This window comes from Pseudoalteromonas sp. HM-SA03 (genome assembly GCF_002289345.1).
In the GTDB taxonomy this organism is placed as follows: Bacteria; Pseudomonadota; Gammaproteobacteria; order Enterobacterales; family Alteromonadaceae; genus Pseudoalteromonas.
Map to the genome: position 1 here is coordinate 1 of NZ_NSDG01000065.1, position 107,049 is coordinate 107,049.

67 protein-coding genes, 1 tRNA gene and 1 pseudogene are annotated in these 107,049 nt (G+C 44.7%); 29 read left to right on the forward strand and 40 right to left on the reverse strand.

Translation table 11 applies throughout. The features are described 5' to 3' along the window. Positions 1-133: 133 nt before the first annotated feature. The 3 genes from CKO50_RS13545 to nudE form a co-directional block, all read right to left on the reverse strand. Positions 134-210 (reverse strand) — tRNA-Met (locus CKO50_RS13545). Between the two features lie 241 nt (positions 211-451). Then, positions 452-1,255 (reverse strand): 3'(2'),5'-bisphosphate nucleotidase CysQ, encoded by an 804-nt coding sequence (cysQ, locus tag CKO50_RS13550; RefSeq protein ID WP_095728585.1) that lies wholly within the window; start codon positions 1,253-1,255, stop codon positions 452-454. Between the two features lies 1 nt (position 1,256). Then, positions 1,257-1,820, reverse strand: a complete 564-nt coding sequence (nudE, locus tag CKO50_RS13555) for an ADP compounds hydrolase NudE (protein ID WP_095728586.1) — start codon at positions 1,818-1,820, stop codon at positions 1,257-1,259. 61 nt (positions 1,821-1,881) lie between these two features. Between nudE and yrfG the strand changes: the two genes are divergently transcribed. Further along, the gene (yrfG, locus tag CKO50_RS13560) at positions 1,882-2,541 is read left to right on the forward strand and encodes a GMP/IMP nucleotidase (protein WP_176474667.1); all 660 of its coding nucleotides are present in this window, start codon (positions 1,882-1,884) and stop codon (positions 2,539-2,541) included. Here the strand turns inward: yrfG and CKO50_RS13565 are convergent. After that, a complete protein-coding gene (locus CKO50_RS13565) occupies positions 2,538-3,158 on the reverse strand; it encodes a dUTP diphosphatase (protein WP_017219351.1) in 621 nt (206 codons plus the stop codon). The genes yrfG and CKO50_RS13565 overlap by 4 nt on opposite strands. A 114-nt stretch (positions 3,159-3,272) precedes the next feature. Here CKO50_RS13565 and CKO50_RS13570 point away from each other — a divergent pair, with 114 nt between their 5' ends. Next, entirely contained in the window at positions 3,273-3,899 is a 627-nt protein-coding gene (locus tag CKO50_RS13570; protein WP_095728588.1) for a peroxiredoxin-like family protein, read from the forward strand. A 38-nt stretch (positions 3,900-3,937) separates the two neighbouring features. On the opposite strand, the gene CKO50_RS13575 is transcribed toward CKO50_RS13570, so the two are convergent. The 3 genes from CKO50_RS13575 to CKO50_RS13585 form a co-directional block, all read right to left on the reverse strand. After that, a complete protein-coding gene (locus tag CKO50_RS13575) occupies positions 3,938-6,271 on the reverse strand; it encodes a fatty acid cis/trans isomerase (protein ID WP_095728589.1) in 2,334 nt (777 codons plus the stop codon). Beyond that, a complete protein-coding gene (locus CKO50_RS13580) occupies positions 6,272-6,643 on the reverse strand; it encodes a hypothetical protein (RefSeq protein ID WP_095728590.1) in 372 nt (123 codons plus the stop codon). 88 nt (positions 6,644-6,731) lie between these two features. Then, positions 6,732-7,397, reverse strand: coding sequence for an SDR family oxidoreductase (locus CKO50_RS13585; RefSeq protein WP_095728591.1), 666 nt, complete (start codon positions 7,395-7,397; stop codon positions 6,732-6,734). Positions 7,398-7,554: 157 nt separating this feature from the next. Between CKO50_RS13585 and CKO50_RS13590 the strand changes: the two genes are divergently transcribed. Next, positions 7,555-8,283, forward strand: coding sequence for a transporter substrate-binding domain-containing protein (locus CKO50_RS13590; RefSeq protein WP_095728592.1), 729 nt, complete (start codon positions 7,555-7,557; stop codon positions 8,281-8,283). On the opposite strand, the gene CKO50_RS13595 is transcribed toward CKO50_RS13590, so the two are convergent. The 5 genes from CKO50_RS13595 to tesB all read right to left on the reverse strand — a co-directional run bounded on the left by CKO50_RS13595 (position 8,280) and on the right by tesB (position 12,052). After that, complete coding sequence (locus tag CKO50_RS13595; RefSeq protein WP_095728593.1) at positions 8,280-9,080, reverse strand: VOC family protein; 801 nt, start codon at positions 9,078-9,080, stop codon at positions 8,280-8,282. The two genes, CKO50_RS13590 and CKO50_RS13595, sit on opposite strands and share 4 nt — an antisense overlap. A gap of 76 nt (positions 9,081-9,156) precedes the next feature. Then, positions 9,157-9,816 (reverse strand): DUF799 domain-containing protein, encoded by a 660-nt coding sequence (locus CKO50_RS13600; RefSeq protein ID WP_095728594.1) that lies wholly within the window; start codon positions 9,814-9,816, stop codon positions 9,157-9,159. 1 nt (position 9,817) lies between these two features. Next, positions 9,818-10,162 carry a DUF4810 domain-containing protein gene (locus tag CKO50_RS13605; protein ID WP_095728595.1) on the reverse strand — a complete coding sequence of 115 codons (345 nt, stop codon included), beginning with the start codon at positions 10,160-10,162 and terminating at the stop codon, positions 9,818-9,820. Between the two features lie 36 nt (positions 10,163-10,198). Next, entirely contained in the window at positions 10,199-10,867 is a 669-nt protein-coding gene (locus CKO50_RS13610) for a CsgG/HfaB family protein (RefSeq protein WP_095728596.1), read from the reverse strand. Between the two features lie 327 nt (positions 10,868-11,194). After that, entirely contained in the window at positions 11,195-12,052 is an 858-nt protein-coding gene (gene tesB / locus CKO50_RS13615; protein WP_095728597.1) for an acyl-CoA thioesterase II, read from the reverse strand. 153 nt (positions 12,053-12,205) lie between these two features. Between tesB and CKO50_RS13620 the strand changes: the two genes are divergently transcribed. Continuing rightward, the gene (locus CKO50_RS13620; RefSeq protein ID WP_095728598.1) at positions 12,206-12,667 is read left to right on the forward strand and encodes an EVE domain-containing protein; all 462 of its coding nucleotides are present in this window, start codon (positions 12,206-12,208) and stop codon (positions 12,665-12,667) included. Here the strand turns inward: CKO50_RS13620 and CKO50_RS13625 are convergent. Next, complete coding sequence (locus tag CKO50_RS13625) at positions 12,664-12,846, reverse strand: hypothetical protein (protein WP_095728599.1); 183 nt, start codon at positions 12,844-12,846, stop codon at positions 12,664-12,666. The genes CKO50_RS13620 and CKO50_RS13625 overlap by 4 nt on opposite strands. After that, on the reverse strand, positions 12,846-13,925 hold the full coding sequence (locus CKO50_RS13630) for a potassium channel family protein (RefSeq protein WP_095728600.1): 1,080 nt from the start codon (positions 13,923-13,925) through the stop codon (positions 12,846-12,848). Before CKO50_RS13630 ends, CKO50_RS13625 begins: the two co-directional genes overlap by 1 nt. Before the next feature lie 122 nt (positions 13,926-14,047). On the opposite strand from CKO50_RS13630, the gene CKO50_RS13635 reads away from it, so the two are divergent. The 5 genes from CKO50_RS13635 (at position 14,048) to CKO50_RS13655 (ending at position 21,318) form a co-directional block, all read left to right on the forward strand. Continuing rightward, positions 14,048-14,998 (forward strand): chemotaxis protein CheV, encoded by a 951-nt coding sequence (locus CKO50_RS13635; RefSeq protein ID WP_095728601.1) that lies wholly within the window; start codon positions 14,048-14,050, stop codon positions 14,996-14,998. A gap of 139 nt (positions 14,999-15,137) precedes the next feature. Next, positions 15,138-17,303, forward strand: coding sequence for a DNA helicase II (uvrD, locus tag CKO50_RS13640; RefSeq protein WP_095728602.1), 2,166 nt, complete (start codon positions 15,138-15,140; stop codon positions 17,301-17,303). After that, the gene (locus tag CKO50_RS13645) at positions 17,281-19,350 is read left to right on the forward strand and encodes a GNAT family N-acetyltransferase (protein WP_095728603.1); all 2,070 of its coding nucleotides are present in this window, start codon (positions 17,281-17,283) and stop codon (positions 19,348-19,350) included. The genes uvrD and CKO50_RS13645 overlap by 23 nt, the downstream gene beginning before the upstream one ends. A 73-nt stretch (positions 19,351-19,423) precedes the next feature. Further along, positions 19,424-20,428 (forward strand): ABC transporter substrate-binding protein, encoded by a 1,005-nt coding sequence (locus CKO50_RS13650; protein WP_255229786.1) that lies wholly within the window; start codon positions 19,424-19,426, stop codon positions 20,426-20,428. 41 nt (positions 20,429-20,469) lie between these two features. Beyond that, complete coding sequence (locus CKO50_RS13655) at positions 20,470-21,318, forward strand: CZB domain-containing protein (RefSeq protein ID WP_095728605.1); 849 nt, start codon at positions 20,470-20,472, stop codon at positions 21,316-21,318. Positions 21,319-21,424: 106 nt separating this feature from the next. On the opposite strand, the gene typA is transcribed toward CKO50_RS13655, so the two are convergent. Next, positions 21,425-23,245, reverse strand: coding sequence for a translational GTPase TypA (gene typA, locus CKO50_RS13660; protein ID WP_095728606.1), 1,821 nt, complete (start codon positions 23,243-23,245; stop codon positions 21,425-21,427). A 383-nt stretch (positions 23,246-23,628) separates the two neighbouring features. Here typA and CKO50_RS13665 point away from each other — a divergent pair, with 383 nt between their 5' ends. The 11 genes from CKO50_RS13665 (at position 23,629) to CKO50_RS13720 (ending at position 39,446) form a co-directional block, all read left to right on the forward strand. Beyond that, positions 23,629-26,073, forward strand: a complete 2,445-nt coding sequence (locus CKO50_RS13665; protein WP_255229788.1) for an ABC transporter permease — start codon at positions 23,629-23,631, stop codon at positions 26,071-26,073. 42 nt (positions 26,074-26,115) lie between these two features. Then, positions 26,116-27,477, forward strand: a complete 1,362-nt coding sequence (locus CKO50_RS13670) for a sigma-54 dependent transcriptional regulator (protein ID WP_095728607.1) — start codon at positions 26,116-26,118, stop codon at positions 27,475-27,477. A 315-nt stretch (positions 27,478-27,792) separates the two neighbouring features. Beyond that, positions 27,793-28,752, forward strand: coding sequence for a PAS domain-containing sensor histidine kinase (locus tag CKO50_RS13675; protein WP_255229789.1), 960 nt, complete (start codon positions 27,793-27,795; stop codon positions 28,750-28,752). A gap of 149 nt (positions 28,753-28,901) precedes the next feature. Then, a complete protein-coding gene (locus tag CKO50_RS13680) occupies positions 28,902-30,152 on the forward strand; it encodes an efflux RND transporter periplasmic adaptor subunit (protein WP_255229790.1) in 1,251 nt (416 codons plus the stop codon). Positions 30,153-30,175: 23 nt separating this feature from the next. Beyond that, on the forward strand, positions 30,176-30,898 hold the full coding sequence (locus tag CKO50_RS13685; protein WP_095728609.1) for an ABC transporter ATP-binding protein: 723 nt from the start codon (positions 30,176-30,178) through the stop codon (positions 30,896-30,898). Positions 30,899-30,924: 26 nt separating this feature from the next. Further along, positions 30,925-33,381, forward strand: coding sequence for an ABC transporter permease (locus CKO50_RS13690; protein ID WP_095728610.1), 2,457 nt, complete (start codon positions 30,925-30,927; stop codon positions 33,379-33,381). A gap of 377 nt (positions 33,382-33,758) precedes the next feature. Next, positions 33,759-35,165, forward strand: a complete 1,407-nt coding sequence (gene glnA, locus CKO50_RS13695) for a glutamate--ammonia ligase (protein WP_095728611.1) — start codon at positions 33,759-33,761, stop codon at positions 35,163-35,165. Positions 35,166-35,431: 266 nt separating this feature from the next. After that, positions 35,432-35,938, forward strand: a complete 507-nt coding sequence (locus CKO50_RS13700) for a DUF4124 domain-containing protein (RefSeq protein WP_095728612.1) — start codon at positions 35,432-35,434, stop codon at positions 35,936-35,938. A gap of 547 nt (positions 35,939-36,485) precedes the next feature. Next, positions 36,486-37,568 (forward strand): nitrogen regulation protein NR(II), encoded by a 1,083-nt coding sequence (gene glnL, locus CKO50_RS13710; protein WP_095728614.1) that lies wholly within the window; start codon positions 36,486-36,488, stop codon positions 37,566-37,568. After that, a complete protein-coding gene (ntrC, locus tag CKO50_RS13715) occupies positions 37,565-38,962 on the forward strand; it encodes a nitrogen regulation protein NR(I) (protein WP_010604325.1) in 1,398 nt (465 codons plus the stop codon). Before glnL ends, ntrC begins: the two co-directional genes overlap by 4 nt. A 22-nt stretch (positions 38,963-38,984) precedes the next feature. Beyond that, complete coding sequence (locus CKO50_RS13720; protein ID WP_045989409.1) at positions 38,985-39,446, forward strand: cyclic nucleotide-binding domain-containing protein; 462 nt, start codon at positions 38,985-38,987, stop codon at positions 39,444-39,446. Between the two features lie 452 nt (positions 39,447-39,898). Here the strand turns inward: CKO50_RS13720 and CKO50_RS13725 are convergent, their stop codons facing one another. The 8 genes from CKO50_RS13725 to CKO50_RS13760 all read right to left on the reverse strand — a co-directional run bounded on the left by CKO50_RS13725 (position 39,899) and on the right by CKO50_RS13760 (position 51,873). Then, positions 39,899-41,134, reverse strand: a complete 1,236-nt coding sequence (locus CKO50_RS13725) for a cysteine desulfurase-like protein (protein ID WP_095728615.1) — start codon at positions 41,132-41,134, stop codon at positions 39,899-39,901. A 9-nt stretch (positions 41,135-41,143) separates the two neighbouring features. Beyond that, entirely contained in the window at positions 41,144-41,776 is a 633-nt protein-coding gene (locus CKO50_RS13730) for a 2OG-Fe dioxygenase family protein (protein WP_095728616.1), read from the reverse strand. A 245-nt stretch (positions 41,777-42,021) separates the two neighbouring features. Next, positions 42,022-44,619 (reverse strand): bifunctional aconitate hydratase 2/2-methylisocitrate dehydratase, encoded by a 2,598-nt coding sequence (gene acnB / locus CKO50_RS13735; protein ID WP_095728617.1) that lies wholly within the window; start codon positions 44,617-44,619, stop codon positions 42,022-42,024. 310 nt (positions 44,620-44,929) lie between these two features. After that, a complete protein-coding gene (locus CKO50_RS13740; RefSeq protein WP_095728618.1) occupies positions 44,930-45,979 on the reverse strand; it encodes an OmpA family protein in 1,050 nt (349 codons plus the stop codon). Positions 45,980-46,130: 151 nt separating this feature from the next. Then, positions 46,131-47,909, reverse strand: coding sequence for an ABC transporter ATP-binding protein (locus CKO50_RS13745; protein WP_095728619.1), 1,779 nt, complete (start codon positions 47,907-47,909; stop codon positions 46,131-46,133). Then, positions 47,910-49,331: a YdiU family protein gene (locus CKO50_RS13750; protein WP_095728620.1), complete on the reverse strand. Its 1,422-nt coding sequence runs from the start codon at positions 49,329-49,331 to the stop codon at positions 47,910-47,912. A 16-nt stretch (positions 49,332-49,347) separates the two neighbouring features. After that, positions 49,348-50,028: a DNA-3-methyladenine glycosylase I gene (locus CKO50_RS13755; protein ID WP_095728648.1), complete on the reverse strand. Its 681-nt coding sequence runs from the start codon at positions 50,026-50,028 to the stop codon at positions 49,348-49,350. 210 nt (positions 50,029-50,238) lie between these two features. Next, complete coding sequence (locus CKO50_RS13760) at positions 50,239-51,873, reverse strand: cyclic peptide export ABC transporter (protein ID WP_095728621.1); 1,635 nt, start codon at positions 51,871-51,873, stop codon at positions 50,239-50,241. A gap of 99 nt (positions 51,874-51,972) precedes the next feature. Here CKO50_RS13760 and CKO50_RS13765 point away from each other — a divergent pair, with 99 nt between their 5' ends. The 6 genes from CKO50_RS13765 to dhbA all read left to right on the forward strand — a co-directional run bounded on the left by CKO50_RS13765 (position 51,973) and on the right by dhbA (position 58,558). Beyond that, entirely contained in the window at positions 51,973-52,713 is a 741-nt protein-coding gene (locus tag CKO50_RS13765) for a (2Fe-2S)-binding protein (RefSeq protein WP_095728622.1), read from the forward strand. 93 nt (positions 52,714-52,806) lie between these two features. Then, entirely contained in the window at positions 52,807-54,021 is a 1,215-nt protein-coding gene (locus tag CKO50_RS13770) for an isochorismate synthase MenF (RefSeq protein ID WP_095728623.1), read from the forward strand. Then, positions 54,008-55,624: a (2,3-dihydroxybenzoyl)adenylate synthase gene (locus CKO50_RS13775; RefSeq protein ID WP_095728624.1), complete on the forward strand. Its 1,617-nt coding sequence runs from the start codon at positions 54,008-54,010 to the stop codon at positions 55,622-55,624. Before CKO50_RS13770 ends, CKO50_RS13775 begins: the two co-directional genes overlap by 14 nt. A 9-nt stretch (positions 55,625-55,633) precedes the next feature. Continuing rightward, positions 55,634-56,500 (forward strand): isochorismatase family protein, encoded by an 867-nt coding sequence (locus CKO50_RS13780; protein ID WP_095728625.1) that lies wholly within the window; start codon positions 55,634-55,636, stop codon positions 56,498-56,500. Then, positions 56,500-57,807 carry a condensation domain-containing protein gene (locus CKO50_RS13785; RefSeq protein ID WP_095728626.1) on the forward strand — a complete coding sequence of 436 codons (1,308 nt, stop codon included), beginning with the start codon at positions 56,500-56,502 and terminating at the stop codon, positions 57,805-57,807. Before CKO50_RS13780 ends, CKO50_RS13785 begins: the two co-directional genes overlap by 1 nt. Next, positions 57,794-58,558 carry a 2,3-dihydro-2,3-dihydroxybenzoate dehydrogenase gene (gene dhbA, locus CKO50_RS13790; RefSeq protein WP_095728627.1) on the forward strand — a complete coding sequence of 255 codons (765 nt, stop codon included), beginning with the start codon at positions 57,794-57,796 and terminating at the stop codon, positions 58,556-58,558. Before CKO50_RS13785 ends, dhbA begins: the two co-directional genes overlap by 14 nt. Here the strand turns inward: dhbA and CKO50_RS13795 are convergent. From CKO50_RS13795 to CKO50_RS13825, 7 genes are all read right to left on the reverse strand, one after another. Further along, a complete protein-coding gene (locus CKO50_RS13795) occupies positions 58,533-59,876 on the reverse strand; it encodes a PepSY domain-containing protein (RefSeq protein WP_095728628.1) in 1,344 nt (447 codons plus the stop codon). The two genes, dhbA and CKO50_RS13795, sit on opposite strands and share 26 nt — an antisense overlap. Before the next feature lie 52 nt (positions 59,877-59,928). Then, a complete protein-coding gene (locus tag CKO50_RS13800; RefSeq protein ID WP_095728629.1) occupies positions 59,929-62,010 on the reverse strand; it encodes a TonB-dependent siderophore receptor in 2,082 nt (693 codons plus the stop codon). 82 nt (positions 62,011-62,092) lie between these two features. Further along, positions 62,093-66,049 (reverse strand): amino acid adenylation domain-containing protein, encoded by a 3,957-nt coding sequence (locus CKO50_RS13805; RefSeq protein ID WP_255229795.1) that lies wholly within the window; start codon positions 66,047-66,049, stop codon positions 62,093-62,095. 88 nt (positions 66,050-66,137) lie between these two features. Then, entirely contained in the window at positions 66,138-69,248 is a 3,111-nt protein-coding gene (locus tag CKO50_RS13810) for an amino acid adenylation domain-containing protein (RefSeq protein WP_095728631.1), read from the reverse strand. A gap of 15 nt (positions 69,249-69,263) precedes the next feature. Continuing rightward, complete coding sequence (locus CKO50_RS13815) at positions 69,264-70,325, reverse strand: TauD/TfdA family dioxygenase (RefSeq protein ID WP_095728632.1); 1,062 nt, start codon at positions 70,323-70,325, stop codon at positions 69,264-69,266. 225 nt (positions 70,326-70,550) lie between these two features. Beyond that, on the reverse strand, positions 70,551-79,631 hold the full coding sequence (locus CKO50_RS13820) for a non-ribosomal peptide synthetase (protein WP_095728633.1): 9,081 nt from the start codon (positions 79,629-79,631) through the stop codon (positions 70,551-70,553). Positions 79,632-79,774: 143 nt separating this feature from the next. Then, positions 79,775-84,391, reverse strand: coding sequence for a non-ribosomal peptide synthetase (locus tag CKO50_RS13825; protein WP_095728634.1), 4,617 nt, complete (start codon positions 84,389-84,391; stop codon positions 79,775-79,777). 194 nt (positions 84,392-84,585) lie between these two features. Here CKO50_RS13825 and CKO50_RS13830 point away from each other — a divergent pair, with 194 nt between their 5' ends. Further along, positions 84,586-86,751, forward strand: coding sequence for a TonB-dependent siderophore receptor (locus tag CKO50_RS13830; RefSeq protein WP_095728635.1), 2,166 nt, complete (start codon positions 84,586-84,588; stop codon positions 86,749-86,751). Between the two features lie 65 nt (positions 86,752-86,816). Here CKO50_RS13830 and CKO50_RS13835 read toward each other — a convergent pair whose 3' ends face one another. From CKO50_RS13835 to CKO50_RS13850, 4 genes are all read right to left on the reverse strand, one after another. Next, on the reverse strand, positions 86,817-89,237 hold the full coding sequence (locus CKO50_RS13835; RefSeq protein ID WP_095728636.1) for a penicillin acylase family protein: 2,421 nt from the start codon (positions 89,235-89,237) through the stop codon (positions 86,817-86,819). A gap of 124 nt (positions 89,238-89,361) precedes the next feature. After that, positions 89,362-93,753 (reverse strand): SDR family NAD(P)-dependent oxidoreductase, encoded by a 4,392-nt coding sequence (locus tag CKO50_RS13840; protein WP_095728637.1) that lies wholly within the window; start codon positions 93,751-93,753, stop codon positions 89,362-89,364. 3 nt (positions 93,754-93,756) lie between these two features. Next, positions 93,757-98,982 (reverse strand): non-ribosomal peptide synthetase, encoded by a 5,226-nt coding sequence (locus CKO50_RS13845; RefSeq protein WP_095728638.1) that lies wholly within the window; start codon positions 98,980-98,982, stop codon positions 93,757-93,759. A 150-nt stretch (positions 98,983-99,132) separates the two neighbouring features. After that, positions 99,133-99,336, reverse strand: a complete 204-nt coding sequence (locus tag CKO50_RS13850) for an MbtH family protein (RefSeq protein WP_095728639.1) — start codon at positions 99,334-99,336, stop codon at positions 99,133-99,135. A 284-nt stretch (positions 99,337-99,620) separates the two neighbouring features. Between CKO50_RS13850 and CKO50_RS13855 the strand changes: the two genes are divergently transcribed. Continuing rightward, entirely contained in the window at positions 99,621-100,133 is a 513-nt protein-coding gene (locus tag CKO50_RS13855) for an RNA polymerase sigma factor (protein WP_095728640.1), read from the forward strand. 29 nt (positions 100,134-100,162) lie between these two features. Here CKO50_RS13855 and CKO50_RS13860 read toward each other — a convergent pair whose 3' ends face one another. Further along, on the reverse strand, positions 100,163-100,603 hold the full coding sequence (locus tag CKO50_RS13860; RefSeq protein WP_095728641.1) for a TerB family tellurite resistance protein: 441 nt from the start codon (positions 100,601-100,603) through the stop codon (positions 100,163-100,165). 54 nt (positions 100,604-100,657) lie between these two features. Between CKO50_RS13860 and CKO50_RS13865 the strand changes: the two genes are divergently transcribed. Further along, on the forward strand, positions 100,658-101,032 hold the full coding sequence (locus tag CKO50_RS13865; RefSeq protein WP_095728642.1) for a hypothetical protein: 375 nt from the start codon (positions 100,658-100,660) through the stop codon (positions 101,030-101,032). A gap of 259 nt (positions 101,033-101,291) precedes the next feature. Here CKO50_RS13865 and CKO50_RS13870 read toward each other — a convergent pair whose 3' ends face one another. The 5 genes and pseudogenes from CKO50_RS13870 to leuA form a co-directional block, all read right to left on the reverse strand. Beyond that, on the reverse strand, positions 101,292-101,885 hold the full coding sequence (locus tag CKO50_RS13870) for a hypothetical protein (protein WP_095728643.1): 594 nt from the start codon (positions 101,883-101,885) through the stop codon (positions 101,292-101,294). 87 nt (positions 101,886-101,972) lie between these two features. Then, complete coding sequence (leuD, locus tag CKO50_RS13875) at positions 101,973-102,572, reverse strand: 3-isopropylmalate dehydratase small subunit (protein WP_095728644.1); 600 nt, start codon at positions 102,570-102,572, stop codon at positions 101,973-101,975. Beyond that, entirely contained in the window at positions 102,569-103,972 is a 1,404-nt protein-coding gene (gene leuC / locus CKO50_RS13880) for a 3-isopropylmalate dehydratase large subunit (protein WP_095728645.1), read from the reverse strand. Before leuC ends, leuD begins: the two co-directional genes overlap by 4 nt. 15 nt (positions 103,973-103,987) lie before the next feature. Beyond that, positions 103,988-105,062, reverse strand: a pseudogene (gene leuB, locus CKO50_RS13885) (3-isopropylmalate dehydrogenase). Beyond that, positions 105,059-106,606: a 2-isopropylmalate synthase gene (gene leuA, locus CKO50_RS13890; RefSeq protein ID WP_095728646.1), complete on the reverse strand. Its 1,548-nt coding sequence runs from the start codon at positions 106,604-106,606 to the stop codon at positions 105,059-105,061. The pseudogene leuB and the gene leuA overlap by 4 nt, the downstream one beginning before the upstream one ends. Positions 106,607-107,049: the final 443 nt, after the last annotated feature.

A 107,049-nucleotide genomic window follows, 5' to 3' on the forward strand; every position in this document is an offset into this window, starting at 1 on the left:
GGGACCGACGACCTTCGATTCTTTCCAGGTTTAGCGAGTCCGACGAATGATTTATCATTCTGCTCCATCCCACGCCTGTATTTGTACTTAATTTTTAGTCTTGTACTTGAGACTTTATACATCCAACAGATGTTGGTTGCGGGAGCCGGATTTGAACCGACGACCTTCGGGTTATGAGCCCGACGAGCTACCAGGCTGCTCCATCCCGCGCCTGTATATTTTTGTGAATCTATGCTTCGTCGGGGACCGACGACCTTCGACTCTTTCCAGGTTTAGCGAGTCCGACGAATGATTTATCGTTCTGCTCCATCCCGCGCCTGTAAACTCTTAAAAAGGACTTCCCTTTCAAGAGGCCGCTATAATAATGGATTAAAATTTTATTGCAAGGGATTTAATGCTTAAAACAATTCAAGTGCGCAAAAATCCCACAACCTTCAACTTAAACCGTTATTTATTCTATCGTTCGATGATGTGGACTGATCAACTTTTGCCATTGCCAATCGGGATGCCCCATAACAATAAAGTCTGGGTTTTCGGTAGTTTCTCGTCGATTGTAGGTCAGCGGGTTAAACTCAGCATCGGTAATACAACCTCCGGCTTCTTCGACGATGATTTGTGACGCGCCAGTATCCCACTCTCCCGTTGGCCCTACTCGTAAAAAACAATCCGCCTTACCTTCTGCGATAATGCAGGCTTTTAATGAACATGACCCAAGTGCCACAGTGTCGAACTGACTATTTAAGTACTGACTAACCGCTTCAAGCTTTTGTCTGCGACTTACTGCCAATGTCAGCGTTTCTCGTGGCGAGACGAAAATACGTTTACTTTCGCCTGAGTCACTACGTTTAAACGCACCTTCATCTTTGCTCGCGTAATATGTCAGCCCTTGAGATGGCCAGTAAATGACGCCTAACACAGGATGATTATTTTCGATTAACGCAATATTGACGGCAAAGTCACCGCTTTCAAGAATAAATTCCCCAGTGCCATCCATAGGATCGAGTAACCAGTAGCGCTGCCAATCTTGTCGCTCACTCAATGGTGGAATTGGTGTTTCTTCAGACATTACCGGAATGTCAGGTGCTATTTCAGCAAGACCCGCCATTAAGATCTCATTAGATGCCAAATCTGCGGCGGTGACAGGAGTGTGGTCAGACTTTTCTTTTTTACCAATATCATCGGCTTGATAAATTGCCATAATGGCTTCACCGGCACGTTGTGCCAGTGCGATGCAAGGCTCTAAATAGGACTGCAATTTACGCCTCCAGATTCAAATGTGCTTTTAATAACAGTAGTGCCGCGACACTTCTTGCTTCGGTAAAGTCCTCTTGATGTAACAGATCATATAATTTATCTAGCGGCCACTTCACTACTACCAGTGGCTCTGGTTCATCACCTTCAAGCTGTTCTGAGTAAAGTTCACTAGCGACCAAAATATGCATTTTAGCATTAAAGTAACTCGGTGCCAGAGACACTACTTTGAGTTCAGAGAAAGCATTTGCACCAAAACCCACTTCTTCTTTTAGCTCTCGGTTACCCGCTTCCACCGGGGTTTCGCCAGGGTCAATTAGCCCTTTGGGAAAGCCGAGTTGATAGTCATGTGTTCCTGCACAGTATTCTCTCACTAATAATAGCTCATTATCAGCAGTTATGGGCACGATCATTACTGCGCCACGGCCACCGCCACGCACTCTTTCGTATTCTCGTTGCTCGCCATTCGAAAAAGATAACGAAAGTGCTTCTACCGTGAATAATTTGCTTTTAGCCACGACGTCGCAAGCTAAAATTTCTGGTGGTGTGGGATGCTTTTTATGTGACATAGATCATTATTTGCTATCATGGCGAATAACCTAATCATAAAGCCTTTGAAGTTAAATGCCTATGCTAAATTGGTCAAATATCGATACCGTTTTGTTAGATATGGATGGCACATTACTCGACCTCCATTTTGATAATCACTTTTTTCTCGACGTTGTGCCTAAGGCACACGCAAAACGTCAAGGCTTAACCCTTGAGGCTGCAAGGGCCGACATCCTCGCGCGTTATGACGCAGTAATGGGCCAGATAGAATGGTATTGCCTAGATTATTGGCAGGAGCAACTACAGCTCCCTATTATGGAGCTTAAACGTGAAGTACAACACTTGATCTCCATTCGTGAGGATGTACCAGCGTTTTTAGATGCCTTAAGAGAGAGTGGAAAACAGCTTATCTTGTTGACCAACGCTCACCCAAACAGTCTAAGTTTGAAAATTGAGCGTACCCAATTCGATAAGTATCTCGACAAATTGGTTTCAACCCATGAATATGGCGTAAGTAAAGAAAGTCAGACGTTGTGGCAACAAGTAGAACGTGATTTGGGCTTTGATAAGTCCCGCACTTTATTTGTGGACGATAGCATTAGCGTGTTAAATGCTGCGAAAGAATTTGGTATTGGCCATTTGCTTGCCGTTGCTAATCCTGATAGTCGGCAACCAGAGCGAGAGATCACTGAATATCTCTCAGTCTCCGATTACCGTACCTTGCTACCTATTATAGATTAAGCTGGGTAGCGAGCTTTTAAGCCGTCGTACACGTGTGTTTTAAAGTCTGGGTGCGCTGTATCTAGACTTTTCACCACTTCGACTAAGTGTTCGTTATCTTCTTGGCCATTCCATACCTTGATGTAAGAGCCATCTTTATAGCCATGATCTTGGCGGAAGAAGTTAAGCGTGTTTTTACCGACATATCCACGGTATAGGTCATCAATAGACATCCCGATTTGCTGCATACACCCCGCAAACGCATGGGCATCAAACTCACGTTTGGTCACAGCCGCACTTGCAAGTAATTCAAGGGTTTCCTTGAAGTCTTCTGCGGTAGTTGGCTTTGCCAATTCAGCCTCTAATTGAGTCGCTAGTTGCTCAAATGATGTTTCGCCATCGATACGTAAAGACAAGCCAAAATGAAAAATATCCACTAGCTCTAAAATCACTTGCTCAGTATCTGGCGTTTGCTTTTTCCACCATTTCCAGCCGTAGTGATCTAGCATTTCTGCACACTCAACCCAAATTGCGCGGTACCATTCAAACCCTTGTTCAAACCACTGTTGGTGTACTTTGGTATTCATGGCATGTTGCATTTCTAGCATAACCACAAGCTTAGTGATGTTTGCAGACATTGTGCTCTCTCTTCATGGAAATCAATTACGAGCGATATCATACCGAAGTGAAAGATTTTCGCCATAGCTTAGGTCTTCTGAGTCGATATCAACTTGAAACCCTAGGAACTTTTTATGCGTCATTTTATTTTATCGCTCGCTTTGGTTTGCTCAGCCTTTGTCAGCGCAGCTGAAATCACTAATATCGCCGCAGCACCTGAACAAGTAAGCCCACTCCTTCCAGGCATTGATGCCCCTGCATTACAACTCAAAGATAAGTCAGGTAAAACTGTCGACCTCCCGACACGCTATAAAGAAAATATCACCGTACTGGTGGTTTATCGTGGTGGCTGGTGTCCATACTGCTCAAGACAGCTCGCGGGGATCCAAGAAATTGAACCACAGCTTGTTAAAATGGGAGCACAAATTATTGCTATCGCACCAGACTCACCTGAGGCGCTGGCAAAAAGTACAATTGAGTCCCCTCACTACCAACTGTTGTCTGATAACGAAATGCGTATGAGCCAAGCGTTAGGTCTCGCCTATTTTCTAGATGATAAAACAGCCCTTGCTTATCGCAACAAGTTGGGCGTAAATTTTGTTGATTTTGAGGGTAACGATAAAGTTGCCTTGCCGGTGCCGGCGGTATTTGTAGTCGATAAGAAGGGCTTGATCCAATTTCAATACGCAAACCCAAATTACAAAGTGAGATTGGATGAAAGCGTGCTACTAGCCGCGGTCAAAGCAGCTAGTCAACTATAGGAAAAGCACATAAAAAAATGGAGTCCGAAGACTCCATTTTAGCGATTTTCTAACCGGTTATAGTCAAATAAGCCATATTCAACGCCACGTGTTCGCTTGGCAATATCGTGGATTAAATCACTGTAACGCCAAAACTCTGGGTGAGTCCTGCGGATCCCATATTGCGCTCGTAGCGCTCGGTAATCAGACTCACTATTCATGTGGCTAAATGATGAGACGAAGTCCTCTTGTGCTGCCTCGCTTTCTAAATACCAAATTGCCTCTGGGTAATCTCCGATAAAGCCTGGCACAATCGTCGCTGTGTCTTCGGTATACGCTCTTTGCCCTTCTTCATTTAACAAACTGGAGATGTTGTAGTGGGCATTATGGTGTAATAGCGAGAACGCTTGATGTGAACCGTCACTTTGCTTAGTAATAATAAACGAGACCTGAGGAAGCAAATTAATCGCCCTAACGGACATGCTATTGAGTGCCTGCAGTGGCTTGCCGACGGCTTGATAGTCATAATCCCTATTTAGAACGGGCTTCAGCACAGCATGTAGCTTGTTATACAGCTCTTGCTTTGGATCGTCCGTTTCGTATTTTATCCCCGTTGGCGCACCGATTAGTGATTTGCGATTGATAAACTCACTTAAGCTCAAGTGTGACTTACGATACCAATGGCGTTTAATTTCCTGACGATGGCTAAGTGGCAACAGATTTAAAAAGTTTTGCTCACCTTCAAGCCTCAAAAAGTCCATATATAAGCGTGTGATCAACTGATGACCAATGTTGCCATACACGTCAAAACCCGCCACCAGCAAGTAGTGAATGCGCTCGAACAAAGCATAGTCTAATACCCAAGCTGTTTTGGGAGGCTGGCCAATAAAACCTTTAACCACCGTTGCGCTATCAAAATGACGGAAGATAGTTAATGCTGCATTCGGGTTTTCCCCCTCACCACGCCAAATCAAGTCCATATTGAGACGCTGCCCATCGGCAAACATCTTATCTGCAAGCTCTGTTTTGGCACGTAAGTAATCCTGCTGCTTAGTGGCGTATTTAGCCCAACTGGAAAGCGGTAACGCATTACTTTGCTCAGCCGCAGGTAGCACCAAATCTTCATCATGTTTAAGCAGCAGCTGGTTCACCGCTTCATTGCTATTTTTTTCAGGGTCAACAAACGCCACCCAGAAATGATCGTTAATGACATTAAGCGCTATTTGGCCTCGACATACAGGACCTTTGATAAAGCCTTTTACAATTAACTCGGCCTCATCCAGCATAAATTGATAACGAGAATTAACCGGAATATCTTTGAATACCTTAAATGGGTTTGCTGCAAGCTCTGGCTCATAACCTGGCAGTTCATCCACGTGATAATCCGCTGCATAAAATTGCTGATGTAACCGAGATAGCTTGGCGTCGTTCAATGCCAGTGGCATGTGAGTTTTTGACAAAATGGTACTGCGCACTTGCATCAATCGATAATACACCCTATCGATCTCAGGATCGTCAAACGGACGCACTGAACTCACCAGTGCGATTGGCTGGCCCGGAGGCGTGCTTGAGCGTACCAATTGAAAAAACGCGGGGTCATCCAAGTGAGGGAAGTGGATATGGGCTAAATACCAATGCTCAAAAATATAACGCGCGGCAAGGCGGTGTTTATTGGAGTCCTGATTAAGAAATTGTTCCCACTTTTTCACTTCTTTTTGTGCTGCAACACTTGGCTTTGCAATCTGGCTCATTTTACTGCCACTTTGCAGCCATGCTTCCAAGGTTTTGAATTCATCATGCGTGAGCGCTGGTAAGCCGTAGGGCATCCCCGCATGAGGCTGTTGTTTCGCAAGGGTAGAAAATTCATCCATGGTTGGGCAAGACTGCGTTCGATCTAAAGAGAAATCAAACTCTTTACCCAAGATGCCTTGTTCAGGAAAACGATGAGACATTTTTAACAGCAAGCTATTATAAAGCACACTTCCAGCTAGGTTGCTGTATTCAGATTGATTGCGCTCATTCAGCACTGGGGTAAAACCACGCTCGCGCCACTGTGTCGTGGTTTGGGCGTCGAATAACAGCCGGGTTGGTGTTTGTGCTAACAACCGCGTGCCGTCATACACTAATTCCTTTGACAATCCCCTATCTATTCCTTCTGGAGATGACAGTTTAAGCTGACAAGGTGCGTCATAACAACCATGGCAAACCACACAACGCGACTCCAAAATGGGCTTCACGCTTTGTAAGTAACGTGCACCGCCTTGGTGATATTCTTCGATTCGTGCTTGGGGTTGCTCTGGTCCAAACATATCATCATATTTAGACACACCCAAAGCCACACAGCCAGAAAGCACGGCGACAACCACCGCACAAAACAGTGCACGTTTAGACATTTACTCGCCCTCGTCGTCATCCAGCCCAAGATCAAAAGTCGGCATCATTTCTACTGGAGGCGAGACAAATAATGCATCGCTACTGGTACTCAGCACAGCACTGAGAATAGGCCCGCGATTAATGAGCAATTGCAACTGATGTTCCGCACCTATCAACTCAGTCACTGTCGTACTAATGTTGTTGAGCGCATAGTCATCAATGTGCAAACTAATATTCTCATCTTCTTTTGGGTTTTGGCACAAATGAGCAAGGAGGTTCTCACTCAACATCACTGATACTTCAGCATCTGGAGAGTCGATATCACGACTCTCGATGTTATCGTCTAACAAAAAAAGCGGCAGTGATAATGGGGTATCTTGTTGTAATTCCATCAAAGGTTACCATCTGAGTATTTGCTTTCATATTAGCACAGTTAGATAGCTGATGGCTGAAAAGGGGGCGACGATGCGCCCTGCTTGATTACCAAGGGAGCGTGTCGCCGTTGGAGTGCCAAAAACCACCACTGTTTTCGATAGTTAGGTGTTCAATTCTCTTAATTAAACGTTCCGCCGCAACATCTGGACCAATATCACCTGCAAACCCCACCATCTGCGTTTGCACAAAGCCAGGATGGAATAGTCCAACTGCGATATCTTGGCTTTTCAGCTCGTGAGCCATACTCACGCTCGCCGCGTTCAGTGCAGCTTTCGACATTCTATAGCCAATGTAACCACCAGAACCATTATCTGCAATCGAACCCATACGACTTGTGATCATGGCAACTTTACTACCTGCTTTGAGGTTATCTAGCAGTGCATGAGTGACTCGAATTGGCCCTAGCGCATTGACGTTAAATTGGTGGTCGATATTTTCAAAATCCATTTCCGCTAGTGTTTCGTTATGAAATACCCCAGCGTTATTAATAAGAATGTCAATCTTCTCCGAGCCCAATGCCGCCAATAACTTTTTCGCACCATTTTCTGTCGCAACATCTATATCTTCAATGATATCCACGCCTAGAGATTCTAGGTCTGCCGAAGCTTTGCGAACAACCGCAGTTACTTTGCAGCCTAGAGATAAGTATTGTTTACAAAACTCTAACCCGATCCCACGATTAGCACCGGTCACCAAAACATGTAGTGTCATATCCTTCTCCTCACGATTTTTATGCTGAAACTATTCCAATTGGTATGAGTTTACTAAACTCAAGGTCAATCTCGACTGAATTCATTTTTATGATGTACTTTTTCACTTTTTGACAACTTTGCTACAGTTATAACTCTAACAACTGTAAGGATATGTTGTGAAACTCGCACTTGGCACCCTCTTACTTTTCTTCATCCACAAGGCAACTTTTGCCTACCAAATCAATGTCAGTGAGTTGGTCGCTTATCAGCTTGGCCAACAGCAAATCGCACAACTCATGCAAAAGGTATACGCACCTTTGGATATCACGCCCACACTTGTCGTGTTACCCAGTGAGCGCGGATTAAAATATGTAGATCAAGGGTTTTACGATGCAGAAGCTGGACGCACTAGCGCTATTGCAAATGCCTATCCTAACTTACTGCAAATTCCCGAACCACTTGCAACCGTGCAAATGGCGGTGTTTTGTCTCAAGAAGGAGCATTGTACCTTATCAACACGGCAAGACTATGTGGTAATACAAGGCAGTTTAATAACGGAGCAAGTTTGTCAGCGTAAAAAGTTGACCTGTAATGCGGTCTCTAACGACGTTTCTGCGTTTCAAGCACTTGAAAAAGGTCATGTAGAACAAATTTTAGCTGATGACTTATTTGCGCTTGGTGCGCTATGTCAGTCAGGACTCACCGCGGTTTATGTGCGTAGGCTACGAGATGCGAGTTATCCTATTTATCACTATATCAATCGTAAACACCAAGACCTACTGCCGAAATTAACAGCATCTATCAAGCAGCTTAATAGCAGTGGCGAGCGCGATACTATTCTAAACCGACTCTCTGACCACTTTACCACCTGCCATGGCAAAGTGATTGAATTAGAAATGCATTAAGTTGATATATCATCCATGGCAGATTCTATGATAGAGAATACCGCCCCTTGAGGATCGGTTATCACGCTAAAGCGACCAACTTCTGGTATATCTGTCGGCGGTACACAAATTTCTCCGCCAAGTTTTTGGGCATATTCAGCTTTACTATCGCAGTCCAATACTGCAATGTAAATCATCCAGTGCGGAGGAATGTCTTCACCCCACTCAGCCGTCATTTCTAACATGCCAGCGACGGGTTGCTCATTTACTTTGAACAAAGTGTAGTCCATATTTCCCATGTCTTTGACTTCGATTTGCCAACCAAATAATGCAGAATAAAAGTCACGACTTTTGGCGCTGTTTTTACTCACTAATTCAAACCAATAAGGGGTATCCGCTTCGAGATGACGTTGTGTCCCTATATGGCCTCCCTCTTGCCAAAGGGCAAAAACTGCTCCACCAGGTTCCTTTAACATCACCATCCGTCCTGCCCCAGGGACATCATGAGGGCCCGCCAACACTTCAGCACCGAGTTCGTTGGCTTTGTTTAGACATTCATCGACATTGTCTACCGCCACATAAGCAAGCCAGTGACTAGGCATGCCTCCTTGTTGTTGCTCAGCGGTCATCTGATACATCGCTGCGACATCATCGACTTCTTTTTGCAACATGGTGTAATAACAATCTTCACCAATGGGTTGGTCAAAAATTTGCCAATCAAATAGTTGGCTATAGAAAGGCTTTGCTGACTGCCAGTCGCTTGAACACAATTCAATCCAACAAAAGTAACCGAGTCTACATTCACTAATTATTGCCATGGGGGATCACCTATCAATCAAAGTCTAATGAATATAGCAGCAATCAGCCGATAAGAAAGCGCAGTCAAAATATGGCTTATTTTTCAATTTGCCCATACTTAGGTGAGCGCACGCCATAAAGCAAACCATTGCTTGAGTCCGCTGATAATAATCTCTGTGATGCTTTCTGTGAAACTTCAAATCCTTTATCTGAAGTGCTTTCAATCACCTGGTTTAGTACCGCGCCAATCAATGCGCCAGCCAAACTGCTATCACGGTCATCTCTGTCTTCACTGCTTGACGCTTTTGACTTACCACGCCAAATTACTTGGCCAGTTTTTAAATCAACCAACCTTGCCGATAGCGCTACGGTAGTGTCACTATCTAATACAACGTATGACGTACCATAATCTTGAATCTCTATGTATAAAGCAGCGTCGGCAGCAAAGATTTCATAGAGCTTGTCTATCGCAACATTGTGAACATCATGAGCCACAGTTAAGCCATTATTTTTAAAAGTCTCATTGACCAAAGATACTGGAAAAACATAATAGCCAGAGTCGGCAAGTGGCTTCACTACTGTCGCCATTACCCCAAAAGGCGCAACAACTTCAATGGAATTATTGATAGGCGGTAGCACCAGTATCGACTTAGGATCACTTTGAATAAAAGCGCTGTAATCCTGTTTAGGTGCCGTCGCACAGCCATTCAATAAGGCAAAAGTCAAAAGCACCAAGCTCGCTTTAACCCATTTCATCTTATTCTCCCTGCGCATTTTTTAGTAAAAAGTCGATATATTGTCGAGACTCAGGATACTGTTGTTTTTCCTGTTCAAAATACGCAAACCCTTTGCCATTATCCCCTTGCATCAAATATAAGTAACCGAGATGCGCATACATACCTGGTGCTGGACTGATCTGCCTTACTTCTGCGCGCGCTATGCTTGACTCTAACTGACTGATCTGCTCCTCAAGCGACTGCCCATCACCTCGAAAGAACTCATAGAGGTTACGTTCGTAAGAACCGTAATAATATTGTGGTGTCGTACTCTGACAACCAGACAATATCAATAGTAAAGTCGCCACAAATATCGTTTGCTTCATAATTTACCTGAGGTTTAGATTAGCTGTGGGGATTATCTATAAAGGCTTCCAATCGCCTTTATCGATGCCGCTGACCAAGTTATTAACGGCCTCACGAATGGCTAAATCAAGTACCTTGCCGTTTAGCGTTGAGTCATACCCTGCAGTGCCACCAAAACCAACCACTTCGCGATTAGATAAGCTGTATTCTCCAGCACCTTGCACTGAATAGACAACTTCTGAACTAGTTACATCAACGATATTGAGATTTACCTTAGCGTAAGCAATTTGCGATTTTCCTTTACCTAAAATGCCGAATAACTGTTTATCACCTACTTCTTTTCTACCAAACTCGGAAACATCTCCCGTGATCACAAAGTTAGCGCCTTTAATACTTTGTTTTGCGCCCGCAAATCCAGCTTCTTGGGCAATCTCTGTCATGTTTTCTCTATCTAAAACAATAAAGCGATTACTCTGTTGTAAATGGGTAGTCAGAATAGTTTTAGCCTGAGAACCCAAGCGATCCGGTCCTGAACTAAACACACCATTGTGAAAAGCTGAACGGTTTTGCAATTTACCAACCGCTAACTGACTTTTTGGTCCATTGTATGTCTGATTATATGAAGCCACTTTAGGTGCTTCTACCGTTCTTGATGCTTCCGTTGCACAACCCGCGGTTAATCCGACAAACGTCAATGCAATTACTGTGGCGAGCGGTTTATTCATTATCATTCTCCTAAAGTCATATGCGTCTGTCTGTGACGCAGCGATTCGTTTTGTTAATAACAATGTAGATAAATTTAGCTGACTTTAGTGTTAATTTTTGTTTGGGAAGGATGCAATCACGCTACATCTAGATAGAATTTTAAAGATAGTGCAAAATCAAACCGAGTACAGCACTAGAAAAAGTCGTGCAGACCACTTTAGGAACGGCTATCAAAAAAACTATAACCCTTTTATCAACAAGCTGTTATGAATTTATAGGTTTGTAATTTTCTTAGTGCTGCACAAAGCAAGATTACCATTAAAAAGCACCATACACTTTCCAACAAATTAGCGTTGACGCATCACGCCTTCTTGAATAGTCGACGCAACTAACTCACCTTGGCGGTTGAAAAATTGACCACGCACTAGGCCTCGGCCATTAGACGCGCTCGGACTATCAACGCTATATAAAATCCATTCATCCATTCTAAACGGACGATGGAACCACATCGCATGGTCTATTGTCGCGACTTGCATATTCGGCTGCATAAACGACAAACCATGTGGTTGTAGTGCAGTTGGTAGAAATTCAAAATCAGAGGCATAAGCCAGCAAATAGTTGTGGATCCTTCTGTCGTCTGGCATGTCACCATTGGCTTTAAACCAAACATTTCTCACCGGGTCCTGTTTTTTAGGTTTGAATGGATTTTGAAAGTTTACAGGGCGCATATCCAGCGGCATTTCTTGCGTAAATTTCGCTCGAAGTGATTCTGGAATGAGGTCCGCATGTTCTTGATAAAAGTGGAGTGATGACTTCAATGTTTCAGGCTCTGGCACATCCGGCATCAAAGATTGATGAGAAACGCCCGGTTCATCCCCTTGGAAAGAGGCTGTCATGTAAAATATCGGCTTACCATATTGAATGGCACTGATCCTACGAGTGCTAAAACTGCGACCATCACGAATGTTTTCGACATCGTAGACAATGGGCTTGCTCGCATCACCAGGACGCAAAAAGTAAGAGTGTAGCGAGTTAACAAAGCGCCCTTCTGGTAAGGTATATTTTGCTGCGGACAACGCCTGCCCCATCACCTGACCTCCAAACACTTGAGGAAAACCAAGATCTTGGCTTTGACCTCGATATATCCCTTGCTCAATTTCTTCAAGGCTGAGCAAATCCAACAGATTTTGTAACACTTGACTCATGTTGCACTCCGAACGTCTAGTAGAACTGGCGATAGTCGTTATAATGAGATAATACTTTTACCAAATCCAAGTAAGACTCGGACTGGTAGCAAACCAAGTACATTGCTCAAATGAGTATAATACATCATAACTCAAACTATTGGACTAACCCATATGGCTTATTGGCTGTTTAAAACAGAACCCGATGCATTTTCCATTGATGACTTAAAAAACGCGCCTGAGCAGCAAACTTTTTGGGAGGGAATTCGTAATTATCAGGCAAGAAACTTCCTGCGCGACGAGGTTAAGGTGGGTGACTCAGTGTTTATTTACCACTCAAGCTGTAAAGTCCCTGCGGTTGTCGGCATTGCCAAAGTAGTGAAAGCAGCAGAGCCAGATCCACACCAATTTGACTTAAGCAGTGATTATTATGATGCCAAATCAAGCCCCGATAACCCTCGCTGGGTAGGCGTCACTCTAGCATACGAGAAGCACCTACGCCCGGTGACCCTGCAAGCGATAAAGGCCAATGCAGCTCTCACCGAGCTGGCTCTAAAAAAAGGGGGACGATTATCCATCATGCCTATCATTGAATCTGAGTGGCAGGTTATTTTAGAGATGTCGGGGCAAAGCTAACGTTTTGCTTTGCCTTTTTGTCGCCCGTGCTTAGGCACTATGCTGATATATAGCAGCAAAGCGACCCAAGAAAATAGTAACGTCCCTATCAGCCAGCCGTTTTTTTCATGCCCTTTGCTGCGCTTGCTTCCTGCAACTAAAGCCACAGGAAGTAAGTAAGCGCACACAATAGCAATCATCAAAAAGAGTTCTTCGAACATAGTGATGACCAGTCAACCTCTGATGCAAGTACCCGTTGCGGTGCAATATAGTGCAAAATATCTCCCCCTGTGATGTTGTAATCCAAAGGTGGGTTTAGATCCATATCTAGCGCATTTATATCGTGCGCAACACCGAGCAATGTCGCATCATGATGCTGCTTAAAATAACCAAAAATATCACCAAAGGTTAAGCAGCTTACCTCTGCAGGTAAGGCTAAGCTGAATTGCGTATCGCCGTGTAGCGTCGACAGCAATTCCTCTTGTACTCGGCTTGAACCGGGGTCTTGCATTGCTCGCACTAAGATTTCCGCAGACATAGATGCAGAGCATTCAACATTTTTACAATGCTCTCTTAAAAGCAGTGCTTTGCTATCGTCCAAGAAGTGCGCGCTAATATGCGCTTCGGATTTTACTACTCGGCTAAGTTTTAGTGCGGTGGTAAATGTCTGATTGTCATCACCACCATCAATGATGATTTTGTCAGCCCGCTCGATGTTAATCCGGCTTAACTGTTCATCATCAGTGAAGCTGGTTAAACGCGCAAATGCGACTTCCGGATAACTCAACAGCGGATGCTCCATGGCTTCGGTAACGGCTAATACGATTTTTCTATCCTCGCGTTTATTGTCACCTAAAATATAATCCACCATTTTTTTCGTTCTCACATCATGCCAACCAAAAATTACGATGTGGTTTTGCAAATGTGCAAAATCTTTTTCCCCTGTCATGCCTCTTCTCACCCAATACGTCACAAATTGTCCAGCTTTTCCCAATAACACACCAAATAGCGCAAGGCCAAATGGGATCTGTATTATGGCAACGACTAAACGGCCAAAATCCGTTGTTGCACTAAAGTCTCCGTAGCCAACTGTTGAAGTCGTCACTACGTAGTAATAAAAGAACGTGCTCAGTGGCAATAACGCCGATTCATTGCTGAGCCATAACAACCCCCAAGTCACTGACATATGAATGAGCGTTGCCATAAATAACAGTTGCCAGCTGGCCTTATCCACATGAGCCCGCATCAAAACAACTAAACGTTTAAAAATTATAGGCATATTGCTTCCCTATCAAATACATACTGCTACCTTACTGTAGATTTCGGCCAAAAAACAACACGACATATCGACTTCTTTGATATAGTCTTAGAAAAGGTTACAAGAAGTAATGAGGGGTTAACATGGCTGGCGTATTGGCCTCAGTAGATCAACGCACACAACTGGTGGGGGAAAACCGCCTTGAGTTGCTATTGTTTCATCTTCATAGCCGCCACTTTTTTGCGCTAAACGTCTTCAAGGTAAAAGAAGTTGTTAAGCTCCCTCACCTCAACAAAATGCCAAATGCACACCCTAAAGTATGTGGGGTAACCAACATTCGCGGCGAGTCTATTCCGGTTATCGATTTACGACAAGCGATATGCATGCCGCCATGCGACCGAGACAAAGACTGCAACCTAGTTATCACTGAATACAACCGCTCAGTGCAGGCCTTCTTAGTTGGTAAAGTTGACCAAATCGTCAATACTACGTGGTCCGATATTATGCCAACCCCTAAGTCTGTTGGCCGCAATCACTACCTCACCGCACTGACTAAAATCAAACGTGACGGCGTTGAACACATCGTTGAAATTATCGATGTAGAAAAGGTACTTGCCGAAATAGTTGAATACAAAGTTGAGATCCCGCAAGACATTCTAGATAAAGATATCATCAATGAGTTTCATGGCCGTAAAATTTTACATGCCGATGACTCGCCGACCGCTCGTCGTCAAGTTGCCGATACCTTGGCACAATTGGGCATAGAAATCATCCCAGCAACTGACGGCCAAGAGGCGCTCAATGTGTTAAAGCACTGGGCCGACGAAGGTATAGACGTACAAAAAGAGTTACTTGCAGTGATCACCGACGCTGAAATGCCCGTCATGGATGGCTACCGACTGACCTATGAAATTCGCAACGACAGTCGTCTGAAAGACCTTTATGTCATTCTCAATACCTCACTCAGTGGCAGCTTTAACCATGCCATGGTCGAAAAAGTGGGCTGTAATGCGTTTCTATCAAAGTTCCAGCCCGATTTATTGGTAACAGAGGTACAAAACCGGTTGAAGGACGTTTTGCAAAAACAAATATAAACACTGTATAAAAAACCAGTTTATGTTTCTTTATAAATCATAATGTTACCTTTACTCGGTTAGGTTTGCTTTGCGATATGCTGGGATTTACGGCAGCGACTCGGTATACTTGCCATCATTTGAGCAAATAGGCAAAGCAATGGACGTATCAGAATTACTCGACGGCCTCAACGACAAACAGCGCGATGCAGTCGCCGCACCTCTGCAAAACATGTTAGTGCTCGCAGGTGCGGGATCAGGTAAAACACGAGTACTCGTTCATCGTATTGCTTGGCTTATGCAAGTTGAGCACGCCTCTGCCTTTAGTATCTTCGCGGTAACCTTTACCAATAAAGCAGCCAAAGAAATGCGTGCTCGTGTTGAAGCGACGCTCAATGGCCCTGTTGGTGGTATGTGGATAGGCACTTTCCACGGCCTTGCTCACCGCATGTTACGCGCTCATCACCGTGAAGCTAAATTACCAGAGTCATTTCAAATTCTAGATAGCGATGATCAGCAACGAATGATCCGCCGTTTGCTCAAAGCCATGAATATCGATGAGAAAAAGTGGCCACCTAAGCAGTTAAGCTGGTACATCAGCGCGCGTAAAGACGAAGGATTAAGACCCAAAGATATTCAAGCATACGATGTCAACGAACAGCTGATGCTGAACGTGTATAGTGCTTACCAAGATGCCTGTGATAGAGCCGGTCTTGTTGATTTTGCCGAGATCCTATTGCGCTGCTACGAGCTATTACAGCAACAACCTACCTTGCTACGTCACTATCAACAACGCTTCCGCCATATGCTAGTGGACGAGTTCCAAGATACCAACAGCATTCAGTATTTGTGGCTACGCCTGCTTGCAGGTAGTGACAACAATATCATGATCGTAGGGGATGACGACCAGAGTATTTACGGCTGGCGTGGTGCAAAAATAGAAAACATCAAACGTTTTCTAGACGACTTTAACGCCGAAACGATCCGTCTTGAACAAAATTATCGTTCTACTGCAACCATTCTAAAAGCATCCAATGCGCTCATTGAAAACAACGCGGAACGAATGGGTAAAAGTCTCTGGACCGACGGTAACCAAGGCGAGCCGATTTCAATTTACGCCGCTTTTAATGAACTTGACGAAGCACGCTTTGTAGTTGGCAAAATTAAATCTTGGTTACAGGCTGGCAATGCGCTCAGCGACAGCGCCGTACTCTACAGAAACAACGCACAATCCCGAGTGTTAGAAGAAGCTCTGCTTCAAGAAGGGTTAAAATACCGTATTTATGGCGGTATGCGTTTCTTCGAACGCCAAGAGATTAAAGATGCCCTGTCTTACCTTCGTATAATCAGCAATCGCAATGACGACGCAGCATTTGAGCGTGTGATAAACACCCCTACCCGTGGTATTGGCGATAAAACGTTAAGCCATATTCGCGATTGTGCACGTCACGAATCACTCTCGCTTTGGGATGCAGCAAAAGCCGTACTTGCGCAAAAGCACTTAGCGGGAAGAGCAGCTACGGCGGTGACAAAATTTATTGAATTAGTCGAGCAGCTAGACGATAAAATTGCCGAGCTTGAACTGGCACAACAAGCGCAGACAGCCATTGAACAGTCAGGTCTCATGGCAATGTATCAGGCCGAGAAAGGCGAAAAAGGCCGCGCTCGAGTGGAGAACTTGGAAGAATTGATCAGTGCTTGTGGTCAGTATGAGCTTCCTATCGATGAAGATTTCACTTCACCATTACAAGGCTTTTTAGCTTATACCTCTTTGGAGGCAGGCGAAGGCCAGGCCGACGAGCACGAAGACGCGGTACAAATGATGACGCTGCACTCAGCTAAAGGCCTCGAGTTCCCATTGGTCTTTATGGTTGGGGTGGAAGAAGGCATGTTTCCATCGCAGCAAAGTAATGAGGAGTCCGGCCGCTTAGAAGAAGAGCGCCGCTTGTGCTACGTAGGTATGACACGTGCCATGGATAAACTTTACATTAGCCACGCAGAAAGTCGCCGCTTGTATGGTCAAGAAAAACACCACAGCCCTTCAAGGTTCTTACGTGAAATTCCTGAAGATTGCATGGAAGAAATTCGGATTAAAACACAAATTTCTCGTCCGGCTAACTCGGGTCGATTCAGTCCATCAATCAGTCACGCGACCTTTGAAGATAGCGGCTTTAATTTAGGCCAGCGTGTCCTCCATGCCAAATTTGGTGCAGGCACAGTGCTTAACTATGAAGGTGCTGGTGCTCAGTCACGCATCCAAGTTAACTTTGATGATGTTGGTAGTAAGTGGTTAGTAACCGCCTATGCAAGACTTCAAGCACTCTAACCTGCCAATATTACGTTCTCAGCTTGCCGATGCGCGCCATCGGCAACTCTTGCTTATTACTGGCAGCCAAGCTTGGTGTTACACGCAGTGCCAGCAGCTATTAGCAAACTCAAACGATAACCTTATCCTAAGTAGCAGTAAGACATTGGAAAATGCCGTTTGGCCCGAGCATTTATACCAAATACTCGGACAAGAATTTAGCAACCTAGTCTACGACGGCTTTAGTGGTATTGTGCCTAACAAAATCGCAGCGGCTGCGGGCACTGTAAAAGCTGGCGGCTTACTCCTGTTATTGCTTCCCGAGTTAGATGAACTCGACCACTGGCTAGACCCTGCCATTACTCGCTGGTGCTCAGAGGGGCAAACACCCAAACACAGCCACTTTTTAAAAAGGTGGCTGCAGCTCTGGCAGCAACGAACAGTTTGGCATATCAGTGAACACTTTGGAGCTCAACTGCCCTCAGCGTATCTTGCTACAGGTTCAGCGGTTAGTGGTATTGAAGAGCAACAAACTGTACTTGCGCAACTTTCCACAATATTGGTAAACCAGCAAACACCTGCATTACTGAGCGCAGATAGAGGTCGAGGGAAGAGCGCACTCTTGGGCCTCTTGGCATCAAAGCACCCTACACAACAATTTGTTATTTGTAGCCGCCATTTTCATGCTCTGCATAGTTGCTTTAGCATGCTTGCTCAAACACTCAATACCGAGGTTGATGTAAAAACAAAGAAGCTGGCTAATCTCAGCTATATGGCGCCAGATACGTTACTACAACAAGCCTCTACGCTTGGTAGCGATACGGTTATTTTGGTGGATGAGGCAGCCGCCCTGCCAGTTCCATTTTTAATACAAGTCGCTCAACTTGGTTTTCGCTGCATTTTTTCCAGCACCTTAGTTGGTTATGAGGGAAATGGTAGAGGCTACACGTTACGGTTTAAACGCTACTTAGAATCACATTACCCAAGTTATCTTGATTTCACCTTGTCGACTCCTATTCGCTACGCATCGGATGATCCACTGGAGCAGCAGATCAGGGATTTATTTGTACTCGAGTGTAAAGCGACATCACCCATATTCACTTCATCAACCACAATGCGTGCTATTTCCCAGAGTGAATTGGTAGAAAATAGCCAGTTACTTGAGCAAGTTTTTTCACTGCTCGTATTAGCGCATTATCAAACCAGCGTGGATGATTTAAGGCAATTGTTAGATGCACCAGATTTGCACCTACAAGGTGCATTTTGCAATAACGAGCTAGTAGGGATCTGCCTTGCTGTCATCGAAGGCGGACTTACTTCAGATCTCGCAGAAGATATTCTAGCAGGAAAGCGAAGACCCGCAGGCCATCTCATGGCACAGCAGCTAACAACAAGCTTTGGTGATAGCAGGTTTGTCACTGAAAAAAGCGCAAGAGTCGTTAGAATAGCCGTGCACCCGGATGTACAACAGCAAGGAATTGGCCACCAACTATTGGCGTCCTTTGAAACCATATTACCGGAAAGTATCAGTTACATAGGAACTAGTTTTGGCCTTACAGCGCCATTATTTTCGTTTTGGTCACAACGGCACTATGTGCCAATGAAACTGGGGTTTAAGCAAGATAAGGCCAGTGGCGAGTATGCGGTTTTGATGCTTAAAAAAGTCCGAGGCGACTTAGATAACACCTATACTCGAATATTCAAGCAAGCTTTTTTCTATCAGTTACGCTCGCACTACCAACAGCTCGATACTGAGGTGGTTACCGCTATATTAGCGACCCTACCCTTTGAACATATAACTGATGAACAGCTGGATTATTTGCACTATTTACGTAACAGCAATCCGGTTGAGCAACAAGTATGTCCTTTTATATGGCAGCTAATCACAACTGATCCTCGATTACTTAAAAACTTAACTAAAGTTTCAAAAGCATTAGTAACTCGTCTAATATTACAGCAACATTCGACCCAAGTCGTACTTAACTTGCTTGGGTTATCTGGTAAAAAGGCCCTCACCACAACGCTAAGAGAGACAGTGCAGCAAGTTTATGAGTATTTTCGGTGTTAAGTTTCTACTATTCGTTTTTGCTTCTGCTGTACTGAATTTTACAGTATCCGCTCAAACTGTAGTGAAAATTGGCATGTCTACCGCACTTTCTGGGCCCGCAAAAGAGATTGGTCAACACTTAAAAGCGGGCGCCGAACTACACTTTAACTTTTATAACCAGCACAAAGCGAATGGTGCAGCTGCGATTGAGTTACAGCTGTTGGATGATGGTTATGAGCCACACAAAACCGTAACTAATGCTCGTAAGCTCGTTTACGAAAATAAGGTCGATGCATTATTTGGCGTAATGGGCACACCCACATCTTATGCCATAAAGCCTATTTTAGAGCACTCTAAGGTTCCCTTTCTTATGCCATATACTGGTGCTGAGTTTCTTCAAGAACCGCATACATTTAATGCCTTCAACTTCCGCACTAGCTACAATAAAGAAGCACAAGATATCATCCGCTACTTTATCGATGAACAAAAATTAAAGCGGGTGGCCTTGCTCATACAAGCCGATGAATTTGGTTTAACCGTAGAAAAAAGCCTCACGAGAGCGCTTGCGGAACGTGGATTTAAGCCCGTTGTGATAACGCGTTTTAAACGTAATACTGATGATGTAGAACGAGCCCTTGAGCAAGCGCAGAAGCATAAAATAGAGGGCTTCGCTATGGTAGGCACCTACACACCACTGTCTAAGTTTATTAATCGTGCCATGGAGGTTGGCCTTGAAACACAATACGCTACGGTTTCATTTGCCTCCTCAAACGAGCTGTTTACCAGACTCAGTGGCCAGCCCAAAGTTTTAGTCACCGAAGTTGTACCCGACCCTGCGATTTGCAAGGGCAAGCTTTGTGATAGTTTTCGCGAAGCAATTCGCAATACCACGCTTTCCCATAACGAACAGGTTTTTGAGGGCTATCTCAATGCCTACTTATTGACAACTGCTATCCAACAATGTGGGCTGCCCATTGATAGCGATTGTCTGCTAAACGCATTACAACAGGAGTTGGAACATAACGCCGTTATTCGGGAAGTATTTATGCTCCAACCAGCGCAAAAGAAATTGCCAGTTTACCGCTCCTTTTTCCAATAATGTTCTATGCTTAGTTGATAATGACCATATGCGAGGCTGACATGGATTTAATTAACTTTCGCGTCGGGAAAAAAACAATATCACTGCAAATCCTCGATATTCTATTAACTGAACGCTACGAAGAAAATTTAACGGATTTACCCAATGACAACCCTAGTTTCTTGGGCGTCAAAGATTACATGGGCGTACCGACTCCTATTTTTGATTTAGGGATTATATTGAACAAACGCTCATCCTATGAAACCAATCAAGAGTTGGTCAGCATGCTAAAGCAGCGAGAGCAAGATCATAAAGAATGGCTTGTCGCACTCGAAGCTAGCATTTTTAACGATGTCCCTTTCACTAAAGCCAAAGACCCAAAACAATGTGCTTTTGGACAGTGGTATTACGGCTTCAAAACTGAAAATGACGATCTCAAAGCACTACTGAGTCGCTTCGAAGAACCACATGCAAAACTACATTCATTAGCGGATAAACTATTAGTGATGTGCGCACAGGGACATAAACAAGAAGCCATAGATACTCTCACTCGTGAAAAGAGCACCTCTTTTAATAAACTCATGCGATTATTTGAATCCGCTCGTGATCAGATCATGCTCGACCATAAACCTATCATCGTCTTTACCACCCAAGATGGTCAAAGTCCGCATATCGGTTTGCTTGTCGATAAAGTAGAAGATAACGTTCACTGTGATGAAAGCGATATCAAATCACTGCAGGAAATGACCAGTATTGGTTTTGAAATCGATGCGCAAACCAAGAAATTGATGAAAGGCTTGGTCAGGATGGGAAAACGCCACAGCGTATTGATTGACCCTAGTGCCATTTTCCGCCCTGAACATTTACAAAGTTATGAGCCAGAAGAAACGGAAGAGTACGGCTTGTTTTAGATTTAGTAAATGAATCACAAAAAACGCCGCAAAAATTGCGGCGTTTTTTTGTATCCTAAGTGACCTGATTTCGAGATAAGTTGTTATCTCTAGTCTAGGTCAATTATTATTTAGCTTGGCGGCTAGCGCGTTTACGCTCGCTTTCAGTCAATAATTTCTTACGAATACGGATGCTTTCAGGCGTTACTTCTACAAGCTCGTCGTCATCGATAAACTCAAGCGCTTGCTCTAAAGACATAACAACAGGTGGCACAAGGTTTTGTGCTTCATCAGTACCTGATGCACGTACGTTTGTTAACTGCTTGCCTTTAAGCGCGTTTACCGTTAGGTCGTTATCACGGCTGTGAATACCAATAACCATACCTTCGTACACTTCAACACCGTGACCGATGAATAGGCGACCACGCTCTTGTAGGTTGAATAGTGCGTTTGTTAGCGCTTTACCTGCTGCGTTAGCGATTAGTACACCATTCTTACGCTGACCGATGTTACCGCCTTTGTGTGGGCCGTAATGTGAGAACGTGTGGTACATCAAACCAGAGCCAGATGTTAACGTCATAAATTCAGTTTGGAACCCGATTAGACCACGCGCAGGCATCATGAAGTCCATGCGTACACGACCTTTGCCGTCAGGAGACATGTCAGTCATTTCCGCTTTACGCAGACCAAGCTGTTCCATGATAGAGCCTTGGTGTTCTTCTTGACAGTCAATAGTCACTGTTTCGTACGGTTCTTCCAGCTGACCATCAACATGGCGCAAGATTACTTCTGGACGAGATACTGCAATCTCGTAGCCTTCACGACGCATGTTCTCGATAAGAATACCTAAGTGAAGTTCACCACGACCAGATACACGGAAGCTATCTGGGTTATCTGTTTCTTCAACACGTAGTGCAACGTTGTGCACAAGCTCAGCTTCTAGACGCTCAAGAATGTTACGTGAGGTTACGTATTTACCTTCTTGGCCTGAGAATGGAGACGTGTTCACAGAGAAAGTCATGGTTACTGTTGGTTCATCAACAGACAGTGGCGGTAGTGCTTCGACATTATTCTGACAACAGATAGTGTCAGAGATTTTCAGCTCACCAAGACCTGTAATTGCGATAATATCACCAGCCGTTGCTTGCTCAACTTCGTGACGGTCAAGACCTAAATAACCAAGTACCTGGCCAACTTTACCATTACGTGTCTTACCATCAGCACCGACAATAGTCACTTGTTGGTTAGGTTTAACTGAACCACGCTTGATACGACCAACACCGATAACACCAACATATGAGTTGTAATCAAGCTGAGAAATTTGCATCTGGAACGGACCTTCAGGATCCGCGTTAGGCGCTTCAACTTCATCTACGATAGCTTGGAACATTGGTTCCATGTTGTCAGACGGCTCATCTAGATCAAGTGTTGCCCAGCCGTTGATTGCTGATGCGTAAATCACTTTAAAGTCTAGCTGTTCGTCAGTTGCACCTAAGTTGTCGAATAGGTCAAAAACTTGGTCCATTACCCAATCAGGACGAGCACCCGGCTTGTCGATTTTGTTGATTACAACAATAGGCTTAAGACCCTGAGCAAACGCCTTTTGCGTTACGAAGCGCGTTTGTGGCATCGGACCTTCTTGTGCATCAACTAGTAGTAATACTGAGTCAGCCATCGAAAGAACACGCTCTACTTCACCACCGAAGTCGGCGTGTCCCGGAGTATCTACGATATTGATACGGTAGTCGTTCCACTTGATTGCGGTATTTTTTGCAAGGATGGTGATACCACGCTCTCTTTCAAGATCGTTTGAATCCATCACTCGCTCTTCATTACCACCGCGCTGCTGTAGTGTACCTGATTGCTCAAGTAGCTTGTCTACAAGCGTTGTTTTACCGTGGTCTACGTGCGCGATAATCGCGATATTTCTTAACTTTTCGATGCTCATATTATTACTCAGTGAAGTTGGCCCTCAGTGATCCTAGTCGATCTACGCAAAAATGCGCGTTGAGATTGCCCGATTGAGAATTAAAGGTCGCGTATTATCTACTATTAATGTGACAGATGAAAGTTTATCCAACATTTTTTTCAATAATCCTGATCGGAGCGTGCATAAATCAACAACCTAGAGTTGCTTCAGCACAGTCATATTGCGGCTATAGTCCATTTATGGCCTTTATCGTCCGATTATGGACTGAATACTTGTGAATAAAATACAAATATCATTATTATCAATAAGGTAAGTTTGGCATAGGCGTTGCTGCTTCCCCTGTAGAGTAGAATAACTATCACAGCATACCGATACACAATGTGAGCGGATTTGGAGTAAATATGGTAACGCATTCACTGAAAATGGCCTGGCAAAAACTTCGCTGCCATGTCAGTTACACCCTAACAATAATAATTACTCTCGCGCTGACACTCGGTGCGCTGGTAGCGATGTATAACCTAAACTATCAATTGCTCGCGGCTCCGCTCCCTTATCCAGATGCAGAACGCTTGATATTAGTGCGTGGCGCGTTGGTAGATGACAATAATGAAGTGAAGCAAAGCAATTTTATTCCTCATGCTGGCAGCTTAGAGGCGTATAACAAGCAAGCACAATTTTCTGATATCGAAGTGATGGCCATTCAGAATATCAGTATTGATGTTGAACAAAGTTTACCGAGCAGCCCAACATTTAATACTGGCGCGATCACGCCCGAGTTTATGTCAATACTCAGTATACCACTGGCATTAGGACGGTACTTTTCAGTAGATGAAGGGATGAATAGCCAACAACCTGTCGCGATCGTTTCGCACCACGTTTGGCAACGTTATTTCGGTGGAAGTGCAAACGTTCTAGACCAAACATTGGTATTTAAGGGAGTGAGTTTCAAAATTGTTGGCGTCACCGACAAGCAATTCATTGAACCGGTATTATCAACACCTAACTGGCACACCGATGTGTGGATCAGTTATGACTTTAATGACTCTCCAACGCCGACATGGCAAAGAAATAATATCCAGACATATCAATTGCTAAAATTACATGATGTGCAACATGCACGTCGCGCAAAGCTTTCTCTTGAAAACTGGCTGAATGAACAACTACAACAACAAACTGCTGGCGAGCAAACTTTCGCTAATAGTAAAGTACAACTTGAATTTGTACCGATAAAAACACGTATTATTGGTGAAGCATCACATGTGAGCATGATGATGCTACTCGGAAGCGCTATATTACTATTAATCGCATTAAGTAATATTTGTAATTTAGTACTTTCACGTGCCGCCGAGCAACAAAAAAGCTTTGCCGTTCAGGCCGCTTTAGGTGCCAAGCCTAATCATCTATTTTTCCACATTGCGATAGAGTTAGGGCTGTTATTTATCAGCGCTGCAGTATTATCGCTATTAATAGCTGAGGGGATCATAAGACTACTAAAATCCGGGGTTGTCGGCCCGCTCGCTCGTTTGCAAGAGCTACAACTCGAAACGCATACTATTGCTTTCGCCTTTACCGTCAGTACCTTATTATGTTTATTACTTTCTTGGATAGTAAGCCGTCAACTTAACTACCGTCATATTATTCAACAGCTGCAAAGCAGTGGTAAAGGTACAGGCATTCAGATTTCCGCGATGACCCGCACTTTATTAATATCATTCCAATTATTTGTTTGCCTGTCACTACTCACTATTTGTCTTGGGATATTCCAAACAAGCTGGCAAAACTTGCAGCGTGATACGGGAATACGAGAACAAAATACCTATCAAGTAGCACTAAACTTAGGTACTTTGCTACAACAGATGAGCCGCGAGGAGCGCTCACAACTGCTTCTGTCTGCCATTGACTCGTTAGTAAAGTTACCGCAGGTAACCAAAGTCGGCATTGGCGGTTATCCCCCCTTTTCCTATTGGCTGCCGGGCTTTTCAAATCGTCAAATGCAATTTGAACCAGGTATAGAAAAAAACACGTTTGAATATCAAAGTACAGCAGGTACTTGGCCATATTTTGACACCTTTGGCGCAACACTTATCGACGGTAGGACTTTTACTCATGAGGAAGCCATTAATAATGCGCCCGTTGTCATTGTCAATCAGACCCTAGCTACGCAATTACGTCAGCAAGGGCAAGTATTGGGCGCTAAACTATACCCCCGAAATGGCCAACAAAGCGTTGAAGTTATTGGTGTTGTCGAGGATATTTATCTTCCCAAACAACCTAATATTGCAAGGGTTTTCATCCCCTCAGTGCCAACTGGTTACCCCTTTGTATTAATTGAAACTCAAGCACATACCACAATTAGCCGAGCAGAAATAAATCAGGCACTCACAGGTATCCATCCGCAAATGCGCGTCTATAACTTTCAGTCCACGACCATGCTTTTAGCTACGCACTTACAGCAAGCTCGTGTCATTAGCATGTTCACTTTGATGCTATCGATATTTGCACTTGCGCTTGCGGCACTTGGTATTTACGGTGTATGTAAGTACAGCGTAGCGTTACGTCAGTTTGAGTTAGGCGTGAGAATGTCAGTTGGTGCAACACCGCTTGCCGTGTTTAAACTGGTATTACAAGATAATTTGCGCCCTATTATTGCAGCAGCGTGCGCTTCTATCTTGATGTTATTGAGTATTGCGACACTTCAAGATACGCTTGTACCGATTACAATAGATAGCGCTATCCACTGGTTAATTTCACTAGCCACTGTTATCACCTTAGTCACAGGTGTTACGCTACTATCTTCAAGAAATATTATTGCCCGCCCCGCATTACATGCACTTCGCGGAGAGTAATGTAGTGACCGGAATGATAATAATAAATCAAGGAAGCTTACTGTGAGTGCTAAACCACAAATATTGCTAATAGAAGACAACAGAGAAGTTAGATTAGCTGCGCGATTTGTATTGGAAGATTTAGGTCTAGCCGTCGAAGAAGTCGAAAATCCAGTGCAAGCACTCAGCTTTCTTGAACAACACCAGCCTAGCTTGATCCTACTCGATATGAACTTTGAGTTAGACTCTACATCGGGGCAAGAGGGACTCAGGTTTCTACGACAGCAACAGCAACTTGGCAATACCACCCCTATTGTAGCTATGACGGCATGGTCACATACTGAGCTTGTGGTTCAAGCCATGCAACTGGGCGCAGCAGATTTTCTAGAAAAGCCATGGAAAAACCAGCGCTTTGAACAAGTTATTAGAGGCCAGTTACAACTCAATAAACTAAAAAATAAAAACCAAGCTTTTCAGCATGCCCTCGCTGGAGATGCTAAACCTGTGTTATGGCGCAGCAAAGCCATGCAACACCTGATGACGCAATTAGAAGTCATGGCTCCCACGGATGCCAATATTCTGTTAACCGGAGAGAATGGAGTTGGCAAAAGCTTAATAGCCCAATGGATACATCAACACTCGCAGCGTGCAGCGCAGCCATTTATTTCCGTCAACATGGCAACCATCCCTGAGCAACTGTTTGAAAGTGAGCTTTTTGGCCATACCAAAGGCGCATTTACTGACGCCAAATCAGACCGTGCAGGACGATTTAAATTAGCGGATCTTGGTACCTTATTTTTGGATGAAATTGGCACTCTTGCGCTTGCACAACAAAGTAAGTTGCTGCGGGTGCTAGAGTCTCGAGAATATGAAGCCGTCGGCTCAAGCGTCACTGAAGTCGCAGACGTGAGGCTCATCAGTGCAACGAATGCAAAATTAGAGCAGTTAATCGCTCAAGCAGAATTTCGCCAAGATCTTTTCTATCGCATCAATACCTTCACAATCGAAATACCGCCCTTGCGAACACGCCCTGAAGACATTGAATTGTTAGCGGAACACTTTATCAAAACCCATGGTCAGCGATATGGAAAAACACAATGCTGGCTCACACCCACGGCACTAAATCAGCTAAAACAGTACGATTGGCCAGGTAATACCAGAGAGCTTGGGCACTTGCTCGAACGCGCCGTGCTACTAACACAAACGGGTGAAATCGGCCCCGAGCAATTACATATGAGCACGCCTTCACAGCCAAGTGCGAATAATTCCATGTCGCTGCCACTCATCACATTGGAGCAAGCAGAACAACAATTGATTGCTCAGGCTTTGGCTAATACAGCAGGAAACAAACAACAAGCTGCTGAATTACTGGGGATCACTAAGCAATCACTCTATCGACGCCTTGAAAAATATGCACTTATTTAAAGAACCCTTGGCGCGCTATTTTGTAGTTAAGTTTTTGCTACTCATCGCCATAGAAATTGCGGGAGTGTGTATCGTCAGTTGGCAAATGGGGATTCGCATACCTATTTCCATGCCTCTACCCCCCCTACTCTTAATCGTTGGCCTGATTGTCTGCCAAGGACTATTACTAAAACAGCTTTACAATCGTTGTAAGCTATCGTTTGAACGCTGTGGCTACCAAGCCGAAGCGTGGCTTAAGCGCGACTTTAGCCTAAAAGCCAAACCGACANGGGCGTTGTCGCCCAGCTGCACAATCAGCTGAATGCTATATCCGATATGCTACAAAATGAAAAAACCGATGAAGATATGCAATCTTTCCTCGTTGCTGAACTGATCAGTGTGTTAAATACCCCGATACTTATTTTCGACCAGCGTATGCAACTGTGCTTTGGCAATGACGCCTGCTTTCAACTATTTCAAAGGCCATGGCAAACCCTACGATATAGCCATCCAGAGGCGATAGGGTTAACTCCTTCTCCACAGTGGCATTTTATCGATGTACAGAACAATAAGCGCTGGCAAGTGAGGCACAGCACCTTTACTCAGCAGAGTCAGTCATATCACCTTGTCGTCTGTATCGATATTCAGCAAGCACTACGCGATCAGGAGCTTCAAGCTTGGCAACGCTTGATCCGAGTGATTAGCCATGAAATAAGAAATTCCCTCACCCCAGTGTCCGCCATACTGGAACGCCTACAAACTCGCGCAAAAGACCCAAGGGATCACGAAGCATTTAATATCGTACTTGAGCGGTGCTTCCATTTGCAGGACTTTATCCATAAGTACAGCCAGCTCAACCAACCAATAAAAGTAGAGATAAAACGTTTGTCGGGGTTAGAAGTGAGCAAAACCGTTCAAGGCCTTTTCACAGATGTAGCGTGGCAAATTGAACTTTCTCCGGTCTACTTCCATGTTGACCCAACCCTATTTAATCAAGTACTAATCAATATCATCAAGAACGCCATAGAAGCGAGCCCCGCGGGCTCTGTGCTTACACTGAAGCTATATACCAAAGACAATATTGCTATCTTGGAGGTGCTCGATGAAGGTACCGGCGTTGCCAACCAAGATAACTTATTTGTGCCATTTTACTCCACCAAGCAAACGGGGGAAGGTATTGGCCTTTACCTTAGCCGCTATTTTGTCGAGCAAATGTCTGGTTCCATTAGCCTAAGCAATCGTCAGGATAAACAGGGCGCGGTTTGCCAACTCGCCTTTCCTGTGCCACTTAACTGACCCTATATGCTCAGTCCAGTTTTTGAATTCTCACGTCCACAATCGGACCTTTCGGTAAAACAAAAACATTAAATTTAAATAAAAACAATAGGATAAAATTTGGCATATCGTTTGCTCTCATTGGTTAACCGATTAAAGCAAGGTAACTGATGATGGACGTAATAAAACAAAAACAAGCAAAGCCGCTACACAAGCTAGGACTTGTAATCGCAATCCCCCTAGTGCTGATATTCGCTTGGCTTAGCCTTAAGCTATTCTCAACATCGGACGAGTTCAAATTACCAAGACAAGCCATCATTGTTGGACAAGTTAAGCAAGGTGATTTAGATGTTAGCGTTGACGGCTATGGTGTGCTTCGCTCTAATAAACAAAAACTGATCACCACACAAGACCCGGCTACCGTCTATGAAATCTTAGTACGCCCCGGTGGTGAAGTTCAGCCTGATACCATCATTTTGAAGATGCAAGACCCTGATCTCTTACAGCAATTAGAAAGTGCTGAAATGGAGCTGAACCGTCAACAAGCAAACTTTCGCAGACAAAAGCTCGCAAACCAGCGCGAGTTATTACTGGAAGTCGCCACTCTTGCCGAACTTACCAGTGAGCATCAATCGCTAGTCATGCGTCGAGAAGCTCAGCAAACCCTCAGAGACCAAGGTGTCGTTCCCGCCATCGATGTAAAAACCGCAGAGCTTGAAGAGCAGCAACTGTCAGAAAGAGTACAGCTACAGCAACAACGTATAGAACAGCTAAAGCTATTACATTCAGAAGATTTAACCATCTCGCAAGAATTGATCAACCAAGCTCAGTCTCTTTTCGCCCGGTTAAAAGAAAGAGAAGCGAAACTAACAGTCCGAGCAGGTACAGAAGGTGTGTTGCAACGGCTTGCAGTTGAACTTGGACAAAGTGTTGTAGCTGGCCAAGAACTTGCTCAAGTTGGCAGCACTAACGACCTTCAAGCGCTGGTCAGAGTATCTCAGTCTAAGGCAGAACAAATTCAGGTAGGTCAATTTGCTATGGTCAATACACGCCGCGAACAAGTCCCTGCAAAAGTCACAAGGATCAGCCCGCAAGTACAAGAAGGTACCATTGAAGTCGAGCTCACTTTTGTCAATGGCGTACCTGATTCTGCGCGCCCCGAACTTAACGTAGATGCGCAAATTAGCACACATCAGTTGAAGAACGCACTGTATGTTGAGCGTCCAAGTAACACCCAATCACACAGCCAGCAAACGCTCTTTGTGTTAAACAATGACATCGCAACCCCTCAAATAGTGTCGTTTGGTATTGATGCAGGAAAATTCTTGCAAATTGAAAGCGGTGTCACCCCAAATCAGCAAATCATACTCTCTGATACAAGTACTTATAAAAACGCTAAACAAGTACGGATCATTCAATAATAAATCATCATTAGGATACGATTATGAAAGAAACTATTTTAACCATGTCAGGGATCACCAAAGTTTTTAGTACCGAAGAAATGGAAACTCATGCATTGCGTGGGATTGACTTGGAAATATATAAGGGTGATTTCGTGTCAATTTGTGGCCCTTCTGGGTGTGGTAAATCTACCCTGCTGTCAATTCTTGGTCTGTTAGACATGCCTACAGATGGTAGCTATAAAATTGAAGATCTTGAGGTTAGCCAATTAACTTTAGCGGCGGCTGCACATATTCGAAACGAAAAAATTGGCTTTATCTTTCAGTCATTCAACTTAATTGATGAACTGACAGTATACGATAATATCGCGCTGCCATTGCGTTATCGTAAAACCCCGATGAGCAATGCCGATATTGATCACGCTGTAATGAGCTGTCTGACAAAAGTAGATATGGCACACCGCGCAAAACATCGCCCAAACCAGCTTTCAGGTGGGCAACAACAAAGGATTGCTATTGCCCGCGCACTCGTCGGCAACCCCGCATTACTGCTTGTTGACGAACCTACCGGTAACCTTGACTCAAAAAATGGTGATGCCGTTATGGACATGTTGAAAACGCTAAACCTAGAAGGGACGACATTATGTATGGTGACGCACGATCCTAGATATGCCGATATGGCGACACGCAAGCTGCACCTTCTAGATGGCAAAATACTGGCCCCCCAAACACACACTAACGCCAACGCAGTCATTGACACGTTTTAGCCCATGATGGAAGCGAGGAAAGTAATATGCTTGTCAAAGACATCCGTGCCTGCCTGTACTCTCTGAGTAAAGTAAAGGTATTTACCATCACGATTATCTCTACGCTAGCGCTCACATTAGGTACGCTCGTGGCAATGTTTAATTTAAACTTTACTATTCTCTCTGCGTCGTTGCCTTACCCCAATGCAGAGCAGCTTTACGTTTCAAAAGCAGTGCACTATATCAAGGATAGAGTGGAGTTTGATGATTTCACTCCGATACCTATGCTGCTTGAGATCTATGAAAATGAAAAGACGCCGGAGTCACAAACCGCCTTATTTGGCTATTCCGAAGAGGTGATTAGAAGTAAAGTTGAAACGCCACAAGTCAATACTACTTATATCACCCCTGAATTTATGCCAATGCTTGGATTTACTTTTCACTTAGGTCGTGGACCGAGCGCAGACGAAGGCCTTAATTCAATGCAGCCAATCGCGGTATTGTCCTATCAAGCTTGGCAAAAATACTATGGTCAAGCAGCCGATATCGTTGGTCAATCGATTCAAATAGACCAAGTGAACTTTAAAGTTATTGGTGTGCTATCAGAACAAAATCGTGAACCTGAAATGCTTACTCCGGGCCGTCTGACTGACGTATGGTTGCCTTGGGATTATTATTCATTCCAACGCCGCGATGCTCAGCACTGGGGGATCACCGGTCCTAATCGACACGTGTTGATTAAAAAAGCGGGGGCGGTAGACATTCCCACTATCAACCACCAGCTATCCACGCATTACAATAGCCGTTTTAAAACCCAAACAGCTAGCTCTTCTTTCTTTGATGATATGACCATTACGTTGGAGCTGTTACCGCTGCGAGAAAAAATCCACGGTGATAGTGCCAGCAAAACTATTTGGCTACTTTTAGGCGCACTTTGCCTGCTACTCATTGCTTGTGCCAACATTGCTAACCTTATTCTAGCCAGAGCGGTAAATCAGCAACGTGATATGGCTATCAAGGCTGCATTAGGCGCTGGACGCGGCCACTTATCTCGGGGCATATTTATCGAGCTCTTAATCCTCACAAGCTGCGCCGCAATGTTTTCCTTCGCGGTGAGTGAATTATGCTACTACTTACTTAGGCTGGTGGCTGCTGATAACCTACCAGGCGTACTCAACCTCAGCACAAATTTCATCACGGTTGCCTTGTGCTTAATTCTTGCCGTGTTATTAGCATCGCTCGGTGCATGGCTCGTGAGCAAACGCATTAACTTTAAGCAACTCAATAGCCAACTCCAAAGCAGCGGAAAAGGCACCGGGCTCCAAATCAAAACAGAAACCCGGAAAGCCTTAATTTTTAGCCAGCTATTTCTAGCCAGCCTATTATTACTCGCTTGTTCGCAAACTTTTATCAATGCATGGGGATTACTCAGCCAATCACCTAATTTCTCAACCTCTGAACGCTATGAGGTTGAACTCAACCAACTTGTAGAGCAACGTCCAGCCCGTGAACAAAGAGATGCATTTTATGCCGAGCGCAGACAACAATTACTAGATGTTACCGCTGCGCTCAAACAAAACCCACAATTCAAAGCGGTCAGCTTAACTACTGGCACACCGATTGAATTTGGGCTCAGTACGTTTCTTGCAACTGATTCAGGATTCCAGGCGCAGTATTCAGTGTCTGGTAACATCGTTGATGAATCTTACCTGCCACTGATGGAGATTAGTCTGCTACAAGGCCGCAATTTCACCACTGAAGAAGTGAATAGCCAATCAGCTGTGCTTATTGTTAATCAAGCCTTTGCAGAACAACTTGCGCCACAAGGAGACGCTATAGGTAAACGCTTTTATTGGCTCAATGGCCGTCGCCATATTCAGTATGAAATCATCGGTATTAGTGAAAATTTAGCCATTCCAGATAAGCCTGATACCGCTCGTATGTGGGCTGTGGACAGACTGTCAGCCTATACACCAGCGTTTATTATTCAAACGCACACAGGGCAGCAGATACTTCCCCAATCCATAAACCAAACCATGGCGCAAATATCTAAACGCTGGCGCGTTGCTGAAATTCAACCTTTGTCTCAACAGCTATCTAACTCGCTTGCAATTCACCAAGTTGCAGGTTGGGCTGCGCTATCTCTGGCAACCATCACCTTACTGATCGCACTAATTGGCATATATGGCGTACTCAATTACGGTGTTTCTATGCGTCGCTATGAACTCGGAGTGCGTATGGCAATTGGTGCGTCGCCAAAAAGTATTGTACTTGGATTACTAGGAGAAAATACCAAAGTGATCTTTACGGCTCTAGGATGTGCGACATTTGCAACCGTTGCAGCGATGGCTTGGCTGGCAAACTCGGAGGTCATGTTTAGTGTCTCCCTGCTTGGATTCGTATTGCCGCTGTCACTTATCATCGGAATTACCGCTGCAACAACTGTATTAGCCGCCAGCGGGGTTATTACTAAGCCCGCATTATACTCATTGAGAAGTAACTAGCCTGAGCCTCGATAAAATCAACTCCCTGAAGGCAGGGTGCCTCCCTCAAGGTGCCTTGCTTTTTATTAAAACTACTACCCCGTCTCCAGCTATCGGATTAAATTAATTTTTGCTTTGTTGCACTTCATAATCTATACCAATACTCCAAACACTTACTCGAAGATAAAGTGACTATCACAGGGAATCGCTTGCACCAATATTGCGCACCATCATGAAACATTTACGCACCAAATTAGTGCAACAAGCTAATCCTTAAATTTCCCAAAAGTTAAAAATCAATATTTATCAAAAACTTAAAAACATGGCACAGATCAAGCTTACTTGTGTGCAATTGCAGTACATTGCAGCAAAAAATAACCCAACGAGTCGGAGGACACATGTCACAATCGGTTTTAGATTTTATTAAAGAGCACGACGTAAAATTTGTCGATTTACGTTTCACAGATACAAAAGGTAAAGAACAACACGTATCGATCCCACATCATCAAGCCGATGAAGACTTCTTTGAAGACGGCAAAATGTTTGACGGCTCATCTATCGCTGGTTGGAAAGGCATCAACGAATCTGACATGGTACTTATGCCTGACGCAGAAAGTGTCAAGCTAGACCCATTCGCAGAAGAAACAACACTTATCGTTCGTTGTGACGTGGTTGAACCAAACACACACCAAGGTTACGAGCGTGACCCACGTTCAGTAGCTAAACGCGCTGAAGAGTTCATGCGTTCAACGGGTATTGCAGACACCGTATTATTCGGTCCAGAGCCAGAGTTTTTCTTGTTTGACGATGTTAAGTACAAAACTGATATGTCTGGTTCAATGTACAAAATCGATTCAGAAGAAGCGTCTTGGAACTCAGACAAAGACTACGAAGGTGGTAACACAGGTCACCGTCCTGGCGTAAAAGGTGGTTACTTCCCAGTAGCACCGGTAGATTCGTCTAATGACTGGCGTGCAGCTACTTGTTTAGTACTTGAAGAGATGGGCCACGTTGTTGAAGCACACCACCACGAAGTAGCAACTGCTGGTCAAAATGAGATTGCGACTCGCTTTAATACTATGGTAACTAAAGCAGACGAAATCCAAGAGATGAAATACGTTATCCACAACATGGCGCACCTATACGGTAAAACAGCAACCTTTATGCCTAAGCCAATCGTTGGTGATAACGGCTCAGGTATGCACTGCCACCAATCACTTGCTAAAGACGGCAAAAACATCTTCGCAGGCGACAAGTACGGCGGTCTATCTGAAGAAGCGCTTTACTACATTGGTGGTATCATTAAGCATGCTAAAGCAATCAATGCATTCACTAACCCAGCAACAAACTCTTATAAACGTCTAGTACCAGGGTTTGAAGCGCCAGTTATGCTTGCATACTCAGCACGTAACCGCTCAGCATCAATCCGAATCCCTGTGATCCCATCAGAGAAAGGTCGTCGTATCGAAGTACGCTTCCCAGATCCTGCGGCTAATCCATACCTAGCTTTCGCAGCGCAGTTGATGGCGGGTCTTGACGGTATCCGCAACAAGATCCACCCTGGCGATGCAATGGACAAAGATTTATACGACCTACCAGCAGAAGAAGCAGCAGAAATCCCAACGGTTGCAGCATCACTTGATGAGGCCCTTGCTTCTCTAGATGCTGACCGCGAGTTCTTAACTCAAGGTGGCGTATTCACTGACGACCTAATCGACGCGTACATCACACTTAAGTCGAAAGAAGTTGAAAAATTAAACATGACAACTCATCCAGTTGAGTTCGAAATGTACTACAGCGTTTAATCGCTAGCAGACTACTACGCTCAGTACCGCAGTATTGAGCTTGTAGAGCCAAAACTCATTATGCGTTTCTGGCACTCTTAATCATATGTGTTCTCAAGCCCGTTTTTACGGGCTTTTTTAATGCAATTCAAGAGGTTAAATAAAGTCTATTTTATGTTGTCATTATGGGAATTATTCATTTCTAACTCGCAATTCCAACTGCTCTATACTACAGTATGAACAGTAGTTTACTGTGGAGAGTTGTGGTGCGTCAGTGGTTTCTTATAATGTCGGTTAGCATGACGCTAGCCCTAACAAGCATTGATGCTGCAGCTGAGTCCAATCCAAAAATCTATCGCTGGAAAGACAAAAACGGTCATTGGGTCTATTCGGATGTACCGCAACCTGGCTCGAAAGAAGTCAAACTCAATGCCAGCGCCTTAACCATGCCAAGTGTTGATACTAAAATTCTCGAACAAACGGATACAACACCAACTATCCAATATACAGCTAAAATCACTTCTCCTGAGCATGAACAAACAATCCGCGACAATAGTGGCAGCGTATACGTGACGGGCACAGTAGAACCAAGATTTACCCAAGGGTTGAGTGTCCAACTGTTTCTCGACGGTGTAGCGACAGGTCCAAAACAAACGAATACCCAGTTCGCTTTACGTGGCATCAATCGCGGCGAACATTCTTTGGTTATCAAAGTGTTTAACCAAAAGGGAACCTTAGTTGCCCAAAGCGATATCCATAAATTCTTTTTGCACCGAAATACCGCAAATAATTAATGGTTTATTTCCTACTTACACTGGCTTTCAACTAATAATTGTAAACACGCCATGCTTATCCCCTCTGGTATTAGAGAGGCTGAATTTGACAACTCATGATGGTCAATCCACAACCTTTGCTCACCCACCTGGACTTGATAGTAGACTTCAGCCTTTGTGTGCAGTAAATATTTATCTCGCCAGTTAGGTTGAACAACCCGCATCACACCTGTAAGGGTGGTTTTCTCGCCATTCGTCGCTCGATGTAAATTAGCGGTGTGAGGAGGGAAGCAGCCTGTATACTCGGTAACATACCTAGTGCCTTGAAAGTCACAACCGCTCATACAAATAGCGATAAAAAGGCTCCCCCCGCAAGCACAAGCTAGATGTATTTTTTGACACAAAGCACTAATAATCTCGGCACCTTAAAGTTGGCATGCTTTATTAATAACAAGTTTAGGATACGAGTTCGAAAACCCCTAGTTTCTGAGCTCAGGTAATAATTTAATCCAATGGATGCAAAGCTATGCTATTCTCATTGCACCACATTGGTGCACGGTGAACATAAATGGATCAACATAACTCGATTGACTTGGATAAAATTTGGCAATCTCTCTCAACCGCGATTTTAGTGCTCGATCAAAATTTAATGGTCCACTATGCCAACTATAGCAGTAGTGAACTACTGGGACTCAGCACTAAACGCCTTGTCGGACTGGCGATTGATAGTGTGTTTAATCATCATCATATAGACCTGCCACGGCTCTCTAAATACGTGCTACAAGATGGCGTAGACTGCCAGCAACACAGAGTAGACGTGGTATTCGTAGATAATCGTGTTGCGACACTAAGTCTGCATGCCAGACGAGTTTACCTTGCAGACAAGGCGTATATTTTAGTGGAATGTCGCCGTGTTGATGATGCCCTGCGTTATGACCAAGCATCCAATCAAATGCACCAATTTCAGGCAGCTCGAAACCTCATTCGCGGTCTTGCTCATGAAATAAAAAATCCACTTGGTGGGATCCGCGGTGCGGCTCAATTATTGCAATACGAAACTGATCAACAAGAACGGGAAGAATGTGCCACGCTCATTATTGAGCAAGCAGATAGATTGCGCGAATTGGTAGATAGATTGCTTGGACCCAATCAGTTACCACAAAAAGAGCCGTGTAATATCCATCAGGCGTTAGAATCGGTGATTAAGTTAACCACCTTGGAGCGCGATGCGGATATCACCTTGGTAAAAGATTATGATCCCAGTATTCCGGCCATCGTGATAGATCAAGCCAAAATTCAGCAGGTTCTGCTGAATATGCTGCGCAATGCTCAACAAGCACTACAACATGACGGTACGATCACCATAACAACGCGCATTAAACACCGTCTTCATCATGGTGAGCGACTATTGAAAAAAGCTTTACTCATCCGTATCAGCGACAACGGTCCGGGGATCGCCGATGAGGTAAAAGAGACATTGTTCTTTCCGATGATCACGAATAAAGAAGGAGGCTCTGGACTTGGGCTCTCTATCGCACAAACTTTGGTAGAGCAACACCAAGGATTTATCGAATGCGATAGTTGGCCAGGACACACTGAGTTCAGTATCTACCTTCCCTTTGACAACACCGAAACAGGAAACGTGCAATGAAATCAGTTTGGTTAGTCGATGATGACGCTTCAATCCGATTTGTTTTAGAAAAGGCATTAAAGCGAGCTGAGTTTGAAACCGAGAGCTTCGCCAGTGGTCAAGATGTATTGACCGCGCTTGAATATGAGCAACCCGCAGTGCTGATCTCAGATGTACGTATGCCAGGTATCGATGGCATGGCCTTGTTAGATAAAATTGCAGGGCTCTACCCAAACTTGCCGGTGATCATTATGACCGCGCACTCGGACTTGGATTCTGCGGTCAACGCATTTAAAAAAGGGGCGTTTGAATATCTCGCCAAACCTTTCGACTTAAACGAGGCCGTTTCCCTTGTGCAACGTGCATTTCGTGCAGGCCAGCAAACTAAAAAGCAAAAGCGCCAAAGTGAAAAAGCCAATAGCCCCGACATTATTGGTGAAGCCCCAGCGATGCAGGAAGTGTTCCGCGCCATAGGTAAACTTTCCGCGTCAAGCATGAGTGTATTGATTAACGGCGAATCAGGCACGGGTAAAGAGCTTGTGGCAGGCGCGCTGCACAATCACAGCCCGCGCAAAGACGCTTCTTTTATCGCGCTCAATATGGCCGCCATTCCCAAAGATCTCGTCGAGTCTGAGTTGTTCGGCCATGAAAAAGGCGCTTTTACTGGCGCTGACAGCATGCGCCGTGGCCGCTTTGAGCAAGCCGATGGCGGCACCCTATTTTTAGATGAAATCGGTGATATGCCACTGGACGTGCAGACTCGGCTATTGCGCGTACTCGCCGATGGTGAGTTTTATCGGGTTGGTGGCCACAACAGTGTGAAAGTCGATGTCCGTATCGTCGCGGCTACCCATCAAGACTTAGAGACACTGGTCAAGCAAGGTAAATTCCGTGAAGACTTGTTTCACCGCCTCAATGTCGTCAGGTTAAAACTTCCAGCCTTACGTGAACGCCCTGAAGATATCGCCGCCCTGTGCGATCACTTTCTTGCAAAAAGCGCCAAAGAGCTAAAAGCCGAGCCAAAAATCATCTCCAAACATGCTCTGCAAAAAATGCAAGCGTATCATTGGCCTGGCAACGTTAGACAATTGGAAAACACCTGCCGTTGGTTAACGGTAATGGCGCCGGGCGAGCTTGTCACCCCAGCGGATCTGCCCGAAGAGCTAGAAAAACCACAACAGATTGACGCCTTAGAGCATGGCAATTGGCTGGACGCATTCCAAACTTGGTTAGACTCAGAGTTACGTAAAGGAAAAGACCATATTTGGCCCGATGTACAGGCACAATTAGAAACACGGCTGATCAAATCCGCACTCAATGCCTGCCATGGCCATAAACAAGATGCGGCATTAAAGATAGGTTGGGGACGCAATACATTGACCAGAAAGCTAAAAGAACGCAATATTCAAGAATAAGTTTGATTTGCGAATAGTTTGCATGAAGTTACTTGAAAATGTCCCACTGTTTAAACAACTAGAGATCATCAATCGCTTAGCGTTTTTTAAAGAGTTTACGCTTGCCGAGCGCCAGGTATTGCTTGAGTCTTTTGGTCACTTATATCTGGTGCAACAAGAGCGTCATGCTTTCAAACGCTTTGAAAAAGACAATCGCCTGTATATTGTATTAAGCGGTGAGTTTTTGATTTTTAAACAAGATGCGGCCCATGATTTAGGTAAAGTTGGTCCTGGAGAGTTTTTAGGTGAAGGTGCATTTATCACTAACCGAGAACGCAGCACTAGCGCACAAGCGTTAAAAGACAGCATCATCTTGGCGATAACCCCAGATGCATTAACACGCTTGCCCAATGTGATCCGGGAAAAAATCAAAGATAAGCTTATTGAAGGTATGAGCCATCGCATTGCTAAGCTCAATGCATTTATTGAAGGTGTAACTGACTAAGTAAAGTAGCCCAAGCAAAACATAAAAGAATGGCACTACACCAAAGCAGCTTGTCTTGCCCGCTGTGATTTGTAATCCACTTTGACTTTGAAATGACATACTGAATAAGCATCATCAGCGGGATAGTAAAGCAGATAAATCCGTAAAAGAGATAACTTAGTGTTGCCGTCCACCAAAAGTGTGGACTCGTTAAGTCCGTTTCATTGACCATACCAACCATGGGGACAGGAAACTGATATACATAAATAAATATCAGTGATAGAAGCCAACAAAACAGAGGAATAATAGTAATTCGTATCACGCCACCAGTAGTCCTTTCCACAATTTCCTCCAGCTAATGTAATACATATAATTAAAGTATACTATTAAAAAGCTGTATCGAAACAGAAGTAAAGTTACAAGAGAACCTGATTGTTGCGAGAAGAAATGGGAGCCGTAGCTCCCACTTTTTATTATGCTAATAGCTCACTGAATGCATCAAACAAGCTATCTAGTTCTTCTATGGTGTTGTAATGCATACAACCGATGCGAACAACCCCACCTTTATCCATCACCCCTAGCTGCTCGCAAAGCCCTTGGGCGTAGAAATTGCCATCCCATACGCACATGTGCTTTTTACCTAAGAATTCCGACACGGTACGTGGCTCGATGCCATCAAATGTCAAAGCAAACGTTGGTGTACGCTCAGCGAGTCGCTCACGTGACTCGATACCAAAAAGTTTAATCTTTTTAAACTCGGCTAAACGCGTTAAAAAGTGCTGGCTAAGCTGCATCTCATGCGCTTTTGTGCGTGCAAACGCCTCAACCAGTTTCTCACGACGTGGGGTATCTGTACTCATTTCGCTAAGTGAAGCAATGTAGTCAATCGCCGCAACCACACCCGCTAGCCCTTCGAAACTCTGCGTACCAGTTTCCCAGCGGCCTGGGATAATGTCTTTTGCGGGCTCCACCTTATAAGGAGTAAAACCTTCTAAATGCTCACGCTTACCATAAACAATGCCCACATGCGGACCAAAGAACTTATAAGCAGAGCACGCAAGGAAGTCGCAATCCAAACCTTGTACATCGATTAGCTCATGAGGTGCATAATGCACAGCATCAACATATACCAATGCACCAACTTGGTGCGCAAGCTCCACAATGCGCTTGATGTCGTTGATTGAGCCCGTTGTATTCGATGCATACGTCACCGCAACTAACTTAGTCTTGGCATTTAGTAGTGATTCAAAATGCGCAAGATCAAGCGTGCAATCGGTTTCATTAATACGCACCGCATGTACCGTCGCACCTTTATCTTCGGCAGCTTGACGCCATGAAGAAACGTTTGAATAGTGATCGGCATTGGTCACAATAACTTCATCACCTGCTTGCCATTCGCGAGATAGCGCACGGCTAAAGCTAAAGGTTAAGCTAGTCATGTTGGCACCAAATACAATTTGATCTGCACTTGGCGCATTGAGTAAGTCCGCAACCGCTTGGCGCGCTTCACTCATCAAACTGACGGTCTTATCGCTCGAGAAAAATGCACCACCTAAGTTAGAGTTAAAATAACCAAGGTAAGCAGACATCGCGCTCAACACAGATTGCGGGACTTGAGAGCCACCCGGACCATCAAGGAAAATTGGCGCGGCTCCACCAATACTTTGCATAAGCGCAGGGAACTGACGACGCACTTGATTTAAATCCATACTACCCTCTTAGGCTGTAAATACGAAGCAGTCTAGGTAACCGACTTGCTCGGCATCTAGCTTGTTCATCGGTGTTGCGTTATGCCACACTTCACGGTCATTCACCAGTGCAAATAAACCATCTTTGATTTCCATTTTGAAACAGGGCTCAGCTTCTTTGTGCTCATAAACCAATAGCTCGCCACCAGCAATATTTTCGTGAGAAACACCGCAGACACAGACATGGTCAAAGCCATCTTGGTGCACACCTTCTGGCGCAGGAGGGGTATCGCTTTCAATCGCTAACATGCGAAACTGATGAACTTCTATGCTGGTATCGTCTGCAATTCCTGTCATGGCTTTGAATTCAGCAAGCATATGCTTAAAGCCATCGGTGTTTAACATGTCCAGCTCAAGGTTTTCGTAAACACGCTCAATATTACCTTGGAAAGTATTAATTGAATCGTCTTGAACGAAAGCCTTAGTCGGCTGCAATGTCACATCACCGCCAGTGAATTTAATCACTGAATAGCGGCGCTTTCTGAATGCACCATCGGCATAAGGGTTATCTGGAAGTTGATTGAAAAAAGGCTTAACTGCGTCGATATGTGACTGCGGCAAAAAGCGTAGTTGTAATAAATTCTGGTTGTTTACTGTTGTCATGATCCTCTCGCCCATTGATGAGAATTTGCCGACAATTCTAATAAAACCAGAGAAAATTACTGTTTAAAAAAACGGGATTTTAACAAGTAAAACGCAATAAAAACCCAGTTATAGCCACTTTAATAGATTACTTATCTAGGTTTAAAATAATGCTTGATAACACCATTTAAGATGGGCGTTTTATGTGCATAAAAAAAGCCAGCATGCGCTGGCTTTTTTCTTTCAATGTATTCTAGAGCGAGTAATTAAACCGCTTGTTGAATGATCACTGAGTCTGCCTTTTTAGTGTACTGAGGCATCTTATGGAAGTTCAAGTAACGGTAAGTGTCCGCAGCCGTTGCATTGATCTTCTCTGCATACTCTTGATATTCAGCAGGCGTTGGTAGTTTACCAAGAATAGCAGCTACCGCTGCAAGCTCTGCTGATGCAAGGAATACGTTTGCACCTGTACCTAAACGGTTAGGGAAGTTACGAGTCGAGGTAGAAACAACCGTTGCTTTATCAGCAACACGTGCCTGGTTACCCATACATAGTGAACATCCAGGAGTTTCGATACGTGCACCTACACGACCGTAAATGCCGTAGTAACCTTCGTCAGTTAACTGATCGCGGTCCATCTTCGTTGGTGGAGCAACCCATAGTTGCGTTGGTAGACGACCACCGAAATTATCCAGTAGTTTACCAGCTGCACGGAAGTGACCGATGTTAGTCATACAAGAGCCGATGAATACTTCGTCGATCTTCTCACCAGTTACCGCTGAAAGTAGACGAGCGTCATCAGGGTCATTTGGTGCACAAAGGATTGGCTCTTTGATATCAGCAAGATCAATCTCAATGGTGTGCGCGTATTCTGCATCCGCGTCAGCAGTCATTAGCTCAGGATTCGCTAACCACTCTTCCATCTTAGTGATACGACGCTCAATGGTACGTACATCACCATAGCCTTCAGAGATCATCCACTTAAGCATCACGATATTAGAGTTTAGGTACTCTTCGATAGACGCTTGTGAAAGCTTAACAGTACAACCTGCCGCACTACGCTCTGCAGATGCGTCAGATAGTTCAAACGCTTGCTCAACCGTTAAATGCTCAACACCTTCGATTTCAAGGATACGGCCAGAGAATTCGTTGATCTTACCTTTTTTCTCAACCGTCAATAGACCTTGCTGGATTGCATAGTAAGGGATAGCATGTACTAGGTCACGTAATGTGATACCCGGCTGCATTTCACCTTTAAAACGAACAAGGATTGACTCAGGCATATCCAACGGCATTACACCCGTTGCAGCTGCGAATGCTACTGCACCTGAACCTGCTGGGAATGAAATACCTAGTGGGAAACGAGTATGCGAGTCACCACCTGTACCTACTGTATCTGGAAGTAGCATACGGTTTAGCCATGAGTGGATAACACCGTCACCAGGGCGTAGCGATACACCGCCACGGTTCATGATGAAATCAGGAAGTGTGTGGTGTGTGTTTACATCGATTGGCTTAGGATAAGCTGAGGTATGGCAGAATGACTGCATTGTAAGGTCAGCTGAGAAGCCAAGACAAGCAAGATCTTTAAGCTCATCACGCGTCATTGGACCCGTAGTATCCTGAGAACCAACTGTTGTCATTGTTGGCTCACAGTATTGACCTGGGCGTACGCCTGTCATGTTACATGCTTTACCAACCATCTTCTGTGCAAGCGTAAAGCCTTTACCAGAATCAGCCACTAACTTAGGCTTACGGAAGATATCTTCAGCTTCTAGACCTAGTGAAGCACGAGCTTTATCAGTTAGACCACGACCGATGATCAGTGGAATACGACCGCCAGCACGCACTTCATCAAGAATTACGTCTGATTTCAGTGAGAACGTTGAGATAACTTCGTCAGTACCGTGACGCTTAACTACACCTTCATAAGGGAAGATGTCGATTTGGTCGCCCATGTTTAGTTCGTCAACTGGAAGCTCAATCGGTAGTGCACCAGAATCTTCCATGGTGTTGAAGAAGATAGGCGCAATCTTGCCACCTAGACACACACCGCCAACGCGCTTGTTTGGTACGAATGGAATGTCATCACCCATGAACCAAAGTACGGAGTTAGTTGCAGATTTACGAGATGAGCCTGTACCAACAACGTCACCTACGTACGCTAGAGGTAAACCTTTACCATTAAGCGCTTCCAGTTGTGCAATTGGACCTACTTCACCTGGCTTATCAGGGTTGATACCGTCACGCTCGTTTTTAAGCATAGCCAGTGCGTGTAATGGGATATCTGGACGAGACCAAGCATCTGGTGCTGGAGACAAGTCATCTGTATTTGTCTCACCCGTTACTTTGAATACAGTCACTGAAATCTTGTCTGCAACGGCTGGCTTCTCAAGGAACCATTCTGCATTTGCCCATGACTCAATCACTTGCTTAGCAAACTCGTTGCCTGCTTTTGCTTTTTCTTCTACATCGTAGAATGCGTCAAACATCAGTAGTGTATGAGATAAACCCTTAGCAACGATAGGTGCAAGTGCTGCGTCATCTAGTAGGTCGATCATAGGCGCGATGTTATAACCACCTAGCATAGTGCCAAGTAGTTCAGCTGCATATTCTTTTGAAATAAGTGGAGATTCAGCTTCGCCTTTCGCTACTGCAGCCAAAAAGCCTGCTTTTACGTAAGCAGCATCATCTACACCTGGCGGTACACGGTTGATAAATAGATCAACGATGAACTCTTCTTCACCTGCAGGTGGAGTTTTTAGTAATTCGATAAGGTCAGCAGTTTGCTGCGCGTCTAACGGCTTAGGCACTATACCTTGCGCGGCACGCTCTTCTACGTGTTTACGATATTCTTGAAGCACAATATTGCCCTCTTGGTGACGTGGACAGACAAGTAAATGATCTGGCTGCGATTATTGATGCAATCGGCTGAACCATTCCCTTGACCATAAAATATAATGAACAATTATAAGGTCTTTGAGTATAGATGAAAATCTTGCATGCGATACCTCGCCTTATAGTCACTATAAATACAATGAATAAGCATATCGAAACAAGTATATTTTGATGAATATTAGTCAAACGAGAATCATTTTAATTTTGCGAAAAGGTACTATCAATTGGATCAAAAAAGGCTCCTGAAGGAGCCTTTTTGCATAAGTTAAGTAAAAATTAACGCTTAACTTTTACTTTCTCTTTAGAAGAAACGTGCGCTTCTACGCGACGGTTTTCAGCATGCGCTTCAAGCGTATTTGCTGGGTTTTTCAAACGCTCTTCACCGTAACCAACCGTGGTAATACGCATTGAATCAATACCCATATCAACGAGTTTTTCAGCAACGTTCTTCGCACGATGCTCAGAAAGCTTCTGGTTGTAATCCGCATCACCTACAGCTGACGCGTGACCTTCAATCACTACATCTGCATTTTTGTGTTCTTTTAAGAACTTAGCAACCGCGTTGATATCATCAACATATTGCTGTGAGAAAGAAGCATCGTCATGCGGGAAGCGGACTAGTAAGCTTACTTTGTCTTCTTTAGTTTCGTACAAAGTACAGCCAGACGCATCAACAGCATCCGTCATTGGTGTGTTAGCACATCTGTCTTCGCTATCCACAACACCATCTTTGTCACTGTCTTGCGGTGCTTCAGCAACTACAGGAGCTGGAGCTGGCGCAACCTCTTCCGATTTACCTGCACTACCGAACGAGTAGTTGATACCGATTTTACCACCAACATCAGTAAAACCTGCTTCTAAGCCTTGGTAAACTGCCGCTTCAGCATTCACGAACAAGTGATCGGTGAAGTAATGACGAACACCGGCACCTACGTTAGCAAAAGTGTTATCTGAAATTACGTCTAGATTCATCTTTTTGATACCCACCAGACCATAGAATGGACCACCATCAAAGTGATACAAACCGTCGATACCGTAACGCTCTGCATCTAGTGAACCATTGCTGATCCCACCAAGGTCAAAGTCCATATCTGCATACTCAAGACGACCACTCCAAAACTTGTCAAAGCGGTAGCCAATTTCAGCACCCCAACCTGTAGAATCTTCTACGTCTAGGCCAGCCATATCACGGTGATTCTGCCAATCAGCATCATAGTAATCACCAAACACACCAAGATATACGCCTTCAGTAGGCTCTGTGGTATTTGCATTTGCATTGGCTGTCACTGCCATCGCAACTAGTAAGCTCAAAGTTTTAATTTTCATCATTCCTTCCCATCTCTGTTAGTGTACGCATTGAGTATCGACTCGGATAGTCTATCAGAAAATGCGTCTACCGATTACGTTGCATAGATAATATTAGCTCGTCTATTAATGTTTACTTAACGTTACATAAGGAATTTTTGCTATTTATGAATTAATTTTGATGACCAAATAGGATTCGGTACAGACCTTGTTCCTTTAACAAATCCTTATGTTCTCCATACTGGGACACTTCACCATCATCTAACACATAAATTAAGTCGGCTTGTTTTATTGCGCTCAGTCGATGTGCAATAATCAAAGTCGTTCTATCAGCCAAAAACGCTTGCAAATTGCGATGAATTTTTGCCTCAGTCTCAATATCAAGTGCCGAGGTTGCTTCATCCAGCACCACCACTTTAGGGTCGGCAACAACCATTCTTGCAATAGCTAACCTTTGCTTCTGTCCTCCGGACAATTTAATACCGTTACGACCAACTTGTGCATCTAGCTTGTCGGCTAGTGTAAGTACAGTGTCGGCTAGCTCTGCAACGCGGAGTGCCTGCCACAATATTTGGTCAGATACCTCTCGTCCCATTGCTAGATTTTCACGGATGCTAGTATTAAAGAGTATCGGCTGCTGCAGTACGGTCACTATATTATCTCGCACGGCTTCGTAACCAATTTGCTCTACTGGTGTGTCATTTATATGAATCTCGCCGCTTTGCTTTTCATACAGTCCCAACAGCAGTTGCACCAAAGTAGATTTACCACCTCCAGACACCGCTACTAACGCTACTTTCTTCCCTGCTGGAATATGCAAAGATACCTGTTTGAGCACGGGTTGCTCTGCAACGTAAGCGAAGTCTATATTGGCAAATTTGATATCAACCTGAGATGAATCAAAGACAGCTTTCGTAGCGGGATATTGTGCTTCTGTCGCAAAATTAAAAACCTGATTTAACCTGCTAAGCGCCGCCGAGGCACCATAGTACGCATATTGAATACCAAGAATTTCCTGCACAGGCCCCATCATGAACCAAAGGTAACCAAATACCGCAAATATCTGGCCGACCGTTAAATCAGAAAACACCACCATAAACATAGCGACAGCACGGAAAAACTCGAACCCCACCAAAAACACGGTGAAGCTTAAGCGGTTAACCGCATCCGTTTTCCATTGCGACTGCACCGCGTAATGTTTGAGATCTTTGGCGGCTACTTTAACTTGTGCAAAGTAGTTCCCCTCTCGACGAACAGCTTTTAATTGAGAAATAGCATCTAGCGTCTCAACTAACGAAGTTTGTAATGCTTCAAATGCAGCGTTTTCTTCCTTTTTCAGCTCTTTAACATGTTTGCCAAACTGTCGAGAAAAATAGATGACCGCCGGATTAAGCAATAGGATAACCAGCCCCAACATCCAATCAATCCAAAGCAAAATCGCCGCAGTGCCAATGATTGTAAGTAAACCGATTAAAAAGCGTGACAAGGTTTGGCTGATAAATTTATCCAAAGTTTCTACATCGGTAATACAGCGAGAGCTAATTGCTGCACCACCTTGGCTTTCGTACTCCTTCAGCTGAACTTTGGGTAAATGCGTAAGTAGGCGCTCACGGATTTGATAACTAATGTCCTTGCCAATAATAGTAAACTGGCGTGACTGCATCACCCCTAACACCAAGCTGGCCAAGCGCATGGTTATAACAGCCAACAAAATAACCACAATATAGCCACTGGGACCATGCCATTGCTCGGGCAATACTGAGTTCATCCAAGCCACTGCTCTGCCTGGTGTGTCTAGTAAGACTTCATCGACCAGCAACGGCATCATCAAAGGGATAGGGACACTCACCAACGCGGCAAATAAGGCGATGATATGCGCCTTAATAAGTGGCCGTTTGTGCTCAAGGACTTTACGTTTAATTTCTTGCCAAGAAAGCTGCTGTTCTGCCATTTAGGTTCCACAAAAAGTTTGATAGTGGGCCGGTGTAGGCGCACTGGTCCACGATTCAGGATAATCTTTGTAATCATAGGGTGACGTCAACGCTGTTAGCCAATCCTCTAGCGTTTGACTCATGCCTTGCTGATTAAATAGTGCAACCTCAGCCTCCACCAACGCATTACGGGGGATAAGTATCGGGTTAGCTTGACTCATCAAGTTAGCCGCAACGTCACCGGGAGCACGCCTTTGCGCCCATTGTCGCTGCCAGCTATCCAACTCCTTCGGCACGGATAAAACTTTGTTTGGATGACCAAGCAAGCTATTGGTTAGTGCCGCAAAGGTATTGGTAAAGTCTAGTTCATGCTCCGTCATCAACTTGAGTAAATCACTAAGGAGAATGTCGTCTGCGTCGCTCCATTCATCAATACCAAGCTTAGCCGCCCACATATCTTTGTACTTGCGATTAAACGATTCAGAAAACTCCGCTAAAATTTGACTAAATGCTTCAATTCCCGCTTGCTCATCCTGCCACAACACCAATAAGGCCTCGGCAAGTCGAGCACAGTTCCAATTCATGATGTTTGGCTGATTACCAAACGCATAACGGCCTTGACGGTCGATAGAGCTAAACACAACGTTAAAATCAAACTTTTCCATCATTGCACAAGGGCCAAAGTCTATCGTTTCACCACTGAGCAAAATATTGTCGGTATTCATCACGCCATGAATAAAGCCTACTCGCATCCACTCGACGACTAAGTCAACCAACTGCTCACACACTTCACGGAACAATTCGAGCACATCCAGTTCAGTCTCAACTTTAAATCCCTCAAATAATTGCTCGCCCAGCAAGTTAAGTAGGCTCCAAAGCTCATCTTTATTTTGCTGTGTAGCCAGATATTGTAAGGAACCGATGCGGATATGGCTTTTTGCCACACGACATACAACCGCGCCAGGTACTTCACCTTGACGATAAACATGCTGTCCAGTGGTTACAACAGCAAGGCATTCCGTAGTTGGAACACCCAAGCCAACCATCGCTTGGCTCATGATGAACTCACGTACCGCAGGCCCTAGCGCACAAAAGCCATCACCGCCTCGAGAAAATCGCGTCGCTCCAGAGCCTTTCAAATGCAGGTCGTATTGACGTCCGTCATCGAACTTCACCCCGCCAATTAAATGCGCTCGGCCATCACCAAGTAACGGGTTAAATTGCCCAAACTGATGACCACTGTAGGCTAAGCTAGTCGGCTCAATGTTGCCTAAAGCACGTTGACCGCTTAACAACTCAGCAAGCGCAGTGGTGTCGTATTTATCTAGCTCAAGCTTAACTAGCAACGGCGTATTAGATAGTAGTAATGTGGGCTGATTAAATTTTGCTGGTTGCTCCTTAAAGAGCAGTGCAGAGCCTTGATAAGGCTGAAAAAATACCATGCGGCCATCTCCATTTTTAGCGAATATTATCACCAACACTCATTGACATAATTTGGCTTAACTCTTGTAAGCTAAGCCCGCTATATTGACGCATTTCATTGAAAAACTGCTGCGCCGCTTGCAGTGACTTCTTACTTTGCAAGCCACCGTCGATTATCTCCTCAGCACGTAGTACCGTTTCGACATCTTTACTCAGTAAAAACGTATCTTTCCCTAACACACGAAGCGCGTAAGGGCCGGTATTCCCACCAAGTCTTGAGCCATGCTTTTTCAAGTACAGCCACAAACCAACAATATTGTCTTCAGGCCAGTGTGCGACAAATTCACTAAAGCGGCCATGCTGTTGTTGCACTTCAAAAATCATATGGCAATTATCAGCAATACTTTTTACCTTTTTAGCATTGCGAATGATCCGTTCATCCTGACTACGTTGCTCGTACATTTCAGGAGACATCATTAACAGCTTCTCGATTGAGAACTGCCAAAACACTTCTCTAAAGCCGTCCCATTTATTATCAACCACCGCCCAATAAAACCCACTTTGAAATATCTTGCGAGTAAATTCCTCTAACCATTGATCATCACTTAATGCCAGTAGTGATGCGGTGTTCAAGGGTTGATTAAGCTTAGCTTTTAGCGCCGCCTCAGAGCCTTTACGCTCGGCAGCTCTATGATAAATTTTTTCGAATACTTTCATGCTCATGACCGAGTTTGCTTGGTATTGTATACAGGGTAACTTATCTCGCCTGAGCTCGGAATAACAACCTGTTCTCTAACAGTAGTTTTTCCTTACTGCTACCTGAGCCAGCCATTAATGTGAGAGGTTTTGATGAAATCTTAATGAAGGGCTACGCCTAGCCGCGTTTATTACTGCGACTAGGTTGATGTTTCGTGACAAAAAATCTAATTAGGCTAATGCAGGAGTTTGAGTTACTGGGTGTTGGGTGACTTCGGTTAGGCAGCCATTTTCCATTTTTAATAACCTGTCAGCCAATGAGAAATATTTATCATCGTGAGTGATCACCAAAATCGTTTTTCCTTTGTTTCTTAACTCGGGCAGAAGCTCTCGATAAAATACATCTTTAAAGACCGGATCTTGGTCCGCGGCCCACTCATCAAAGAGATAAAATGGCCTATCTTCAAGGTAGGCAACAACTAAAGCAAGACGCTTTCGCTGGCCTTGTGATAGACGTTGCGTTGTGAAGCGGCCCGATTCAATACTCACTTTATGATGCAAATTTAGCTTGCGAATTAGCTCATTCCCTTTTCGCTCCAACTGTTCGCAAGGCACATTTAACAGACGATCGAATAAGTAGTAATCACCAAATACCGTACTAAAAAGCTGGCGATAAGCATCTAATCCAGCGCCGCTAATCGGCTGGTTATCTACTACTATCTCTCCTTCGTCTGCTTCATACAAACCGCACAGTACTTTAGCGAAAGTTGTTTTGCCACTGCCATTACCACCGACAAGATAAATGAGTTCGCCTTGCTTAAACTCAAGATCTATTGGTTTCAGTGAAAATATATCGTCGCTTTGTTCGTGATAGTAACGGTGACACAGTGCGTGTAATTGAATACGGTTAAACTGTTTGAAGACTTGCACACTATTTCCATCATCACTCATCAACTCATCAGTTAATGTTTTGATGGTATTCGCTGAGGCTTGCGCCGCAAAAGCTCTGGGTATATTTGCCAGTAAGGTTTCTAATGGCGTTAGCATATAGAGAAATAACAGTGCGAAGCCAGACATAATGCGCTGACTCTCTTCACCAGTTTGCTGAGATAAAAAATATAACGCCCCACCAATGAAGGTAAAAATCAAAAAGCCACCCCAAGAGGACGCCATATGCAAAATAGAAACCCCCTCAATACGTTCTTTTCTTAAAGCGTCTATCGCCGGGTGCAATACTTCTAACTTGAAGAACGCTCGCTTACTGCGGTTCAGTTTAAGCTCTTTGATACCGTCAGTGATCGCATCAAACTGTTGAAAAAGGCTGTCTTGCATCGCTGCAGCGTTCGCTATTTTTTTAAACGCAACATTGTTTGCAAAGCTATAGCTCACCGAACCTAAAACCAAGGTCAGTAATGCGAAAAGAAATATTAACCAGTCTAACCAAGCCATATATACGAAAGCACCAAGCACTATCATGGCATTCGTCAATATACCCGGCATACTCATGAAAAACCCTGCCACCTTTAAACTATGTTCTGTTAAGCAAGATTTGATCTTCGCGTCTCCCTGTAACTCTATGTGACTAATTTTTGCTTCTATCGTTTTATCAGCAACCAGTTTTCTTAACTCAGCTTGGCTGTGCTCACTTAACTGTTCAGCAACTAATTTAGAAATTAGCTGTACCACAACCCCTGATATTGCCAACGCAGCAAAGACCCAAAAGAACTCTGCCTGACGTTCGCCTTTGGCATTTATGATTTCGTTAATAAGTGCCACCAGTGAAACACTAATAATGCCGAATACAACGCTGCTCAGCGCAGTGGCCACAAAGCGTTGCCAAGTCTTTTTTATCAGAAAAACTAACACGATTTCCCCCAAGGATGATCAAATCCCTTACAGGACGACTTTGAACTAAAAAAATTCACTTGGATCGCGTCTTATATTAAAAACTCAACAACCTTGACTATGTTGCCGATCCTTAAACCTTACCTATCACCACCGCTTGATAACTATGCTAGAGGTGTTGCACTTATTTCTGATGATAACCCCTCCTTTGCTCAGCAAATCAAAAATATAACCTTCTTAAGTGACGCGATCTCTCGCTTTAGTTCAGCAAAGGGAGTGACGAATAAAAAGGCGCAGGCCTCGGTTTGGCACATGCACTACACACTACGTATCATGCCCTCAATTTTATTTACGCACAGTGTGTTGGGGCGTGTACTCCCATTGGCTTTAGATAAAGTCGTGATCGACATGGAGAGTTGGCAACTACAGCTGCCCAATCAAGGGAAAACCTTGGGGTGTCACGATACAGCTACGCACTATGCCGAGTTTATTGACGCGCATTTAGCTCCCTTACATGCCTTTTTAAATCAGCAATTTGGGGTTGCTGAGCACGTTTTATCGAGTAATTGCGCTTTTCGTTTGAGGCAGTTTTTTCCAACCATCATTCATTATATCGGCGAACGCCCTAAGGTAAACGATGACTATCACACTTTATCTCGGGCAGTGAAGATTGGAGAACATGTAAACCCTTTTTATACCCCAAGACTGCAACTCTGTGACGAGCGTGGCCCCTATCAACTGAGGGAGTCATGCTGCCTGTTGCATAAAACAAGCGATGGCAAGCTTTGTCGAGACTGCCCGAAGCACCCTCATCACTTTGACGCCCATCAACAACAACGAGCTTTGCGAAAGGCTGTTTAACAAACTCGATATAAATCTAAATCTTTAATGTTTACCTTCGTCTTGATTTCAATTAATTCGTTTTCACTACTGTGATATCAGCAAGGTGTGCTTATGGACTTTAGCCAAGTTATTCAACTCGAACAATATGCAAAAGCCACGCAATTTAACCCAGAGAACAACTGTCTGTTTACAACGGGTACGCATTGCTTAGTTAGCCAAGGGATCAAGAAACGCGTCACTTTACCCATTGGTGATACAAAGGATTTAGTCGCTGCAATTGACTCTCACATGCATAATGAGCCGGACAACACTATCGCCTTTGCCGCTTTGCCATTTTGCAAAACCGAGCACGCGCAAATTATTATTCCAGAGCAAGTTTCTCGTTGGGAAAAAGCGGTATTCAGTGCTTGGTTTGACGCTGAGTTAGCGTCAAACCAAGGTATACCAAACTCGCTATTAGACATTACCGATTTACAGCCTCAGGCTCAATTTGAAAATGCCGTTTCTCAAGCCAAGCAACTATTTGATACTGGGCTACTAAATAAAATTGTTTTGAGTAAACAGACTCAACTACGCTTTGCAGAGCCAATTAATTCCCACATCGTGCTGCGGAATTTGCTACAACAAAGTCAATCTGGCTACCACTTTTCATTCCCTACAACCGACAACGCAATTCTAATGGGTGTCAGTCCCGAGCTATTACTGCGCAAGCAAGCTGAGAAATTGACCACTAACCCGCTGGCAGGTTCAATTCCAAGGGATACTTGCCCAAAGGAAGAAGCGCACCGCCGCAGTATTTTGTTTGCCTCTAAAAAAGATAGATATGAGCATGCCGTTGTCATCGAAGACATTCAGCAAGTATTGGCGCCACTTTGCAGTGCACTACATATTCCAGCTCAACCTGAGCTGCTGAGCACAGCCACTATGTGGCATTTATCTACAGTCATATCAGGTGTCTTAAAAGAATCAGCAACCCATAGCTTAGCAATTGCAAACCAATTGCATCCAACCCCCGCACTCTGCGGTAAGCCAACTGTTGATGCTTATCCCAAAATAGCAGAACTAGAGCAGCAAAGCAGAGGATTGTTTTCGGGGATCATTGGCTGGTTTGATAAGCATGGCAATGGCGAATGGGTGGTGGTGATCCGCTGCGCAGAATTACGCGATAAAACTGCAAAGTTATTTGCTGGAGCGGGTATTGTCGCAGCATCAGACCCGCGCTCTGAATGGCTAGAAACAGAAGCCAAACTCAATACCATGCTAAACGCACTCGAAACAAAGCAAGCATATTACGCAATGAGAAATACATCCCATGAAGCAAATTGATTTTACTCCTTGGCCAGCTGAATTAGCCGAGCACTACCGCGAAAAGGGTTACTGGCAAGACCTACCGCTAACTTGTGTCATTAGCGATCAATTAATACAACATGCAAACAAGCCTGCTGTCATTGATGAACATCGGTGCTTAACTTATTTAGAGCTTGATCAATATAGCAATCACTTAGCTGCTTATCTCTCAGCGCAAGGGGTTCAACAAGGAGACACAGCGCTAATCCAATTGGCTAATCAAGTTGAATTCTATGTCAGCTTATTTGCACTTCTCAAGCTTGGCGCAGCCCCTGTGTGCGCACTATTCAGTCATAAGCAGACTGAAGTTAGGAGTTATTGTGAACAGTTAGCACCTAAAGTGTTAATCGTTTCTTCTGCACATGAACTATACCAAGATGAGCAGTTCATATTATCGTTACAAAATGACTACCCTAGCATACAAGCAACACTGATAGATCACCCAAAAGGTAATAGCCCGCTTAAACAGGCTTATTTGCAATCACGACCATTTTCAGCGCCAGATTTAGACCCAGATCAGGTAGCATTTTTCCAGCTATCAGGTGGAAGTACTGGCACGCCAAAGTTGATCCCAAGAACACACAATGACTACTTATATTCCGTGGTGGCAAGTAAAGACATTTGTGAATTGACGGAGCAACATGTTTATCTTTGTGCTCTGCCAGCCCCGCATAACTTCCCGCTTAGCTCTCCGGGAGCCTTGGGTTTTTTTGCTGCAGGCGGCACCGTTGTCTTAGCCCCAGATCCAAGCCCCAGCAGCTGCTTTAGTCTGATTGAAAAATATCGAGTAACACACACTGCGTTGGTTCCTCCAGCTTTGCAGCTATGGTTACAACATGTCCCCAAAAGCCAATATCGCCTAGACAGCCTTGATGTCATTCAAGTGGGTGGCGCTAAATTAAGCTTAACGATTGCACAACAAGTCAAACCTGTTCTTGGCTGCCAATTGCAACAAGTTTTTGGCATGGCTGAGGGGCTAGTTAACTACACACGTTACAATGATGAGCTATGGCACATTCTCAATACTCAAGGATGTCCAATTAGTGAAGATGATGAAATCAGAGTCGTGGATGAACACGGCAACCCCGTTCCCGATGGCGAAGAGGGGCGATTGTTGACACGAGGACCCTATACGATTCGAGGATATTATCGCTCGCCTGAGCACAACCAAACTGCATTTGATGAACAGGGATTTTATAGTTCTGGAGATTTGGTAAAACGTCTGCCATCAGGACATTTAATCGTTACAGGTCGCGTCAAAGATCAAATCAATCGAGGCGGGGAAAAAATAGCAGCGGAAGAAGTTGAAAACCTGTTACTCAGCCACCCAAATATTCAACAAGCCGCCATTGTTGCAATGCCTGACCCAACCTTGGGAGAAAAAAGTTTCGCTTTCCTGACCGGTATACCGCTTAAACCATTAGCCATTCGCAAATACTTACGTGAACAGGGAATTGCAGATTACAAGGTACCGGATAAGTTTAAGTTTATAGATAACTTACCACTGACTCCCGTAGGTAAAGTCGATAAAAAACAGCTTCGTAGCGAGACTGAAGCACTGCAAAAATCCATTCAACTTTAGAGAAGTAAAATGACCATACCTAAATTAAATCACTATTCTTTACCTCGCGCTGCTGAACTTGCACCAAATCGAGTGGATTGGCAACTTGACTCGCAACGTGCTGCGTTACTTATCCATGATGTCCAACATTACTTCGTCTCTTTTTATGGTGCAGATAATCCGCTAGTACAAACCATGATAGAAAACATTCAGCGAATTAAAGCGTATTGTTACCAACATGATATTCCGGTTTATTATACTGCCCAGCCGATCAAACAAGGTCGCAATGAACGAGGGTTACTGCTAGACATGTGGGGAGCTGGACTGCAAGATCCGAGTCAACAGCCCATAGTTGATGCATTGGCGCCAACCGAACAGGATATTGTCCTGACAAAATGGCGATATAGCGCTTTTCAAAAATGTGATTTCGAAGCACAGCTAAAAGCACAGCAACGAGACCAACTTTTGATTGTCGGTATTTACGGTCATATTGGTGTGATGACCACGGCTATTGATGCATTTATGCGTGACATACAACCTTTCGTTGTCGCCGATGCAATTGCAGACTTCACCAAAGACGAGCATCTTATGGCACTGCACATCATAGGTCAACGTGCAGGAAAAGTGATCACGACAGCAGAAGTGGTTGGCGAAGCAAGTATTGATCTGACTACGCTCACGGGACTTAAAGCATTCATTTTGCCTTTGATCGACTGTGAGCCAGATGAGTTTGATGAGCATGAAAGCTTGATTGATTACGGTCTAGACTCAGTGCAAGTGATGAACTTGATTTCATTATGGCAACAACAAGGTATTGAAACTAACTTTATTGAGCTAGCACAAACACCTACTCTCTCAGCTTGGGTCGAGCTGATCGAATCTCGGATGGCAGAATAATGGCATTGCCATTAACCGCTTCTCAACACGCGATGTGGCTACTACACACGATTAGTGGCCAAGGCAATCTGTTTAATGTCGCAGAGTGCTTGGAACTTCAAGGTAAAATAGATGCTGAGCAGTTTTCCATCGCGCTCCACCATATCTTTGAGCAAAGTGACTTGCTGCGCAGTAACTTTATCCATAATGACGATTTTATTCCAAGTATAGTAGTTGGACAATCGCAGCCTCTGCTGATAACCGAATACCTTGATCATGATATTGCTTCTCTAGCTGAGTTTATGCCACAACAAGTAGCGCATGAGCTGACCAAAGCGTTTGACTTGACCTCTGGTTGCTTGATGCGATTTAAATTGGTGCGCACCCCTAGCCAAGATTATTGCTTTATTGTTGCCCATCACATTGTCCTGGATGGCTTTGGCTTTGGTTTATTTCATCAAGCGTTAAGTCGCAGTTATCATGCTTTAAACACGGGGAAACCGCTGCCAAATTGCCATTTTGCTTCACAGCAACAGCTGCTAGATCTGCATGGTAGTGAACACTATCAAAAGCAACTATCTGAGGCCGCAAGCTCCCTTAACGAATGGCTTGATGAATACCCAGTGGCGCAAAGCTTTAGTGACAGCAAAGCTGCGATTACCGAGCCAAATCAACGCTACCATTTTGCGTTAGCTCGAACTCAGTGGCAAACGTTACAGTCGGCAGCAAATCTAGTTCAAGCCACCCCCAGTGAAATACTGCTAAGTGTAGTTGCCATCGTGTTAGCGGCTAAGTGCAATAGCCATAAAGTGACATTAGGGTTAGTGATGATGAATCGCCAAGCTCCAGTGGAATTTTCATGCCCCACCGTACAAAGCAATGTGTTGCCACTACCGCTAACTTTGCCAACGTCAGGGGAGTTAGCTGATGTGGCCAAGTACATCAATAGACAGATAAAACGCGTAAAGCCATTACAATGCTATCGTGTTGAGCATTTGAAACGAGACCGAAAACAACAAGGTAAAGCGATTGAAGTCAGCGGTCCGACAGTAAATATCTTGCCATTTACTAGCCACCCACGCTATGGCGAAGTCAAAAGTCGCAGCCATATTCTTAGTGCTGGAACGACGGACGATTTTATGCTGCAAATCTATTTAAATGGTGATGATCCCGTGCAGTTTGATATTGATTACAATCCAGCAAGGTACTCCCCTAAGCTCGTTGCATCTATTGCAGAAGCAATGCAGGAAGCTGCTAATGTCTGGTCGAACACACCATCTTTGCCTTATCTCTCCGTTATAGAGGAAATTAAAAATGTGCTTCGATGACAGCCTCAAGCAAGAGTATCACAACAAAATTGTTTGGGTAACTGGTGCAGGACAAGGCATAGGACTAAGTGTTGCAAAGCAGTTTGCGCAGCTTGGCGCTCGTGTCGTGGGTTTCGATAAGCAATTTGCAACTACAGAACCACTATTTAAAGCCATACACAGTGATTTAGCAGACCTTGCAACATTGGAGCATACGCTGGCAGCATTAGTACGACAAGGCCTCGCCCCATATAGCTTAATTAATGTTGCGGGCGTACTCGAACTTGGCGCGCTAGAAACATTATCACTTGAACAATGGCAGCACTGTCAGCACGTTAACGCTGGCGCTGTATTTGTTTTCCTGAAGGCTTGTACAGCTCATTTCAAACAGCAACGTAGTGGCGGTATAGTGACGGTTAGCTCCAATGCGAGCCATACGCCCCGCCAAAACATGGCAGCCTATTGCGCGTCGAAATCAGCTTCAACCCAATTAACCCTTACAGCAGGGCTAGAGTTAGCTGAATATGGCATACGCGCCAATGTGATTGCTCCGGGCTCTACGTTAACACCAATGCAAACGAGTATGTGGCGAGATAGCTCAGGTGCAGAGCAAGTGATCAAAGGGTTCCCGAGTCAATATAAACTTGGGATCCCACTGCAAAAACTTGCAACACCTGAAGAAATCGCCCACTCGGTGCTATTTTATGCCTCATCCCTCAGCTCACATACCACCATGCAAGTGGTCACTATAGATGGTGGTGCGACACTTTAGGTTTACTACTAAGCGTTGCTTCGCGACATAAGTTAAGTAACGCGCCTCCCCATACAACAATGATAAAGCAAGTGACTAACGTCCAAATCGACAAGAACAGCGCCGACCCCGTTGGTAGCACGGGAAACTGGCCTGCGATACCATAGTTCATAAGCGTATGATAGGCATAGTAAGCAATACATACCAAAAGGCTTAAACTAAAAACCAGAGAAGCTTTCACGCCGCGTAGATCTTCTTTTCGGCGCAGCTTGAGCTGACGTTTAACATACATATAGGTACCGCTAAGCACTAAAAATGAAAGTGCAATCCCAAAGATGCACCACAATATTTTTACCCATATACCGGCAAAATTACCAAAATGCAAAGGATCAGCCGTATCAGATAAACGCCAATATACCCCCTGACTAGACGCAGTTTGGCTATATACGACCTCCCCAGTATAGGGATTCACATACACCTTATTTGCTCTATCCCTAACCAATACGTCACTGGATTGGCCTTCAACATAAAAGTACCCTCCGGAATACCTAATCGCCCTAATTTCCAGATCTGGTCTCGCTTCTCTGACTTTTGCAGCAAGCGCCACAACAGAGAGCTGAGGCTTATCTTGTGGTTGCAATTCAGGTAAGGGGTTCACAGCAAAATCGCCGACATCAGTAAACGCAGTTTTACCATCAGCCAAGTCCATTCTGACAAACTCAAACAAGTACCACATACTGGTTACCGCAATCACCACTGCTAACCACAAACTCCATACTCCAGCTAATTTGTGTGAGCTTGCGACCTTAGCGCGAGTATCACCGCTAAGTTTTAGTGTAAATAACTTTTTCCACCAGCCTCGATACAAATACAAAGCACTAATCGTGGATATGCATAGCGGAATGGCAAATAGCAAAACCAAGTAATAAGACACAATGCTGTCAAACACACCCAAAAAATGCATATGGAAATCTCGGAAAAACCGCTGAATATTCAAAAAGCTCGTTTTTCCTTGTATATTTCCAGTGTATGGATCAACGTAAATATGCTGCCATGGATTATCTGGCAAGCGAACCACAAAATCGTGAGCAAAATGCGCTTCTGGACCCGCAAAAGCGATCCCTATTCGTGCGTTTGGATAGGCTTCTTGAACCTTCTCGTAAGCACTCGCTAAACTGACTTGTGGACTGCTTTCTGCCGCTCTCACTGTGTCATCGAATAGCCAATCTAATTCGTAAGAAATGGTCGCAAATGCCCCTGTCCAACAGATCACGAACAATAGCAAGCCGAACCAAACACCGCTTAAACTATGCCAACTGAACCATTGTTTTGCTGTCATTCTTTTCTCCTAAAAGAGCAATTGGCTAAAACACCAACTTTTCTCTCCCTATTTAAAATCGATAGTCGACCGTTAAGCTCGCACTACGTGGATCGCCAGGAAACAACTGGCTATAACTATAGCCACCTGTCCAATGTACTTTGTCGAGCACATTGTCAATCACCAAGGAGGCCTTCCAACTGTCTACCTGATAATACACACCTGCGTTGTAGATCAGATAACTAGGCAATAATAACCCTGCTGAGGAGGTTGCACGCTCCCCCACATAGCTCGCCCCGACCCCAAACGCCCAATTATCATCTAACTGGTAACGTGACCATACAGTGGCCATATGTTTAGCTGCGCCCTCTTTGCGTTTGCCCACTTCACTATCATTCAAATCTTTGGTTACTTTCGCTGAGTTATAAGCATAATTGGCAATTACGGAAAGTTGTTCCGTGATTTGACCATTAAGATCGAACTCAAATCCACGCGCTTGCTCAGCACCACGCTGACGATACATATATCGAGCAAAATCGATTCTGGCTGATGCTTCAGCATCATATAGCACGACATTTTCACGCGTTATTTGATAAATAGCTGTGGTTAATTGTAAATCATCGCTAAATAAACGCGCTTTAAAGCCAACCTCATATAACTCGCTATCTTGCGGTTTAAATGGGCCACCTTGTTCAGGGTTATTTGAGTATAGAGGAGGAGGCTCAAAACCCTGCATCCAACTCGCATAAAGGCTCTGAGTATCTGATAGCTTATACACAGCTCCCAATCGTGGTAGCAGTTGGCTATCTTTCGAGGAACCGCCGCCAGTATTATCTAGATCAAAACTTTCTTCACGTAAACTCGCCAGTACCGACCATTGACCAAATACCATACGGTCTTGAATATAAATCCCTTCACTTTGTAAGTTACCACCAAACACAGGACGCTGAGTTGCATTGTAGCTATCAGTATCTCGGCGCTTGTATTCAGGATTTAGAATATCGAACTGCATCGCATTGTTGGCAACTCGCTGGCTGGATTCTCTAAACCTATCAATATAGTCATAGCCAATCACCACATTGTGTTCAATATCACCGAGGTAAAAGTTGCCATTTAGGTAACTGGAAAAGGAGTCTGATTGTGCTTCTGAAGCACGTTCAATGTAGCGCAAATTAACGATAGAGTCTGAATCATCAGCATAATTTCCAATACCATGCTCGACTAAGTCTTGATCACTATTCTGATGCATATACTGCACAGCTAACCACCAAGCATCGCTAAAGCGATAGTCAACTGCCAAGCTGCTTATCAAGCTTTCTGTATCTAGCTTATCCCCTGGCTGTGTTGCTGAAACCTCAATCGGTATCGTGCCTAAACGCTGATTGCCACGGATATTCGGCTGCCCTCGTTCTAAGATCCCTTCACTGTCTGAATACACCAGTTCGAGGTTAAGCTTAAGCGTGTCGCTGGGAATAAAAGTGACACTAGGTGATACTAACAACCCTTTATTAAACGCTTGATTTCTAAAAGATTCTGAGTCTTCATAACCCACATTGAGTCGATACAGAACTGACTCCGATGGATTGATTGCACCTGTAGTATCAAGTGCAACATACTTCTCTTGGTAACTACCGGCTCGAGCACTCAATTCATGACGACTAGTCGCTAAAGGCTTTTTGGTTACGGTATTGATTACCCCACCTGGGCTGGCGTCACCAAAAATAGCTGAGGCTGGGCCTTTAATCACCTCGACTCGCTCAACATGTGCGATAGCGGTTTGTGACCAAAAATCATTATAAGTTCGCATACCATTGAGGCGGCGATCATCTTGACTGCGAAAACCTCGGATGGTGATATCGTTATACACAGAAAATTCGCTCGCTCCGCTGACAAAAGGTGTCACGTCGTTTAGACGCATCAATCCTTGTTGCTTGATTAGTTCTTTAGTCACGGCACTAATTGACTGCGGTAGGTCTAAAATATCAGCTGCCGTTTTTGTCGCTGAATACGTGTAGGTGGCAAAGTTTTTTTCCGAATCCCGTCCCAACACTTCGATCACTTCAATATCTTCATTTGTCACTGATTGTTCAGCAGACCAAGCTGGTGCTGTGAGACAGCTGACTAGTATAAGCGCTCGCTTACATACAAATTGCATGGTAATAATCTCCCTTTTAAATTAACCACGGGGTTAACTACCCGCAATGGTAACGAAAACAGTTATCATTTACAATTTGATTTTATTCAATGTTTATTACTTTTTGTACAATTTCAATGACACTCGGGTGCGAGATAATCTGCATATGATCGGCATCAACATAATCCGAGTATTGAATATCCAGACGCTGACAAAATCGTTTTGCAACTCCTACATCACGCTCGTTACTCCACACAGTGTAATAGTCAATACCATCACCTTGCCGATAGTTGAGAGCATGACGACCAGCACAGCGCAATAAGTAAGTCTGCTCTAAAGTCTGCACGATTTCAGTGGTAGGCATAGCTGCAACACTTTCTTCAAGCACATCAATATGTTCTAGAAGAAAACGCGTGATATCGTCAGCTCTTTCTGCCGCTGAATATCCATCAGACCAAGGAAACTGAGCAACCGCTTGATAAAACTCAGCTTCAGAGTTTGGAGCAGCAATACTCTCTGAGAGTCTTGTTAAAATATAATCACGCCAACTTTCTGGTTGGGTATTGGTTGGTTCGAACGGGTCCCAACTGTCAATTAAAAACACACTGTTTACGCGTGTACTTCTCCCCTTTAGCGCTTCAACCAACTGCAATGCTATTGCTCCCCCCAAAGACCATCCAAGTACATAAACATTCTGGTACTGACTAAGGTCGCCGAGTTGATCTGCATAACGATACGCCAAAGTACTAAAATCATCCTGTTGTGATAATTCAAGATCAGGAGTAATGCCGATACAGCGAATATATTCAGGCAACGCCATAGCAAGGGGTCTGTATGACATAGTAAAACCGCGGCCGTCATGAAGACATATCAGCAAATCGCTATATGACTTCGATGAAGCAGATTCAGGTAAAATGTCACCAATATTAGATTGTTTGGAAAGCACAATTTGCTGAGCCAAATCATGTAAGTTATCTGCTTGCCAAATAGCTTGTGCGAGTAAGGGCTCTGGTCGAGCTAATTTTTGCCATTGATGCACCATACGTAACGCATGAATGGAGTTTCCACCCAACGCAAAGAAGTTATCTTCTCGATATACTTGGTTAACCTGCAGCACTTGCTGCCATACTCTCGCTAGCGCTTGTTCAAGATGACCTTGAGGCTGTGTTCCCTGACGGCTTTCCTGCAACGGTTTGGGTAATGCTTTTCTATCCACTTTACCACTGTGATTAAGCGGTAACACCTCTAACACGATGATTTGTTCTGGTACCATATAACTGGGTAATAAATCACTGACAGCAGCTGTTATTTGGCCGCGATTTAACGTCTGCGTGCAAACATAAGCAACAAGTCGTTTATCATTATCATCACCATGCGCTACCACTACCGCTTGATCGACTCCTTCCACCCTTAACAGCTGGCTTTCAATTTCCCCCATTTCTATACGGTGCCCACGGATCTTCACTTGATGATCTGTCCGACCAAGAAAGCGCAGCTCGTTGCGTTCGTTGCGCTCAACCAAATCTCCCGTGCGATAGAGTCGCTCGCCTGCACTGGAAAAAGGATTCGCAACAAATCGCTGCGCCGTCAACGCCGGTTGCTCCATGTAACCTCGCGCCAACCCTGCACCACCAATGTAAAGCTCTCCGGCAACTCCCGTTGGGCACACATTCAAATAGCTGTCTAAAACATATAACTGTGTATTACGAATTGGGAAGCCAAGGTGAGTATTATCCTGTACCCGATGGCATGAAGACCACACCGTGGTTTCAGTAGGACCATACATGTTATAAAGCGCAACTTGCTTGGTTTTTAATGCTTGAGCCAACACAGGAGGCAATGCCTCTCCACCACATAACCCGACGACAGGATGTAAAATCAGTGCTTTAGCCAGTAGCCCCTGCCATCCCGCGGGAGTAGCTTGAATATGACTAACTCCCTCTAAGTCACCTTCTTTCAAACTGAATACCGAATCTGCAATCCTAACTTGTGCACCACAAACCAATGGCAGATATAACTCTAAGCCCGAAATATCAAAACCAAGTGCAGTTAAAGCCAACCATTTTGAATCTTGAGTGAGCGAAAATTGGGATTTCATTGCTAAGATAAAATTAACCAGATTACCGTGGGTAATTGCGACCCCCTTCGGCTGCCCTGTAGAGCCTGAGGTATATAAAATATAAGCAAGCTGCTGGGCACAAACCTGCAGTGATACCTTATGGTCTTGATACCGTGTTCGGTTCACTTTCGCAATCGACCAAACCGGTAATCCACTTGGGTTAAATATATCTTCCAAGTTAGTCACGATAGCCCTTGCTGCACTCGATGCAAAGATTAATTGTTGCCGCTGATGAGGCATATTGGGATCAACGGGGACATAGACCACACCTGCCTGCATACATCCGAGCAGTGCAACAACCATATCTACCTGGCGCGAAACGACCACCGCCACTCTATCCTCGGATTGCACACTTTGTTCGATAAGGAAGTTTGCAAAATTGTCACTGAGTTGCAGTAGTGTTTCGTAATTCAGCTTGGCACCGCTGTCATCTTGCAATGCAATTGCAGCCAAAGGGATCTGCTGCTGTTTAATCAATTCGACGACTGTAGCCACTTCGTTAGTTTGTCGTGATGCACACAATGTTGGGTCTGGTTGATAGACAACTATGTCATTAATAGCTGTTTCAGGCTTGCTGATCAATGCATCCAGTAAGTTCAGGTAACAGGTTAAGAGCTGATCTAATAAAGCCGCGCGATACATAGCACCATCAGCTTCGAAGTAAAGCTCAATAGTCCCATCTTGCACGCTCACGTCCAATGATAATTCAAACTTAGCAACCTGACTCTCAACATTCATTGGGCGTAGTGCCACCACCATGTCATCGCTTGGAACAGTGTCGCTTTGTAAATAATTAAACAGAACTTGAAAATGTGGATGTCTATCTGCTAATACAGGCCAATCTAATTGTTCTGCAAGCCACTCAAACGGAACTTGATCTTCGTTTATCAGCCTTAGGGTATGGCGCTGGTTTTGGTTAACGGCATCTATGAATGCCACCCCCTCACAAACTTCATTTTTATAGAGCTGCGTATTCATAAAACAACCCACTACATCAGCGAGTTCAGGCAGGTTTCGAGCAGCCGTTGGCGAGCCAATCAAAAAGTCTTGTGTGCTGCTAAACCGGCTTAATGTTGCTTGTAATAAAGTCATAAAAACGGCTGCTGAAGTACAGCCATGACGCTGACAAAAAGCATTAACTTGCTGGGCTTGCTGCTCAGGTAGCCGGTGGCTGAGCATTATTGGGAAAGAGGAAAGCGTTGTCGTTGACTCCTTGCTCGGCAAGGTGATCGGCTGAGGCTGCTGTTTAATGTACTCCCGCCAATAAGTCAGCGTTTCATTGGCACTGTCATGGGCAAGATATTCACTTTGCCACGTTGCATAATCTAAGTAGCGGCAACTTGGTTTGAGCAATGATTTTCCCTGATATGCGGCTAATAAATCTTTTAATATCAGTGTTTTTGACCAAGCATCACTGACAATGTGGTGATTCCGCAATAATAAATACCCACCTTTTGCCGTATTCACCCAAGCGGCTTTTAAAAGTGGTACCTGACTTAAATTAAACGGCACATCACACCATGACTTCACAGCAGCTTGTTCAAGGAGTGATTGACTATCTAATATCGAGTCTATTTCAATAATGGTGAGCGGTACCTTACATGCTGAGGCGACGACCTGAGTTGCTATGCCATCAAACTGATAATAAGTACGAAAGATCTCATGACACTCGACTAGTGCGTCTAATGCTGATTGCAACCGAGTAAGATTCAATGCAATAGGCGCATGATATGTACGTAATACGTCGTAAGCATTGCTTTGTGGATCTATTTGCTGGAGCAGCCATAAGCGTTTTTGTTGCAATGAAAGTACACCCGAAACACTCTCTGTTGCAACAACCCCTGTCACTTCATCCTCTACCTCAGGTTCATTCCACAACTGCGCCAACAGGTCCAAATCAAGTCCATCTACCAATTCATCCGCTAACTCATTATTTGACATACACATACTCATAAAAATAAAAGTGGGAGCCGCTGGCTCCCACTTCATAGTCTAAAGATCATCGAAAGCTACGCCTTCACTTTGATATCTATGTGGCTTTCAGACCCATTTTTTCACGCAACGCTGCTTGCTGCTCAGGGGTCAGCGTTGCCAGTTTGATTTGCGTCAATGCTAATTTCTCCAATCTAGACGGATCGCCACTCAAGTTATTTAGTGCTTGCGCCAAAGATTGAATACTTGGATTATCAAAGACCACACCTGGCTCAACATTGAGTAATAATAATTTCTTTATCCGCGTCGCAAATTTGATGGCTGATAGCGAATGACCACCCAAATCAAAGAAGCTCGCATCACAACTGACTCGTTCCACTTCTAAAATCTGCGCCAGTGTTGACGCCAGCAAGGTTTCCAACTGACTATTCGGGGCTACATAGGTAGACAATGTCAGGTCGGCAATCTTAGGTAGACCTTGGCGATCCACTTTACCATTAGCCAGTAAAGGCAGCTCAGCTATGCTGACAAAGAATGCCGGTACCATTGCATCAGGCAACACTTCACGCAGTTGCGTTTGCAGTGCTAAATTGTCTTGCCCTGTAAGCAGCTCAGCCGGAGTAGTTTGTTTATCCAAATACTGAGTAAGGAAGGCAACCAATACAGCCTCGTTGCCATAATGCTGTACAGCTACAAAGCAATCGATACTTTCCAAATGCTGAGAAATTGACTGTGCCACTTCGTTAGGTTCCACCCTGAACCCACGGATCTGAACTTGGTCGTCTTTACGACCAGATAAGCTAATGGATCCATCCGGTAGATAACGAGCGAGATCCCCAGTTCGATAGAGTCGCTCAGCCCATTGGCTGTTATTTACAAACGCATCATCGGATCCCACGTTAATGTAGCCGGGAGACAATTGCTGACCAGCGATACAAAGTTCACCCTGTTCACCAGTAGCACACAATGCATCTTGGCCGTCTAAGATAAAAATTTGAGTGCCAGAAAAAACATGACTTAATCTAGGTACAGCAGCATCAAAGCGCGTATTATTTTCGTATTGGTGAGACATCACACCGACTGTCGTCTCAGTTGGGCCGTAGTGATTAAATACCTGTGCCTGAGGGGCAAGTTTATGCACTTTTTGGATCAACGCAGGTTTTGCCGCCTCTCCACCCAGGATCAATTTACTCGGAAGGCGCGCCGGTACGATTTCTAGTAACGCTTGCAAGTGAGAAGGTACTATTTTTACGCAATCAACGTCTTGCTCTGCCACAAAGCGACCAAATGCCTCACCATCAAGCATTTCTTGCTCATTCGCTACAACTAAACTTGCACCGTTGTAAAACGCATTAAACAATGTTGTATTGCCAATATCAGCCGCTACGGTCGACGTTAAGCCAAAGCGTTGATTCTCTTGTAAGCCTAAAGCATGGGATGAGGCCGCACAGTACTGCGCCAGTTGTCGATGTGCAATCGCCACGCCTTTTGGTACCCCCGTCGAACCCGACGTAAATAGCACATAGGCGGTGTTATCCAAGCTTATTTCAGGTAAGACACCCGCATCAAGCTCAAGTTGTTGTGCATCAAGTAGTAACTGCTCAATATTTTGCTCATTAATATGAAGTGTGGCACTAGCAGCTTCCAGTACACGCTGCTTACGCGCTTCTGGCCAACTCGGGTCGATAGGGCAATATGCTGCACCAGCTCGCATCACGGCCAACAGCGTAACAACCTGCTGCCAACCTCTAGGCAGTGATAACAGCACAATATCACCCTGCTTTATACCTTGAGCTTGTAATGATTGAGCCAATTTATTAACTAAAGTCACTAGCTGGTTATAGCTCAGAGCATGCGCGCCATCGACCAAAGCCACATGCTCACTTTTAGCATCAGCAAAATAATCAAGCTGTTCAAAGAAATGAGAGGCTGTTACCCCTTTATCGGCATTCAATTCAACAAAACGCTGCTGCTCCAATGGCGTTACTAATGAAATTTCACTCACTGGAGTCGCCAACTTTTGCGGTGCCTGCGCGAGTAAAGATACAAATTGCTCCAATAGCAAAGTAGCAGCTTGATGAGAATACGCAGCACTATTAAATTGCAACCTAACGCGATCATCAGCAATGGTTAAACTCAATTCAACGTTATCAGCCGTCACTGCAGTGGCTTCAACACTCGCAAGTGTAGAAGCGAACTGAGTCATTATGCTACTTGTTGCTAAGCCTTCAGGGCTTTCAAAACATTCAGCCCACTCATTATGTTGTTCTAGCGTGAAAGCAAACTGACCTATCCATTCCTTCAATACTTGCATCGCAGCTGCCGGTACTTGAACGGGTAGTACTTGGGTATAAACCCCAAGCGCATCAACCAGATCCTCACTCATTCTGCGAGGGTCATAGCCAATATTAGTGACAAAGCTTTGCCCCGAAATACGTGCTAATAATAACCACCAAAGTGATAAATAAACACTTTCGGCTTCGACTTCTAGCTGTCCCGCCAGCGCTTCAATACCGTCAGCAACTGCTTGTGGTAAGTCACTATCAACGCATTGCAAGCTCTGTAATGTACCTTGCTCAGGGGCCTTATGATAAGGCAACGCAAAGTGATCTTTTGTCGTGCTAAGCTGACTTATATATTGCTGCCAATAGGCTTTACCCTGAAGTGATTCTTCACTGCTGGTCAGCTCTTCAAGCCAAGCGAGAAAATCTGGGTATTGAACACTCTCCTCACGCTCAACGTTCGGCACTAGTAATCGTTGCGCAATGTTTTCAGTACTCGCAAGATCAACACATAGCGCATGCGTGCGCACCAAAAGGTAAACCTTGTCTTGATGAGCGACTCTTATTACTTGTAGATTCTGACCCGATGCTGGGTTTAACGACAGCGGATATAAACTATCTAATGTTGCTAAGTTGATACTGGTGCTTGATTCTAGCGTCACTGACTCAACCACTGGTTTGGCGGCTTCTTGAGGTAACTGCCTTAACCCACGAAAGCCTGGAACTTCAGCAAATGCAAAACTTAGTACAATATTACCATCGATTATTTCATTTAATCTTTCCTGTAGCTGCTCAGCGCTATACTGAGAGTCCAGCCGTGAGAGCGTACAATTAAAAGCCAGTGGCTCTAATGAATTACCTTGGTTTTGCTGCTGCGCACTCAGTGAAATACCTTGTGGATAAGCAGAGATATATTCTTGGATCATAAGATACACTACCTTTTACTGTACGTTATTTGCGTGTTGTAACTCTTGTTGCGTATAGATGTCCCCCATCGCAACAACGATTTTTCGTGGACCCTCGAATGGATCTCTTGCGTGTGCAGCAAGCATATTATCTAGCATCACAACATCTCCTTGCTGCCAGTCAAAGCGAACGGCACAGGTTTCGTATGCGGCACCAATAATCGCCATTTCTTCCTCACTAATCGCGCTTCCATCACCAAAGTAGACATGCCTAGGTAATCTTTGCTCGCCCACCAGTTCAATTAGACTTTCTTTAACCTCTGGCTCCAAACAGGCGATATGATGCAATTGAACTTGATTAAAGAACGACCTTTCGTTCGTAAGCGGATGAGCTATTACACCATGGGTTTTAGTTTTGGTTTGTAAGCCATCGTTTTCTAACCAGCTGTATTCAATACCTGCTGCGCGGAGTCGCTCTTCCACCTCAATTTTGCTATCGGTTTTATAAAAATGCTGCCAACTTACATCCACACTTTTGTGGAAATTGCGAAGATAGAGCAGGCCTTTTTCTTCAATTTTCTTAACCAACTCACTTGGCAACACAGATAACATACGGCGACAATCGACAATCGGGGTTGTACCGCCAACAGGAGAAGGTAGTTCACAAAAAAACCACTGTTTACGAGGCCACTGCTCTAAGTGAGAGCTCTCGTTGTGATAAAGGATCATTTTGTTTTCAGGGTAAGGAGTCGATTTATACGTCTTCTTGCCGCCCTCTTTTTTAGGCAGATCACCATAATTACCATAAAGCCCAGGTTGGATCGCACTGGCAAATTGCTCGAAGTCCTGTGGTGTTTTTAGGCCAAAACCACGGAAGACCAACCCTGCATATTTCAGCAAGTTAGTTTCTATAAAATCTCGATTTGCTTCAGCCCAAATGTACGGGTCTAAATCTCTACTGGTTGGTTGGATCACCGCAGGAAACCCTTCAGCTCCTGGGAAAAATGTCGTAGAAGTTGCAGCCTGAGTAGCGCTAGCTGCGGGTTTTACCCCTTTTTTAAGTGATGAAAATTTACCTTTTCGCACAGTGGACGTCATCGTTTTCTCCTGTCATAGACTCATACCAATCCGCGGTAATGAACTATTGGACCTCCAATAGAACATCGCCCTGCTACCTTGAGTTGGTCTGCTTAGCGATATGACGTAAGACAAATTATTTTCTTTACTACAAAGTGGAAGATTTACTTGATTTGAATCAAAAATGAGGTGCATCTTGCACCTCGTTTTATACAGGTAGTTAAAGCAGTTATAGTCTGGAGTTCGCTACTTCTTTAACTTTGCAAACTTCGTTGATTTAAACTTATTCTGACTCGCTTGTTTGCTAATTTGCGGCCTGAACGTCGCTAAGCTTAGTGCGGGCTGTTGCACTAGCTGCCCTAGCAACGCTAGCCATCTATCCAGTGCAACTTGCATTTTATCTCGTCGATATAGTCCGCTCTTGTAATAACAACGACCTTGGTAAGCGCTCTTTTGAGCATCAATAAAGATGGCTGAGTCAAACTTACTCGATGTATCTGTAGAGGAGAGCCCTTCCATATTGAGCCCTTCAATTGGCCAATCCGGCTTTGGCGTATTTTGCATCACAAAAAGCTGCTGGAATAACGGCGACAACCCCGCAGTTCTTTGTACGCCTACCTCATTAATCACACTATCTAAGGTAAACAGCTGATTGCTTTGTACATCGAGTAAGGTGTGTTGCACATGCTCACACAGCTCAGCAAAGTCCATAGTGCCAGCAAGGCGTATACGCAGTGGAAGTACCCTAATAAAATATCCGATCAAAGGTTCTAGGTCGGCATGCTCTCGTCCCGACAGATCAGTGCCTAGCACCAAATCTTGCTGCCCAGTTATTTCATATAAAAATGCTGCATAACTTGCCAGTAGTACACTAAAGACAGAACACTGCTGATGTTGCGCTAACTGATCGATGGCTTGGCGCACTTCAGCCACGATAGTAAAGTCGATAACTTCACCTTTTGTGTCACTCTTTTCAGGGCGCGGCGAATGTAGAGGGATTAGGGTTTGAATAGGTGCGTCCGCCAATTGAGTGCGCCAATACTGAGCAACCTCGTGCGCCTCATTACTTGCCAAGCGCAGCTGCTGCCACTTAGCATAATCACTATATTGAACTTGCAGCGCAGGTAAAACGGCTTCGCGTTTCTCAACTTGTGCCAAATAAAGCTCACCAACCTGCTGCACAAGATTGCCCATAGACCACCCATCACTGACGATGTGGTGCATATTAATGGTTAATTGATAGTGTTCATCGGCAATCTCGACCAGCAACACGCGTAATAAAACATCTTGTGCTAAGTCAAACGGTGTACGCTCGAAGTGTTGACGCAACTCGGTCGCCTCTTGCGTATTTTGCTTCAAGCTATCAGTCAGCTTCACGAACTGCCAATTCAGTTCATTTTCCTCACTGTAAAGCGCAACCACATCTCCTTCTAGCTCAATAAAGCGATAACTAAACGTACGATGCCACGCCAGTAACTGAGTAAATGCTTGCTGCAGGCTTACCACGTCAAGCTCACCAAAGAGATTCACACTCGTGGTGATGTTATAAGCCGCTTTATCTTTTTCTTCACTTAATTTGTCCGTGATCCAGAGACTACGCTGCTCCGTCGATACGGGCACTTGCTGCTCGAAAGGCTGTGCTTGTAGTGCAATCGCTTCAGCCTCCCTATTCGCTTGATGCTGCTCAGCGATATATTGTGCCAACGCAGTAAACTCACTGTGTTCAAAGATTTCCCTGACCCCTAGGTTCAACCCAAATGTTTGATTGATTTGCGAGGTCAACCTCATAGCTAGAATAGAATCCCCACCCGCATGAAAAAATTGGCTATGGGGTGATGCTTCAACGCCCAATAGCGCCTGCCAAATCACTGCCAGTTGCTTTTCGTGAGTGTTCATTGCATAGCGTTCAGTTTGACTTACTTGCCGTGAGGGCTGAGGTAACGCTTTTACATCTACTTTTCCATTTATAGTCAACGGAAATTGGGCCAATGCAAACCAATGAGCCGGTTGCATATAATCAGGTAACCTCTGCTGAGCTTGTGTTTGCAGCTCATTAAGATCCAGCTCCTCTCCTATCACATAAGCAAGCAACTGTGCCCCTTGCAGAGTTTCTTGCAGACGGACCAGTGCCCTATTTACGCTAGGCAGTGCCGTGATCAGCTTTTCGATTTCAGCCAATTCAATTCGATAACCGCGTACTTTAACTTGTTGATCCACACGCCCGTGATAAACAAGTTCGCCTTGCTTGTCCCAGCGTACCAGATCTCCAGTACGATATAAGCGCTCGCCTTTATCGCTAAATGGGTTTGCAATAAAGCGCTCTGCGGTTAAATCCGCTCTAGCAAAATAACCTTGTGCCAACGTACCTGCAATGTACAACTCACCAATTCCACCTTGCGGCGTAAGGTTTAGTTCTTCGCTCAACACATAGGCATGGCGCTCGCCAACGACTGAACCAATCGGCACATAAACGCTGTCGAGCAATGAAGTGTTATCGTCTTGCCAAATGATCGGCGTGATCACTGTTTCTGTTGGCCCATAAGCATTGATAAATTGTGTGTGAGGTGCACGTTGACGCCATTGAAGTAGCTCTTGCACAGGCCAAGCCTCGCCACCCACAATGCACAAGCGAACAGCATCAAGATGCGACAACTGCTGTAAATAGGCGCGCGGTAAGTCGACGATATTGATCTGCTTGGCTGTGATCAGTTCGTTACACTGCTCTGGTAATAGCGTTTTACCATTCACCATAGTGAGTTGGGCCCCCATTAATAACGGCACAAAGACCTGCCCAAGCCCAGCATCAAAGTCCAGTGAAGCAAATGCTAAAGCATGATCGACTGCCTTATATTGATAAGCATCGGCTATTGCCAAACAGTGGCTCAATAGTGCTGCTCGTGTGACCGCAACACCTTTAGGCTTACCTGTTGAGCCAGGGGCAAATACAAGATATGCCAATTGCTGTGGATGCTGTATAGATACTTGTCGCTCAGCATGGCCCACAAGGTTTATGATACTACTAAAGGAAGTTTGCTCAACAACACAGTGCTCAAGCCCTTTCCCTTGATGTAGCACCAATCGCGGTTTGCTCACTGCTAGGATATCATGCAGACGTGATTCTGGAGAGTCGGAATCAAGAGGGACGTATATTGCACCAAGCTGCCAAATGGCTAAGATGCTCGCGAGCTTATCGAGTCCAGTCTTCATCAATAATGCAACGCGATCTTCACGGCGGATCCCTTGGCGTTGGAGACCACCGGCTATCTTTTCGCTATGTGCCAACAGAGCCTGATAACTTAGTGACTGGTCTTCAAAGTGGATCCGTGCACTATGCCGATGCATCTCAGCTTGCTGATATAAGCACTCAATAATATCGACTTTTTGTATTTCCTGCCCGTTTCGGGGCTCACCAAGTTCAAGAAGAGTCTTTTCTTGCTCCGCACTCAAAGCAGTTATATTGCCAAGAGGCAGCATCACCCCTTGCACTAACTGCGAAATAATAAGTACAAAGCGCTCAAGTAAGTGCTTTGCATCAACATCATTTAATGCTGCAAGTTGGTAGTGGAAAGCAATGTCAATGGTCTCTTGCTGTGAAATCGATACCGTCAGTGGGTAATCCGTCTCTTCGCGGCTAGCCACAAGCTCGAATTGCGTAGATTCCTTATCAGCTTGCTGAAGTGCCTCCGCTATCGGGTAGTTTTCAAAGACAACCAATGTATCGAATAACCCACTTGGGCAGTCCAACCCACCTTCTCTAGCCCACTTTTGAACATCACTTAAGGGAGTATATTCATGCTCACGTGCAGTCATGCTCTGGCGTTGTAGCTGCTGCAACCATTGTCCAACGGGCAGTTCGGGATCCAGCATTACTATGGTTGGCAACGTATTGATAAACAAACCGAGCATGCTATCACTTTGGGAAAGCTGTGGTGGTCGCCCTGAGGTCACCGAGCCAAAACATACGGCATTGCGCCCAAGAGTGGTTTTCAATACCAATGACCATGCTGCTTGGATCAACGTGTTTACCGTGATCTGCTGGCGACGACAAAAAGATAGGAAGATTTCGGTCTGTGCGGAGTCAACTATCCAGCTTGTTTGACCGGCTTGGTTTTCTGCTGCATGTGATTTTTCCGCTTGATTGAACAGCGTGCAGGGCTCATTCAATAGTTGTAACTGCTGCTGCCAATAGCGACTATTCTGCACTTGATCTTGTGCTTGTAAAAACGCAATATAACTGTCGTACTGACCAGTTACAGCGGTCAGTACTTGTCCTTGATAGGCACTCAGTAGCTCGCCCATCATTCGAGAAGCACTCCAGCCGTCAGTGAATAAATGGTGATTGGTCCAGATAACTCTGTATTGCGTGGCATTGAGCTGAACGATAACTACACGGTTAAAGCCAATGTCTTTCTCTAAATTAAAGCCTGATGCCACTTGCTGCTTTGCCAGCTGACCGAGTTCAGCCTGTACATCTCGGTTTTTCATAGACCAGTCAAGTACTGTGATATCAGCCTGATGTGATGTAACAACATATTGATGTGGCGGCGTGACCTGAGTGAGCAAGCCCGTTCTTAACGCATCATGGCGATCTGTTACTCGTTGCCAAGCAGCGCTAAATGCGTCTATATCTAAACCGGTTACAGCGAACTGCATTTGATTTATGTAAGCACTATTGTCACTGTACAAAGCGTGGAAAAGCATGCCTTCTTGCATCGCCGAAAGAGGATAAACTTTGCTGATTTTCTCAGCATCTAACTGCCGTAATGTGTCGTCCGAGAGTTGCGCTAGTGGCACATCAGACCGACTTAGTTTTGCGGTTGCTGTTTCGCAGTGGCTTACCAACTCCTCCAAGCATTGCAGGAACAACCTCATAAAATCATTCACTGCGCCAGTGCTCAGCCGAGCCTCAACAAAACTTGCGCGGATCTGGAGCTGCCCCCCTAAGACCTGTGCTTGTATTGCCAGCTCACTCGTCACCTTTGCCAAGCCATTATGGCTTGCCCCTGTAGACTCAACGGCAGGTTGCCATATACCATCACTGGTAAAGTTATTGTCTAACTGGCCTAAATAGTTAAATTCTATATCCGCAATTTCTGGCGAGTGTGTAGGTGTGGCGAGATTGGCATACTTAAGTGCACCATAGCCAATTCCTTTATTTGGGATCCTACGCAAAGCCTCTTTTGTTCCGATAATCGTGTCGAGCCAGTTGCCATGGCGTGATAGTTTTAGCGGGAACATAGCGGTAAACCAACCCACAGTACGACTCAAATCAATCTCTGGTTGCCAAGGCTCTCGACCATGTCCTTCCAAATGGAGCACATATTCATCTTTTCCTAACCAGCGATACACCGCTTCGCTCAGCGCACTTAATAATAAGTCATTAACTTGGGTGCGATATGGCCGACTTGCTTGAGTCAGTAACTGTGTTGTGAGCTCGGCAGAACATTGATGCTCTGCGGTTGCTACGTTGGCTTCAACTGCACTTGCGCCTGCATCCTGATAAGGGAAAGGCAAAGGAGATGCGGTTTGCATATGCCAAAAATTAGCTTCATCAGCAAACGCTTCAGCATAGTGCTGTAGCGCTTCCGCCCACTTTTTCACACTGCTCGACTTGGCTGGTAGCTGCCAATCTGCAGAATTTAGTAACTGCTCATAGCCAGTTGCTAAATCATCCAACACAATGCGCCAAGACACGCCATCAATCACCAAGTGATGAACCACCAGCAAAACACGATAGCTGCCGTCGGCTACTGTCATCACAGCCGCACGCATCAAAGGCCCATCTTGAATATTCAAGCTTGCTTGTATTTCCTCTGCCAGCGGAGTGATCTGTTCACACTCCACTTGATGCATTGTGAAAACCTGCGCTAGCATCGACTCGTGATAATCACCAAAAGATTGTTGCCAATCACCTTGACCGTCTTTGCTAAATGTTAGCCTTAGGGCATCGTGATGCTGAATGAGTCGACCTATCACTTGCTGGAGTACACGCCAATCCAACGCTTGCTCCAAGCGTAACAAGACAGCTTGGTTGTAGTGATGTGGTGCATGCTCTCGCTGCTCAAAAAAGGCCTGCTGAATAGGCAAAAGTGGCGCCTGCCCTTTAACTTCTTCCACGTCGCTCGGATTTGGCTCAGCTAACTGAACGGCAAGCGCCGCAATACCCGCGATGGTTTGCGCTTCAAACACATGTCCAGGTGACACTTCCCAGCCTGCTTGACGACATAAAGACACCATTTGTAGGCAAATTATCGAGTCGCCACCGAGGGCAAAAAAGTTATCATCTCGGCCAACTTGCTCTAAATTAAATAATTTGCACCAGATTGTAGCGATCGATTGTTCAGCCTCACCAACACAGGCCGTGATTTGCGCTTGCTCTTGGTGCTTGGGTGCTGGTAAAGCTGAACGATCCACTTTGCCATTGGCGTTCAGCGGCAGACTATCCATTAGTGTAAATACAGCAGGGACCATGTATTCGGGTAGCGCCGCTCTGATATCAGCTTGAATATCTTGTGCCGTTCTATGCGAACAGAGATAAGCGAGTAACCTAGTTGTTCCTGCATGCTGCTGAGCAATAACAGCCACATCACTCACGCCTGCCATCGCACGTAATTTAAGCTCTACTTCTTCAATTTCGACCCTGAAACCACGGATTTTGACTTGGTTATCTACTCGACCAATAAACTCAAGTTGCGCGTGTTCATTCCATCTCACCAAATCTCCAGTGCGATATAAACGTTTGCCTGAGTCACTAAATGGATCGGCCACAAAGCTTGCTGCAGTTTGACCGGCTCGGCCAAAGTAACCCTGAGCCAGAATATCGCCTCCAATATAGAGCTCACCTGCTTGCCCTTGTGGTACCAAGTTCTGCTCTGTATCTAGTACATAGAGTTTACGCTCTGCAATAGCAGTTCCAATAGGAACAGAATCGATATGCGCAACATCGAGCTTAGTACAATCAAAGATTGCGGCTTCCACCACAATTTCGGTAGGTCCATAGGTATTGACCAATTTTACCTCTGCCAAGCCTGCTTGTCGCCAAGCGCTGATCGCTTGTTTTGACATGGCTTCGCCGCCAGAATGCACCTGTCGTAAAGCCGGTAAACGCCAATTATGCTTGGGCATTAAATAACACCAATCTTCAGCTATTTGGCGCCAATAAGCGGCACTTAAGTCCATCACGCTGATGCGGTGTTTACTGGCCTGCTCAAATAATTGCTGTGCATCCCACAAGCTATCGTCTCGAATAACCAGTGCAGCGCCAATCACCAAAGTTGGAAAGACCTGCTCAACAAAGGCATCAAAGTTCGCTGTCGCAAACTGTAAAACCACATCTTGTTGCGAAAGATTAATAAAATCAGCTGCCGTAAATATATAACGGCTAAGCGCTCCATGTGCTACCGCTACCCCTTTCGCTTGACCCGTCGAGCCAGAGGTGTAATTAAGATAAGCGATATGCTCAGGGTGGACGTCAATCGCTAAGTCTTGTGCACACCAACCTGATGTATCCGAGCAAACTAATGTATCTTCTGTTATCAAAGGAAGCGATGATAAGTGCAGCTGCTCACCCAATACCAAAACACAGCCGCTATCTTTTATCATGTGAGTTAGCTTATCTTCGGGCAACTTAGCGTCCAGTGGTAAATAGGTCACTCCAGACTTAAAGCACGCGAGCAAGCTTGCCACCAAATAAGGTGACCTTGGCAATGCAATACCCACGACCTCCCCAGCCTGTACACCAACAGTTTGTAGTTGTGAGGCAATATAGTTGGCATGTGCTTCTAACCATTGATAATCAAAGTGATGATCTTGAAAAATCATTGCGGTATTCGTTGGCGTGGCAAGTGCCTGTTGGCGAATTAAGGTGTGCGTTAACTTTTCAACGTGAGCTAAGGTTTTACCCTTACTCGCGTTACTTTCAGGCAAATACGGGCGCTGGTTTTCGTAGGCCACATCAATCCAATTACCAATGGTTTCATTTTCATGTCCCAATGCCAGGGTAAGCAGCAAACAAAACTCTCGTTGTAGTGTTTGTATATATTGGAGATCAAACTGCGCGAGATCGTACTCAATTTCACACGCCATATTGGCCTCGCTAGTTTGCACCGATAGCGCAATGGCAAACTTGCTTTGGGTACTACCACCCACGACAGGTTCAAGCGAGAAGTCAGCGAAATTGAGCTGTCCTTGTAACTGTGGTTGGCAATCAAACCCTACTTGAAAAAAACTACCTTGATATTGCTCACCGCGGTACTCTGGCAACACTGACAGCACATATTCAAACGGTACATCACTGTATTGCGTGCAAGTAAGTGCATGTTCTTGTATTCGTTTCACAACATCAATAAAAGGTCGAGCCGCATGGGCCTCACAGCGATAGGCTTGGGTGGTAATAAAACAGCCAACGATGTCTTGCACTTGCTCTTGCGAGCGACCCGCATTTGGCACTCCGACAACAAATTGATCATTCCCATGGTGGCGAGATAATAATAACTGCCATACCGCCAGCAAGGATGCAAACGGCGTGACCTGATTTCGTTTACAAAAATCATTAAGCTCCACACCTAACGGTGTATTGAGCGTAAATTGCTGACGAGCGCCTTCTGAGCTTAGCTTATTAGACGTGATGCGCTGTTGATGTAATCGCACAGGTTGTCGTGGGGCACTTAAATAATGCTGCCAAAAACCGACAGCAGGATGCGCGTCGGACAGTTCACTGCGTTGCCAATGTGCAAAATCAAGGTAGCGTAGTGCAGGCTTAGACAGGGAAAGCCCTTGATAGGCACGTTTTAAATCAGCCAAAATAAGGTTATTAGACCAACCATCAGAAACTAAGTGATGATAACTTAATGCTAGAATTTGCAACTGATCAGCGCAACTGATAAGTTGAGCTTTTAGTTGCGGCACTTGTGTTAAATCGTTAGCTGTCATTAACCAAGTGTTTAATTCTTCGCTCGCCAGATAACTAGCTCTGCATTTATCACTATGAATTTGTTCTAACGAAAAAACAACACTGTCCAGCTCAACTTGTGTTGGCTCATTACCCTTCGCGATAAATTGCGTTCTAAATACACTGTGATTGGCAATCACTGCTTGTAAAGCCAGCTCTAATTTGATGGCATCGACTTGACCATGAACTTCAAAAACGACAGGCATTAAATAACTTGTATTCGACTCATCTAATGCTTGCAGCGTCCATAGTTGTTGCTGTAAATATGATAAGGGTGCGGTATGACCGGATAGATGAGGGATCCCTTCGTTGGCATCTTGCTCTAACAGTAAACTCAATATATCGCTATCAATATCCGCTAAAAAATCATCTTGCATATTTACACCATGCCTATCTTCAAAGTTGACACCGCGAGGCGGCCAAAGTATCAATAAGACGGTATAGCGCTATTGAAATTTACTTTTCATTTTAAAAGCCAAGTCTACTCACTTGGCTTTCATCGTTATCACTCAGTAATCATTTACCGCGATTTAAATTTGGCAAACTTGTTAAGCTTTGGCCTCTTGTTTGTAGCAGATGATATAGAACGATAGAGTTCGCTAATCACCGTATTTGGCTTTGCTGTGAGAGATAATAAAAGCTGACTCCATTGCTCCAGCCAAGCCGCCATAGCGGCTTGATCATAAAGCGCTTTTCGATATAACCAAGTGCATTCAATTTCGTCATTAGGGGTAACAAATAGCGCATTGGCAAACTTACTGTACTTAGGCAAATCAATATCGGCGGGGGAAAATAAGACCCCCTTTACTTGCCAACTTGGCTTTGGCGCATTTTGCATTACAAATAATTGCTGTAGGATCGGTGCATTAAACTGGTTTCTGGGTGGGTTCATTTGCTTAATTATTTCATCTAAGCTCATCAATTGATGTTCCACCGTCGCAGCTAACGCATGGTGCACTTCTTTTAGTACTTCTTCCATGGTGGCAGATGAAGATAGTTGAGTTCTAACTGGGAGGACTTTCACAAAATAACCTATGATAGCTTCTAACTCCGGTACTTCTCTGCCAGCGAGATCCGTCCCGATCACTAAGTCTTGCTGTTTGGTCACAAATTGTAAGAACAATAAGTACGCGGTCATCATTACCGAGTTTAGAGAAACATTCTGTGCTTTAGCAAACGCCCTAAGCTGCTCACTTTGCTCAACAGATAACACCAATCGCACTTCTTCTCCCAGATCGCTAGCCTGATCAGATAAAGGCTTATGCGCAGGAAATAACGAAAGCGCAGGTGCATCACGTAACGTATTGCGCCAGTAGCTTTGTTGCTTTGTCGCTTCTTCACTTAGTAAACGCTGCTGTTGCCAATACGCAAAATCAGCATAGTCATAGGGAATTTCCGCCCCCTTCACTTGACCAGTATCACCATAAAATTGACTCAAGGATTCAATAAAAATCGCAATGGACCAACCGTCAGAAATAATATGATGCATATTCACCAGCAAACGTAGGTGGTCTGACGCAAGCCAAACGGCCTTAACTTTAATGAGGGGAAGTGCTGCAAGGTCGAATTGGTGCGATGACAGTTGCTGCTGTTGCTCTGCGAGCGCATCTGTTTTTGCACTCTCAGTCAATGCAATTAAATCCTGTTGTTCAATCACAATACGATTGTGAGCAACTGCCACTAGCCTAATTTCATCATCGATTTCCTCAAACCGCGTCCGCAGCGCAGATTGTTGCTCAACTAGCTTATCTAATGCACATTGTAATTTGTCTATATCCAAGTCGCCGCGTAAATCAACACCACCGAACATGTTGTAACTCATGGCTTGGCCCTTGTTTGCTGCAAGCTGATGCGCAACCCATAAACTTCTTTGCCCTGGCGACACCACAACAGAGAGATCCTTAGGCTTTTTTTCAAGCGCTGTAATAGTTCCTTGCTCCAATTCAATCGCCTCTGCAAATTCCGATAGTACAGGGCTGAGCAACAGCGTTTTAAGCGCTATGCTGTAGCCAAGCGCTTCACTCAGCGCAGATATAAAGCGCAGAGCAACAATGGAATCTCCGCCTAGTTTAAAAAAGCTATCGTGTCGACTCACTCGATCAAGACCAAGCTGGGCTTGCCATAACCCAGCAACCAATCGCTCTACAGCTCCTTGTGGTGCAACAAAGTTAAGGTCAGCTTGAATGTCCACTTTAGGTAGTGCCGCTTTATCTACTTTGCCATTCACCGTAAGTGGTAAGCACTCTAAAGCGATAATGGTGGATGGCAACATGTATTGAGGTAGCTGTTTTGCTAACTGAGAAAGTACTTCCTGCTCGTTAATTTTACTGGCCACAACATACCCGATAATACGTGAGGAATTTGCGCTTTCATCAACTATTACGGTTGCTTCATCGATGTTTTGCAACGCACAAAGCTGCGCTTCTATTTCCGCAAGCTCTATACGATAACCTCGAATTTTAACCTGATTGTCACTGCGCCCAAGATACAACAAAGTCCCATCCGCTTCGAAGCGCACGATATCTCCTGTGCGATACAAACGGCTGCCATCATCACTAAACGGGTTCGCAATAAATCGTTCAGCGGTCAAATCAGCACGTCCAACATAACCTTGAGCAAGCCCTGCCCCAGCAATGTAAAGCTCCCCAACCGCGTTGGCAGGACAATGATTTAAGTACTCGTCCAACACAAATAGCTCGGTATTGTTTAGCGCATTGGAGATTGGCTGAACGGTATAATCTGTACACGACTTAGGTGTCACCGTATATGCAGAGCACCCTACCACCGTTTCTGTCGGGCCATACTCATTAATGAATCGGCTATTGACTAGCTGTCGGCGAAGCTTACTCACAGTACCAGCCATCAACTTATCACCACCTATAACAAAACAATGATGGCACGACGAAACGATGTCACGGCCAAGACTTAATAGACCATCAAGGTGTGCAGGTGTGAGTTTAAATAAGGTATCTTCAGTTGCGTGTTGAATACTATCTGCAACATGATTGAGCAATGCGTCATCTTGATTTATCATCTGCACGCTTTTACCCGCGTAGATAGGCACCAGTAAACTCGTGATCGTTGCATCAAAAGACAAGGTCGAGCTCACTACCGCACGCTGACAGTCATACATATAACGCGAGCTTGCGTCCGCTAAGTAGTTGTTTAGTCCTGCTAAGGTGACGGCGACTCCTTTTGGTAATCCCGTAGAGCCCGATGTATAAAGCACGTAAGCGAGTTGTTTAGCATCACGTGATGGCGACACCGTTTCTGTGATCGATTTAGTCATTAGTTGCCGATAACTCAATTGCTCACAGCTTATCTCTGGTATGGCTTCAACGTCGCTCACCACCAGTGCAAGTTGACTATTTTCAACAAGATATTGCTGTCGTGATATAGGCAATGAAGCATCAATGGGGACGTACGCCATGCCTGCTTTTAAGATACCAAAAATACACACTAATGATGCGATATCACGAGACATTCTCAGCCCCACTAAGCTTTGTGGTTTGAGGCCTTGCGCTTGCAGTATTGCAGCAACTTTATCACTATATTGTACCAGTTCTTTGTAGGTGAGCGCCCCTGATGCACCGGACACCGCTATCGCTTCTGGCTGCCGATGGCCATATCGCTGTAGCTGAATAAGCAAATCATCAGGCGCTTGAACACGCGGACCACTTGGCAATCGACTCACGACATCACCTTGCCATAAACTTGCCTGTGTCATTGGCACTGCTGCTAATGCACTAAGGTGAGTAAACGCAGACAAAAATGCAGTTTGCAATTGCGCGATAAAACACGCTTGATATAGCTCCTTAGCGTAATAAAAGTGGCACTGAACGCCTTCACCTTGAATATCAATAATGTCTAAATGCAAATCAAACGGCATAGTAAAACGATGCGCTTGAGTATGGGTTAACGCCATATTATTTAGCTTTTTGGCACTTTGTTTATTACGACGTAAATAGTTAAACATCACCTGAAAGAGCGGATGTGTGCCATTAACACGCTCAACGGCCAGCGCGTCGATAAGCTGCTCAAATGGTAAGTCTTGATTAGATTGCGCGAAGTGATGATGATCTTTTGCTTGCGCTATCAGTGTCGCAAAGCTATCGCTATCTTGAATTCGTAGGGCGCTGACTTGAGTATTGACAAAAAAACCGATCACACCCAAAGTTTCGGCTAAATGTCGGTTTGCAACGGGTACGCCGACTAACACATCCTGTTGACCACTATAACGTTGTAATGTCATTTGGAAGACTGTAAGCATCACTAGATAAGGCGTCGTGCCAAAGCGCTCTGCTGCTGCGCTCACCGTCTCAGCCACGCTTTCTGATAAAGTGATACTATGCGTCGCCATTGTATAGGTGTCTAACCGCCTTGCCGACTCCATTGCCGGTAGGGTGATTGCTTCTATCCCCTTTGGTAACCGAGCTACCCAGTTATGTTTTTGCTGTTCGAGTTTCGCGCGATTATCTTGCTTGGATTGCCACAGCGCATAGTCAATATAATCGACTTTGCTTTCAATTGACGGCTCTTTATTAAGAGCAATCAATTGATACACATCTATAAACTCATCAAACAAAATTTGCATTGAAGTACCGTCGGTAATGATATGGTGCATTACAATTAACAGTTCACAACGCCTATCTTGTGTGATCAATGCCACACGTAGTAACGGGTCCGACAACAAGTCGAATGGCCGCATTGCTTGCGTATGCGCCTCAGTGATCAAGTCTTGGCTTGATTGCGCTTGCGACAGCGCAACAAATTCAAACGTCAGTTGAGGATTTTGCTGCTGAAAAACACCTTCAAGCGCTTCAGTAAATTGGATTTGTAATGCACCATGACGAGCCTGTAGTACAGCGAAGCTTTGCTTCACCAGCTCAGCATCTAACTGTCCATCGAAATACAAAGAGCCCGCCAAATTATAAGCCTTATCATTCGGTGCAATTTTCCAAGCATACCAAAGCCTTTGCTGTGCGGCGGTTAACGGTGCTTTAGCCTGCAATTCAGTGCGACTCGGCAAACTCATTTGGGGTTTATTTGCCCTTTGTTTTATCAAGTCATTTAGCTGTTGAGTTGATGTCGAGTGTAGCCTAGATTTTCGTTGGCGTTTTCTCGTTGGTGCTTCCACTTTCCGGTCTCCAATTTAGGACAATGCACTGCCACTTTTACTTGGCAAGTAGACGAGTGAAAAAATGAAAAAAACAGTCGCAAATAAAAATGATTCCTTTAACTAAATTTTTGTTTCGACTTTTCGTCCTTAGGGAGGCGTATTCGGTACGCTCAATTATTGCCAAAATAACAAAATCAGGAATGGAAAAACCCATGCGAAGCAAAGCTCATCAATCAACAGCATTAACGCTCATGCTGTCACTGGTATACTTCTCTCCAAACGTTCAGGCCAGCACTGAAAAAAACAGTAACAACATTGAGCGGATCGATGTTGTAGGTCAGCCCATTAAGCGTAACTCAGGCCCTACTGGCCTAGATCTTAGTATCAAGGAAACACCTCAGTCTGTTACCGTGCTAAGTCACCAGTACATGGATGACTTTGAGCTAGACGATTTGGAAGATGTACTGGTTCAAACAACGGGTATCTCTCGTTATAAGTTTGGAGCGGGTGACAATACCGAATTTACTTCTCGCGGCTATCTAATCAATGCACTTGTTAAAGACGGCCTACCGACTTCTATTGCAGGTCCACAGGAAAGTCGGTTAGATACCATAGTCTATGATCGTGTTGAAGTACTCAGAGGTGCGGCTGGCTTAATGGCTGGAGCAGGGCAACCCTCAGCGACACTGAATGTTATTACCAAACAACCAGATCGTGATGGCTTTGTTGAAGTCGGTGCGGAATTTGGTTCTTGGAATAAAGTTCGCACACACGTTGACGCCACAGGCGCTCTTAACGATGATAAAGCACTCGCAGGGCGTATTATCCTCGCGTATGAAGACAAAGATAGTTACGTAGACAAAGAGAACAGCAATAAAGTCGTTGCTTACACTCAGCTACATCATTACTTTTCTGAAGATACAGAAGCATCATTTACTGTGCACTATCAAGATAATGAGCTAAAGCTATCACCATGGGGACTGCCAATTTTTTATTCTGATGGTTCTTCTGTTGAGGTAGATAAAAAAACCAACCTCTCTTCTCCAGATAGTTACAATGGTAATACTCATCAAAGTTATCACTTCAAACTTTCTCATCAAATCAACTTAGACTGGGAACTGAACTTTGGTGCACAGTACAGCAAAACGAAATCTGACATTACTATGACCTATTTCAGTGGCAATCCAGATAAAGAAAGCGGACTTGGTTTGCAAGGTGGTGATCGCCGCTGGGTCGAAATCGTTGATGGTACCAACTTTATTTTAGGCTTAGTTGGCCGATTTGAACTGTTTGACCGCGCTCACCAAGTGAATGTAACTTATCTAAACGCTGATTTTGAGTCTACTGATGACCGTTATGAAGAGTTAGATGAAAATGCCAGAACGATTTACTACCCGCTGCAATCCATCAATAATAACCTTCATCCAGCATCACATTTAACCGCCACGAACAAGAAGTTTATTGGTTATTGGGATAAGACAACTAAAGAGCAAAGCCTAGCGATTAGTAGTAAGCTCGTGCTAACCGATGATTTACATGCTATCGCAGGTATCAAGTTTTTCGATTACGAGCGCACCAATGAACGAGATTTCGCTTGGAGTGGATTCTCTAGTGATAAGGGTGACGAAACTGGTGAAAGCTTATACCTAGGCCTTGTCTATGACATCAATGAACAGGTCAGTACTTATGTGAGCTATACCGATGCGTATGAGCCTCAACTAGACAAAGTCGACGTCAACTTAAAGCAACTTACCCCTATTACTGCACGCAATGTCGAAGTTGGGTTTAAAGCAAACTTAATTGATAACCGCTTACGCTTAAACATGGCCTACTTTGACAGCTTGAAGGAAGACTTTGGCGTAATTATTCCGGAATATGCGGATCAGCGACCTGCAAGATACCGTCCGGTAGATGGTGCCGAAGCGGATGGCTTTGAAATCGAACTGGATGCCAACATTACAGAAGATTGGCAGGTCAATATTGGCTACAGTGACTTTGATGTAGTTGATGAAAATGGTGAAGACATCAACTTATACGCACCAAGACAAACGCTTAATGTTAGCACTAAATATACCTATGAAGCATGGAGCTTCGGCTTAAATGCAACATGGGATACAGACCGAAAAGTAGATATTTTAAGTGTGCCTGGTGTCGATCTTGGCCTCCCAGCTGGTGGTCGTCGCGGGGCAGTACGCGCAGAGCAAGACAGTCAAACGCTGGTAAATGCTCATATCAAGTACGATCATTCAAAACAGTTAAGTTTTAAATTGAGTGTCAGCAACCTCACGGATGAAACGTTCTACGATACGTATGGATTCGTTCCTAAAAAGTATAGCGAACCTCGTGCATATAACTTAAGCATGAAGTATCGCTTCTAATATAACAACTATAGATTGAAACACAAAAAGGGGCTGCAAAGCCCCTTTTTGTTGCCTGTGTATTATCACTGCTTGATGATTTGCGTAGAAACGCGTTTTGCCGCAACTTCAGCTTTGTGAAAAGGCAGTGCTACCAGCTTATTTTGCTCATTATAGTATTGTGTTTGGTCATTAGCATTGAGCGAGTTTGGATGTTGTGATTGAGAGTAAGTTAACAAACCTTTCGCCTTCACTCCTGACTCATCAAAGTCAACAACCATCATCCAACTTGAACCAAAGTGTAACTCATAGCCTCGTTGCGATAACCCACTCCACAGCGGTCTATCGTTGTACGGTGTCATCACTGACGGCGTTACAATCGGAGCAAACGTCGTTTGATCGAGGCGATTTTGCGTAGCGAACACGTTAAGCCCGCCTTCAACATTCATATTTCCCTGCCAAGCGAAGCGCTCCCCGTGTTGTTCAAAAAACTGTATATCGCCAAGCGGCGCATCCAGTGCAAAGCCTGCATGGCGCACAATTTCTCCAGCAATGGCAAGTTCTTTAAAAAGCGCTTCATTGATACGGATATTTCGTGGGGTATTTACTGGGTCCTGCGGGTTGAAACTCACCTCGAAGTCTTCTCGATCATTAACTCTTGCAACAAACTCTCTCACTAAGTGCGCCGCCGATGAAGACTGCCCAAAACGCCCATCCCATTTTTTAAGTGCTTGGCATGTCGGGGCTAGTGCAAAAATTTGATCATTGACTTTAACCTTTTTGGTTTGCCAGCTTTGCTCGCACGCCGCAATGACAGTATCAATAATCGGGGTGATTTGTGCGGTATTGGCTAACAGAATTGCGGTGACTTCATCAGCATCAAATTTTTGCTCGTCACCAATTGGATGACTTATTTGCGCCAAAGAATATCTCGTTCTACGACTTTGTAAAACACTGTGTTGACCATAAAGAGGAGAAACTTCAGCAATAGGGGCACTAGCATTTGCAAGCCAATATGAATCATTGGCATTTTGCACATAGTCCTTACGTTCAAGCTTAGGCTTTTCTGCGTATGATACACTTTGCTGATAATAATAAGCGGAATCATCACCGGGAAGCACTGGTACTCTAAACTTTTCAAAATACTGTTTTGCCAACGCATCCTCATTTAAATACCGAAGCGCTGTTGATGATAAATGCGGTACATTGGCAGCATCAATATAAAATGCGTGACCATCTTTATCTGTATAAATCGCGTTATTGAACATTAAACCATTATGATCTTTAAAACTTTGTTGAAATTCTTGCAAAGTTTGCGCTTTATTTATCGCAAGCCAATGATCGATTGCAGCAAAATTATCTAAATTCGTATTTTTTAAAATATACGCGTGCTGTTCTGTCCAATCTAATACACCTGGGATTTCAATCAACATCCCGCCCTCAGCCTTATATACAGGCTTATGTAAAGATTGCATCTCACCCGACGCACTCAATACCTCGACAACGATGTCTTTTTCCACTATCCGTTTAGATTCACCATCTAGCACATAACCAAGTGGGGTTGTGTTATCCAATGTTAAACGGTAAATCACACTTTGTGTCGATGCTGAGTAAGTATGGCTCCACGCAATATTATGATTGAAGCCAATATTCACTACCGCAGGAAAGCCCAGCAATGATGCGCCCATCACATCTAGTTCGCCAGGGATATTGGCGTGATAGGCCCAAAAACGCATCTGCCCTGTCATGGGAAAATGCGGATTCGCCATTAGTATCCCTTTACCATCATCACTAAAATCGGCACCGATAGCCCAAGCGTTTGAGCCTTGTGTCATAAGCTTATCGCCGTCAGGGACTGCAGCTAACGGCGAGGTTAGCTTTAGAGGTTCTGATGCACTGGGCAGCCAAGCATTACCTTGCTCAGGGTGTGCTTGCAAAATTGCGGTAGCAAACTGACCAAGACTCGCACCGCTTCCCGCAGCGGCAATGTTAGCAAGTACATCAACGGCCGTTATGGGCTGTACCCAGCTTTCACCTTGGCAAGTTGGTTCTAACCTAGCCTTACCTTGTTGCACTTCGGTGAGGTACAAATTAAAACCAGCAGCAAACCCTTCTGCAGCAGCTTGAGTATCTTTGGATAACGTCGGAAAAGCGAGTTTAGCCTGCCCATAAATATCAGCAATTTTATATAGGTAATCAGACATTACATGACGGTTATCGCCAACTTGATAGTGATCAGCTCCAAAATACTTAGCACGCTCTCCTCGAACTCTTAGATAGCTATCGGCAAGCACACAGCCATGGTCTTGCGCTTGAGCATACCCAGAACCAAAAGCTAATGAACGTAAGTTGCCGGCTCTAACATGGGCAATACCAAATTCGGTTCGAGTGATTTTGGCTTTCAGTTTTGAAGTGTGTTTTATATTACTTTGCGCGGCCGAATGATCAGCCTGACAGGCCAATGGGCCAAATAATAGCAAAGGGATGAGCAGCATATTGGAATTCATAATTATCCTTTTTAATAAGTACTGTTTAAAAATCAAATCATTCATTGACGAATAGGGTAAGTAAGGCGGACTTAAGTAAGAGGTGAAGTAAATACAAAAAACGGGTGATAGCCACCCGTTTTAGTTATTGATTTTCTATCTCTGCGAGCAGCGCTTCTTCAATAAGAAACGCTAGGTTATCGATAGTTGGATCTTCAAAAAATGCAGCTGGAGCTATCTCAACAGCAAAAGCCTGTTTAGCCTTAGCTATCATTTGTATAGCAATAAGCGAATCACCACCTAGTGTAAAGAAGCTATCAAAAATACCCACTTCACTATAGCCAAGTGACTCACTCCATAGTGTTGCAAGACGTTGTTCAAGCTCACTTTCTGGCGCTTCAAATTCAACATCCATAACAGGACGAGATTTTCCTTGTTGCACGCTGTTAGTGCTGGGGTTGGTAATCACGGCTGTAGTAAGTAACTCTTGCAACTTAGCTTCTCGTTGTGCCCAGTTTATGGCTGCAGCGTAGAGATGTGGCAAGTCGGCAGAGATGGCTTGCATAAACAGTGCTGCACCTTGTTCACGATTGAGCCCCAAGCCACTCGCCACTTGTTGCCCAGCAGCCATACCTATGTTATCCCATCCATCCCAGTTGATTGTGCATACCGGGAATGGTAAAGCTTGATAAGGCAGCGCATCTAGATACGCATTTGCAGCACAATAGTCACCTTGCCCAAAGGCGCCAAGCACAGAGGCTAGCGACGAGCAAAATATCATTTTCGCTAGTTGATGATGCGCGAATGCCTGTAATAGATTATTGGCACCAGATACTTTTGCAGCTAAGGTTTCAGATACTTGCTGCGGGCTTAACAGAGATAACACACCACCTCCGGCTACGCCGGCTGCGTGAACAACGTGACTGATATGACCGAGCTGCGCTTCGGCTTGGGCTATGGCACAGGTTAATGCTGCCAAGTCTGTTACATCCCCTTGCAACACCATCAGATCTGGTGCAAGTGCTTTTAACTCGTTCAACTGGGTAAATAATGCCTGCTCTTTTGAGTTTTCATTATTAACAGCGAGTTCAGGCCATTGTTGCGCAGAGGGTATGGCCCGGCGGCTCAACAGCGCGATTTTATGTCCTTGCTGCGCCAGTTTATTCGCGATAATTAGCGCTACACCTCCTAATCCCCCCGTAATAAAGGTAACTGGATTATCCGCTCCCGATGCTGTTGTTACCACCTCAGGTACTGCTTGCTGTGACAAGCTAAAAGCATTTCTACCACGCACGGCAATCTCTAAGCTGCTTTTCTGTACTAAGTTTTTCAGTATTGTTGAAACCAAGGTTTTACTGTTTGTCGATGATGCTACCTCAGTGACGTCAAGCACCTGTACAAACAACTCAGGGACTTCATGACACAAGGCTCTAGTTGCACCTAAAATTGTCGCTTTTGATGGTGATATCGCTTCATTACCTAACACTGAGAAAAGTCCAGTAGCAACTAAACTTATCCCTATTTTATGTTCCGAAGCCCATTGCAGTAGCGCCAAGTGGCTAGTAAACGCCAAGGTATCAGCTCCAAGTAACCTTAAATCAACGACTCGAACAATATCACCAGATTGCGACATAATGGTCTCAAACGTTTCGATTTTCTGAGTATCACCGCGATAAACCTGCTCTTGTTGCAGAACAAAATCATTACCATGCCAAAGCTGTAGTACGGAAACTTGTTCTACATTCAACGCCTCCATTAAGGTTTCACATAATGGGCTATCATCACAGACGACTAACCACCGCTGACCACTCAAAGGTGCGCTTGGCGCAAGGTTTTGCATCGCCTGTTGCCACACTGGAGCTAATAGTTCTGGCTCAGAGACCTGCGCGTCAGTCACAGCATCATGATTGCCTTGTGCCGCTTGCCAGAAACTTGTGTTTGCAAATGCATACTCTGGTGCAAGCATCTTTTGACCATGGGGATATTTCGTAACTTTGTGCCAATCAACACGCTGACCGCACTGCCACAATGTAGCAAGGGTTTTCGCAAACGGGGGCACGCTGGACTTTAGATCTCTTACATGGGCAATTGAGTGTAGGACTATTGCTTTCTCACCGAGGTTTTGACTACTCAGTTTTTGCAAGGTATCACCGGGGCCTGCTTCGATTAATACTTGGCATGTTTGCGCCAGTGTTTGAATTCCTTTAGCAAAATCAACTGGCTGACGGATATGGTCAAGCCAATATTGTACTGAGGTCGCTTGGCTATCTGTGATCCATTCCCCGGTGATATTAGAAACAAAAGGAATTTTCGGCGCCTTGAGCTCAACCTTTGCAAATGCCTGTGCAAAAACAGCTAACACAGGCTCAGTTAGATGACTATGAAATGCGTGTGAGACGTGTAAACGGGTACAACTGACTTGCCTCTCTTTTAATTCACCTTGCAGCTTTTTAATCGCCGCTTTTGTTCCTGCCACCACCGTATTTTGCGGGCTGTTATAGGCGGCAATATCCAGTTCAACATTGAGGAAAGGCGCAATAGTATCGGCGTCTGCCATAACAGAAAGCATCGCGCCTTCTGCCATTTGCTGTAACGCATCCCCTCTGGCGACGACGAGATGAATGGCATCATCTACAGACATTACCTCCGCTAAACAAGCCGCAACATATTCACCAATACTGTGACCTAACATCGCATGGACTTGTACTCCATGCGCTTGATAGCATTTAGCCATAGCATAAGCCACAACAAACAATGCAGGTTGCGTTACCCTAGTTTGATTTAAGAGTTGATTGGCCGCCAATATTTGCTCATCAGAGGGGAAAAATACCGCTTCTAGTTCTGCACGTAATTTACTTGGGAAACGTGCTAGTACGTCATCGAAGTGAGTCTTAAACTCTGTAACATGACGATATAAAGGCTGTGCCATCGTCACATACTGTGAGCCCTGCCCTGAAAACAACAAGCCTATCTGCTCTGCTTTTTTCACTATCTCATCGGCATATTCACGGTTTAACAACTCGACTGCCTGCGCTTCATCTTTTACGACGATGGCCTGATTTGCAGACAATCTACGCTTTTTATGCTGCAGCTGGGCAGCTATAAGCGTCAATTGCTGTGGGTTCTGCGCTATGGCTTTTGCAAGCTGTTGACGCTGCTTAGCTAAACTGGCGGTATTAGCCGCTGAAATCGGTAAAATGTGCCATGGCGCGAGAGCGCTTGCGATCTTTTCAGTTACAGGTAAGTACTCCTCCAAAATAACGTGTGCATTGGTCCCCCCCATTCCCAAAGAGCTGACCGCAGCACGGCGAGGACCATCACAATCCCACGTTTGCGCGTGCTTTGGTAAATAAAACGGACTGTTTTCGAAATCAATTTTACTATTTTGAGGCGAGCTATGAATGCTCGGCGGGATCTCTTTGTGGCGCAAGGCTTGAATAGCTTTAATTAAACCAGTTACACCAGCCGCTGAGTCTAAATGACCAATATTTGCTTTAATTGAGCCAAGAGCACAATATTGCTTTTCAGTGTGCTGATAAACTTGTGATAATGCTGCAACTTCAATCGGGTCGCCAAGCTTTGTGCCGGTACCATGGCTCTCAATGTAGCCGATGGAGCGCGGTTCGATATCTGCAAACTCCAAAGCAGTACGTATCGCATTCGCCTGCCCGGTAACGCTTGGCGCGGTATAGCCAACCTTGTCTCTGCCATCATTATTAATCGCAGATCCCTTAATAACCGCTAAGATGTGATCGCCATCTTCTATCGCTTCTTCCACACGTTTTAATACCACAGCAGCAGTGCCACTGCCAATTAAGATGCCATCGGCGTGTTCACCAAATGCACTCAACTTACCACTGGTTGATAAGCTGCCACCAGCAGGTGCAAGATATCCTTGTTCGTCGAGTAAGTTGAGCCACACACCACCTGCAAGGGCTGCATCACACTCATAGTTTTGCAACGCTCGACAGGCCATGTGTACGGCGACTAAAGAAGTTGAGCAAGCCGTTTGCACCGTTACCGCAGGTCCAGTTAAATCAAGTTCGTAACTAATGCGAGTAGCCAGCGCGTCTTTTTCATTGCCATTGGTGAGCGCTAAGAGGCTAGTGATGTCATTGTCTTGCTGCTGCGGCAATAAGTGTTTAAGTAAGTATGCTGGCACACCACAACCGGCAAATACGCCTGTGAACTGACCACTCGCGGGTAAGCCTGCATGCTCCAATGCGTGCCAACACGTTTGCAGAAATAGGCGCTGTTGAGGATCTAATTGTGTTGCTTCTTTTGGTGTATAACCAAAAAACTCCGCATCGAACTGAGCTTTATTTGCAAATGGGATGGATGCGTTGACATAATCAGGGTGGTTGCGCAGTGCCTCACTTACCCCCGCAGCCGTCAGCTGTTCTTCTGTCAAAGTCTCAATAGCGCAATGACCACTGCGAACGTTTTGCCACAATGCTTCAACGTTATCGGCATCAGGAAAGCGTCCGGCCATTCCCACCACTGCAATATCTAAAGGATTAAATGTTTGCTCTGTCATTAGTTACACTTCTCTTGATTTACGCTTCTTGGCAGCAAAGGCGCTCATAGCTTGCTTTTGTTTTTTATTATTTGACGTTGGCAATGATGTGGTTTGCGCACTGACTGTTGTCGTCAAATAACTCGCTAAGCTGGCAATACTTGGGTACTGGAATAGATCCGTTAATGATAATGATGGATGATCAGGCTTGAGTTCATCATATATCGCCATCAGTAATAGGGAGTGACCACCTAAGTCGAAAAAGTTTTGCTCTATTGCAATGGAGTCTCGTTGTAGGTGGCGAGCAAATACTTTGATTAACTGCTGTTCCAACTCACTTGCGTTTGATTTAGGCGTCTCACTGCTCTGCAGCACTTTGATATCCGGTAATTTATGACGCTCTAATTTGCCACTTTCAGAAAGGGGAAGTTTATCTAACACCAAAATCGCATCAGGGATCATATAATGAGGTAATTGCAGCTGTAACGCTTGTTTCAATTCAACTTCGGTTACGCCATCAGCCTCAACATAAGCGACTAAACTTGCTGCGTTTTGCGTATCCCTCAGCTGTACCACCGCATGTTTAACTGTAGGTAGGTTGCAAAGTTGTGCCTCAACTTCTGATAACTCAACTCTAAACCCTCTTATTTTCACCTGATGGTCTTGACGACCTATGTACTCCAACTGCTCTCCATGCCAACGCACCAAGTCGCCGGTAGCGTACATACGAGCGCCATCTTGGCTAAATGGATCAGCAATAAACTTACACGCTGTCAATCCTCGTTGCTGCCAATAACCTCTCGCTAAAATATCACCACCAACGTACAACTCGCCCACTTCACCTTGTGGCACTAACTGTAATGCACTATCTAATACATAAAGCTGTCGCCCTTGGATAGCATTACCAATCGGTACATTGGCAGATGGTTCAAGTACGGTGCAATCAAATACACTTGCTTCTACAACAATCTCTGTAGGCCCATAGGTATTCAGCAATTTGACATGACTTAACCCTGCAGCCCGCCAATCAGCGACGCCAGTTGTCGACATCGCTTCACCACCTGAATGCACCTGACGAAGATAAGGAAGCGCCAGCGCACCATGATGTTTAGCTTGTTGCGCCCACGAAGCGGCGATCGTACGCCAGTAAGCCGCACTTAAATCCATGACGCTAATTCGATGTCGCTGCGCCTGGGTATAAAGCGTTTGCGCATCCCATAATGCATCTTCTCGAAGTACTAAGGTCGCACCCACAGTCCAAGTTGGGAACACTTGCTCCACGAAAGCATCAAAGTTTGCAGTCGCAAATTGCAACACCACATCCTTTGCAGTTAGCGCCATAAAGTCGATTGCTGACGTAATGTATTTTGCCAGCGCCCCATGCTCTATCGCGATTCCTTTAGGTGTTCCAGTCGAGCCAGAGGTATAGTTTAGATACGCCACAGCCAGATGATTAATATCACCAACATCCTTTATTTCATCCGCCAGTCCTGAGGTATTGAATAACTCTGCAGGTGTGAAAACGTCGCCCTGCCATACCGCGCTAGTTGAGACATCTTCACTAATAAGCTTGCAACAATTGGCATCTTCTAGCATGAATGCTAATTTGGCTTCTGGGAAATTGGCATCCAATGGTAAATAACCTGCGCCAGCAAGTAAGCACCCAAGGGTACAGGCCAGCATGTCAGGCGTTCGAGGTAACAGGATCCCCACCACGCTTTCCGCTCCAACGCCCGCAGCGGAAAGTTTCTGTGCAACCCTAGATGCGCGTTGCCACAGCCAGCTGTAACTATAATCTTCATTGCGATAAATAATGGCAGTTGCTTCAGCGCTTACATTCGCATGTTGCGCAATTTGCGACAGCCAGTCGATTTTTTCTTCAGTGCTCGCTTTGCCCTTCCCAAGTGCTAATAATGCGTCCTCTTGTGTCACCATCACTAACTCTGCAATCGCTTCATTGGGGTGTCGAATTGCCTGTTGTAGCAGGGTGAGCCAACTTTGCATAAAGTTTTGCATCTGCGCTTTTGAGAACAGATTACCGTTATACTGAAGCTCTAAATCAAGATGGCCTTCATTAAATAATCTAGAATCTAAGCTAAAGTCAAACTGTACTTCTTGATTGAGCGCTTCTACAGTACTTGCTTGCACAGATGCACTTTCACACCAAGGGTTTGCTTGGTACTCAACATGGTTAAGCATAAATTGGAATAACGGATTGTGCCCAAGCTTGCGATCTGGGTTTAACAACTCGACTAGTTTTTCGAATGGGTAATCTTGGTACTGTTGCGCCTCTAGCGCCCGCTGCTTGACCTGAGCTATCACATCACCGAACGTCATGGCAGGGTTAATATCTGCAGTAAGCACTTGCGTATTAACAAAAAAGCCTAACATTTCTTGAGTCGAGGCACTACGTCGATTTGCGACCGGAACGCCAACTCGTGGCTTTGACTTACCATATAAACGATAAAACGTAACCTGCAGAGATGCTAACAATAACATGTACAAACTTGCACTTTGCTGATGTGAAAAGGCTTGAAGTTGCTGAACTTGGCGATAATCTAATTGCTCACATAACAATCTGGACTGTAGCCCTTGCTGCGTATTTTCACGCTGTGTAGTGATAAGCTCCTCATCCCCATCACCTGATAGCTGTGCTAGCCAGTAAGTCTGTTGCTGTTTTGCCTCCGCACTCTCGAGCCAATCTTGCTGCCATTGAGCAAAGTCACCGTACTGCAGTAAACTCTGCTCTATATTTACTTCACTACCTTTTTCAAGCGTATGATATATATCAGCTACTTGCTTTATCAACAGCTCGAAGGACCATGCATCCCCCACAATGTGATGCATCGCTACCAATAAAGTAAACTGTCGCGGCGCAACCTCTACCAATGCAACCCTGAAACAGTCACCCTCCATAAGGGCAAAGGGAGTTTGATACCATTTAGCAATCCAATGGGATTGGTGCTGCTGAGATAAATGTGACATATCTTCAACACACCAGTTCAATGGACGAGATGACGCAGTCTGTCGCCATTGCCCACTTTCACTTTTCATAAATTGCTGTCTCAAGATTGGGTGGCGGGCAAACACCACACGGCAAGCCTGCTCTACATGCTCACTTGACACTGAGCCTAATAAAGTGGTTTTTGCCCCAATATGATAGGCGTTGCTTTCAGGCTGCAGTTGCCATAAAAACAGTTGCCTTTGCTGTTGGGCGCTCAAAGGATGATCTATTTGATGTGTTGGGAGTAACTGAAGCCTGTTCGTGTTTTGCGCCTTACTGTGTTTAACAAGCTCGCAAAAATCACCAAATTCAGGGGCATTAAATAAACAAGTCGTCTCCAGCTGACAAGCAAACTGTGTTTGAACCAACGCAATTAAACGTACCGCTTTGAGTGAATTCCCTCCTAAAGAAAAAAAGTTAGCTCGGTTATTTGTCACTGGATAGTTGAGTACCTGCTGCCACGACTTAGCGATCGCTTGTTCAAAATCAGACCATGCTTCTACCGTACATTCTACTTGCCCAAGATTGCGCAACGCTTCGCTATCAAAAGCACCATATGGCACCAACTGTGCTCTTTGATATAACTTAAGACAAGCGCTACGCTGCAATTTTCCGCTAGACGTTTTCGGCAATGTGCCCTGATCAAGCAGTAGTACGAGTTCGGGGCTGTGGCCGAATTGCGTACTGATAAAGTTTCTTACTACTTCAGCGGTGAGCTCCGCCGCAACAGTGTTTCGATAGCTATTAGTTGTCTCGATAGCAAGACCAATCCCTTCTCCAGTTTCCGCGCTCGGAACTGGAAATGCTGACACTCGACCTTTACGCACAAAGCTCAATTCCGCTTCAATCACTCTTTCGATGTCTTGGGGGTAAACATTGTGACCATTCATGATGATTAGATCTTTTTCTCTTCCTGAGATAAAGAGTTGACCATCGAAGATGTAGCCTACATCACCTGTTCTTAACCAACGCTTGCCATCTAGCTCGATAAATGTGGTGCGTGTTGCTTCTTCATTCTGCCAATATCCTACCGCGATACTGGGGCCTGCAGTCCATATTTCTCCAATCAAGCCATCTGCAAGCTGCTGATGGGTTTGAGGATCGCTAATACGTAAGAAATGCTCACTGGCAACGATACCGCAGCCGACTTGATGGCGGTAATGTTCTGTATTTCTCCAGTCCTGACTTGGAACCGATTCTGCAATACCTGCGGCTAATTTAGCGCTATCAAATGCCGTAACATACGCGCCTTGATTGACGTGACTACCAGTCACCATCAATGTTCCTTCAGCGAGGCCGTAGCATGGGTAAATCGCCCGCTTGTTTAAACCACAAGCGGAGAAGCGCTCAGCAAAGTCAATGAGTGTATCGTGTCTGATGGGCTCAGCCCCAGAGTATGCCACTCGCCAATGACTAAGATCGAGCTCTTCTAGCACTTTTTCCTTTACTCTCTCCAAACACAGTCGAAATGAAAAATCAGGGCCTCCAGAGATAGTCCCCTTGTACTGACTTAGTAGTTGTAACCACCTTACAGGCCTTTCCATAAAGTAACGAGGAGAAGTCAATACCAGAGGAAACCCCATAAACAAAGGTTGTAGTAAGCCACCAATTAACCCCATATCATGAAATAGCGGCAACCAGCTAACCATGACATCGTTGCTCGTCGTCTCCATCCGCTCGCTAATCGCTCGCTCATTCGCAATTAGATTCTCATGACTAACCATCACCCCTTTAGGTGTTGCTGTTGAACCTGATGTGTACTGCAAAAATGCAATGTCACTAGGCGCTGTATTGGCACGTTGAACTGGTATATTTATCTCTTTCAGCTCATCAACACTTAGCATGGACGCACCGGAAGTTTGTTCGGTCAGAGCTTGCACCGTCTCACTAAAACGGGCTGTGGTAAGAATTAAAGTCGCACTGGCGTCTTTGGCGATTCCAATTGTTCTCGCGAGATGTTGTGGCTTCGTCGATTCAGGAGGAAAGCTAGGAATAGCAGTGATCCCACAATACTGACAGGCTAAAAAGCTGGTAACATAATCAATACCAGTTTCCATCAAAATCAGGGCTCTATCTCCTGGTTTTGCATACTGTTGAAAATGACTGGCAACAAACATCACTTTTTCAAGTAACGTTTGATAAGTCCACTGCGTAGTCAATTTGCGCTCAACACAGACCAGCGCAAGTTGATTAGGCTGGGTTTCAGCATGGTGGGTAAGATGGTCAGTTATTGTAATGGCGGACATAGTTTACTCCGTAAATCACCGACGTTTTGAATGGTATCCAGCCACGTTCTAACGCCTGCTAACGAAAAAATCGGATAAATAGGCCGATATATTGCAACATAAAAATTACAAAATCATCGATACTAAATGGATAACAGGTAATTATGGCAATCAGCTTGTTAAAGCTTGACGTAAGCTCAGTGGCCTCATATCAGTCCAATGTTGATTGATATAATCAAGACAAGTCTGCTTGTCTCCTTCGCAGCCTACTTCATGCCATCCCCCAGGAATTGATTTATAACTTGGCCAAAGAGAATATTGTTCTTCATGATTAATCAATACCTTAAATGTACTATTTTCATTATCAAAGCTCATAACTTTTACCCAGACTGTAAATAAACGAAGTTGCTAGCAATGACGCCTCAACTGCAAAATTATTTAGTTTTATTTCACCCAAAATGAAATCCAGGCGCTCAGCGTTGCAGTTTCGTTGATGGTTATATCCCAAAAATTAATATTTTTGTTAATCATAAGAAAAAAATAAAACACAAAAAGTAAACTTTGCACTTGACAGTTCTCCTTTATAAAAAATAGAATAACTGATAATTATTATCATTTGCATTGTTGTTGTTTTTGAAATGCTTAAGGAGTAAGTAGCTGTGTCTCAATTTGCGGTTAAGTGGTCGCGTGTTATTTCTGAAAACGAGTCAAAATTACTTGTATACCTATCCAGTATTTTACGCTGTCCGTATTTAGCTGAAGATGCCTTGCAAGATACCTATATTCGGTTAGCTGGCATGTCCACAAGCCAGAATGAAGCCGTCAAAAATGCAACTAGCTTTTGCTATCAAGTTGCACGAAATATCGCTATCGATATGTTGAGGAAGTTCAATCGTGAAAATCTAGTTGATATTGAGACCAGTCATTTTGAACAACTGACTGATCACCAAATAGATGTTGAATCTAAATATGAGAGTGAGCAGCTAAGTGGAAAAATCAACGATACCATTGGAAAGCTATCTCGCCGCCATCAAAACATTCTCTCTTTCTATCGTCACGGGAGGCTTAAACAGAAAGAAATAGCCAACCTTTATAAAATCTCTCCGACCTTAGTCAACTTTATGATCAAAGAAGCTATCAGTAGCTGCCAAACGGAATTAGTTAGTCATTAGCAATGAGTTAGTATGAAACAGCGCACAGATTACTTTGGCTGTGCGCGAAGCTTTGCTGCGATAAAATCAGCATGAGCAACATAAAATAGCCCGGCTATTTTACGAATGATGTAGTCCTCGTGGCTATCCAGCTCACCATCAGCATAAGCAACGTGCCATAACAGCTCAATAACCTCGATACGTTCAATGTCGCTGGTGTGGTTATTCACTTGTTTGGCAAAAGAATACATATCTACTGCCTGTTCTACTAATTGTTGTGCTTGCATTATTAATGCACTCACTTGTGGTTCAGGCAATTCACAACGTGTTTTAAGTAGCTCCGCAATTTTATCGAACTCTGACTGTTGTAGTTTGCCGTCTGCTCGCATTACTTCGACCAGTAATGCAGCAAGCGCGGTATTAAAGTCGATTTCTTGTTTCGGTGATGACTCCTGCAAGCTTTGAAATAGTTTTTTAAGTTGGTTAAGCAAGTGGCTAATCTCCCATATGGTATACTGTAAATGTAGCAGACTAAAAGGACAGTTATGCGTAAGTTATCATTGAGACTAAATTCATTAAAGCTAAGTTCCCTAGTCGTAGGTGCAGCACTGCTCTCGGCGTGCCAATATACACCGGTTCCACGAGGCGAACCTGAAAAGCTCTATGACTTTGACCATAAAGTACATTATGAGCAAACCACGTATAACAATGACCACTTTCGACTGGCAATTAAACCAGATAGTTATGCGCATTTTAGGCAACAAAGCGTATTTTTGCTGCGCCATGCCAAACGCTTATGCCAAGGCAGCAACCCACAATTGACATTACTTGGTGGCGTTCAAGGCTTTGATAAGATGCCATTAGAGCCAAGACCTTACCAGAATGACTTAACAGTAGACGTAAAGTGTGTGGCCAAATAGCCACACATTTTTATTAGCGCTATAAATCTTTTTCTGTAACCCGCTCTGGGTTTAGCCTTTATACCAGTTGTATTAAGTAAATGATCTATCTTGAAGCGGGGAAATAGCTTTAGTAGCACCGCTCTCGCGTCCTGCTACCGCTAAGGTACCTATATCCATATAGGCAAGGCAAGAATTTTGCTATTTAGTTGTTCTAAATGAGAAATTTTTAACGAAGCTAATATGCTATTTCACCCTTCAAATTGATTAGAGAATTAATTCAATTGGTATTATATCCCCAAGGCGCTTTTGGTGCGGTTATCGGTTTTGTTAAATCAAAGTCCACTCGGAACTCTCGCCCCTCACGCACTAAACGATAGGTAAACTGCTCTGGATAGATATACATCTGCCATGTATTTCCGACTGACTGTGGTATCCCTTGTTGGACAAATAACTGTTTTGAGTATTCATCAGCCGGGAACGACTGCACGGTATTAAATCCCGCATCTAGGGTATGACCACCATACATAGTAGAAACATCGTCGCTGCCATCTTCATGGCGGTGATCGTGCTTTAAGCTCAAACCACTCCCTGTTTTGGTGATGATCCAAGTTCTTGAAGCATCTTTTCCTACATGAAATGGGACTTGAAGCTCAGCGTCGCCACATTTACGAACGTGCATCACAAGACGCGCATCACTAAAGCTGCTTGGCCCTTGATTATCCACCGTTACTTTACCTTCGTAGGCTTTACCACAGTGCGCTTTAATAGCGTCAAAAAATGCATCATGGCTTGGGATAGAAACCAACGGGGCGGGACGCGCGAAGGCTGCGCAGCTCAAGGTCGCGAGTAGCGCGAAAGTTAATTTTTTCATTGGAGACACCTAAAACAAATAAAGCCAGAGCTTAATCAGCTTCTGGCTTTGTGGCAAAATTATTCGACCAAATTGAGTAAACCGCTATTATTGCCAAGGTCTTGTCGTAGCAAGCTGCTGCTCAAAGGCATCGATTTGGGCATTCAATAATTCGGTCTCACCGATAAAGTCAAGACCACTCAAGAGGCGTGCTTTGATGTCTTCTCGCACCTCAAAGTCAATTGGTGCTATACCTGATCCGCTGATCTGCTGCGCTTCTAGATCAATACTCAAATGCACTTGTGATTGTTGCTCACATGCATCGAAGAGCGTATCTAACGTGCTGGCTGGCAACGCAATGCAAAGCATTTGGTTATTACCACAATTGTTAAAAAAGATATCGGCAAAGCTCTCGGCTAAGATCACGGTAAAGCCATATTGTTTTAGTGCCCAAGGAGCATGCTCACGAGACGAACCACAACCAAAGTTGTCACGGGTTAACAAGATTGACGCGCCCTGATATTGTCGATAGTTAAGCACAAAGTCCGGATCTGGCTGGCCATCTTCAAGATAGCGCCAATCATAAAACAGCGCTTTATCAAATCCATCGCGGCTGGTTGAAGTTAAAAACTGCTTGGGAATAATTTGGTCTGTATCAACATTGTTTTTGTCTAGTGGCGCAACTAGGCCCTGATGAAACACACTCATGACGCCTCTCCTCGAATATCAGTAAAGTGACCTGCAATTGCCGCTGCGGCAGCCATTGCTGGACTCACCAAATGCGTACGACCGCCTCGCCCTTGGCGCCCTTCAAAGTTCCGGTTTGAGGTCGATGCACAGCGTTTTTCTGCGCCAAGACGATCATCGTTCATCGCCAAGCACATAGAGCAGCCCGGTTCACGCCACTCAAACCCGGCAGCTTTGAAAATATCGGCTAAGCCCTCTTGTTCGGCTTGCTGCTTTACTAATCCAGATCCCGGGACGATAAGCGCTTCAACGCCTGCCGCTACGTGCTTGCCCGCCACCACTTGTGCCGCCGCACGCAAATCTTCAATACGGCTATTGGTACAAGAGCCAATAAACACGGTGTCGACTTTGGCATCGCTTAGCCTTTGCCCTGCTGTGAGGCCCATATATTTCAGTGCACTGCGCATCGCATCCGCTTTGACTAAATTAGGTTCATCGTCAGGGTTCGGTACTAAGTCATTAATACCAATGACTTGCTCTGGACTGGTCCCCCAGGTTACTTGAGGTTGCACACTGTCAGCATCCAGCTCCACAACACGATCAAATTCAGCATCTGGGTCGCTATGCAGGGTTTTCCAGTAGTGCACCGCAGCGTCAAAGTCTTCGCCTTGAGGTGCAAATGGGCGACCACGTAAATACGCAAAGGTTTTCTCATCAGGTGCGATCAAGCCAGCTTTCGCCCCCATTTCAATACTCATATTACACAGCGTCATCCGCGCTTCCATCGACAGCGCTTCGATCCCCGTCCCACAAAACTCAGCCACATAACCAGTGCCACCAGCTGTGCCCAATTGCCCAATCACAGCGAGGATCAAGTCTTTTGCAGTCACGGTCGGGCGCAACACGCCATTCACCTGAATTTTTAACGATTTGGCTTTTTTCTGTTGTAATGTTTGCGTGGCCAGCACATGTTCAACCTCTGATGTACCAATACCGTGAGCCAGCGCTCCAAATGCACCATGCGTTGAGGTATGGCTATCGCCACATACAATCGTTGTACCCGGCAAAGTGATCCCTTGCTCAGGTCCCATTACGTGCACTATACCTTGGTTAATGGAATTCAAATCGTAAAGTACAATGCCGAACTCTTCACAGTTTTGTGCCAACGCCTGTAGCTGGTTTTTGCTCACCTCACTGGCAGCATCAATCGAACGGCTCTTGGTCGAGACATTATGATCCATTGTCGCAAAGGTTTTTTCTGGACACCTTACCGGACGATTCTGCTCTCTTAATCCCGCAAACGCCTGCGGTGAAGTGACTTCATGTACTAGATGACGGTCAATGTACAAGAGATCGGTTTGCTCGTTTAATTTAGCAACCACATGGGATTGCCAAATTTTATCGTATAATGTTTTTGCCACTTGCTCTTACCTTTATTAAACCCTGTCGACGATCGCTTGCGCGACATCCATAGTAGTAAACCCTGCTTGAGGATAGATATCCGGTGTACCTACACCATCTTTCACCGCCTCTGCTACTGCCTTTTCAATTGCGCGTGCCGCTTCGTCTTGCCCCAATGAATAACGTAGCATCAGCGCGGCACTTAAGATTTGTGCGATTGGGTTTGCCACCCCTTTACCGGCGATATCTGGTGCTGAGCCGCCCGCTGGCTCATATAAGCCAAAACCCGATTGATTTAGACTTGCCGATGGTAATAACCCCATGGAACCGGTGATCATTGCACATTCATCAGAAAGGATGTCACCGAACAGGTTGTCGCACAGTAAGACATCAAACTGGCTTGGTTGCTTTACCAACTGCATCGCAGCGTTGTCGATATAGATGTGATCAAGCGTCACATCTGGGTATTCTTTTGCGACTTCATTGACCACTTCACGCCACAGTACACTGGTTGCCAGCACGTTGGCTTTGTCTACAGATGTCACATGATTGCTTCTAAGTCTCGCAGCATCAAAAGCAAAACGGGCGATGCGTTCGATTTCTTTGCGCGAATAGGTTTGCGTATCAAACGCCGCCTCGCTTTCGCCCTCACCTTGGCGACCTTTTTCGCCAAAATAAATCCCGCCAGTAAGTTCACGGACGCATAAAATATCAAAACCTTGCTGGCTAATGTCACTGCGTAGTGGAGAGGCAGCGCTTAATGCGGGTAATAGCTGCGCAGGACGCAGATTACAAAAAAGCTGGAAGTGCTTTCTGAGCGGTAATAAAGATGCCCGTTCTGGTTGCTCATTTGGCGGTAAGTGCTCCCACTTAGGCCCACCCACAGAGCCAAATAGAATCGCATCAGCGGCTTCACATGCGGCCAATGTCGCCGCAGGTAAGGCTTCACCAAATTGGTCTATAGCCGCACCANATCGCTTGTGGTGATTTTTCTAAAGCAAAGTTGAACTTAGTCGCCACTTTATCTAATACCAGCTCAGCGGCTTGCATCACTTCTGGACCAATTCCATCTCCAGCTAGTACTGCGATTTTGTAGTTTGCTTGACTCATCCTGCTTTCCTTTGTTGTTTTAGGCTAGACACTTTTTGTGCTCTATCAATTAGGTTATATACTCGGATCATAGCTCTCACTGACGCTTCGACGATGTCGGCCGCAAGTCCCACACCGTGATATTGCTTACCATCAAACTTGGCAATAATATCGACTTGGCCCAGTGAACTTGCCCCTTTACCCGTCGCATCAAGGTTATATTCCACCACTTCCACCGCCATGCCAGTGATACGCTCGATAGCTACAAACGCCGCTTCCACAGGACCGTTGCCGGTTGCCGCTTCTTGCTTAAGCTCACCATTCAAGGCAATCCCCACAGTCGCGCTCGCGATAGATTGAGAGTTAGAAGATGCATTGACGAACTGTAATTGGTAGCGCTCGTCTTTATCTTTGATTTGGTTGAAATAAATCATCGCTTCAAGGTCATAGTCGTAAACCGTGCCCTTTTGATCGGCTAACGCCAAGAAGCTTTCATACAGGCTATCCATATCGTAATCCGATTTCTGATAGCCAAGCTCGGTAAGACGATGCTCGATAACATGTCGGCCAGAGCGTGAAGTCATATTTAACTGATTACTCGGCACACCAACGGTTTCTGGTGCCATGATTTCATAGGTGTTTTGTGCTTTTAAGACGCCGTCTTGGTGAATACCCGAGCTATGTGCAAAGGCATTTTCGCCTACAATTGCCTTGTTTGGCTGCACCGGCATATTGCAGATTTTAGCAACTTGACGTGACGCGCGATAAATCTCTTCGCTACGAATATCGGTGTGCACTTTTAGGTGGTCTTGGCGCATCTTCATGATCATCGCCACTTCTTCTAGTGAGCAGTTACCTGCACGCTCACCAATACCATTAATGGTACATTCGATTTGTCTTGCACCGGCTTGTACCGCCGCGATTGAGTTTGCCACCGCAAGTCCTAAATCGTTGTGACAATGGACACTTAGTCTGGCTTTGTCGATGTTAGGCACATTATTACGAATATGGTAAATCATCGCTGCATACTCGTCTGGTGTGACATAACCTACGGTATCAGGCAAGTTAATCGTAGATGCACCGGCATTAATCGCCGCTTCAACAATACGACACAGATCAGCGTGTGGCGTACGGCCGGCATCTTCACATGAAAACTCAACATCATCAGTGTACTTTCTGGCTTGAGAAATGGCCTTAATCGCCATGTTGGTCGCATCATCTAGACTCATTCTTAACTTATGTTCTAGGTGCAGAGGACTGGTTGCAATAAAAGTGTGAATGCGACGCTGCTCAGCACCTTTAAGGGCTTCGCCACACGCATCGATATCTTTACTAACCGCACGCGCAAGGCCACAAATCGCTGGACCTTTTACCTCGGCAGCAATGCGTTGTACCGCACGAAAATCAGCCGGACTTGATACTGGAAAACCCACTTCCATGACATCCACATTGAGACGACTAATGGTATGCGCCAGTTGTATTTTATCTTCTTCTGTTAAGCTGGCTTTTAACGCCTGCTCACCGTCCCTTAATGTTGTATCGAAAATCCAGACTTTATCTTGCATACCCTTATCCTCAGCCAAAAAAAACCCCGCAAGTGCGGGGTGTCTACAGTAAATGTCGCTCAATTCGCGCAATTACACCCCACCCCTCTGGTTTCCAGTAGGAGGTTAAGAAAGAGTGAAATACGCGCAGTCATTTTCATTGAGCTAAGTGTTCCTGTTGATGAATTGGTTATGTTTTAACATGCTTTAAAAGCGACAATCAAGCATAAATTATCCCAAAAACAGAGTTCGAACCTCGACTTATTGGAAAATCAAATCACAATAACGCCAGTTTTAGAAAATACATTTCAAGATCAGAAGTGAACACAGATAGGATATGAAGTGAGCAGGGTTATTTTGAATTTTAATTACCAATAAAAAAATAGCCAATTTAGGCTAATGCTGATCAGTTAAGGCGTTTATCGGTTGACCGATCAAAATGATCATGCACAATCCGTAGTTAG

Excerpts from the sequence above, each read along its gene's own strand:
- CKO50_RS13755 (WP_095728648.1), bottom strand. The coding sequence starts at position 50,028 with ATGAAAGTATTCGAAAAAATTTATCATAGAGCTGCCGAGCGTAAAGGC.
- CKO50_RS13830 (WP_095728635.1), top strand. The coding sequence starts at position 84,586 with ATGCGAAGCAAAGCTCATCAATCAACAGCATTAACGCTCATGCTGTCA.
- CKO50_RS13800 (WP_095728629.1), bottom strand. The coding sequence starts at position 62,010 with ATGCAATTTGTATGTAAGCGAGCGCTTATACTAGTCAGCTGTCTCACA.
- yrfG (WP_176474667.1), top strand. The coding sequence starts at position 1,882 with ATGCTAAATTGGTCAAATATCGATACCGTTTTGTTAGATATGGATGGC.
- CKO50_RS13765 (WP_095728622.1), top strand. The coding sequence starts at position 51,973 with ATGTTGCCGATCCTTAAACCTTACCTATCACCACCGCTTGATAACTAT.
- CKO50_RS13785 (WP_095728626.1), top strand. The coding sequence starts at position 56,500 with ATGGCATTGCCATTAACCGCTTCTCAACACGCGATGTGGCTACTACAC.
- dhbA (WP_095728627.1), top strand. The coding sequence starts at position 57,794 with ATGTGCTTCGATGACAGCCTCAAGCAAGAGTATCACAACAAAATTGTT.
- CKO50_RS13740 (WP_095728618.1), bottom strand. The coding sequence starts at position 45,979 with ATGAAAATTAAAACTTTGAGCTTACTAGTTGCGATGGCAGTGACAGCC.
- CKO50_RS13570 (WP_095728588.1), top strand. The coding sequence starts at position 3,273 with ATGCGTCATTTTATTTTATCGCTCGCTTTGGTTTGCTCAGCCTTTGTC.
- CKO50_RS13725 (WP_095728615.1), bottom strand. The coding sequence starts at position 41,134 with ATGGATTTAAATCAAGTGCGTCGTCAGTTCCCTGCGCTTATGCAAAGT.
- CKO50_RS13600 (WP_095728594.1), bottom strand. The coding sequence starts at position 9,816 with ATGAAATGGGTTAAAGCGAGCTTGGTGCTTTTGACTTTTGCCTTATTG.
- CKO50_RS13840 (WP_095728637.1), bottom strand. The coding sequence starts at position 93,753 with ATGACAGAGCAAACATTTAATCCTTTAGATATTGCAGTGGTGGGAATG.
- leuA (WP_095728646.1), bottom strand. The coding sequence starts at position 106,606 with ATGCAAGATAAAGTCTGGATTTTCGATACAACATTAAGGGACGGTGAG.
- CKO50_RS13870 (WP_095728643.1), bottom strand. The coding sequence starts at position 101,885 with ATGAAAAAATTAACTTTCGCGCTACTCGCGACCTTGAGCTGCGCAGCC.
- CKO50_RS13685 (WP_095728609.1), top strand. The coding sequence starts at position 30,176 with ATGAAAGAAACTATTTTAACCATGTCAGGGATCACCAAAGTTTTTAGT.
- CKO50_RS13835 (WP_095728636.1), bottom strand. The coding sequence starts at position 89,237 with ATGAATTCCAATATGCTGCTCATCCCTTTGCTATTATTTGGCCCATTG.
- CKO50_RS13795 (WP_095728628.1), bottom strand. The coding sequence starts at position 59,876 with ATGACAGCAAAACAATGGTTCAGTTGGCATAGTTTAAGCGGTGTTTGG.
- CKO50_RS13655 (WP_095728605.1), top strand. The coding sequence starts at position 20,470 with ATGGATTTAATTAACTTTCGCGTCGGGAAAAAAACAATATCACTGCAA.
- CKO50_RS13595 (WP_095728593.1), bottom strand. The coding sequence starts at position 9,080 with ATGGCAATAATTAGTGAATGTAGACTCGGTTACTTTTGTTGGATTGAA.
- CKO50_RS13815 (WP_095728632.1), bottom strand. The coding sequence starts at position 70,325 with ATGACGTCCACTGTGCGAAAAGGTAAATTTTCATCACTTAAAAAAGGG.
- CKO50_RS13565 (WP_017219351.1), bottom strand. The coding sequence starts at position 3,158 with ATGTCTGCAAACATCACTAAGCTTGTGGTTATGCTAGAAATGCAACAT.
- CKO50_RS13620 (WP_095728598.1), top strand. The coding sequence starts at position 12,206 with ATGGCTTATTGGCTGTTTAAAACAGAACCCGATGCATTTTCCATTGAT.
- CKO50_RS13745 (WP_095728619.1), bottom strand. The coding sequence starts at position 47,909 with ATGGCAGAACAGCAGCTTTCTTGGCAAGAAATTAAACGTAAAGTCCTT.
- CKO50_RS13700 (WP_095728612.1), top strand. The coding sequence starts at position 35,432 with ATGTCGGTTAGCATGACGCTAGCCCTAACAAGCATTGATGCTGCAGCT.
- CKO50_RS13680 (WP_255229790.1), top strand. The coding sequence starts at position 28,902 with ATGATGGACGTAATAAAACAAAAACAAGCAAAGCCGCTACACAAGCTA.
- CKO50_RS13610 (WP_095728596.1), bottom strand. The coding sequence starts at position 10,867 with ATGAATAAACCGCTCGCCACAGTAATTGCATTGACGTTTGTCGGATTA.
- CKO50_RS13820 (WP_095728633.1), bottom strand. The coding sequence starts at position 79,631 with ATGCAAGATGATTTTTTAGCGGATATTGATAGCGATATATTGAGTTTA.
- CKO50_RS13730 (WP_095728616.1), bottom strand. The coding sequence starts at position 41,776 with ATGACAACAGTAAACAACCAGAATTTATTACAACTACGCTTTTTGCCG.
- CKO50_RS13665 (WP_255229788.1), top strand. The coding sequence starts at position 23,629 with ATGGTAACGCATTCACTGAAAATGGCCTGGCAAAAACTTCGCTGCCAT.
- CKO50_RS13775 (WP_095728624.1), top strand. The coding sequence starts at position 54,008 with ATGAAGCAAATTGATTTTACTCCTTGGCCAGCTGAATTAGCCGAGCAC.
- uvrD (WP_095728602.1), top strand. The coding sequence starts at position 15,138 with ATGGACGTATCAGAATTACTCGACGGCCTCAACGACAAACAGCGCGAT.
- CKO50_RS13635 (WP_095728601.1), top strand. The coding sequence starts at position 14,048 with ATGGCTGGCGTATTGGCCTCAGTAGATCAACGCACACAACTGGTGGGG.
- CKO50_RS13750 (WP_095728620.1), bottom strand. The coding sequence starts at position 49,331 with ATGGTATTTTTTCAGCCTTATCAAGGCTCTGCACTGCTCTTTAAGGAG.
- glnL (WP_095728614.1), top strand. The coding sequence starts at position 36,486 with ATGGATCAACATAACTCGATTGACTTGGATAAAATTTGGCAATCTCTC.
- leuD (WP_095728644.1), bottom strand. The coding sequence starts at position 102,572 with ATGAGTGTGTTTCATCAGGGCCTAGTTGCGCCACTAGACAAAAACAAT.
- CKO50_RS13805 (WP_255229795.1), bottom strand. The coding sequence starts at position 66,049 with ATGTCAAATAATGAGTTAGCGGATGAATTGGTAGATGGACTTGATTTG.
- CKO50_RS13675 (WP_255229789.1), top strand. The coding sequence starts at position 27,793 with ATGCTACAAAATGAAAAAACCGATGAAGATATGCAATCTTTCCTCGTT.
- CKO50_RS13845 (WP_095728638.1), bottom strand. The coding sequence starts at position 98,982 with ATGTCCGCCATTACAATAACTGACCATCTTACCCACCATGCTGAAACC.
- ntrC (WP_010604325.1), top strand. The coding sequence starts at position 37,565 with ATGAAATCAGTTTGGTTAGTCGATGATGACGCTTCAATCCGATTTGTT.
- CKO50_RS13625 (WP_095728599.1), bottom strand. The coding sequence starts at position 12,846 with ATGATTGCTATTGTGTGCGCTTACTTACTTCCTGTGGCTTTAGTTGCA.
- CKO50_RS13810 (WP_095728631.1), bottom strand. The coding sequence starts at position 69,248 with ATGATCCAAGAATATATCTCTGCTTATCCACAAGGTATTTCACTGAGT.
- CKO50_RS13585 (WP_095728591.1), bottom strand. The coding sequence starts at position 7,397 with ATGACACTACATGTTTTGGTGACCGGTGCTAATCGTGGGATCGGGTTA.
- CKO50_RS13575 (WP_095728589.1), bottom strand. The coding sequence starts at position 6,271 with ATGTCTAAACGTGCACTGTTTTGTGCGGTGGTTGTCGCCGTGCTTTCT.
- glnA (WP_095728611.1), top strand. The coding sequence starts at position 33,759 with ATGTCACAATCGGTTTTAGATTTTATTAAAGAGCACGACGTAAAATTT.
- CKO50_RS13690 (WP_095728610.1), top strand. The coding sequence starts at position 30,925 with ATGCTTGTCAAAGACATCCGTGCCTGCCTGTACTCTCTGAGTAAAGTA.
- CKO50_RS13770 (WP_095728623.1), top strand. The coding sequence starts at position 52,807 with ATGGACTTTAGCCAAGTTATTCAACTCGAACAATATGCAAAAGCCACG.
- CKO50_RS13865 (WP_095728642.1), top strand. The coding sequence starts at position 100,658 with ATGCGTAAGTTATCATTGAGACTAAATTCATTAAAGCTAAGTTCCCTA.
- typA (WP_095728606.1), bottom strand. The coding sequence starts at position 23,245 with ATGAGCATCGAAAAGTTAAGAAATATCGCGATTATCGCGCACGTAGAC.
- nudE (WP_095728586.1), bottom strand. The coding sequence starts at position 1,820 with ATGTCACATAAAAAGCATCCCACACCACCAGAAATTTTAGCTTGCGAC.
- CKO50_RS13630 (WP_095728600.1), bottom strand. The coding sequence starts at position 13,925 with ATGCCTATAATTTTTAAACGTTTAGTTGTTTTGATGCGGGCTCATGTG.
- CKO50_RS13780 (WP_095728625.1), top strand. The coding sequence starts at position 55,634 with ATGACCATACCTAAATTAAATCACTATTCTTTACCTCGCGCTGCTGAA.
- tesB (WP_095728597.1), bottom strand. The coding sequence starts at position 12,052 with ATGAGTCAAGTGTTACAAAATCTGTTGGATTTGCTCAGCCTTGAAGAA.
- CKO50_RS13580 (WP_095728590.1), bottom strand. The coding sequence starts at position 6,643 with ATGGAATTACAACAAGATACCCCATTATCACTGCCGCTTTTTTTGTTA.
- CKO50_RS13650 (WP_255229786.1), top strand. The coding sequence starts at position 19,424 with ATGTCTACCGCACTTTCTGGGCCCGCAAAAGAGATTGGTCAACACTTA.
- CKO50_RS13720 (WP_045989409.1), top strand. The coding sequence starts at position 38,985 with ATGAAGTTACTTGAAAATGTCCCACTGTTTAAACAACTAGAGATCATC.
- CKO50_RS13645 (WP_095728603.1), top strand. The coding sequence starts at position 17,281 with ATGCAAGACTTCAAGCACTCTAACCTGCCAATATTACGTTCTCAGCTT.
- CKO50_RS13850 (WP_095728639.1), bottom strand. The coding sequence starts at position 99,336 with ATGAGCTTTGATAATGAAAATAGTACATTTAAGGTATTGATTAATCAT.
- CKO50_RS13605 (WP_095728595.1), bottom strand. The coding sequence starts at position 10,162 with ATGAAGCAAACGATATTTGTGGCGACTTTACTATTGATATTGTCTGGT.